The sequence below is a fragment of the Nocardia speluncae NBRC 108251 genome (assembly GCF_001613245.1).
Classification (GTDB): domain Bacteria; phylum Actinomycetota; class Actinomycetes; order Mycobacteriales; family Mycobacteriaceae; genus Nocardia; species Nocardia speluncae.
On record NZ_BDBZ01000001.1, the window covers coordinates 230,687 to 346,029 of the forward strand.

79 protein-coding genes and 1 pseudogene (1 of these 80 cut by a window edge) are annotated in these 115,343 nt (G+C 65.7%); 40 read left to right on the forward strand and 40 right to left on the reverse strand.

Annotated features, from left to right (window positions below):
* Positions 1-214 carry the beginning of a hypothetical protein gene (locus NS6_RS01055; protein WP_068035324.1) on the reverse strand. It extends 1,055 nt beyond the left edge of the window, so 214 of the gene's 1,269 nt are visible here — the first part of the coding sequence; the start codon lies at positions 212-214; the stop codon falls past the left edge of the window.
* Positions 214-528: a type VII secretion target gene (locus NS6_RS01060; RefSeq protein WP_068035326.1), complete on the reverse strand. Its 315-nt coding sequence runs from the start codon at positions 526-528 to the stop codon at positions 214-216. Before NS6_RS01060 ends, NS6_RS01055 begins: the two co-directional genes overlap by 1 nt.
* Before the next feature lie 451 nt (positions 529-979).
* Here NS6_RS01060 and NS6_RS01065 point away from each other — a divergent pair, with 451 nt between their 5' ends.
* The 10 genes from NS6_RS01065 (at position 980) to NS6_RS01110 (ending at position 46,235) form a co-directional block, all read left to right on the forward strand.
* On the forward strand, positions 980-2,650 hold the full coding sequence (locus tag NS6_RS01065; RefSeq protein WP_084470552.1) for a hypothetical protein: 1,671 nt from the start codon (positions 980-982) through the stop codon (positions 2,648-2,650).
* Position 2,651: 1 nt separating this feature from the next.
* Complete coding sequence (locus NS6_RS01070) at positions 2,652-4,670, forward strand: hypothetical protein (protein WP_068035328.1); 2,019 nt, start codon at positions 2,652-2,654, stop codon at positions 4,668-4,670.
* Entirely contained in the window at positions 4,670-5,449 is a 780-nt protein-coding gene (locus tag NS6_RS01075; RefSeq protein WP_068035331.1) for an ESX secretion-associated protein EspG, read from the forward strand. Before NS6_RS01070 ends, NS6_RS01075 begins: the two co-directional genes overlap by 1 nt.
* Positions 5,450-6,131: 682 nt before the next feature.
* Complete coding sequence (locus NS6_RS01080) at positions 6,132-6,596, forward strand: hypothetical protein (RefSeq protein WP_068035333.1); 465 nt, start codon at positions 6,132-6,134, stop codon at positions 6,594-6,596.
* A gap of 201 nt (positions 6,597-6,797) precedes the next feature.
* Positions 6,798-7,121 (forward strand): hypothetical protein, encoded by a 324-nt coding sequence (locus NS6_RS01085; protein ID WP_068035335.1) that lies wholly within the window; start codon positions 6,798-6,800, stop codon positions 7,119-7,121.
* Between the two features lie 61 nt (positions 7,122-7,182).
* On the forward strand, positions 7,183-7,752 hold the full coding sequence (locus NS6_RS01090; RefSeq protein ID WP_068035337.1) for a YbaB/EbfC family nucleoid-associated protein: 570 nt from the start codon (positions 7,183-7,185) through the stop codon (positions 7,750-7,752).
* A 6-nt stretch (positions 7,753-7,758) separates the two neighbouring features.
* Positions 7,759-41,934, forward strand: a complete 34,176-nt coding sequence (locus tag NS6_RS01095) for an ElyC/SanA/YdcF family protein (RefSeq protein WP_068035339.1) — start codon at positions 7,759-7,761, stop codon at positions 41,932-41,934.
* Positions 41,935-42,871: 937 nt separating this feature from the next.
* Positions 42,872-43,030 (forward strand): hypothetical protein, encoded by a 159-nt coding sequence (locus NS6_RS34490; RefSeq protein WP_157112571.1) that lies wholly within the window; start codon positions 42,872-42,874, stop codon positions 43,028-43,030.
* A gap of 518 nt (positions 43,031-43,548) precedes the next feature.
* Positions 43,549-44,604: a methyltransferase gene (locus tag NS6_RS01105; protein ID WP_068035343.1), complete on the forward strand. Its 1,056-nt coding sequence runs from the start codon at positions 43,549-43,551 to the stop codon at positions 44,602-44,604.
* Entirely contained in the window at positions 44,601-46,235 is a 1,635-nt protein-coding gene (locus NS6_RS01110; protein ID WP_084470513.1) for an FAD-dependent monooxygenase, read from the forward strand. Before NS6_RS01105 ends, NS6_RS01110 begins: the two co-directional genes overlap by 4 nt.
* A 190-nt stretch (positions 46,236-46,425) precedes the next feature.
* Here the strand turns inward: NS6_RS01110 and NS6_RS01115 are convergent, their stop codons facing one another.
* The 3 genes from NS6_RS01115 to NS6_RS01125 form a co-directional block, all read right to left on the reverse strand.
* Entirely contained in the window at positions 46,426-46,740 is a 315-nt protein-coding gene (locus NS6_RS01115; RefSeq protein ID WP_068035345.1) for a DUF4254 domain-containing protein, read from the reverse strand.
* A gap of 777 nt (positions 46,741-47,517) precedes the next feature.
* Positions 47,518-48,786 (reverse strand): cytochrome P450, encoded by a 1,269-nt coding sequence (locus NS6_RS01120; protein ID WP_068035347.1) that lies wholly within the window; start codon positions 48,784-48,786, stop codon positions 47,518-47,520.
* An 873-nt stretch (positions 48,787-49,659) separates the two neighbouring features.
* Positions 49,660-50,598: a TAXI family TRAP transporter solute-binding subunit gene (locus NS6_RS01125; RefSeq protein ID WP_084470514.1), complete on the reverse strand. Its 939-nt coding sequence runs from the start codon at positions 50,596-50,598 to the stop codon at positions 49,660-49,662.
* A gap of 497 nt (positions 50,599-51,095) precedes the next feature.
* Between NS6_RS01125 and NS6_RS01130 the strand changes: the two genes are divergently transcribed.
* Together NS6_RS01130 and NS6_RS01135 are read left to right on the forward strand one after the other, a co-directional pair.
* The gene (locus tag NS6_RS01130; protein WP_068036009.1) at positions 51,096-51,758 is read left to right on the forward strand and encodes a response regulator transcription factor; all 663 of its coding nucleotides are present in this window, start codon (positions 51,096-51,098) and stop codon (positions 51,756-51,758) included.
* A gap of 45 nt (positions 51,759-51,803) precedes the next feature.
* The gene (locus NS6_RS01135) at positions 51,804-53,195 is read left to right on the forward strand and encodes a sensor histidine kinase (RefSeq protein ID WP_245669084.1); all 1,392 of its coding nucleotides are present in this window, start codon (positions 51,804-51,806) and stop codon (positions 53,193-53,195) included.
* Between the two features lie 419 nt (positions 53,196-53,614).
* On the opposite strand, the gene NS6_RS01140 is transcribed toward NS6_RS01135, so the two are convergent.
* Both NS6_RS01140 and NS6_RS01145 read right to left on the reverse strand, forming a co-directional pair.
* Positions 53,615-54,796: a cytochrome P450 gene (locus NS6_RS01140; RefSeq protein ID WP_168443380.1), complete on the reverse strand. Its 1,182-nt coding sequence runs from the start codon at positions 54,794-54,796 to the stop codon at positions 53,615-53,617.
* A 566-nt stretch (positions 54,797-55,362) separates the two neighbouring features.
* Positions 55,363-56,301: a TAXI family TRAP transporter solute-binding subunit gene (locus tag NS6_RS01145; protein WP_245669085.1), complete on the reverse strand. Its 939-nt coding sequence runs from the start codon at positions 56,299-56,301 to the stop codon at positions 55,363-55,365.
* A 326-nt stretch (positions 56,302-56,627) separates the two neighbouring features.
* On the opposite strand from NS6_RS01145, the gene NS6_RS01150 reads away from it, so the two are divergent.
* Positions 56,628-56,972, forward strand: coding sequence for a suppressor of fused domain protein (locus NS6_RS01150; protein WP_157112573.1), 345 nt, complete (start codon positions 56,628-56,630; stop codon positions 56,970-56,972).
* A 101-nt stretch (positions 56,973-57,073) separates the two neighbouring features.
* A complete protein-coding gene (locus NS6_RS01155) occupies positions 57,074-57,736 on the forward strand; it encodes a response regulator transcription factor (protein ID WP_068036013.1) in 663 nt (220 codons plus the stop codon).
* A 176-nt stretch (positions 57,737-57,912) separates the two neighbouring features.
* Here NS6_RS01155 and NS6_RS01160 read toward each other — a convergent pair whose 3' ends face one another.
* On the reverse strand, positions 57,913-58,884 hold the full coding sequence (locus NS6_RS01160; protein ID WP_084470516.1) for a TAXI family TRAP transporter solute-binding subunit: 972 nt from the start codon (positions 58,882-58,884) through the stop codon (positions 57,913-57,915).
* Positions 58,885-59,875: 991 nt separating this feature from the next.
* Between NS6_RS01160 and NS6_RS01165 the strand changes: the two genes are divergently transcribed.
* Both NS6_RS01165 and NS6_RS01170 read left to right on the forward strand, forming a co-directional pair.
* Positions 59,876-60,847 (forward strand): GlxA family transcriptional regulator, encoded by a 972-nt coding sequence (locus tag NS6_RS01165; RefSeq protein ID WP_068035355.1) that lies wholly within the window; start codon positions 59,876-59,878, stop codon positions 60,845-60,847.
* A 54-nt stretch (positions 60,848-60,901) separates the two neighbouring features.
* Positions 60,902-61,234: a hypothetical protein gene (locus NS6_RS01170; protein WP_068035357.1), complete on the forward strand. Its 333-nt coding sequence runs from the start codon at positions 60,902-60,904 to the stop codon at positions 61,232-61,234.
* Positions 61,235-61,294: 60 nt separating this feature from the next.
* Here the strand turns inward: NS6_RS01170 and NS6_RS01175 are convergent, their stop codons facing one another.
* From NS6_RS01175 to NS6_RS01185, 3 genes are all read right to left on the reverse strand, one after another.
* Entirely contained in the window at positions 61,295-62,647 is a 1,353-nt protein-coding gene (locus tag NS6_RS01175) for a CoA transferase (protein ID WP_084470517.1), read from the reverse strand.
* 74 nt (positions 62,648-62,721) lie between these two features.
* Positions 62,722-63,117: a DUF2784 domain-containing protein gene (locus NS6_RS01180; protein WP_068035359.1), complete on the reverse strand. Its 396-nt coding sequence runs from the start codon at positions 63,115-63,117 to the stop codon at positions 62,722-62,724.
* Between the two features lie 40 nt (positions 63,118-63,157).
* On the reverse strand, positions 63,158-64,588 hold the full coding sequence (locus tag NS6_RS01185; RefSeq protein WP_068035361.1) for an SDR family NAD(P)-dependent oxidoreductase: 1,431 nt from the start codon (positions 64,586-64,588) through the stop codon (positions 63,158-63,160).
* Between the two features lie 197 nt (positions 64,589-64,785).
* Here NS6_RS01185 and NS6_RS01190 point away from each other — a divergent pair, with 197 nt between their 5' ends.
* The 3 genes from NS6_RS01190 (at position 64,786) to NS6_RS01200 (ending at position 67,500) form a co-directional block, all read left to right on the forward strand.
* Positions 64,786-65,931, forward strand: a complete 1,146-nt coding sequence (locus NS6_RS01190) for an acyl-CoA dehydrogenase family protein (RefSeq protein ID WP_068035363.1) — start codon at positions 64,786-64,788, stop codon at positions 65,929-65,931.
* Positions 65,921-66,574, forward strand: coding sequence for a TetR/AcrR family transcriptional regulator (locus tag NS6_RS01195; protein ID WP_068035365.1), 654 nt, complete (start codon positions 65,921-65,923; stop codon positions 66,572-66,574). The genes NS6_RS01190 and NS6_RS01195 overlap by 11 nt, the downstream gene beginning before the upstream one ends.
* Before the next feature lie 170 nt (positions 66,575-66,744).
* Positions 66,745-67,500 (forward strand): hypothetical protein, encoded by a 756-nt coding sequence (locus tag NS6_RS01200; RefSeq protein ID WP_068035367.1) that lies wholly within the window; start codon positions 66,745-66,747, stop codon positions 67,498-67,500.
* Positions 67,501-67,593: 93 nt separating this feature from the next.
* Here NS6_RS01200 and ligD read toward each other — a convergent pair whose 3' ends face one another.
* From ligD to NS6_RS01235, 7 genes are all read right to left on the reverse strand, one after another.
* Positions 67,594-68,604, reverse strand: a complete 1,011-nt coding sequence (gene ligD / locus NS6_RS01205) for a non-homologous end-joining DNA ligase (protein WP_068035369.1) — start codon at positions 68,602-68,604, stop codon at positions 67,594-67,596.
* Positions 68,601-69,686, reverse strand: coding sequence for an ATP-dependent DNA ligase (locus NS6_RS01210; RefSeq protein ID WP_218024241.1), 1,086 nt, complete (start codon positions 69,684-69,686; stop codon positions 68,601-68,603). The genes ligD and NS6_RS01210 overlap by 4 nt, the downstream gene beginning before the upstream one ends.
* A 107-nt stretch (positions 69,687-69,793) precedes the next feature.
* Complete coding sequence (locus NS6_RS01215; RefSeq protein WP_068035371.1) at positions 69,794-70,183, reverse strand: cold shock domain-containing protein; 390 nt, start codon at positions 70,181-70,183, stop codon at positions 69,794-69,796.
* A gap of 24 nt (positions 70,184-70,207) precedes the next feature.
* Positions 70,208-71,314 carry an SPFH domain-containing protein gene (locus NS6_RS01220; protein ID WP_068035372.1) on the reverse strand — a complete coding sequence of 369 codons (1,107 nt, stop codon included), beginning with the start codon at positions 71,312-71,314 and terminating at the stop codon, positions 70,208-70,210.
* Positions 71,315-71,335: 21 nt separating this feature from the next.
* Positions 71,336-71,566 (reverse strand): NfeD C-terminal domain-containing protein, encoded by a 231-nt coding sequence (locus NS6_RS01225; RefSeq protein ID WP_068035374.1) that lies wholly within the window; start codon positions 71,564-71,566, stop codon positions 71,336-71,338.
* Positions 71,567-71,611: 45 nt separating this feature from the next.
* Positions 71,612-72,235, reverse strand: coding sequence for a TetR/AcrR family transcriptional regulator (locus NS6_RS01230; RefSeq protein WP_068035376.1), 624 nt, complete (start codon positions 72,233-72,235; stop codon positions 71,612-71,614).
* Positions 72,236-72,307: 72 nt separating this feature from the next.
* A complete protein-coding gene (locus NS6_RS01235) occupies positions 72,308-72,628 on the reverse strand; it encodes a DUF6191 domain-containing protein (RefSeq protein WP_068035378.1) in 321 nt (106 codons plus the stop codon).
* Between the two features lie 258 nt (positions 72,629-72,886).
* Between NS6_RS01235 and NS6_RS01240 the strand changes: the two genes are divergently transcribed.
* The gene (locus tag NS6_RS01240) at positions 72,887-73,573 is read left to right on the forward strand and encodes a phosphatase PAP2 family protein (RefSeq protein ID WP_068035380.1); all 687 of its coding nucleotides are present in this window, start codon (positions 72,887-72,889) and stop codon (positions 73,571-73,573) included.
* 7 nt (positions 73,574-73,580) lie between these two features.
* On the opposite strand, the gene NS6_RS01245 is transcribed toward NS6_RS01240, so the two are convergent.
* From NS6_RS01245 to NS6_RS01260, 4 genes are read right to left on the reverse strand one after another with little or no spacing between them, the layout of a single operon-like run.
* Complete coding sequence (locus NS6_RS01245) at positions 73,581-74,894, reverse strand: pyridoxal-phosphate dependent enzyme (protein WP_157112574.1); 1,314 nt, start codon at positions 74,892-74,894, stop codon at positions 73,581-73,583.
* On the reverse strand, positions 74,891-76,393 hold the full coding sequence (locus NS6_RS01250; protein WP_084470518.1) for an alanine racemase: 1,503 nt from the start codon (positions 76,391-76,393) through the stop codon (positions 74,891-74,893). Before NS6_RS01250 ends, NS6_RS01245 begins: the two co-directional genes overlap by 4 nt.
* Positions 76,390-77,679: a heavy-metal-associated domain-containing protein gene (locus NS6_RS01255; RefSeq protein WP_068035382.1), complete on the reverse strand. Its 1,290-nt coding sequence runs from the start codon at positions 77,677-77,679 to the stop codon at positions 76,390-76,392. Before NS6_RS01255 ends, NS6_RS01250 begins: the two co-directional genes overlap by 4 nt.
* On the reverse strand, positions 77,676-78,956 hold the full coding sequence (locus NS6_RS01260; protein WP_084470519.1) for an aminotransferase class V-fold PLP-dependent enzyme: 1,281 nt from the start codon (positions 78,954-78,956) through the stop codon (positions 77,676-77,678). Before NS6_RS01260 ends, NS6_RS01255 begins: the two co-directional genes overlap by 4 nt.
* Positions 78,957-79,115: 159 nt before the next feature.
* Here NS6_RS01260 and NS6_RS01265 point away from each other — a divergent pair, with 159 nt between their 5' ends.
* Complete coding sequence (locus tag NS6_RS01265) at positions 79,116-79,535, forward strand: pyridoxamine 5'-phosphate oxidase family protein (RefSeq protein ID WP_068035384.1); 420 nt, start codon at positions 79,116-79,118, stop codon at positions 79,533-79,535.
* A gap of 6 nt (positions 79,536-79,541) precedes the next feature.
* Here the strand turns inward: NS6_RS01265 and NS6_RS01270 are convergent, their stop codons facing one another.
* The 3 genes from NS6_RS01270 to NS6_RS01280 all read right to left on the reverse strand — a co-directional run bounded on the left by NS6_RS01270 (position 79,542) and on the right by NS6_RS01280 (position 81,374).
* Positions 79,542-79,976, reverse strand: coding sequence for a CBS domain-containing protein (locus NS6_RS01270; RefSeq protein WP_068036026.1), 435 nt, complete (start codon positions 79,974-79,976; stop codon positions 79,542-79,544).
* A gap of 122 nt (positions 79,977-80,098) precedes the next feature.
* Positions 80,099-80,350: a hypothetical protein gene (locus NS6_RS01275; protein WP_068035386.1), complete on the reverse strand. Its 252-nt coding sequence runs from the start codon at positions 80,348-80,350 to the stop codon at positions 80,099-80,101.
* A gap of 226 nt (positions 80,351-80,576) precedes the next feature.
* Complete coding sequence (locus NS6_RS01280) at positions 80,577-81,374, reverse strand: SAM-dependent methyltransferase (RefSeq protein ID WP_068035388.1); 798 nt, start codon at positions 81,372-81,374, stop codon at positions 80,577-80,579.
* A gap of 357 nt (positions 81,375-81,731) precedes the next feature.
* On the opposite strand from NS6_RS01280, the gene NS6_RS01285 reads away from it, so the two are divergent.
* Entirely contained in the window at positions 81,732-81,950 is a 219-nt protein-coding gene (locus NS6_RS01285; protein ID WP_068035390.1) for a DUF397 domain-containing protein, read from the forward strand.
* An 83-nt stretch (positions 81,951-82,033) separates the two neighbouring features.
* Positions 82,034-82,921 carry a Sco1979 family transcriptional regulator gene (locus tag NS6_RS01290; protein WP_068035392.1) on the forward strand — a complete coding sequence of 296 codons (888 nt, stop codon included), beginning with the start codon at positions 82,034-82,036 and terminating at the stop codon, positions 82,919-82,921.
* A gap of 82 nt (positions 82,922-83,003) precedes the next feature.
* On the opposite strand, the gene NS6_RS01295 is transcribed toward NS6_RS01290, so the two are convergent.
* The 4 genes from NS6_RS01295 to NS6_RS01310 all read right to left on the reverse strand — a co-directional run bounded on the left by NS6_RS01295 (position 83,004) and on the right by NS6_RS01310 (position 85,074).
* Positions 83,004-83,231 (reverse strand): hypothetical protein, encoded by a 228-nt coding sequence (locus NS6_RS01295; RefSeq protein ID WP_068036029.1) that lies wholly within the window; start codon positions 83,229-83,231, stop codon positions 83,004-83,006.
* A gap of 261 nt (positions 83,232-83,492) precedes the next feature.
* Positions 83,493-84,152, reverse strand: a complete 660-nt coding sequence (locus NS6_RS01300; RefSeq protein WP_068035394.1) for an NAD(P)H-binding protein — start codon at positions 84,150-84,152, stop codon at positions 83,493-83,495.
* 19 nt (positions 84,153-84,171) lie between these two features.
* Positions 84,172-84,690, reverse strand: a complete 519-nt coding sequence (locus NS6_RS01305) for a DUF2599 domain-containing protein (protein WP_068035396.1) — start codon at positions 84,688-84,690, stop codon at positions 84,172-84,174.
* A gap of 138 nt (positions 84,691-84,828) precedes the next feature.
* Positions 84,829-85,074, reverse strand: coding sequence for a hypothetical protein (locus NS6_RS01310; RefSeq protein WP_068035398.1), 246 nt, complete (start codon positions 85,072-85,074; stop codon positions 84,829-84,831).
* A 262-nt stretch (positions 85,075-85,336) separates the two neighbouring features.
* On the opposite strand from NS6_RS01310, the gene NS6_RS01315 reads away from it, so the two are divergent.
* From NS6_RS01315 to NS6_RS01330, 4 genes are all read left to right on the forward strand, one after another.
* Positions 85,337-86,299 carry a Sco1979 family transcriptional regulator gene (locus NS6_RS01315; protein ID WP_084470520.1) on the forward strand — a complete coding sequence of 321 codons (963 nt, stop codon included), beginning with the start codon at positions 85,337-85,339 and terminating at the stop codon, positions 86,297-86,299.
* Positions 86,300-86,474: 175 nt separating this feature from the next.
* Positions 86,475-87,476, forward strand: a complete 1,002-nt coding sequence (locus NS6_RS01320; RefSeq protein WP_068035401.1) for an RsbRD N-terminal domain-containing protein — start codon at positions 86,475-86,477, stop codon at positions 87,474-87,476.
* A 39-nt stretch (positions 87,477-87,515) separates the two neighbouring features.
* Complete coding sequence (locus NS6_RS01325; RefSeq protein WP_084470521.1) at positions 87,516-88,550, forward strand: alpha/beta hydrolase; 1,035 nt, start codon at positions 87,516-87,518, stop codon at positions 88,548-88,550.
* 405 nt (positions 88,551-88,955) lie between these two features.
* Positions 88,956-90,155: an esterase/lipase family protein gene (locus NS6_RS01330; RefSeq protein ID WP_068035405.1), complete on the forward strand. Its 1,200-nt coding sequence runs from the start codon at positions 88,956-88,958 to the stop codon at positions 90,153-90,155.
* Between the two features lie 121 nt (positions 90,156-90,276).
* Here the strand turns inward: NS6_RS01330 and NS6_RS01335 are convergent, their stop codons facing one another.
* On the reverse strand, positions 90,277-91,860 hold the full coding sequence (locus tag NS6_RS01335; protein WP_443093651.1) for a GMC family oxidoreductase: 1,584 nt from the start codon (positions 91,858-91,860) through the stop codon (positions 90,277-90,279).
* Positions 91,861-92,016: 156 nt separating this feature from the next.
* On the opposite strand from NS6_RS01335, the gene NS6_RS01340 reads away from it, so the two are divergent.
* On the forward strand, positions 92,017-92,658 hold the full coding sequence (locus NS6_RS01340) for a hypothetical protein (RefSeq protein ID WP_068035409.1): 642 nt from the start codon (positions 92,017-92,019) through the stop codon (positions 92,656-92,658).
* Here the strand turns inward: NS6_RS01340 and NS6_RS01345 are convergent.
* Positions 92,636-93,250, reverse strand: coding sequence for a TetR/AcrR family transcriptional regulator (locus NS6_RS01345; RefSeq protein ID WP_084470522.1), 615 nt, complete (start codon positions 93,248-93,250; stop codon positions 92,636-92,638). The two genes, NS6_RS01340 and NS6_RS01345, sit on opposite strands and share 23 nt — an antisense overlap.
* 96 nt (positions 93,251-93,346) lie before the next feature.
* Here NS6_RS01345 and NS6_RS01350 point away from each other — a divergent pair, with 96 nt between their 5' ends.
* Positions 93,347-94,180 carry an acyl-CoA thioesterase gene (locus NS6_RS01350; RefSeq protein WP_068035414.1) on the forward strand — a complete coding sequence of 278 codons (834 nt, stop codon included), beginning with the start codon at positions 93,347-93,349 and terminating at the stop codon, positions 94,178-94,180.
* Positions 94,181-94,213: 33 nt separating this feature from the next.
* Here the strand turns inward: NS6_RS01350 and NS6_RS01355 are convergent, their stop codons facing one another.
* Positions 94,214-95,932, reverse strand: a complete 1,719-nt coding sequence (locus NS6_RS01355; RefSeq protein ID WP_068035416.1) for a GMC family oxidoreductase N-terminal domain-containing protein — start codon at positions 95,930-95,932, stop codon at positions 94,214-94,216.
* A 98-nt stretch (positions 95,933-96,030) separates the two neighbouring features.
* Here NS6_RS01355 and NS6_RS01360 point away from each other — a divergent pair, with 98 nt between their 5' ends.
* Positions 96,031-96,738, forward strand: coding sequence for a TetR/AcrR family transcriptional regulator (locus NS6_RS01360; RefSeq protein WP_068035417.1), 708 nt, complete (start codon positions 96,031-96,033; stop codon positions 96,736-96,738).
* Between the two features lie 5 nt (positions 96,739-96,743).
* Here NS6_RS01360 and NS6_RS01365 read toward each other — a convergent pair whose 3' ends face one another.
* The 3 genes from NS6_RS01365 to NS6_RS01375 all read right to left on the reverse strand — a co-directional run bounded on the left by NS6_RS01365 (position 96,744) and on the right by NS6_RS01375 (position 101,213).
* Complete coding sequence (locus NS6_RS01365) at positions 96,744-97,934, reverse strand: AI-2E family transporter (protein WP_245669086.1); 1,191 nt, start codon at positions 97,932-97,934, stop codon at positions 96,744-96,746.
* 67 nt (positions 97,935-98,001) lie between these two features.
* Positions 98,002-99,327: a family 1 glycosylhydrolase gene (locus NS6_RS01370; RefSeq protein ID WP_068035419.1), complete on the reverse strand. Its 1,326-nt coding sequence runs from the start codon at positions 99,325-99,327 to the stop codon at positions 98,002-98,004.
* Between the two features lie 344 nt (positions 99,328-99,671).
* Positions 99,672-101,213: a carboxylesterase/lipase family protein gene (locus tag NS6_RS01375; protein ID WP_210746583.1), complete on the reverse strand. Its 1,542-nt coding sequence runs from the start codon at positions 101,211-101,213 to the stop codon at positions 99,672-99,674.
* Positions 101,214-101,423: 210 nt separating this feature from the next.
* On the opposite strand from NS6_RS01375, the gene NS6_RS01380 reads away from it, so the two are divergent.
* From NS6_RS01380 to NS6_RS01390, 3 genes are all read left to right on the forward strand, one after another.
* Positions 101,424-102,062 carry a TetR/AcrR family transcriptional regulator gene (locus NS6_RS01380; protein WP_068036034.1) on the forward strand — a complete coding sequence of 213 codons (639 nt, stop codon included), beginning with the start codon at positions 101,424-101,426 and terminating at the stop codon, positions 102,060-102,062.
* Positions 102,063-102,142: 80 nt separating this feature from the next.
* On the forward strand, positions 102,143-102,916 hold the full coding sequence (locus NS6_RS01385) for an ArsR/SmtB family transcription factor (protein ID WP_068035422.1): 774 nt from the start codon (positions 102,143-102,145) through the stop codon (positions 102,914-102,916).
* Positions 102,916-103,413, forward strand: coding sequence for a hypothetical protein (locus NS6_RS01390; RefSeq protein ID WP_068035424.1), 498 nt, complete (start codon positions 102,916-102,918; stop codon positions 103,411-103,413). Before NS6_RS01385 ends, NS6_RS01390 begins: the two co-directional genes overlap by 1 nt.
* Positions 103,414-103,466: 53 nt before the next feature.
* Here NS6_RS01390 and NS6_RS01395 read toward each other — a convergent pair whose 3' ends face one another.
* Positions 103,467-104,510, reverse strand: a complete 1,044-nt coding sequence (locus NS6_RS01395) for a helix-turn-helix transcriptional regulator (protein ID WP_084470523.1) — start codon at positions 104,508-104,510, stop codon at positions 103,467-103,469.
* Between the two features lie 64 nt (positions 104,511-104,574).
* On the opposite strand from NS6_RS01395, the gene NS6_RS33590 reads away from it, so the two are divergent.
* Complete coding sequence (locus tag NS6_RS33590; protein ID WP_210746584.1) at positions 104,575-105,375, forward strand: nuclear transport factor 2 family protein; 801 nt, start codon at positions 104,575-104,577, stop codon at positions 105,373-105,375.
* Between the two features lie 132 nt (positions 105,376-105,507).
* Here the strand turns inward: NS6_RS33590 and NS6_RS01405 are convergent, their stop codons facing one another.
* Positions 105,508-106,302 (reverse strand): SDR family NAD(P)-dependent oxidoreductase, encoded by a 795-nt coding sequence (locus NS6_RS01405; RefSeq protein WP_174552547.1) that lies wholly within the window; start codon positions 106,300-106,302, stop codon positions 105,508-105,510.
* A 304-nt stretch (positions 106,303-106,606) separates the two neighbouring features.
* Between NS6_RS01405 and NS6_RS34495 the strand changes: the two genes are divergently transcribed.
* Both NS6_RS34495 and NS6_RS01410 read left to right on the forward strand, forming a co-directional pair.
* On the forward strand, positions 106,607-106,753 hold the full coding sequence (locus NS6_RS34495; RefSeq protein ID WP_157112576.1) for a hypothetical protein: 147 nt from the start codon (positions 106,607-106,609) through the stop codon (positions 106,751-106,753).
* 27 nt (positions 106,754-106,780) lie between these two features.
* Positions 106,781-107,743, forward strand: coding sequence for a hypothetical protein (locus NS6_RS01410; protein ID WP_068035426.1), 963 nt, complete (start codon positions 106,781-106,783; stop codon positions 107,741-107,743).
* A 426-nt stretch (positions 107,744-108,169) separates the two neighbouring features.
* On the opposite strand, the gene NS6_RS01415 is transcribed toward NS6_RS01410, so the two are convergent.
* From NS6_RS01415 to NS6_RS01425, 3 genes are all read right to left on the reverse strand, one after another.
* Positions 108,170-108,676: a hypothetical protein gene (locus NS6_RS01415; RefSeq protein ID WP_068035428.1), complete on the reverse strand. Its 507-nt coding sequence runs from the start codon at positions 108,674-108,676 to the stop codon at positions 108,170-108,172.
* A gap of 237 nt (positions 108,677-108,913) precedes the next feature.
* A complete protein-coding gene (locus NS6_RS01420) occupies positions 108,914-109,540 on the reverse strand; it encodes a response regulator (RefSeq protein ID WP_068035430.1) in 627 nt (208 codons plus the stop codon).
* Positions 109,537-110,751, reverse strand: a complete 1,215-nt coding sequence (locus tag NS6_RS01425) for a sensor histidine kinase (RefSeq protein WP_068035432.1) — start codon at positions 110,749-110,751, stop codon at positions 109,537-109,539. The genes NS6_RS01420 and NS6_RS01425 overlap by 4 nt, the downstream gene beginning before the upstream one ends.
* Positions 110,752-110,974: 223 nt before the next feature.
* Between NS6_RS01425 and NS6_RS01430 the strand changes: the two genes are divergently transcribed.
* The 4 genes and pseudogenes from NS6_RS01430 to NS6_RS33595 all read left to right on the forward strand — a co-directional run.
* On the forward strand, positions 110,975-112,012 hold the full coding sequence (locus NS6_RS01430) for an ABC transporter permease (protein WP_210746585.1): 1,038 nt from the start codon (positions 110,975-110,977) through the stop codon (positions 112,010-112,012).
* Complete coding sequence (locus tag NS6_RS01435) at positions 112,009-112,701, forward strand: ABC transporter ATP-binding protein (protein ID WP_068035437.1); 693 nt, start codon at positions 112,009-112,011, stop codon at positions 112,699-112,701. The genes NS6_RS01430 and NS6_RS01435 overlap by 4 nt, the downstream gene beginning before the upstream one ends.
* Before the next feature lie 242 nt (positions 112,702-112,943).
* Complete coding sequence (locus NS6_RS01445; RefSeq protein ID WP_068035440.1) at positions 112,944-113,855, forward strand: class I SAM-dependent methyltransferase; 912 nt, start codon at positions 112,944-112,946, stop codon at positions 113,853-113,855.
* A gap of 898 nt (positions 113,856-114,753) precedes the next feature.
* A pseudogene (locus NS6_RS33595) lies at positions 114,754-115,339 on the forward strand (DUF4158 domain-containing protein); the annotation flags it as partial.
* Positions 115,340-115,343: the final 4 nt, after the last annotated feature.

A 115,343-nucleotide genomic window follows, 5' to 3' on the forward strand; every position in this document is an offset into this window, starting at 1 on the left:
GCCCGGTTCCGAAACTGCTTGCCAGATCGGTCAGCGGCCGTGCCAGCGCCGTCAGGTCGAGGACGGGCAGCGGGAATTCCGGCAGTGCCGGGATTTCCGGTAGTGGTGGCAGGCCCATGTCCCGGAGTACCTGGTCGATCGGCTTGTCCATGGTCTGACCGACCGGACCGGCTCGCAGTGCCTCGGTGATGGTGGGGTCGAGCGGTGGGCTCATCAGAGAACTCTGACCGCGCTGAAGTCGACGGCCGAGTGCTGTTCGGTGGCTTGATAAGTGTCGGCGCCCTGGTGGGCGGTGACGGCGGTGGCCGCGTGGACCGCGGCGATCTCGTTCACCGACATCATGTTGTTCGCCTGCGCCACCGCGAAGGCGAGAAGGAAGTCCTGGCCGATGAGCCCGAAGACCGGGACCGCTGCCGCGATGACCGCCGCCTGGTTCGTGGCGCCGGCGGCGGCAACCTCGGCTGCCGTGATCGCGGCGGAATCGCCGTAGCCGCGGATTGCTGTGGGTGCGGCCTGTAAGTGGTGCATTTGTGTACCCCCGAAGCTCTCGTGTGCCGAAACTTGAAAGTACCGAATTCCGCGCGCTTTTCGGAGTTATTCATGCTCAAATGACGGTTAAGAATTGAGATACTCGACCGCCGATCGCTGCCGGTACTTACATTCCCTTGACATTCTCCGTGCTGGGAATTCTTTCTCATTCGAAATTGGGGCACGATGCAGTCCGCTTCCCGAGCGTGGGATTTCGGTGCTGAAACTGTGCGACGCCCCGGAATGGTGGGGGTGCGGAGGCTACCGAGGGGGATCGGATCACAGGCAGAGTGAGTCAAGGGAATGTAAGCAAGCATCCGGCGGAGAAGGGGGCGGTTGACAGCCTTGCGGTCGACTGACTGAACTTGAACCAGCGATGAATTCGGCCGGGGGCGCCTCGGCCGGCCGCGTGCGGCGGTCCGATCGGAAAGACTCGGAGAGGTTCCAGGATATGGCAGGTCAGGGCGAGAACGAGGCGGACGACGCTCCGGATGTTGCATTCACCCTGGACCTGGGTGCCGATTCGGCAATCGGCGACCACATCGCTCCGCCTGATCCACCCGAGGCCCCTTCCGGACCGGTCTCTGCCACGGAACCGGATGAGGGCGTGCGCGATGGAGGGAGTGAAGCCGACCCGGGCCCCGGAGGCGGGAGCGTCGTGGGCGACGACGCGACCGCGGACTCGGTGCCGCCGGAATCCCGAGTGACAACCGGTGCCGATCCCATCGAGCGGATCATCGACGCGATCTTGCCCGTCGCTCCCGAGCGCTGGGACAGGTTATATGCCGAGTTCGCGCTGACTGTTTCCACAGACTTCGCGCAGGCGATCTTCTCCACAGACGCAGCCGAATCCGTGGCCGAGATACCGGCGCCGGTCATCGATCTGGTGCGGGAGTATCGGGCCACGGCACACGAACCCGAGCGCGGTCCCTGGTGGCGGTTGATGATCCACGTCACCGCCGACCGGGTTATCGAAGTCGACTACGACTACGGCAACGATCCGTTCCCAGAGGGACAACTTTTCGCTCCGGAAGCCTATCGAGCCGATGTGGAAGCCTATCCCCGTGAACGGCTCCCGGTATGGCTCGCCGCCTACATCGGCCACGCCGGGCGGCAGTCCCGCAGCCCGCAACGAGCGGCAGCGGCCGCCCGCACCGATCGCGCGGCAGCGGTGTGGTCGGAACTCGCCGAGAACGAATTCCCGGCTTTTCCGGTGATGTGGGCGCGCTGGACGACCCTCGCGGCTGCCTTTGCCGTCAGTGGTTCGGAATGGGGACCGCGCATACTGCCAGGGCAGGGCTGGTTCGAAAGTGCGCGCCGCAGTGGCGCGACACTGTGCACGCTGCCCAATGACCGGGCGGTGCTGTCGGGCGGCGTGTGGAACGCTCCCACACTCGATCGGAGCTACAACGGCGGCGGCCCGATGCCGAAGTTCTATACAGGAGCCCCCGAGTGGGTTGCCGACCCGGTGCTGAATCCCCGTGCTGCCTCCGGACTTCTGTCGTTCTGCTACTGGTGGGAGGGCGGCCGGTGGTATCGGGGCGAATCACCCGACGCCGAGGACTGTGCGCCCGCCGTCCCCGGCGTGTGGACCGGTGAAACGGTGGTCGATATCGTCACACGTGTCGTCTCCCGGACCGGACAGCCGGAGGCGCGGCCGGCGATCGCGACGTTGGTGGCCGCGGCGGAATCCGGAGCGGTCACCGAGGACGTGGTAACCGATGCGTTCGGCGGTGGCGCGGTCGATATGGACGGTGCGCTGTTCCAGTTCCGGCTGGCCGGGCTGATGTCCGAGGTTCCGACGGCAATGCCGGAACAGCTGGCGCTCACCAGGATCCGGCAGTATGTGAGCGGACGCGGACTCGACACCACAGGGTATCCACTGGACGAGCTGGTGGCCGACCGGCTGGACTGCGGGTGGATGGTGTACGTCCCGGTGCCCCGTGGTGAACTCGCGATCGGCCGGGCGATCTTCTATATCGCGGACGACGGCGTGCTGGAACCGTCGTCGTCGTCGGTTCCGCCGGCGAGGTTCATCGCTGAATTCGCGAAGCGGTTCGAGCTGCGATCGACCCGTGGAGGCGGGAAGAATGACAGCCCCCAACCCGTGAGGAGTTCGTGATATGGCCACGGAAGGTGAGGAAGGTACCGAGGGCGAGGAGGCAACCGAAGGCTCGGACAGTGCCGAGGGTACGGAGGAAGTTGCTGCTGAACCCGAAGCGCCGCTGTGGTCCACGCTTACTGATCTGGCAACGGACGGGAAGCTGGTAGTCGAGGACGGTATAGCGTTCGAGTGTGCGGCACGCTGCGCGTACCTCATGGGTGTACTGGATGCCATCAAACTGGATGGCAAGCTTCTCGGAGCCTTTCCGGCTGCCTATTATGCCGAGCCGCCGATTGTTTCTCTCGATGAATACGACAAGAAGCTCGCCGGAATGGGCACGAAGTTGTATGAACTGATCGGCTATCCAGGTAAAGAGGGTACTCACCTCGATGGCCTGGATAATATGCTCGCCGCCTTCAAGGCAGCTGGAAAATCCTATCAGGAGACAGACAGTTCCTCTGCGGCTGAGTTCGATCTCGACAGTGTGGATCAGGATTCGGCTACGGGAGCGTTCGTCGAGCGATCACCGCATTCGGGCTCTCTTCTCGACGAGGAATTTCTGCGAGGTCGGCTGGAAGCCATGGAGCTGATCGATCCTTATCCTCTGATGCCGGATTGGCCCAGTGATCTGTCCTTCGAGCAGCTGTACGAACTGGGGAACTATATCAGGTCGCAAGGTATGGTCACGAGCTATCAGGAGAAGGGAACGCAGTGGTACCAAATGGGGGACACCATCCTCGGGGCCTCCACAGATTTCATGAACAAGCTCGTCGGATCTACGGCCGATGCTTGGACAGGCGAGGGCAGAGAAGGGGCGATAGCGGCATCGAGCCACTTCAATAATCAGCATCTAGCGCTGGTGGAGGCCATGTTCCGCGTCGGTGATTCTTACCGGCTCGCCGCTTACTGGCTCGAAACGACGGAGGAGGCCATGCCTCCGGAGAAGCACAATTGGGCGGGAACCTATGAGAGGTTCGACGAGTCACGCCCCAATCAATTTGCGCTGGACGACGAGTATACGTGGCGTCAGGATATGGGCCATGTGTTGATTGTCGACGATCCGACCGGGGTGTACCGGCAATCGTACCGCAACACATACGTCGAAGGTTTCAACGAGTCCAATGCCATGTTCCCGATGTTTCCGGCGTTCTCTGCGGGAATCGATCCCGTGGAGGTAACAGACGAAACGACCGAAATGACCGAAGACGATCAAAACTATGACAGCAACACGTACCCGGCTCCAACTGATGGCGGAGGTTTGTATCCCGACCTCGGTGGCGAGAATGTCGCTTCGTTGAGAGCCGGGGTCGTCGAGGAGGATCTCCTGGGCACCCCCACCTATCCGGCCGCCGGTTCCGACCCCGTGTCGGCGGCGCTCGAGCAGGGTTCGCAAGCATTACAGCAGGGATTGGGCATGGCGGAACAGGCCATGAACGCGGGACTCGGCGCGGTCGAGGAGAGTTTGGCGAATTCGGGCCTCCCCGGCGGGCTGCCTACCGACGGGCCGCCCCTGGGGGCCGATTCTGCTCTGGTTCCGGGCCTACCCGTGCTCCAAGGAGGCGGCCCCGGTGGAAATGTTGCGGGTGGCTTGGGCCCCGGTGGAAACGTTGCCGGTGGCTTGGGCTCCGGTGTCACGAAGCCGTCGATGGACCCTGCGAAACTCTTCCCACGTGCGGGACTTACGGGCGGTAGTTCGCCCGCGGTCGGGTCGGCTGGTCCGCAGGCCGCTGGTAGTCCGATGGGTAGTCCTATGGGCGGCAGCCCGGGTGCCGGCGCCCCAGGTGGTCGGGGTGGTCAGAACGACGATAAACATGAGCGGGCGAAGTACCTCGACAGGGTCGACAATCTCGACGAGGCATTGGGTGATCCGGTGGAGATGACGCGGTCGGTGGTCGGTGAGACGGCGCCGCGCGGCGCCGCTGCGGAGTTCGTCCAGCAGCCTGCGCCGCCGGTACGTCCGGCGCCACCCTCGCGCGAGCCGGTCCGTTCGGTAGTGCCGGAACAGCCGGTGATCGTTCCACAGGCGGAGCGGGGCTGATGTACCGCCAGTGGACGTTGAGCGATCTGGAGTTCGTTGTCCTCTGGGAGGAACAGCGCGAGGTACTGCTACCGACGCCGTTCACCTACCGTTCGAATATGGGGTCGTACGCAGAAGGGGAACGACAGCAACAGCGGACGCGTGCGCACCTTCGTGCCGTGGACAACTACGGGTTGGGAGATGCCCTGGAAATCATTGCCAGACCTGATTTGCAGATCATCCTGCATGCCTGGGACCCTCGATACCCAGAGGACCCGCACGCTCATATTCGACTGCACATCGCCCGTCGGTCCGACCGCACCTTCCTGCTCGAGCAGTTACCGGGAGCGACTCTTCAGCACAGCGGTGGATTCATCATCACCGAATGCGGGTATCTCGCGGTGGCCGGGTCGATAGTGGACCGGCTACCCCGACAGTCGGCGGGCCGGCTCACCGACGTCGTACTTCCCGGCGGCCGCGAAAGCGAGGGGCACGGGCAGTCGCTGGTACGAGAGCCGCACGAAGACCCGTCGCGAGCAGCCGCCGCGGAATTCAGCACGGCCCCCCGGAATTTGGTGGGCGCGATCGAGGTCCGGCAGGGGGTCGCGCCGCTCGGCCCCAAATACCGTGCAAGCCAAGGCTTCTGGGTGTTCGATTTGGCGGGGGACGGGCGCTATGTGGTCTGGCCGGAAAGGACTCGGGTCGCTACCGGCGTCGATTCTGTACAGCTGGTGGAGGCAATCAACTCGGCGGTTGCTCGAATTATCGTCGCGATCAAGGACCAGCGAGCCAGAGCGTGAACCTGCGACGGCGTTCACCAGGTAGGAACAGTGACGTGGTGACCCGAACAAGGAGGGTGCAGCTACATCCTCGGGAATGAGACGCGTTGAGCAATCAGAGGTGTGGGGGTGATCATGAGCACCTCGGGCGGGGCATACATCCAGCGGACAGGTTGACGTGGCAGTGCCGGATGTGCGCTTCAAGCTGTCTATCGAGGAGAACAAGGCCCTGGAGCCACTGTCGAGGCCGTCCTTGCCCACGCGAACAGGCTGGAAGGAACAAGTACCGAAGGGAGTCCGATACCCGCGCCCGCGGACGCGCCGGGCCTGGCGCTGATCACTTCCGCATTACAGGATCTGGGTCCTGCTGGTCGGCGGCGGTTCTCGGCGGAGTTCAGCGTCGCCGCCGGCGCCGGGCGTGCCCGGTTCAGATACTGGATCGGCGACCTCGAAGTCGCTGTCGCCGTGCCGGAATCAGTGCTGCGGTTGGTCCGTGCGCATCGAGGGATCGAGGCGGCAACGCGTCCCGAGCCGTGGTGGCGGATAATGCTGCACGGTACGCCCGACTCGATCGACTTCGGATATGACCACGGTGAGCGGCCGTTCCCGGCCGGGCGACTGCCGGCGGCGGAGGCGTATCGGGCCGATCTCGCGATATATCCGAGACAGCGGCTACCGGTGTGGCTCGCAGCCTATCTCGGACATGACAGGCGCCAGATACGAAGTCTACGGCGGGCGGCACCGGTCTGTGGCGCCGGCCTTGGATCTCGCCTACAACGGGAATCATCCGCTACCGGATCTGTATGCGGGAGCGCCGGAATGGGTGGCGGACCCGGTGGTCAACCCACGCGCTGGCGTGGGTCTGCTCTCCTTCTGTTATTGGTGGGAGCGCGGTCGCTGGTATCGGGGTCGGTCGCCACCTGTTTCCGAGTGCGCCGCCGCGCTACCGAGTGTGTGGAGTTCGGCGGCGGTCGCCGAACGAGTGATCCAGGTGCTGGCGGCAAAACCGGGCAACCGGCAGCGACAGCCGGTCGTCGACCTGATCGCAGCGGCACACCAGGCGCGAGTGACGAGTCATCGCGTGGCACTGGCGTTCGGTGGCATCTCCGACGATATCGCCGCTGCCGTTTACCAATTCCGGCTGGCCGGCTTGCTCGACGGTCTGTGAGACGGGCGGCAGTGTGCTTCAGCCGAGATCGGCGACGGTTTTCGGATTGTATCGTTTTACATTCCCTTGGGTGGAGTCCGGCGGGGTCTGTTGGAATCATGGAAATGAGCCCCGGCTGGCCGGCGGTTTCGGGTCCGGCACGACGTCGGAAGCCGTCGGGTCGCGGAGTGGGACAGTGCAAGAAGAAGAGGTTTCACCAGTATGACTGAGAAGTTCGAGATCGACCCCGACGAAGTGGAACGGGGTCGCCATCTTCTGGGCGACGGTCATGACGTCGGCCTCACTGTCGTTGCCCGGATCCTGCAGGCTGTCTCGCCCGGTTCGGCCGCCTGGGGTGCTGACGAATTCGGTGCGGAATTCGCCCATGGTCCGGATGGTTCGGGTGGGTTCGAAGACTTCTCCGACAGTGTGGTCGCAGGCCAGGATGCCCTCAACCACGGAATGGACACCGGTGGCACGTCGCTCGACGAAGTCGTCGCGGTGGTTCGTCAAGTAGAAGAAAACTCGACGCGACGGTTCGGCTGATGATCGGTGCCGGTGGGTGTGGGTGTTCCCTTCGCTGGTGGATTTTCGGAGAGGTGAGGTGATGGTCGGCGGACGTGAATTGGGTGACGTGGCCGGAATCCTGGAAGGTTTGCGCAAAGAAATGGGGACGCTTGCCGATCTCGAGCAGCGGCGGGCCCAGTTCACTGCCACAGCGACGATGCACGATAAGCGTGTCACTGTGACAGTGAACGCCGAGGGGCACCTCATCGACCTCCGCTTCTCCTCGAAGATCGACTCTCTCGACTATGGGGAGATTGCCACGGCGGTGGTTGCCGCGACAAAGGCCGCGGCAGCGGATGTCGCGCGTCAGGCCGAAGAACTGATCGCCCCACTTCGGCAGCATCAGGCACAGATGCCGAACTTGCACGAGCTTGTCGGCGGAATGCCCGATTTGCAAGCTGAAATACCCGCGCCGCCGCCGGTATTGAGCCAGGTACCTGATCCGGATGTGCTGGACGAACCGTCCGGCATGATCGGCGATGCGCGTTCTGTAGTTGCGGCGGACCAGGATGAAGCGCCGCTGGAACTGCAGTTCTCCGATGTGGAAGAGCTCGGCGCTGTGGAGGGACCGACAAGCGATTCGCAGGTCGCCGACTCGGGCTGGGGATAGTATTCAGTGGGGCTCGAAAAGCCTGGTTTCATCACCGAAGAGCTGGAGATCGCTGCCGGCGCAGATATTCCGGACGGCGACGAGACCCTCTCGGTGCAGATGGGCGAGGCCCTGCAAGAAATCGCAGAGAGCCTTGTCGGGGTAGACCTCGTCGATGTCCTCGAGGACGCGAAAGCCGCCATAGCCGCTGGTTACGTGTCGGGCGAGGGCGCCGAGGCAATCACGGATTTCCTGCAAGCTCTGCTCGACTCCCAGCTGGACCTCGCGGAGGCGGTGGGCCAGATGGGGCAGAGCGCCATAGAATTCGGTCACACGATTTTCTCGGCGAAAGTCAGCGGCTATATCGCCCTTGCCTGGCTGGCGCTCGAATTGCTCACGGCTGCGATCGCCTACGCGACAGGTGCGGGCGCTTTTGCCGGGTGGGTACAGCAGCAGAAGGCGCTCGCGGTGGCCCGGGCCTTTTTCAGGTTTCTCAGTGCGAAGACGCTTGCGCTGATCCGATTCCTGATCTCGAAGTTGGGCCGGGGCCGTTTCAAAGTATTCGAGGCCGTACTTGCCGGACTCCTCAACGAGGGCATAGAGGAAGGCATCCAGGAGACCGCGCAGGGTTTCACCGAAGATGTCGGCGGCCAGATGATCGCTATCGAGGCCGGGCATGCCGAGGGAATCAACTGGGAGTCCGTGCGCCAGAACCTGAAGATCTCCGCGTGGGCCGGCGTGGCGGGTGGTCTCGGCGGGAATCTGGCCTTCCGCTGGGTGTACCAGATGAAACTCCCGGTGTCGCAGCTGGGTGGTGCCGCACGGGGCGGCCTGATCGGCGCCGTCGCGGGTGGGTCGGGACTGCTGGGAGCGGTGCTGGCCACCAGGTTCTACACTGGCGAATGGCAGATCGACTCCCGGATGATCATCGGGAACGTCGTGTCCGGTATGGGCCCCAGCATGATCTACGGCGCGAAAGGGATGTCGCCCTACTCCGGGATGCCCATCGAAGAGCTCACGGGCATGAAACCGTGGATGAGTCCGGAAGAGGCCCAAGCGCGCTCCGATGTGCAGATCGCACAGATGCACAAAGACATCGAAAAGATGTTGGTGGACGCTTCGGCTGCGGACCGCGCCCGCGCGCACGCCGCGGTGACCGAGGCTGTGGCGGTAGCGGAGGCAGGCGCCTACAGCCGGGACGAAGACGGCCTGGTCACCGTCAATCAGCATCAGCGGTTGACAAGCCTGGAGCAGATCCGGTCCGAGCTGGGAGATTTCGCCCGCCGCGTCGAGGCAGGCGACACCACGGCCACCGTGACCCCGGAGGTGCCGGTCGACGAGGCCCGGGCCCGGGCCGGCCAAATGTCCCAGCTGATGGCGGAGCGAGCGGCGGAAGCGGCTCCGCCGGGGATGAGCCCGGCGGAGGCCGCCGAACGGTTGCAAACAATCCTGCTCGGTATCGGCGCGCCGGACAGCAGCGACCTCCAATACCTGGCACAGCTGCGGCAAGCCGATCAGAACCTGGCGACGCTGTTGCAGACCACCACACCGTTGACCCCGGCGGAGCTGGGCACCAAGGCCGACCAGCTGACCGAGCAGCTCAGGCAGCGTGCCGGTGGCTTCGGCGCGGACACTGAGGCCGGGGCCCGCGCGCGGATGATTCTGGAGCAGTTGCTGGCCGAGCCCGATGGTGCGCCGAACAGCGCGGAGCGCGTTGTGTGGTTGCAGTCGGTACACCGGAACCTGCCGGATTTGATACAGCTGTGGTCCCGGCCGCCGAATCCGGACGAGGAGCCATCCGCTGAGAAGCGCTCCGGGGCAGGTGTGCCGAGGGCCGGGCTGCCGCAGTCGGAGGGAGGCACCGAACCAGCGGGAACCAGTAATCCCCGGCGCAAGCCTGCGGTGCTCGCGCAGAAGCGGATAGTCGTACCGGGTGGCGGGCAGTTCGGGGCCGGCCAGAACATCGGACCGGCCGTGGCCGCCGTGCTGGCGGCAGCCGGCAGTGCCCCGGTGAACACCTCGATTCCGCAGTGGGTGCGTGACGGCCGGATGGCACGGCTGGCCGAGATGACCACCGAAGCGGTGCGCGACTCCGTGACTCGCGCGGGTGGCGGGGCGGAGGTGGAGGTCACGGTGCTGGACAACGGTGTTGTCCAGATCTCGGTGCTCGACGGTGCGACCGACCACGGCCTGCTGCCGGGCACCGAGTACGACGGGCGCGCGGTGCCGACGGTGCGGGAGAACGCCGATCTGTGGGAAATGGGTTTCACTCAGCTGGGAGACGAACTGCGGCACCAGTTGTGGTTCGCGTGCGATATACAGGCGGCGAACGGCAACGCGATGGTGGCCGATCTCATCGATGCCGGTCGGACGGCGGACGCCACGGTCGCGCCGGATGGTGGCGCTGATGCGTACACGGCGGCGGATGGCGTGCGGGCGGGTCTCGGCCTGAATGCTCCGGCTGTCGGACCACTGGTGGCGGGAGTTACCGGCTCCGCGGCGCCGATCTCGTATCCCGATGCGGAGACTGCGGTTACTGCGGCACTGGGTGTAGCCCCGGTGGACCCGGCTCCGCTCGACATCCGGATCGGCGACACCGTGATGAACCCGATAGGTCGGACTGCCGAGGTCGAATCGCAGCACATGGCGTCCGCGAACGAATCGTCCGATTCGGACCTGTACGAGGTCCGGGAGGGTAGCGACCTCGACGGAGTGGCGGGCAACGTGACCGGGGTCGGCGTCACAATGAGCGGTGCGAATCCCGACGGCGACCTGGCGACGGCCGGGGCCGCCCTGTGCGCCCTGACGTCCGACTGGCCCGCGCCACGGCAGCAGCAGATGCTCGATACGTTGATCGCGGCTGTGCGCTCGAAACGGGGCGGCGCGGGCGGCCCGGTACGGGTCGAGGCTCGGATGGTTTCCGATCCGGCGGGTGCCGACGGGGACGAGCAGCTGTGGGTCGATGTGTTGTCCATCGGGGACTCCGTAGGGGGTAGTGAAGGGGAGGCACCGCGGGAGGTCGACCACTACGCCGAATCCTGGCGTAGCGAACCGTGTGACGCCGGCGATCCATGGCAGAATCGGTTGTCGTTCGAGATGTCGGCCACGCCGACACCGGATATGCCCGTTTCATCCGAGGTGGACGTTTCGGAATCCGACCCGGCTGCCGAAAGGGCGCCGGGACAATCCCAGACCCTGCCCGAGCTGCTCGGGATGACGGCGCCGTTCACTCCGGCGAAATCCGCGGGTTCCGAGTCGACTGCGGCCGACAAACCGGCCCATACCGGCACCCCGGTGGTCGAAACAGGCTCGCTGTACGAGGTTCGAGGCGACAGCGATCTCGAGAATGTCGGTGCGCACCGGACGGGTATCTCACTGACGGTGAATAAATCGGGTCTGCGGGATCTGACCCTGGCAGGTGAAGCGCTGGGCGCCATGACCTCCGACTGGCAACCTGCCCGCCAGGGCGAAGTGGTCGACGCGTTCACGGATGCGGTGCGTGCGGCGCAGTCCGCGTGTGGTGGTCCGGTTCGTGTCGAAGCGCGCGTGATCACCGACCCTGCCGGTGAGGCAGCCGAAAAGCTGCGGTTCGACATTTTCGAGATCAACGCGGACCCCGGGCAGCCGGCGTTGGCTGTAGTAGAGATATCGGCCGAGCCGGATTCCGGTGCACCCGCTGGTTCGTCCACGTCCAAGAAAGGGACCGGCGGAGAGACATCGCGTGGCATTTCGGCGAAGCCGGCCGCGCTGCCGGAGTTCACAGATCAGAATCCGGATGGATTCAGTGACGGCGCATTCGAAGGCGTTTCGTCGAAACCGGCTGTCTTCGGCGACGACGGAGAGAACAACGCCGATGAGGCATCCCCGGCGGAACCTCCGTTGGTGACGGCCATGGCCGGCGCCGTCGAGGCCGTGGAAGGCGGCAGTACCGGTATGGCGGTGACGAACAGTGCTGCCCCCGCACCGGGGATAACGCAGGAAACGAGCGGCGCACCGGTCTCCGCCGGAAGTTCGCCGGGTACCGCACCCGCGAACACGGCGGGTGGCGGCGGCCCGGGTTCCGGCGGCTCGACACCGGCAGCCGGCGAATCCGGTGGCGATTCGGACCGTTCCGGCGGCGATCTTGTCGATTTCAGCGCCGAACTCGAAGGCAATCCTGCTACGGCAGTTACCGACATTCGAACCGGGGACAGTGCGGAGATCGACCCGGGCAGTGACCACGATGCCGACCCCGGTACCGGGAGTAGTGCGGCGCCCGACTCCGAGAGCACCGCTGATCCGGGTCCCGCCGCCGTGAACGATCGAGTGGGCGATCCCGAACCGGATGAATCGGGGGTCGCCGGCCAGCTCTTCGCCGGCCAGTTCCGAAAGGTGCTCGGCGATATCCTCGACGACCCGGAGTCCATGACGCTGGCCGAATTGGTAGACGTGGCCCGGAACTACCTGGCGAACCCGGGGCAGGAACCGGACGCGAATCCGAAAGCGGTGGCGAGCGTCCTGGCCAACTTCGACCTCGCTATCGCTGAGCAGGAGCGTCGGCGAGCCTTCCAATCCTTCGAGCTGCAGCGGATCATGGGCCAGCTGATCACGGCGGGCGGATATCTCCTCGAGAAGGAGCAGAAGCAGCGGTTCGACACATTGATCGAGGCAGCCGAGGCCATCGAGAGTGGGGCCCGCAAGGCGCCGAATTACCTGCGTTCCGCTGTTGCCGGGGCGCTGGCCGAGTACCGGACCATGCGCAGCCGGCAGAACTCGGAACTCATCGATCTGGCGATGGGGCGCGCCCGGGTCGCGGCGGCCGCCATCCGGTCCAACGGGCCACCGCGGCTCGCTGCCGCTCTGCAACGTGCGCTGCGCCCTGTGGTGCCGGGGGCACGGAAACTCCGGACGACCGAGCAGTTGTTCTCGGCAGCGCGCACCGTGCTGGCGGATCCGGAGGTGCCGGACGACCAGAAGGCTCCGGTAGCGGCGGCGATGGCCGGCTACGACGAGGCCCTGGCGAGCACGGCGCAGGAGGTGCGGCAAGTACTGGGCGGTGTGCCGGTCGGTGAGCACGCGGTTCTCGTCGACGGCACTGTGTTCATCGTTACCCCGGCGGGTGTGGAGGATCCGCTGTTCGCCGCACACGTTCTGGAGGCGCTCGAAGCGTCTGCGGCACGCAGCGTCACCATCGCCCGCCTGCAGGTCGGGTTGGACGAGAACGAGGAACCGGTGGTCGAGCGAAACGAAGACGGCCGGTGGCGGCCGCTCGACGCGGCCGATCTCGCCGGCTCGCCGGGGCGCACAGTGGGCATGACTGTGCGGCAGCGAATGCGGGCTGCAGACGCGGTGGCACAAGCTCTGGCGGAACAGCATTTCGAGGTGACCTCCGGACCTCGCGCGCGAGCAAGTGTGGCGTCCGTACAGGGGTTGCAGGTCGCGGCCGAAACGGTGGACCGCTGCGATGCGGATCTCGGCGTGCTCGACCAGCGGATCGCGGAGCTCGAACAGCAAGGTAGCGCCAGGCCGCCGGATGCTGGTGGGTCCCGCCTGGACGAACTCCGGACGCAGCGGGATACGTTGCGTCGCGCGCGAGCCGCCGCTCGCGCGGCGTGGTACGCATGCGCCGGCGAGCTGGACCTGGACCCACCGGAGTTCGGCGAACATACACACTCGCCGCTGCCGCACCGGCTACCTGCGGTGGTTCAGCAGCTGCAGGAGGAGATCGCCGCCGCCGATGCCGCGATCGCACGGCTCGACAGCGAGATCCGCGAGGGCGCCGAGGGGTCTCCCGAACAGCGGTGGGCCGATCGGCGGCAGTGGCTCGACAAGAGACGGAAACTCGCCGAACAGTGCGATGGGCTGGCCGACGACCTGAACGTAGCCGGGACCCTCCAGCCCGACCGCCTGGGCGAGTCGATGGACGGTTTCGTGGCGCGCTGGGAACAGACCGAGCCCGGCCTGGTGGCGGTACACACGATGGCCACGGCGGCCGTAGAGGCCCGCCGGGTTCACGAGCGGCTTCTGGAGTCGATCCGGAAATCGTTGCGCGAGCACCAGGATCGAGCCGATCCCGGCGCGGCCGACGCCATCGATGCCATGACCGGTACCGAACTCCTGAACACGGGACGCAAGTTCGTGGAGCGGCACACGTCGCGTTCCGGCGAAATCGACCCCGCCGCGGCAACGGTGGTGGCGGCGCTGGCCGAATACCATGCCGAAGTAGACAGGTCGGGCGCGCGGGGCCGGCCGGGGATGCCCGGTGACGCGCCGCCCTCCGGTATCGCCACCGAATTCCAAGGACTACGTGGGCGGCTGCTCACCGCAGTGGCAGCGGCGAACAGTGATCCGGAGTCGCTGACCGCGCTGTGGACCACCGACCGCCTGGCCGCCGCGGCGGCCGGCTTCGCTTTCGATGCCGAGAACGAGGAAGCGGACAAGGAGCACCAGAAGCTGGGTGATCTGGCTGCCGAGTTCGAAGCTCTGGTTGCGCGGACAGCGGAAGCGGCATGCCAGGCTGCCCCGGCGCCCTACCCGGGACCGGCGGCCGGTCCGTGGGCGCGGGTGAGGGGGGACAAGCTGGTGATCATCGCCCCGGTCGGGGCGAGCGATCCGGTCTTCGATCCGCAGGTCCAGGAGGAATTGGCCGCGCGTGGTATTGCCGTCGAGCAGTGGAGGGTCAGCGTCGATCACGCTGGTTCCCCAGTGTTCGAGCGGCACAACGGTCGTGCATGGGTGCGGGACATGCCTGCCGGCGGCACACTGGCGGAACCGGAAACCGCCGGGGAAGTGCTCCTGCAGGAATATGCGGCGCGGTCGGTAGCGGAAGTGCTGATCGGGTATGAGCTCGGCCGCTCGCCGGACGCGTCCGACCCCGTGGTGGAGACGGTGGCCGGATTCACCGATACCGATGGCGATCCGGAACTCATCGACCGGCTCGATAAGGACATTGCCCGGCTCGCCGTGGAAATCGAGCGGGTCGATGGTGCGCTGGCCGCATTGGACAACCTGGGCCCGGTAGTACCGCGGACCGAGGGGGGCCGGCGAGCCGGCCGTGCGGCCAAGGCGGAAGGTGAACGGCGGCGTGCCGAACGCGAACGGCTGGAAGCCGAACGCGGGCAGCGGGAGAGCGACCGCGAGCGAACGGCGGCAGAACGCCGGTGGCTGATCAGCCGGCGCGGCGAACTGGCCGAACGGCTGGGTTGCACCGAGGACGAGTTGGTGCGCCATATACCGCGGCTGTGGACTCTTCAGCCATTGTGTGCGGCCGCCGGTCGCGGGATGGACGACCTGGCCGCCGCTGCGCGGGAGCACCACGGCGAGACACGCCGGCGGGCCAATCGGTATGCCGCCGAGCAGAAATCGCACCGTACGGGCGAGGAATACGATCCGATTCGCAAGGTCTTCGTCAACACGACGATTGCCGCGAACACGGTGCCGGGGGTCGGGGCGCGTGCGGAAATCGAACGTCTGCAGGTCCTCGAGGCCGGTTACCAGCGGATGACCGCATACGGTGTCGCCGCGAAATCCCGTGCTGTGCACGGCGGCATCAGCCCACCGATCCCCGATGCCGAAGCGTTCGCTGCCAGATTCCGTACCGGTTTCGCGGCGGTCGGCGTCGCTGTGCCCGACGGGTCGTCGGCCGCGGAACTGGCAGATGCGGCGCGCACCGAGCTCGACGGCCCCGACGCGGATCTGAAAGATCCGGGGTGGCGGGAACTGTCCCAGGTATCGAGCGCCTATCAGGGCGAGGTTGCGCAACTGCAGCAGAACCGCGAGGAAGCCGCGCGCGCCGAATTCGAGAACGTGTCTGGAACAGCTATCGGGTCGTGGGGCCGGGTCGAAGGGGACGGGCTGGTTATCGTCACCACCGACACCGCACCTCCGGTGTTCGAACCGGATGAGCTGCGGGCCCTGCAGGCCGTGAGCGTGCTGGTCGAACAGCGCACGCTGGCGGCCGACGGCACGGTCTCGAGGGCATGGTTCCACAACGGCGGCTGGGTGCCGGTGCCGCCCCGACAGGTCGCTGGTGAGCGTTCGCCGGCGGGCGCGACCACGGCATCGCGCCTGGCTGCCGAGGACGCGCGGCTGGCCCATCGGCGCGAAACCGTGCAAAAGATCCAAGATGTGCTGGTCGTGGAGGTGTTCGACGAACAGCCGGGATCGCCGGACGCGGAACGGGCGGCGCGATCGGCGGTCACCACGGTCGAAGCCGCGGACGAGCTGGCGGCACTCGACACCGAGTTGGCGGTCCTCGCGGACCGGACCCCGAAGATCGACAACGAACTCGCCGATGTCGCTGCCGAACTCGCCGCTCTCGGGGCGGAGAGCGATCGGCTCGCATCGATACCCGGGGTGCAGCGGCAGTGGGTGGATCCAGGAGATTCGCGCTTCACCGACCTGCAAGCCGAGATCGGGACGCTGCTGGTCCGGCAGGCCCGGCTGTCGGTGGAACGAGAAGGGTTGCGAATCAGGCAGGACGAGGCAGACCTCCGCCGGGGCGATCTCGCCGAGTACCTCGTTCATGCGGGTGTGCTGCTCCCGGATGCCGCGAGTGACGGCACTGAATGGGACGCGAGCCGGATGGCCTCGCTGCGTGTGCTGCGCGATGTCCGTGCGTGTGGCAGCGATCTCGACAGTCTGCGCACCGGGCTCGCGGAGGACGCGCGCTGGGAAACCGACAAGCTGGTCGAGCACATGCGTGTGGAGACCACCCGCCGCACTCTGACCGAAGACGATCGCACCGGATTACTTGCCTTGCTGGACCAGCTGTTCCCTGGCGGTGACGGTGCCGAGTCCATCGGTGGCAACTCGGGTCCGGCGCCGAGCGACTTCCAGCGGCTGGCACGGGTGGAGTCGATCACCTCCCGATATCAGCTGATACTGCAGGGCGCGGAGGAGACAGCGGCAGTGGCGGCGGCCGAGGAGGAGGCAGCCGCTCGGGAGGTGGCCGAGGCTGCCGCCCGGCGCCGGACCGAACTTCACGCGGCCACCGCAGCAGAGCTCACAACCATAGCTCGGATGCTTGCCGAGGTCACCGGAGAACCGGCCCCGGACGGTCCCGACGATCTTCTCGAACGTTCCCGGGAAATCGCGTGCGATACGGGACTGCCGGACACCCGGCGCCGACCGCTGATTCAGGCCCTCGCGGCCTACGAGGCCCGGGTAATGCTGTGCGGTTTCGGCGGCAGCGCGGTGGGTCCCTGGGGCACGGTGGTCGACGGGAAACTCGTCCAGGTGGTCCCCACCGGCGTCGAGGATCCGGTGCTGGACGTGTGGGTGCGGCACGCGGCCGACAGTCGTGGCGTTCCGGTCGAGCGGTGGCAGGTGGAGGTAGACGGGTCCGGTGCCCCGATCCTGCGGAAGTGGGCGAACAGCGAATTCGTCACCACGCAGCCGGACACCTCCGGGCTCAGGGATCGTGTGGCAGCCGGAATTCTGCAGAAATACGCGGTGCGCACGCTCCAGGAGATCCTTGTCCAGCAGGCGCTGTCGCTGCCCCCGGGGGAGCCTGTGTTCCGGGCACTGAAATCCGGCGATGAAGTCCTCGGCAAGGCCGCTGAGGAGATCGAACGGGAAATCGACGGGCTCGCGGCCGGTCTCGACGCCGAACTAGAAGCTGTTCTCGGTCCGGCACGCGCTCGCCTGGCTCGGCACGAACAGCAGGGCGCGAAAATCCCTGACCAGGATCAGCTGGAGTGGGCTGCTGATGTCTTCGAGTTGCGGCAGCAGATTCCTGATCTGCGCGCCGCTGTGCTCGCCGAGCATGAGCGGCGACGGGCAGCGTACGACAAGCGCCTGGCTCAGCTGAGCGCGGCGCGCACGCTCCCCGAGTCCGATACCGCCCCCGCCGGTGACGCGACGAGCGAAACAGACAACCCTTCGGACCGAGCGCAAAGCACTGAGACCGCTGCAGCAGGGCGCTTGCCGTCGTCGTCCGGGCGGGGGTGGTGCGCCGGGCTGACGTTGCATGTGATGAAGGCGTTGGAGTCCGCCGGCCCAAGTGGGAAGTCCACTGTAAATGAGCCCGGGATGTCGGCGGCGGGGGAGGACCCGATGTGGCGGCGGGGGAGCACGGGGGGTGAGTTCGCCGAACGTTCAGGGTGGCATTGGTTGTCCTGCGGGGAGGGTGATCCCAACGGCTATCTCGTTGCGGATGAGCAGGATCCGCTCGCGCAGATGGAGGCAGCCACCGTCGAGGGGTCGGCCGGCGAGCCGGGATCATTGTCGGTGCTGGGGTTGGACAAGCCCGCGGAGGATCCCGAGGGTGATTACGCGCGTGATGGTTACCACCCGTTGACCGGCGGGCTGCGTGGTACGTCGCATCTGGTGGTCACCCGGAATCTGGGGACGGTTGATGAGCCGGACGTCGAGTACATCGATACCGCGGATTTCACCGCGGATCAGGTGGCGGCGTTGTTGTCCGGGGATACGGGGTTCCTGGAGGGGGCGTGGCAGAAGCTCGGTGCGGCGACCGGGAAGTGGCGGGGGGTACAGCGGGTCACGGTGCTGCGGCCCGGACAGGATTCGGGTTCGGCGCAGTCACAGCTCGAGTCCTCGGATTTCGTGTACGGTCCGGCGAATCCGATCGAGGGTTTCGGCGACCGCGGGCCTATAGATGGACAGGAACCTGCAGAGGATCCGACAACGACAGCCATAGCCCGGGGCGATGAGGTTCCCGAAGTACAGGGTGAAGTTCCGCCCAGGGAAAACGCAGATTCCGTGGGCGCCGAGTTCATGGCAGTGTTCTCGGAATTATCCGCAACAATTCCATGGCTGGATATTCGCTATGTCGAAGGCCGTCCGAGAAGGAGCGCTCCGCTGGCAACGACCGTATGCGTCGCCGAGTCCGGCCGAGTGGTAATGGACATACTGATCAATGAGGACATCGCTTTCCATCGGGATCGGCTGGAAGCTGAGGCGCATCTACTGGGCGTTCCTCCAGCGGAAGCTGCACGGTTCATGGCGGCGCATATCGTGGGTACGGCTCTTGCAGAAAAATTCGGCTATCACGCGCGACCCTATGCCCGTGTCGAATTGTTCGAATTGTATAGGCAATCGGATTTTCCGGATCGTGATCCGCGGACCTTCGTCGAAGGGGATGGTTCGGGATTCGAATTGTGGCGTGCGGGCGAACTCGCCTCCGTCGGAGGAGGCGAACCGGACATGTCCGCGGCCTTCGCCAGGTCGTTCGCGGCAGTCGTCACAGCGCACGGCGACACCGCGCCTCCCGGGAGCGGCGTGCGTCTTTGCCACGACGTGCTGATGCACCGTGCCGAGGAGGTTCTGAATCCGGTCACGATCATCCCTGATCCCTCTGCTGATCAAGCGAAAACAGGTATCGTCACGCGGGTCCGCGACGAATTGCACGTCGACCTGATCGGTTTCGACACGAACCCGGCGATTTCACCGGAACAGATGGAAGCGATCGAGGCTCATCTCAATCGCTGGCACACAAGATATCCGAGCCGACCGCTTCCGCGCGAGATCACCGTAGGACGCATGACTCTCGATGGGATCGCCTGGACGGTCCCGTACGAAGGCTCCGGAGGCACGTGGACCGCGATCGTGCTCGACGAGACCTTTGTGCGCGATCCCGATCTGGTCAAACGGACTCTCGAGATGTTTGCGGCAACTGGATGGATGGTAGTCGGACCGGACAAGGACATCACCAATTTTCTCGTGCACGAGTTGGGTCACTCTCACGAGTTTGTCGTTCACGAATTAGTGAAGGGCAGACTGAAATCGGTGATGGCAGCCGAGTTCCGCAAGGCGCACGGCCTGGCCCTGGACGACGATATCGATCAGGAAGAGTTCCTGTCGTGGAGGAATAGCAGTGTACCGGGGTACTGTTTGGCGCCCGCGGCTGATGGATCCGAGCGAGTGCGGTATCGCGAGGCATTTCCCGAGGCCACGGCTGCCGAATATCACTTCGGTGAGGATGCGGAACCCGCCCTGCGAGGTCTGGCGAATATCCTGGACGAAGCGCTGCCGGAGGCCGAGGTCGGTGGTGAACCGAGATCTCCGCGCGGCGTCATCCACGCGCCCGACGGCAGCGCTTCTCAGCTGACTGCATTGGCGCATGATCTGTTGCCGAACGGGGCGTTCGAACAGACGCTCCGCGAGTGGGGATTCGGTGATATCGCTTCGTTGTTGCAGGAGACTGTGCTGGACGGCGATCAGGAGCTGCGCGACGGGCCGAACAGTTTCGCGACATTCGGATACGCGATCGCGTACCACGACGTGGCTGCGGGCTCGCTGCGGATCAGCCTGGCGACCAGGCATTCCGGCGAACGGGTGAGTATCGAGGTCACAGACGACGCGAATGTGAGAAATATTCGGGTCGCCTGGTCGGTAATGGCAGATGAGACCGGACATCCGACAGGGTTCTCGCACCGCCAGGTCGATCGGTTGATCACCGCGGGTTATGGGGACGTCGAACAGACGGAACGTCTTCGGGCTGTTCGACGACAACTCGACGAGCAGCGGGGGGGTGTGCCCGGCCGGCCGGTGGGCAAGGTTCGACAGAAGGTGGGGGAAGTCGCACTTACGATGTCCATCGCCGAGCGGAGGACGGACGCGGGCGATCAACAGCGTGCACAGAACGGACTGTGGAGCGACCGCGACGGTGCGGTTGTGGAACCCGCTGACCTGCTGGATTTTCGGCTGGACCGGACGAACGAGGCAGCTGCCGGACCGGAGACCGATTCGTGGGAGGCGCGCTTCACCACGTCTCGAATGGGAGATGTGCTGGGCAAGTGCGCCGCCTGGATGCACGATCTCCGGCGTATGCGCCTCGGAAAGGCGGCCGCCGATGCCACCGACCCCGCGGTGCGCGCCGACCTGCTGTGCCGAGCTGATGCGGTTCCGGATGCCGCAGAGGCGGTCGGTTCGTGGGGTTGGCATTATGCGAAGCAAAGCCGGGGCGACTGGGACCCGAATGTTTATCCCTCCCTGAAGGCTGCCGCCGCGACGTTGTACGGGCGCCCGGGTGCTCGGCTCGAAGTGGCCGTCGACGGGGTCGACGAATCACTCGGCGCGGGCGGTTTCTCGCATATGGTCGAGGTACGCAATATCGGCCCCGGGCCCGACGGAAAAGAACGCCTGGTTGTGATCGATCCGTTGGATCCCCGGATCGACGAGGCCGTGCGGGCTCGGATCCGCGACGGGGAATACGTCGACCTGTCCGAGTACGAGCTGGACATCGACGACTATCCGCCGGTCGCTGGAGTGCAGTGGGTGACCGCCATTCCGTACGACGCGGATTTACTCCCGGTTTATGCCCTGGTTGAGGGGCAGGATCCGGAGCTTTTCCGGGGACCGCTGAACCAGCCGAAGGGGCATCGGGAGTCCGGCACACCCTCCGCTGATGATGGAGCAGGTGGCCCGCTGGACGGTCATGGCCGACCCGCGAGTGGCTACGGGCATGCCGCCAATATTCTCGACCTTCTGTCTGATCGTGCACCGCGCAGGGGCGAGCAAGCTTCGGCTCGGGCCGGGATTTCGTCCTGGTTGGCAAAGGCGGCGGGTGATGACAGTTTTGCTTGCATCGTGACCGAAAACAGTGCTACTGGCGTACGCGCCGGCCGGGCGCCTTTCGATGGAGAGCCTGTCGAGCATGCGGTGCGCTGGCTGGGGGAATGGGCGGGAGTTCACGGCATTGATACGCGAGCTGTGGCGATGATGCAGGATGTGCTCGCGGAAGCGGCCGATCCCTGGAATGGTCTCGGCGGAGACGTGCGGGCATGGGCCTCCATTGTCGACAATGGTGTGCGGATCGAGGTCACCGACCTTTCAGGGCATGGTCTTGCATTGACGATCCGGGATGCCGATTTGTGGTATGCGCAGTGGACAGTTCCATATGGCGGCGAGTCTGTATTGGATGTTGCGCGTAGACAGCTCTTGTCGTGGCGGGTGCGGAAAACCGTTGCCCCGGACCGGCTCGATGAGATCGTACGCACCATAGGTGCTCCAGGTGCTGGACCGATCGAACTTCCGGAAGGCGGCGGATGCCTGATCACCGCATCGATGGTCGGCCGGGAACTCGCCTTCGATGTGGCCCCGCAGACGGCGTTGGCGCCGATAACGGGGCGTCGATCGCCGGAGCCGTTGCCCCCTCGGACCGAAGCTGTGTCCAAGGTCTCGACGTTTGTGACCGCGGAAGAGACTGGTCGGCAAGTATCCAAGGGCAAGTACGAGCAGGTTCACCCGGGTGAGCTCGGTTTACCGCCGGTGCCATCCACGCAATTCCCGGTTTATGTGGGCGCGGACGGTTTTATCCGGACATTCGATGGCGAACTCTACAGTACGTCGGAAGGTGTTTCCTTCGTCATGGGGAACACACCGGGTGTATTCGTATCGGCGAACTCCGGTGCTGAACATATAAACCTCTATTCTGCACTTGTTTCGGAGGGTGAAGGTGTCGGCGGCTTTGGGTACTGGACTGTAATACGTGGTCGGCTCGCAAGGATATCCCCGATCGCCGGTGCGTTCAGTGCAGACGACACTGATCCGAAATATGTAGCGCAGCTGTTGTTCGAATTGTCCAGGCTCGGGATCGATTTGACAGACATCGACCTGCTCATCGAAACCACTGCGGAGTTCCAAGGCCTGGTGTGGAAAGGTGGTGCTCAACTCCCATCGGTCGATGAGCTCATCGATGGCGGGCGGGATATTGCGATGAGGACCTTTTCCGGCTTCGGTACCGATTTCTGGGTGGATGTCACCGGCGCGGAACCGGCACCTAATGGCGTTTCTATCACAATCAGGCTCAATCCTGTGCGAGGTGATTCAGGAACTGCGGTAATCGATATCGAGAACACCGCCGAAGGTGGAAACACGCGTATTTCGCTTGTCGATCCAGGGGGGGATGCCAACCGGGTCGACGCCATTCTGCGCGTGCTGAGTGAGAGACTGGTGGCAGTATCTCCTACGACGTATGATCCGCATGGATCCGCGCTCACAGCGGTAGATTCGCCTGACGAATTCAGTGACACATCAGGCGTTACCCGGGATTTTCTAGTGGCCGCAATGCACGGAGAGCCGGGTGTCCGCATATTCGAGGGAGAGGGGCGGGCCTCACCCCCGATCAGGTTGGACGAGATTGCTTCGGCGGATGTCGATCCGTCCGAATTGCGAGATCGCTGGGAGCGGCGCCTGGCCGAGGCGCGGGGCGAATCAGTGCGCCTTCGCGCCATCGAAGACGAGCTGAATTCCCAGGTCGATGAACGAAATGAAACGGCTCTGGAAACGATCATCGAACTGGCTTGGTACACCGAAGAACTCCGCTCGGTATCCGGCCGGGAGGCCGCTGAGCGGCGAGCAACCTTGGTTGCCGGCATCGACGAGAAGGTTCGGGCGGCACTCGACTCCGGTGTGAAACTTCCGGCGCTCGTCGCCGCCGTACACTTGTGGAGTCCGGATTCGGTCGATGCTCTGGGAGAGCCCGGTCCGGGGGCAAGATCACCGATCGAATTGATCGCTGCTCGTCGCGCGGTGGAGTTGCGTCTACGCCGGCTCGAAGCCGAGGTCAAATCACTTGCCGATCGGCTCGCAGGTCTCGACGTGTTGGCGGCTACCGAATCCGAGTTGATAACCGCGGGCGTCGGGTATGTGCCAGAGAGTCGAGTGGTCGTTGTCGGAACACAGTTCGAGCCCGACGCGGTTCTCTGTCGCGCGCTGGCCTCTGCTGTGGATTCGAGCCGAGAATTGAGGTCTGCGGTGGTGGTGGGCGGCCTGGTTGTCGATTTCCTGCGAGTATCGGCAGGTTCACCCGACCAGGTGAGCAGCGGCCACGGCAACGTCCACATCGTGGATGGCGAGGTGGTGGTGCAGGGTGCCGACCAGCGCTGGTACGACCGAACCGGTACTGAGATCGTCAATCCTCGTGCCCCCGAGTCTCTGGCCGACGACCACGATCTGCCGGAATCCCCGGCGCCTTCGACCGGCCACCCGCCCATCGATCGGGCCGAGGCGCAGGCAGACGCTTCGCCGACCACAGCCACGGGGTGGGCGAAGGAGTTCTCGGCTGTCGCCGGTTCGGGCGAATCCGCAGTGGCTGGGGAGCTGCGGCGTCGCTCTTCCGATCCGGCGGATCCCTTGGACTGTGCGGCGCGGTTGTTGGGGATTGCTGATCTTGCGGGTGGTGTGGATCCGGCCACGTTCGTGAAGGCGATGGGGTTGAACTGGAATGCGGAGCCGTTCCCGTCGCTGGGCGCGGCTTTCGGGTGGGTTGCTGAGTCGGAGCCGGAGGGTGATGGGCATCGGGTGGCAGTGATATGTGTGACGGACCCGGCAACGGGTCTGGGACATGTGGTGATGCTGCTGAATGACGGTGATGGTGGGGTGTGGATGCTGGATCCGAGGGATATCGATCCTGCGGCTGCAGCAGCGTTGACGGCGGGGGAGTCGGTGGAGCTGGATCCGAGGTGGTTCAAGCGTTATGACGGCCGGTTCGATGCGTTCGCTGATGCTCCGGTGCACGCAATTTCGCTCGGCTACACCGAGCCTGTCGAGCCGGGTGGGGAGCCGATCGCGGGGCGTGGTCCGGCTGCTGGGGTGACTATCGGTGCGGACTTGGATGGTTCTTCGGAGTCCGGCGAGTCGGCGTCGGGGGGAGAAGGGATCACAGGTGAGCAGGCGCTGCGCGATCTGAAGATGAACGCCCCGGAGTGGGCCGCGCATCGCTCCGACACCACCGATCTCCAGGCATTGAAGCGGTGGGCCGCGCGAGTCAGGAAATGGTGGAACAACGAGCTGAGCTCGAGGCAACAGATCGAGTTGCAGTCTTCCCGGAAGCCGGATGTGGTGGAATTCCTGCACTTGCCCGGAATTCCGGACGAGGCACGGAACGAAGCCGATCGCGAGCGGTCACGACAGGGCCGACCGTACGATGATGCGCCTTCCGCGCTGAGGGAGCAGGCCTATCGGCTCGCGAAAGCGATCGAACCGTCCACGTCGATGCGCGCGTCGTTCAGCGGCACGAACCAGTACGTCGGATTCGACGGTCTCCGGACCTTGATGGGGCCGGATTCGGCGCGATTCACCTTCGGCGACAAGGATGCAGCGACGGTGCGTGCGGTGCACGTCGTGCGGACCTGGAAGGACCTGGAGACGGCATTGCCGCTGGTGGCCGCGCATTACGAAGAGTTGTGGGTGCGATCCGGTGGTGTGCCGGTCTCGGTGGAGCTGCATTTCGATCATCGATCCGGTCTCGCCGGGCTGAAACGGAACCTGGCTATGCAGTGCGGGTCCTGGTCGGTCGATGCGGTGGTCGGCGAGCCGATGAGCCGGGTGAATCACCTGGTCCTGCACGACAGTCCGGCACTCGCGGAACAGGCGGGTGGTGAACTGGGCAGCCTGGTGGGTTCGGTGACGGCGATGTCGTCGTTCGAGACCGGCGCAGCAGCGGAGCTCGCACTAACCACTCTGCGCGATGAACCACCACGCGTAGCAACGGAGATCAACCGGCACACCCTCGAGAAGTTCCTGGCACGTGCCCGACGTGTCGCACCGGTCGCCGAATCGAGTGAAGAAGCCGTTTCTGCCGCATACAGGTTCACAGCCCGACGCGAGGTCTTCGTCACCGAAGGTATCGATGTGCACTCGTCGTCCGCGCTGGCGTTCATGGAGCTCACGGATCTGGAACGGGCGGCGTGGGCGGCGTGGGCCGGCGGTGTACCCGGTGTCGGTGAGGTGACCGGCCAGGACGGGATTCCCACGTTCTGGCGCGACTACGCCAACCGGTGGCAACTCGTGCACCGGTTGCAGGGGCTGTGTGACAAAGCTGTGCTGGAGGAGCTGACCGAGACCGATGTCCAGGAGGGGCGGCTTCTCGTATCTGTACTCGATCTGCTGGAGCCGCCACCTGATGGCCAGGGACAGGATGTCGCTGCAGAGCGGAATCGCCCGGTGTTTCTGCTTCGAATGGATACCGCCGCCGGGGTTGTCGGCGTCGCGCACAGTGACCCGGATACGGTGCCCGACGAGTCGGTGACCGTGATCAAGGAGCCACTCGACTCGTCGGTCTCGCCGGGGCCAGGAATCGCGATCGTTTATCGAAGTTCCGGCTCGCGGCGGGCCGAGGCCCTGGTCGACGCCGACCTCGATGATCTACGGCGCACCCGCTTTTTGTATCGCGATCGCATCGAGCCCGCTGTGGGCGCGGCGCCGGACGGTGCCCGCGATCGTATCCAGGCGACCGAGGCAGATTCCGATCGACCGATCGAACCAGCTGGAGTCGACAGTGACCTCAGCTCCGAGGATGGTACGGAGCTGTCGGCTGTGGATGATTTCGCCACAGACGACGCCGTGGGGAATCCCGCCGCCTGGCAGCAGGCAATGCCGGATCCGGACCAGGACCCCAACACCGTCGAGGGCAAGTTGGGTCGATTGATCGACGGGATCGGGGGCTCCGATTCCGATGCAGGCGTGGATCTGCGCCCGTCGGAACCGCCGCCGGAGCCCGGACCCATGGTTGATCTCGACGCCGCGGACGCGGATACTGCGCTGCGCCTCTTGGAGGCGCAGCTGCGGCAGTACGACATCCACGCGGTACTCGCCGATGTTGTGGACATGATAGTGCCCGCTGTCGAGGCGGGGAACTTGCCGCGATTCAGTTCACGATGGAATCCGGATCCGGACATCGACGGCGAGGGCGAGTTGGCTGTCGATGTTGTGGACGCCCAGGGCAATCAGCTGGAGGTGATCGCTCGTGTGCAGGACGGCGAGGTCGAGATCGACATTGTCGTGAACGGTAGCGCAAATGGGGGCTGGCTGAACGCGGCACACCATTGTGTCGCCGTCATGGAGACCCGCGCCGGAGTGGGTCACGATGAGCGCGCCAAGCGCGGTGTGCGTCACTTCCTCGACCGCACCACCGACGGCACTTTCCGAATGGTCGTCTCCAGCGGGCAGACACTCGGTGATCCACTGTCGATCCAGATACAACACGGTAGCCCGGAGCGTCCCGGGCCGCTGCGCCTGGACCGGATCGGCGGGGAGTTGCGGGATGCACTGGGCGAGTCCGCGTCGGTGAGAAGACTTTACGATCACGATCCTCGGGATGCCTACGGACTTTCCCTCGCAATCTTCTATTCCGAGAGTCCCGCCGAGCCGGATCCGCTGGAGGATCTGCACGAGCCACCGGACACCGACTACTACCGCAGGCATCTCACCTGGGCGGGCCTGAATCCCGCCGCCATCTGGGCGGCGCACACCGGCTGTGACATTTCGGAGCCGGGCACCTGGGCGCATCGGTGGACCGGTCGGTCTCTGCGGGATATCACCCCAGTGGACCGCAGCAACGCCGTGCTTGCCAGAGCTCGATACGAGGAGATCCTTTCCCGCAGGTTGCGGCTGTCCGGGGCTGAACAGCCGAGTATCCAGGACCGCGTCGAGGCATGGCAGGAATTGGATTGGCGTGCCAAATGGCGGTGGACATGGGCGGCCCCGGACGAGGTGGCAGCTCTGCCCGGGATCACCGGCGCGTGGACGGACCTGGCGAACCGATACCGAACCTTGCGTGAAATCCGAGCACTGGAGCAGAGCGCCGAACTAGCCCACGGTGCTCTGCAGTTGGGATTGATCCCACCGGAGGAGGCGCTGAGTCGGCAGCTGGAAATAGAAGATCGGCTGCTGTGGTGGCAGTCGGTTCTGCAATCATGGGTGGATCTCTGCGAATGGGGGGCTCGGGCGAATGTGCCGGTATACCTGGATCGACTGGATCCCGACTCGAGGCTCGCCCAATTCCGGCTGGGCAATGCGGAGACCGCCGACGAGATCGACAACTACCGGGCCGAGGCATCGGTGCTGGACATCTCCCCCACGTTGGCCATTGCGGCAGCGCGGCATATGGAGCGATCGGCGCAGGGGACGCCACGGCGGGTGTCCGTTGTTCAGGTCGGTTTCGGTATCGGTAATCCCGATTCGCCGATCGCTGAGCGCGCCGATGAGAACATCGCAGAAATTGTCGCGACCCGCGAATGCTGCTCGGCGCCGGCGCCGGCGCCGGACTCGGGTGAGGCGGTAGGAGAACATGGGCTTGCTGCGGCAGCCGCGGCCGCGGGAATCACGAATTTCCGAAGCGACGCCCATCCTGCCGAATTCTGGATCGGCAGTGGTGAAATACAGCAGGTCGTAGATGCATCCGGACTGCTGGAATCAGGAGCCGGTGAATTCCGTCCGCCTGCTGATGGACTGTCGTCGACGGAGGAAGAACGCCGCTTCCTGGAAACGGTGATGTTCACGCCGCAGCGCTGCGCGCTGGTGGTATGGGGCGCGGTGTCCGGGTTCTCGCAGCAGATCGGCAATCTCGGCGTCCAGGCGCCGGAACCGCATCGGTTCGACACGCAACTGGCCGGAGTCGTCCTGGCCGACGAGGTGCACTCGGCGTGGGTGAGTATCTCCCGTGGTAGGGATCTCGTGCACTGGATGAACCGGATGGAGAACAGGTTCGCGGCTGTCGCGATGGACGGGCACACCATTTTCCTGCGGAACGTCGGTGGTGAAATCCGGGTGCTCGATCCCGCGGACCTACCCGGAACCGACATCGATTTTGTGGCAGGCCATTCCGATCCGGAACGGGCGTACCGAGAACTGTTCGACCGGCACAGCCGTCCACTCGGCAACCTGCTCGACACCCAGGAGGATGTCGATGCCCTGATCTTCGAAAGCGACGGACGTCCGCTGGTTCGTCACACCGGTGACAACCATCCGACAACCGCGATTCCCGGGCTCAGAGTTCTGGCCGGCGACGAGATCCCGGGATTACTCAGGGGTGTCGAGCCCCCAGGTGACGAACTCGCGAGCGAGCAGCCGGAGGTTGCCGAGCAGAACGGCGGTCCCCCGCCGACGCCACCTCAGTTGAGCTCGATGACCGCAACGTGCTCGGGAATGGTCGAGGCCGCGGGTCGCGATACACCAGTATTGCTGCGATCGGTGATCAACGGCCTTGTTGAGCGCGGCAAGCTCTCGGACGCTGAGCACGGTTACCTGCTGCGTTCGGTTCTGTCGGTGGAGCCGATGCGCCGCAGCAGGATCGCGATGGAACTCGGCGTCGATGAGGGAAGGATCCAGGATATTCGGGCTCGTGCCTTCGGAAAGGTTGCCGACGACCTGCAGCGGCGGTCTTCCGAGCCCGCGGATCCGTTGGACGGTGGCGTCGTCGTCACCATGGGTACGGAAGACAATCAGGACCTGTCCTCGGGTGTCAAGCCGGCCGCCACCGAGTCGGCTTCCGCGGTCACGGCGGACTCCGCCGCGACCGTCGATGCCGACTCGGCGAATCCGGCCACTACCGCGAACGGTGAAGGCAGTTTTGCGCGGCCGACGCCGGCAATGTATGAGCGGCGCTGGGCGGCGGGTCCTGTTCCGGAGTGCTATCGGTTCAGTGACAGCAGGAACCTCGAGGGAATGAAGTGGGGTGCCTGGGTACCCGGGGACTTCGACGACCTGACCGCGGTGCAGTACGTGCTGGAGGCGCGGTTCCGGCAAGGTGATGAACGTTTCCGGTCGGCGCAGGACGCGGCAGCGTATGTGGAGGCCACTGGTGATGTAGTGCATCTGTTCATGCCGGATGGTCGTGTCCTGTCGCTTTTCGTCATGCCCCCACGGTTTACGGGCGATCGGAGGGTGGGGGTGCATGAATGGAACGAGAACGAGGCCCAGATCCCACTTCCGGATCATCACCGAGTGGCGATCCCCCATGTCTACGAGTATCCGTTCGAGCTCTTGGGGCGGTTCGCGGATATTCCGGTCGGGGAACCTGTGGAAGCGGTGGTGTTATGTGGGGGCGGCAGCGAGAATGGTCAGCCATACCTCGTCGCGCAGTCGAGTTTCGATCCGGATTCCCCGCCGGATTCGAATGCGGTGGCAGCACGGCATCCGCTGAACCATGTCAACTTGTCCATCCGGGCCGCGGCCGGGACCGAGGGCGACAGTTTTACCGACGACGATCCGTTCGAATCGATGGGGAGCCCACCCGACTATCTGGATTTCTTCGATGGTGAGCTGACCCAGGAATGGTCGGATTCATTCGAGACGGATGTTGCTGGGGACAGCTATGGCGAGGGGGGCGAGGAGCCGCCGTTCCGGGCTGCCGGCCCGGTACGCGCTGCTTACCGTTTGATGGCCGAATTCCCCGAGACCGAATTCTCGTTCGGATACGAGACGGCGCCTGCGTTGCACGATCTGGTCGATGACGTGGCCGACGTTGTCGCCGATCTCATGCGGCGGTACGGAGATGCGGTCGATATCCGGTGGGTCGGCCTGGACGGAAATCTTCCTGCCGATTCTCCGGCGCGGTGCGATATCGAGGTCGACGACGACGGCGTGATGTTCGCGAAATTGCACATCAGCTCCGCCGCCGGCCCGGGCGATCTGCGCAACGCGGTCATCCGGGAATTCGGCAAGGCACTTCTCTGTACCGGACGATGGCGTGCGGAACCTCAGGTGCGGCCGGCCCTGGAGAGTTCGCCCGCGGGGGTCGTCATTCCGGATAGGTGGTGGATGGATCCGGACGAGGTACTGATCTCCGCGTTCGAGATGGTCGAATCGGCCCCGTCGGCGGCATCGGACTTATCTCATCGATTGCACGGCATCCTGCGGAGCGAAGCTCAGCGGTGGCGTGGTCGCGCCCCGGAGCGGGACCCGCAGAACCCCCATCGACGCGAGGCGGACGCCCTGGCCGCCGAACTGGGGACGAAAGCTTTCGGCTTCGACATCCCGGATATAGACCCGGAGTTCGTAGCGGATATGTTGGCAGTGTTCCGGGAAAACCGGGCCGAATTGTCCAGCGCGAACCTTGCCGAGTTCGGCATCACAGCATTTCTCCCGTACACGACATTCGCCCGCGTGCGGACTTCGGCCGACGGCTCGATGCGATTGGAGTTCAACGAGCGTTACGCAATCAACCCCGGACTGATGCCGAAGGGGATACGGTTCACGGTCGAACACGAGATTGCGCACCTGCTGGATCCGGTCGTCGAATTGACACAGTTCTACGCGCGGCTGGCGCGGCTCAGATTGCGCGCCGGTAGCGATGATTCCGATTCCGAAGACCGGGCGCGACTGCGGAAACATCTCGACGCGCGGTATTCCGCCTATCTGGCGTTGTTCCTCGAGTATCGCCGGCGGGACCCGGACGGGAGCCGGACATTCGACCAGTGGATGGACGACGAGCTCTCCTCCTACAGCCTGACCTATGAATCCGGGCGATCGACGGGACAGGGCGGTGAGAACTCCGCGGGCGCTGACGCCGATGCCCGTGTGGTGTTGAAGCTCACGGAGGCGCGGGCCGACGCGCGCGGGGCGGTCCGTACCAAAGGTGCCGACGCGACGCCCGCCGAGCACCTGCTGTTCCGGATGTGGGTCGACGATGTGCTCGGTGCGGGGCATGCACTTTCACCACATTCGATGCCGCCCGGTTCCCGGTTTCTCGGCGGCGAAGAGGCCCCGGCCGGGGTACGGACGGGCCTGCCGGAGGATATGCGTTCGAGTGCATTCTACGATGGCACGGCCATGGACCGTGTGGGGACGGTATCGGAGGGCGAACCGTCGACCTGGAAGGCACCGGGTGGTTCGGTGGGGAACGGGACCGGCGGCCCGAACGGAAGGCAGGCCGGTACCGCCGGGTTCCAGCCTCCGGAGTCGGAAGCGATGGATGGCGCTGCGGATTATGTTGCCCCGAATCCGAGCACGACTGTGAACAATTGCTCGGTGCGCGTGCACCAGGAACTGCAGCGGGTGACGGGTAATCCGCGGATCAAGCTTCCGCCCACCACCCCGCTCGGCGGCACCTTGCTGGCCGATGACCAAGAGGCGGGAGACTGCCGGTTGCAGTGGGCTCCCGGTTCGCACGCTGTCGTCGAATCGTTGAGAACGCGGGATGAGGTCGCGTATGTCAAGACCGTTATCGACAACGGCGGCGATCTCGCCCACGAAGTCTTGTTCACGAACAATCTGGATCATGCGCTCGCGGAAAAGTACCCGGATGGCACAGGACGTCCGCACGGCGAGGTGTGGGTATTCGACCCGGAGAACCCCGGGCCTCCCGAGTACGGCGGGTGGCGTCCGTACGAGGACGGGGAGTACGACGGCGCTGAGAAGACCGGTATCGCCACCTATGTCGGGGGCAGAGCGGTGCCGGTGCCGGAGGACGCTCCGGAATTCGTGTTGGATAAGGAGATCGCTCGCACCGGGAGCGGCGGTCCGGGGGGCGCGCTGGAGCACAATATCGCCCGCACGGGCGACGACAACGATCTGGCCCACGGCAGCTTCGGCATCGCGGCGATACGCCGAGCCCTGGCCTCGACCGACAACCCCAGGTGGCGTACATATGTCGCCGACGACGTTATCTGTGCCGTGGGTGCGATCGTCGAATCCAGTGGCGGTGCCGACACTCTCATGGACCTGCGGGTGGGTACGGACCAACGGGGGAATCCGGCCGTGGAGGTGGATACCAGGCTCGGGTACGAGCTGGTCTTGACCCGTCGAGAAGTGCAGTACACCGCTACCCTGGTGCCAGGTGATTCGGCGGGAATCGAGGTGCTGCGCACCCATATTGCGCAGCTGTCGGCATTGCTCGGCGTGCAGCATTCGGATCCGTTCGATCTGCTGTGGCAGGCGCTGCCGGACGCGGGAGGACGCTCTGGACCAGCCCAGCAGCGCTGGGGACAGATCGGGTCGGCGCCGATCAGGGTGACCTTGACACTGGACACCGGACCGAAGTGGCGGGGCCTGCACGGCACGGTGAGCAGCAGTACAAACTTCGAACACACGATGCCACCGGTGTACCAGGCAGCCGAGCAGCTGGATGTGGGCGGCGACCCCGTCCAGGTGTGTGTCGACGCACCGGATCCCGAACTGCCCGAGCTACCGGTCACAGCGCGAGACGTGGCGGCTGCGCTGTGGCGTGACAACGGCGCGCGGCAGCAGCTGTTGTCCGCGCTGCACGGCGAACGGTTCGCCATGGTGGAATACCGGCGAGGCGCCGATGCCCGGCCGAGTGGGTGGCCGGTGACGATCGACGGCGGGGATATCTATGTACAGGAAACCGATGGTCGCTGGCACGGTGCGAATGGCGGCATTGTCGATACCTTCGACCAGGGAGTGTACTGGACGGAATTCGGACTGACCGCGACCGGGCCCGCCGGGAACTGGTCGGGGTTCCCGCGTACGGAATCGACGACATTCCCACAGTGGGCAGCTGATACCGCGGGTACTGTGCGCGACCCGTTCTCGCCGCGCGATGTGGAACCGTTGATCGCCCTCACCGTTGCGTACGGTACCGAACGAGAGAAAGCCTGGCTGGACGGTTGCCTCTACGACGCCGTGCGAGGTTCGGATTTCCCCAGCGAGTGGATCGACCCGGTGTGGGAAAGGCTGGTCGCGGCCCTGCGGTCGGCCGGCGATGCGGGCCAGGAGGTGCGCGAATGCTGGGTTCGACCAGGGCGGAACTCGATATCGCTGTATCTCGTCCATGAGGGCACCCCGTGGTTCGGACTGCGGGTGTCGGAAGCGAACGGTTCGCTGCACATCCACAGCAAGCTGTCGCCGGTCGACGAGATAGCGGCCGGTATGGCCGAGCGCAGTATCGAGGACGATCTGCGTGGTGTGCCACCCGAACGACGGATCGCGATGGCACAGCGGATGCGCCGGCAGGTGCGGCAAGAACTTCGCAGCCGGCGCTGGGGTAGCGAGCCGCAGTGGCATCTGGGGACGAATATGGACACCACACCCGGGAAGTGGGATTTCACCGTCTTTTCGACGCGCGGCACGATTCTGAGAAACGAGGTACCGACAGCGGGATCGGCGGCCGACCGTACCGCCGGTCGTCAGCTTCTGGTGGCCATTGCCACCGAACGGGGCGATCAGCGGCCGGAGCCGGACACTACGGTGAACCCCGGACCGCGTCCGGATCACCGAATCACCGTCGGTGGGTCCAGGGACTCCGCGACCACACCGGGTATCGCGGACTGGCTGAGCAGCCGGGGATTCGGTGCGTGCACCGCCGAGGTGGCCGCGCTCGTGGCGGAGCACCCAGACGGCTCACTCACTGCATCGATATGGTCGACGGCCGACGACGCGTACCTGCTTGTGGAGTGCTACGACGAGTCCGGGCAGCGACAGGTGACACTGGATATCGCCGGCCGGGACGGTGATCCCCGGATCGTCCGTCGGTCGGCGGCACCACCGCCGGTGTCGGCGGAGGTGGATCCGCCCCACGCCGAACACAGCGAGGATCGTGGCCGGGTACGCCGCCTGGGACGGTGGGCAGCCGAAAGCGAACCGGATGGTTCCGATGCTCTGCTGGCCGAAACCTATCGGGTGGTGGATGCTGCCCTGCGCTGCGACCGGCCCGGGCGGGTAACCACCGAAATTTCGGACGACTCGACGATTCTCGTGACAGTGGCGGAAACAGAAGGCTGGACCACCCGCGTCGCGATCGCCGAGCGGGCGCAGTGCTCGGGGAAGTGGCTCGATATCGAGGTGGGTGCGGACCTGACGGTCGACGAACGGGACCGGATTCTCGATGCCGCGGTCGGCTGCCTGCCCGTCGGCCGGCCGGCGGCCACCGGTGCGTGGATGAGTGTCTTGGCGGAATCCACCGATGGCTCGGACCCGTTGCAGCTCACGGTGGGGGGGACGGAACCACCCGGGATGATTGCCTACCGCGGGTCCCGTACCGACGATCCGACCCGGTGGATCGAGTTGTCCCCGGATACCGCGAAATTCGTCGGGGAGGTATCCGACGACACCACACCTGCGGCATTGTCCGCGCTGGCCGGATCACTGGTGAATGCTGTTCCGGGCGTGTCGATGCCGTGGTTGGCCGAGTGGCTGACCGCCGGAATGGCTTCTGGTTCTCGAATCGAGGTGATCACCCGGCCGGACAACTCCGTGGATATCGCGCTGTATCAGCGGCGGGATGAGGGGGGGCACGACAAGCCGTACCACTGGCTGTCCATTTCCGCCGTCCGACCATCGGGTTCGTTCGACGGCCGGGTGACATGCTGCTGGGATCGGCGGAATATGAGTTCCGAAACGCGGGGCGGCTTCGCCGAGATCGTGCGGACCCAGCTGCTGCAGGTATGGAGCCACGGCGAGAAAATTGTCGAACTCGACAACTACGACAAGACGCTCGCGGACGCATCGGTATTGATGCCGGGTGTGGAACAGCTCCAGACGGTACAGGCGGATCTGAGCGGGATTCCGCAGCAGAGCCGGCTCGGCGTGAACGTGGCCACGAATATCGGACCCGCCGGCACCTATCTGGCTGCCCCGGCAACAATGGTCGAATTGGTGCACGATGAGCTGCGCATCGCGGAGCGCAAGCGCGATCAGGTCTACGACAGGAACTTCGGCGCGGCGGCGGACAAGAAGTATACCGAGGCCGTCGCCGAAGTGCAGCGGTTGCGCGACGAACTGCGCATGCTCGAGATACACCCGTTCCTGGGGGATCTGCCACCGGTGTGGGATCCGCAGCTCGGAATCTTCAAACCGGACTTGTCGGATGAACTACCGAAACCGGCAAAACCCGCGGATATGGGTATGCCCGACCTCGTGGCCGAAACGATCGATCGGGTGCGTGCCACGGTGTCGTGGGAAAACGGCAGGCCACATTACCGCACCGACGGCATCGATCCTCAGGCACTCGACGTCACCTTCCAGTATCTGATGGAGACGCAGGAGAACCTGCCGCACCAGTATCAACCCATGCTCGAAGTGCTGAGCGCAGCGACCGGTCCCGTGGGGATGCGGGCAAAAGCCAAGCAGATCTGTGACGATCTCTTCACAGCCAAGAAGGACGAGGATCCCGCGATCGACGGGCGAGAGGAACTGTTCGAGCAGCTGAAGGCGGCGCTTGCCGATGAGGATATGCGCGCCGAAATCCTCCGGGCGGTGCAGGAAATCGATAACGATCCGGCGTGGCGCGACGATCGGCTGGTGGTGCTCGATCGACGCCTGCATGCCTCGACCTTCATGAAGCGGTGGTTCACCGATCGCGACGGCAAGGGCGACGGCGCACTCGCCTACCCGCCGTTCGATGGGAAGTCGTTCTCCAAGAAACAGAGGCAGCCGGAGAAGAAAAAATACGACGAAGCCAAGAGGGACTGGGAGACGAACGAACGCCAAGAAAGAAAGGAACTGGCACAGGAGCTGACTCGTACGGACGGGCCGCTCACCGGATTTGTCAGGGCAGCATTCGTCGACCGCTGTGCTCGCCATATTCGAGAAGACCTGGTGAATACGCCCCGGGAGTTCCGGAATCCCGAGAAGAAGTTGTCGGACCTGCTCGAGCAGCCCGGTGTGGTCGACAGGTGGATCGATGGGTCGATCGACAGGGTGCACAAGGCATGCAGGGAGGCTATTCCACACACAGATATCAGTGAGCTGATCGAAATCTGGTCGCGGGACGAGGCAGCACGCCGGCAAGACCACTTGATCGAACGACTCGAGAAGTGGACCCCGTGGATCGAGAAAGTCATCGCCTGCCACGAATACACCATGCGCCGGGTCTGCCGCGGTGACAGTTCCTTCGACGGGGTCGCGTGGAATGCCGAACACGGTATCGAGCCGGTGATTCCAGTAGTCGGCGACGACCCTGTTCTGGAGATCGCCTTCAGCTATCTGAACGGGCTGCTGGTCGAGGTCGAAGGCGCCGGACCCTACGGCTGTAAGGCCATGGAGCTGAACGAGGACGGCAGCATTACGATAACGCTCAAGAATGCTCCCCTCGACGAGATTCTCGGCGCGACGATCGCGGCCACGATCTACGAGATGCTGCGTGGCGAAAAAGTTCACGTCATCATGCTGGTCGACTATCTGCACGAGCAGCCCGGCCGCACCGAAATGGAAAAGCAATACGAGGAGCTGAAGAAACAAAATCCGGCGCTGGCCGCCGAATTGAAGATTCCGCTCATCGCCGGCGAATCGGATGGTGTCGTCACCTACACCGACGAAGCCAAGTCGTACTCGCTGTTGTGGCATCTCTTCAAGACCGATGCGCACGGTGTGGCACCGCAGCATCTGCGTCAGCTGGACGAGGGCAATATTCCCATCGAGGGGCTCCTCGCGAGGTTGGAGCGCGCCGCAGAGGATCCGGACAGCGGTGTGGAACTGTACTGGGCCTGCCGCGACCACGAGAACCGGCATCTCGACGCGCAGGATCATTGCGGTGCACCCGACGACAGCGGCGAGAGCTGCGGCAAGAACTTGTGCCGGTATGCGCGCATCAACGGGGTGGATGTGCGCCTCACCGAGGAAGACGGAACCGGGACGTGTGAGGCGCTGGATCTCGGCGCCTACCTCCGCGATGCGCTGGCATTCATGCGCAACTCGGATATTTTCACCGCGGTGTTCCTGCGCGAGTACATGCGCGAGCAGATGCTGGCAGTCGGCGTCGGCGCGCAAGCACTGGGTCTGTACTACAACGGGGTGGCATTCGAGGTAGACGAAACCCGGGCAACTGTGCCGGAAATGCTGGCCGGCCTGCGCTTCGGAATCGCCAAAGAATTCGAGCGTGTCAGCAAGGTTTTGTGGGAGATCGTGCGCGACCTCGAGAAACTCGCCGCGATGTACCGGAAACGGCATGTCAGTCCGGTACTGGGTGAACGAGCCCATCACGATGCCGCGTACAAGAAGCGCCAGGCCGCTGCCGCGCAGAAGTCCGAACCGACGGAAAAATATGTGGGGAAGGGGCAGGCCCCGAAAGCACCAGCCCCCACCCCCACGACACCGGCCGCTACGGCGAATCCTGACCCGGCAACCTCGTCCTATGTACGTCCGACCGGTGCGAGCGTTGCGAATGAATGCGCGCCACGGTCGTTGGACCAGTTCGAGGACTGGGGTATCGACGGTGATGTCCTGCGCGCGCAGCAATCGGATCTGCCGGGGTACAACCAGGGGCAGGTCGAGTCCGGGATGGGCGGCCGGCCACTCATGGAATACGCCGACGCCGCGGACGGTCCCGGAACACGCGCGGCGCTCGCCGCGCGGATCCCGGTGGGCGGCCGCGCGTTGGCTGTCGACGTGTACTCCGGGAAGATCAACGGGGTCGGTGCCCACGCCTATGTCATCGAGCGGGTCAGCCCGAGTGAAGTGCGGGTCTACGACACCGTCGCGGAGCAATGGATCGACTGGGATCTGTTCGTCCACCGGGATGCGGAGCGTCGCCGCATGGGGCCGAGGGCCGTGCGGACCGTCGGCACCATACTGCCGGCACGGGAATCCGGCGTCGCCCCGGATCGGACCGTGCTGCACCGGACGACAGGCCCCGAGGCACGCGTCCCCTCCCCTCCCTACGCCGAAGGGCCGCCGGGCCGCACAGTCGACCTGGGAGATGTCCGGATCGGTCAGACGGCCGAACCCCTGGGGTTCGAGTTCACCTCCACCGACCCGGCCGAGCTGGACTCGGTCGAGGACCGGTTGCGGACCGTGCTGCTGGGTCTGCCGGACGGACAGGTGGCGGACGCAGTGGCCGTCGCGAGGTCGTTTGCTGCCGCAATCGTCGGGGCCGGTCGGCGCGGTGTGGTGACCGTAACCGGTAAGGACGGGGCGTTCGAGGTCCGCCTCAACGACACGACGGGCCAGGCCGTGAGCCATGCAATACTGTCGCCCCACCTGGCGGCGGCGGTCGACGAGATACGCGTACTCGACGGTGAGGTGACCGTCGGTCGAGGCTATGTGTTCCGGCAGCAGCGCGAAACCCGTGATACGGCCATTACCACTGTGCAGGTGGCGTATACGTCCGACGGCCGGCTTGTCGCCGTGCCCACCGGCTCGGACCTCGTGGCGCGAATTCCGCCGTTGACTGCGCCGGACGCAGTGGCTGCCGGTGTCGCGAGGCCGTTGAGGGATGTGCTGGGATCCTGCGGCGGTCTGCCCGGGAAACTGGTGGTCGACTTGACCGCCGCCCCGGTGGACTCCGCAATGGCATTGCTGGAATCGACTGCCGAAGTATTGAATCAGTACGATCTGCGCGTTGCGGTGAAGAGTTCGCAGCGAAATGTCCAGCGCCGCGCTGCCGGATTGTTGCCGGGAGAACTCACCCGGTCGGCGATAGAAGCCGATGTGCGGCACCTGCCTCCGCTCCTGCGGCAGGCTGTTACCGCACGGCATCTCAACGGTCTCACCGTGGGACAGACCAGGTCGCTGCTGTCGAAACGGCTCGGCGGCCGGATCTCCCGCTGGATGGTCCGCGACTTCGAGGCCAGGGGACTCACGAAGCTGGCCGAAATCCGCGGAAGGCGGATCACCGAGGAAGCTGCCCGCGGACAGCGGGACGCCGTGAACATTCCGGCTGACCCCGAGCAGCAGTGCCGGCCGATGTTCATTTACGCACTTACCGGCTCGGTCCGAAACCCGGCGGACTTGGCCTTCCCGGATCTGCTGGCTGAAGCCCGCAGGATTCTGGGCGATTACTCGGCACCGTCATGGGCATCCCGCAAGGCCGCCGACGCGATCTCGGTGTACGAGGCCGCGCTCGCAGGTGTGTCCCTGTCGGTGCCGGCGCGCTTCACCGGCACCCGCAACGAGGACGGTTCGCCCGGCCCGATCGAGGATGGGGCGCGGACGAACGGGCCCCGGGACGATATCGATGCCGACCGGGGCAGTCGCGAATGGCGGGAGTGGCTCGACGAGCTCGCACGGCGTGCCGATATCGGCATGGTGCTGTCCGATCTGGCGGTCGCATGGGATTACCTGCGGAACAAACAGAGTAACCGGGCTCCGGCCGGCGGCGAGGAATGGAGTTACGACCCGGGGGTGCGGTATATCGTTGGGCTTTCCCCCGGTAACCGTGATATCGACACAGCGGCGGGTTTTGCGAACTTCCTCGGCGAGCATCCCGAACTGCGCGACAGTCTGGTGCTACTGGTCCCGTCCGGTTACGAAGCGCCACCCGACGGCTCCCCGGACGGACGGTCGGCCTACGGGGTAGCGGAGTCGACCGCCATCCGCGCGCGCCTGGATCAGGCAGGAGTGCATGCAATACGGCTCGTCGAGGATCCCTCGGCCGGTAACACGCGGGAGAATATCCGGAACTTTGTGCAGATCCTGCATGAACAAGGGATATTGCCCGGCGACGACAAGATCCCCATAGTTCTTTCCTGCACGCCGCATCATGCCCGGCGCATCGTGGCCTACCTCAGGAAGTACGCGCCGGACGAGATCGGCGCGATTGCCGTGGTCACGGTGGATGTGCCCGTCGAGGTGTACCTACGGGACGGACTGCGCCCCGATCCCGCGCGCCCGACACGCACGAACGACGTTGTCGTGCCCATCCTGACCGAGTTGAAGGGTCTCATCGAACTTTCGCGCTCTGGAGATATCGCCGATCAGGACATCCCGCCTTCGGTGCGCGCCGCCTTCGAACGCCTGTGCGCAGTGTTCCCGGATGTATTCGTTCGCGACGTTCCGCGACTGATCCGGGATGCCCTCGGTGTCTCGGATCCGACCCACGACGCCGCCGAGGGAGTCACCGATTCGGCGGAACGGGTTTACGAGCGGGCGCGGCAGCGGGTCGCCGCCATCCTGGCGGATGCGGCCGCGGCAGTGCCGGCGGGAGATGAGGTCGATTTCGCGGCAGCACTCGACGGGATATCCGATCATTGGATATCGGAGTTCGGGCGCTGGGCCTCGGAACACTACGGGCTGTGGGCGGCGCCCCTGGGCCATTCGACTGCGCTGGAATGGTCGTGGGCTCTCGGCGAACTCGACGTGCGCTCCCGTGGCGCCATCGGGCGGTTGTTCCTTCGGGTCGACGCGGGGGAGGAGATTCCGGACCACTTGATCGCCGCAGCCGAACCGGCTCTGCGCCGGGTGAGCGTGTTGTTCGAGGCGGCGAACCATCCTGCCGTTCCGGTGGATTCGGGTCACCGGGGTACCAACCCCGAGGTTGTTGAGGTCACCGATTGGACGGGCCTCGAGCGGGAGGGTCTTCGGAAGCTGATGGCGGCGCGGGCCGCCGGGGTGATTGTCGCGAGCGCCGGTGATGTGGAATTGGCCTGTGTCGCGGTGAATGTCCTCACCAGAGAGTGGTCGCCGACGCAACGCAACCAGGTGAAGATCATGGTGCAGCAAGCGCTGCAGTACGCGCTGGATCGGTCGCGGCCGGGCGCGAGCGTACGGTTCGTGATTCATGTCGATGCCGTCACGCCGCACGCGCAGGTCGATGTCTACGCGATATTGAAGCACTCGCCGCTGCGCCGCCACAGCGACTGGGATCTGCCGTTCGTCAAGGTCATGGCCGATGACTCGTTCCGCACCGAGCGTATCGATGGTGACCGGACCGACCACCTCGTGTTCGAGTACCGCTCACCGTACGACGGCCGCACCGGCCGGCCCGGGCCACTGGCTCCCACAGATTCTCCGCGCGACCAGGCGCTTCGGTTTGCCGAGCCACCGCAGAATCTACCCCGCCCGTGGCCGGTGGATCCTGCGTCCGGCTACGAGATTCAGCAACGTGACCTCGAATTTCTCGGGTTGACTCACGAACAGGTCCAATGGTGGATGTCTCGGAGCGCGGCGCCCGGTATGTGGCCGCAGATGTATCGCGCCTGGCGGGTCGCGCTGCTGGAGGCTCTGGTGCGTGACGGGGTCACTCTGGATCAGGTGGATATCCGATTGCATGGTTCGGGAGTGAATTTCTTCTCCAGTGAAGTCAAGACGCTGCCGACAGCGGAGGAACTGGCCGGGAACCCCGGGGCCGTCGAGCGGTTGAGCGCATGGCTGGGTGACGATCCGCAACGGCCCAGGAGGCGGCCATTCGACACGATGCACAGGCTCGGGGTGGAAGAACCCAGTGACTTCGATATGAATATCTCCTCCGGAGAAATGTTCGCCCGGGCTGTCACGAGATGGGATCCGAAGCGGTATGCCGGTCCGCTGACGAAGGACCACGGCTACCTCAACAAGGAACTCGTCCGTTCGGAGTTTCCGCATCTGCACCAGTGGGCGAAGGACTGGCAGCTGCTGACGGACCGGGAAATGTCTGTTGCCGTCTTCGATGCCGGTGGCCCGTTGGATGTGCGGCATCTCGGAATCTTCCGGGACAACCTGGAGTTCCAGCCGTGGGATTGGATTGTTCATCTTCCATCGGCTGGTACGGGTGATTCTGCGGTTCGCGAGCCAGTTCCGTCGAGCAGCGCGGACCTCGAGCCGGCGGATGATCCGGAGGGGCGATTCACCGTGGAGGGCGGATCCGGCCGGGAATCCGCGGACTGATTGCCGAATCCGCCCGTCTTCGACGGCACCGGCGGACCCGGTGATCGGCACGGTCACAAGGGACACCACCGGGACACCGATTTCGGTTCCGCCCGGTAGCGATGGCATGACGGATCCGGCTCGGAGACCCGGCGTGACAGGGGATGTCGCCGGTTCGGCGTCGTCCGCTGTGGTGCCGGGGTGCCGGTGCGCCGGGGCGGATGGGTATGTGCCTCGAAGAGTCTGTGGAGGTACTGCCCGACGAGGTGGTCGACCGGGAGGCCCTGCGCAAAGACGGAACGGGACTGCCGGGATATACCCAACCGCAGGCGGAGTGGGCGCTGAAAGGCCCGAAGTTCCAGGAGTATCCGGGACCTGACGGCGTGGGGACGCTCCGCGCACTGGCCGCTCAGGTCCTGCTCAGCGGGTACGCGCTGGGTGTCGAGGAGTTCGAGACGACAAGCAACGGTTTGGGCGCGCATGCCCTGGCATTGAAGAATGTCGGCGGGCAGGTGTACGTCTATGACACGGTGACGGGTGCCTGGCTCCGCCTGCTGGATTATGAGCAGCGGGTACGTGAGCTGGAACGTGCCCAGGCGGAACTGCCGGCCCACCGGCAACCGGCTCCAGCACGCTCGAGACGAATCCGCTGGGTCGCCAGATGTATGGAAGCGCTGATGGATTTACCCGCGGGGCGAGTACCACAAGATTTCGATCCTGAAGCGCTGCTACGGGCTTCCGACGAGACCATACGTGCTGCGGTTGACGGGGGGCGATCGAGAGACCCACGGAGCAGAAGTTGCTGCGGCCGAAATACCTGGCAGCCGGCCGGCCTACGCCTGGAGAACTGGCGAGCCGGATGCAGGAGTCGCCGAATCACGTTACCGAGGCCGCGGAGTAAGAGCGGACGAGTACTGCCGCCGTTCCGGAAAACGAAGAGTCGGCGTTACGCGAGTCGGTGGCGAAGGCGCGTCCCGATGCGGAGCGGTTCGCCCGCGCGCTGGACGAACTCACCCCGGACGAGGCCGATGTAGTCCGGGCAAGGTATCTGGGGGGAGAGAACCACCACCTCCCGAAGAACCCCCGGCTCCGGGCGGTGGTGGCTGCGGTGACATAGTATCCATACCGGACGCCTTGTGCATTTGCACCGAGTGGATTTAACAATCCGTTGATTAATTTCCGATAATTCCCGGGTGAGATCATCTGTTGTGGTGATGAATGTGGTCACCCTCGAAATGCGGGGATCGACTCCGTAATTCATCGCCACGTATCGGAACAGATTGAATGCCAATTGATTACGGATTCTCCGCAGTGTTTTCCCTGCCGATTACGTGATGGTGGTGCGCACCGCCGGACGTTTGCGACCCACCCCGAACCCGGCGGGCCGTGCACCCCCCCAACCCGAAGCAATTGTAAAGTCTGAATGCTCGGCGTGCGAAAATAGTTGGCAGACGGAATTATCGGAATCGCTCCGCAGAGCGGCACGGTTGCCGGCCGGGCGATCGGACGGCAACCGTGCGGGCGGGGTGACTTCCAAGCGTCCGGTTGTCGGTCCCACCGCTCGACCGACCGGCGACGGAGTGGGCGAGATCGATCGAAGCGCGTCCGGCAGATCCACTGCGAAAGACGATCATCATGGATATCGGATCCCACGATCCCGCCCCTGACCGCACGGTTCTCTCCCTGACCATGGGATTCCTGGCAAGCGCTGCCATCGGTGCCGTAGTGCGGCTCGATATTGCCGACCACATCGCACAGCAACCCCGGACGGCAGCGGAACTGGCGGACCTCACCGGTGTCGACGCCACCGGTCTGCAGCGGACCCTGCGATTCCTGGCCGGCTCCGGGATATTCTACGAGGACGGCGGCGGGCGGTTCCATCTCACCGCGGCTGCCGAACGACTGCTCACCGGAGCGCCACGATCGTTACGCGACGCCGTGGTCTTTCTGACCGAGCCGATGTTCTGGCAGGCGGCCGGCAATTTCGGTGCGAGCCTCCAGCGCGGCAGCTCCAGCCTCGACGAGATCTTCGGAGTCCCGCTGTGGGAACATCTGGCCGCGCATCCCGATGTTGCCGCGATCTTCGACGCGGGAATGGTGAGTTACTCCGCGCCACAGGATTCCGCGATCGCCGACACCTTCGACGGATCCGAGTTCCGCCGGATCATCGATGTCGGCGGTGGCCGGGGCGGCCTGCTGTCACTGCTGCTGTCCCGTAATCCTCGGGCCACGGGCGTGCTGTACGACCGTGCGCCCGTGCTCGGCGCCCACCTACTGGATACCCCGGAGCTGGCGGGTCGTTGGACCATAGAGGCGGGGGATTTCTTCGAATCCGTTCCTGCTGACGGCGACCTCTACGTCCTCAAACATATCCTCCACGACTGGAACGATGACGAATGTATCCGCATCCTGCGCCGATGCCGTGAGGCAATGTCGCCCGGAAGCCGGCTACTGGTCGCAGAAAGTATCGCCCCTCCGCCAAATACGCCACATTATGTGTGGTCACTGGATCTCATGATGCTTGCGGCCCTCACCGGCCGGGAACGCACCCGCGACGAGTTCGAGCAATTGTTCGACGCCGCGGATCTCACGCTCGTCTGGATGCGGACGACGGCTTCCTACAGTTCCATGGCGATCATGGAGATCGCGGCGCGCGATCGCAGCGCAGCGAGTGCGGAGGCCGGTCGGTGAACGACGTACCGGTAGTGATCGCCGGCGGCGGTCCGGTGGGGATGACTCTCGCTCTGGAGCTGGGGCGTCGGAATGTGCCATGCCTACTGCTCGAGGAGACCGATCGGTCGCCGGCGGTTCCGCGGGCGAGTTCGTTCAGCGCGCGGTCGATGGAGCATTTCCGGAAGCTGGGCATTGCCGGTCGGATTCGATCCACGGGGCTGCCCGCGGACTATCCGACCGACGTCAGCTATCGCACCCGCATCTGCGGCCCGGAACTACATCGCATCGCTCTGCCGTCGTCGGCCCGGATACTTGCCGCGGCCGGATCCGGCCACGGCGGACCGACCGCCGAGCCGCAGCATCGGATTTCGCAGCTCTACGTCGAACCCATTCTGTTGGAGCGCAGCGCGGACTTTCCGCATGTGCGCATCGAACGCGGCAGTCGACTGGACGGATTCGAGGAGACCGACCGCGGTGTTCGCGCGTTCGTGCGCTCGACGACCACCGGAAAAACCTGGACCGTCTCCGCCGATCGTCTCGTCGGTTGCGACGGTAGCGGTAGCACCGTGCGTAAATCGCTGGGAATCGCATTGACCGGCGACGAAACGGTGCTGCAGGCCGTCACCGCGTACTACCGTGCGCCGGAACTCGCGGACCTGGTGAGTCCACCTGCCTGGATGACATGGTCGGTCAACGGGGACGTACTGTGCGTGACCGTCGCCGTCGACGGAAACGATCGTTGGCTCATCCATGCGTTCTACCCCGCCGGAACCGATACGACCGGGATCGACCCCGGATCATTGCTGACGCAGGCGATCGGGCATCGGACACCCCATGAGGTGCTGGGGGTCGAGCGGTGGACCGGGCGACGCCTCGTCGCCGAACGATACTGCAGCGAACGGGTATTCCTGGCCGGCGACTCGGCGCACCTGTGGGTGCCGATGGCGGGTATGGGAATGAACATCGGCATCGACGAGGCGATGCATCTGGCTTGGATGCTCGCCGCGGTCCACGAGGGCTGGGCCGGGCCGGACCTGCTCGCGGCATACGATGCCGAGCGACGGCCGGTCGCCGAAGCTGTTTCCGGTTTCGCCACCGGAATCGGCAAGGGCCTGCTCCACCTGGTGAGTGCCGAAGTGAACGAGGAAGACAATGCCGCCGGGATCGCCTCGCGGCAGCGGCTCGGCCGCGAGGTGGCGGCCGCGGACAGCGGCCAGTTCACCCCGGCGGGTCTCAGTTTCGGCTATCACTACTACGGATCGCCGCTGATCGCCGCCGATCGGCGTCCCCCCGAGTTCACCGTCGCGGAATATCAACCGTCCATTACCGCGGGTGCGCGGCTCCCGCATCTCGTCCTGGAGGACGGCATCCCGATCTACGATCGGCTGGGACGCGATTTCACGTTGCTGCGTATCGGTGATCAGGCGCCGGATCCGGAGCCGATCGTACGCGCGGCGACTACTTGTGGGTTGCCGTTGCAAGTTCTCGAACTGCTGTCGTCACTGGCGGTCGAACGCTACCGTAGCTCGCTGCTTCTCATTCGGCCCGACCAGTACGTCGCCTGGCACGGCTCTGCGGTTCCGGACTCTCTGCGGGCCTTGATAGATCGTGTTCGCGGAGCAGGATGGGTTCAGCCACTCGGCGCCTGAGTGGGAATCGGCATCAGGTTCCGGAAACTTGGTCGACGGCTCGTCGCCGGTAGGTATCGGGCCTCGGGGCGGGCGGGTGAATGTGGCGCAAGCCGCGGCGTGCTGCTGCCGGAACGACAACGCGCCGGCCGGGAAGCGTGATCCGAGACAGTGAATAGTTCCTGGCGCGCGGGCTTTCCCCGGCCATGGATCACTGTCTGCGTGTCTCGGTTGGGAGGTAGCGGCTTCCGGCTGCGATATCCCGCACCAGATCGGCATACTCGAGTTCGAGTTCCGCGAGCCGGGTCCATGCGGCGTGCATACGGTCGCCGCCGATTTCGTCGGTTCTCAGCAGATGGAAGGCGTGGGCAGCCGCCTCGGCCATCCGGTCGATGAGGCAGCCGAGGCTTTGTGGATGTGCGCCGACACCGGGTGACGCAGCCGGAAGCCGTTGTGCCCAGCGATCGAGTAAGCGGATCAGTTCGGTGCGACGTGAGCGAAGTTGTTCCGGTGCAGCGGTATCCACTCGCGTTCGATGGTGGATCTCGACAAGTTCATGGGCGCGGAGACAGACCGATCCGCTGACGTATTGCCCGGCCAATGCGCAGATCAGTGCGCTGGCGCTGGGTAGCGCAGCGGAGTGATCGCGAAGGAAGCCGATTCCTTCTGTTGCGGCTTCTCGTCGCCCGGTGGATGAATCGGGGACGGTCGCGCCGTGATTTTGCCGGGTTCGAGCCGCAGCAGACTCGGCGTGCCGCACGGCCTTGTCCGCGGGCTCGTCCGTTACTACTGAGCTGACGGCAGAATGATCTGCTGTATCTCTTGCGGACGTTCGGTCGGTCGTGGTGGCAGAGATTCCATCACAATTTGTCGTCATCAGGTATGTCCCAGAGGGGCGGTGATCCCGGCGGATTCCTCGAAGTTTCCGATCACTGCAGAACGCATTCCGCCGATTGAGAAACTCAATCTAACGGAGTGCTTTCTGGTGCGGTACGACCTGATGCGACATCTTCCATACAATTCAGGACATGCAGGTTTCGATTTTTGTATCCGGTGCGATTTCCTGTACAGCCGGTATCCGGCGATCGGGATCGATTTCCGTTCTCCGGCAACGGCGCACCGGAAGTTTCTCGGACGATTCGCGGCACCCGACCCTGCGTGCAGGACAGCTCCGGGACGGCGTTCGGCAGACAGAATTGCGGTCGGGGCCGCGGTAGCCGGGAGTGCTTCCGCGCGTGATCGAGTGCCCATTGCCACCTCCGGGGAGCTGTTCGCGGCACCGCGGCGTTCGTGCTGCTCGGGGTCAGACCACCACCGGCAGGGATTGGGGGGTGCGCAGCATGTAGTCGGGGGCGTAGCCGATGCCGTTGTCCGGCAATACCAGGCGCATATCGGGGAACCGATCGCGAAGTGTGGTCAATGCAGTGGTGATCGCGAGCTTGGCGAACTCGCGCCCCGCGCACTGGTGTGGTCCGGCGCTGAAGGTGACAGGTTTGGTGCCGTTGTTTTCCCGGCGTTCGGGCAGCACAGCATGTGGATCCGGGAATCGTTGCGGATCGCGGTTGGCTGCACCGATCATGACGAAGATCGAGCTACCCTTCGGGACCACCGAACCCGCGGCGAGGGTGACGTCGTGTTCGGCATAGCGCCGCCACGCGACCACGCCGGTCTCCTTGCGGAGGATATCGTCCACCATACCCGGCACCCGTTCGGGTTCGCGGAGCATATCCCAATGCTCGCGGCCTTCATCGGACAGCAGGTACCGGGTGCTGTTGAGTAGTCCGCCGAAGCTTGATGAATAACCGGCGACCATGACGGTCATCAGGGCGGACGCGGCCATCTTGGGTGCCAGGCCCTGCGCCAGAAGATGGCTGGCGAGGTCCTCGGCGGGTTCCTTCGCGCGGGCGGCCACGAGCCGGCGACAGCCACGGGAGAGGTCGGCCAGCCCTCGGATGTTGGCGACTCGGTCGCGACGTCCGATGATGCGAGCCAGCAGGGCGACATGGGCGTCGCTCCATGCCTTGATCCGACCTTCTTCCTCCGCTGGGAATCCGAGTAACTCACTGATCGAACCCGACGCCAACGGGCGGGCGACAACGCTCTCGAAATCGACCGCGCCACTGGTGCCGGCGGCGGCGGCCGCGAGGGCGTCGGCGGCGGCTTCGGCCCGCCGGTTGATCATCGCGCCGAAGTTCGTACGTGTTGAGTCCGGACGCAGGGTGAGCCCGCGGGGGCGAGCGAACATCGCCTTCATGACGGTTGTGTGAGTGGCCTTTGCGGCGTTGTTGATGGCCTTGGGCACGGTGGCCAGGTGGGCGATGTGCGGGATCGCCTTCAGGTGGGTAGCGAACTTCGGAAACGGGGTCAGGGGATCGAGGGTATTCCGGCTGGACACGGCCGGATCGGTGCCGTTGAGAATCTTTTCGACATCGTCGTAACGCCATACCGCGTGCATACCGGTCCTCTTGTCGAGGATGGTCGAGAGGTCCGAGAAGTGCAGGCTGTCGTAGTAGCTGGCGAGTACCGAGGGCTCGTATGCTCCCGGTTCGGTGAACGGCACGCTGTGATACATGAATATTCAATCCTTATTGCTCAGAACTTCTTGCGCGAGGTCGACCGGGCACACCGCCACAGCCGGTCGGCGTCACTACCGCACTGCGGTAGCGGAACTTTCGGAGTCGCTTTGCCGAGTAGCGATGAATTCGGCAGGCCGAGTAGCTAAGTCGATCACCTTTCGAACCGGAAAGGGTCTGTCCCGCGGTCGGCGGAGTATGTATACCACGGGTTGCAGGCTAGAACCGGGGGTGTCGGTGCGCAGGCGGGCAGAGGAGAATTTGGGATCCGTTGACATCCTCAACGCACCTGCTATGCCTCGGTGCACCTGCGATCGCGGTGGCCGTGCATCCCGGGTCGGCCCGGAGCGGTTTTGCGGACAACATGGGTGCGATCACCCGGATGCTGACCCGCAAACCGTGGTATCCGCTGGTGGCATGGAGTCAGCAAACCACCGCCATGGGCGCGCTCGCCTCGCTCCGGGCCGCCGTCGACAGTGATGTACGCGGGGGCCTATGGGGCTCTTGCGCCGGGCGCGGATGGCGTGGCAGGTCAAGCCCGGCCGATCCCGGGCTGACTCGAGCGGTGTGGCCGGACGGCCGATGACGGCGATCGGCGCGCTCGGTCTCGTGCAGGCAATCGACCGACCGCGAGGATGGTGTAGTGGGGTACGGATCTGATCGCTGCGGATCTGCTCGATAGCGCGATCGAACTCTGTGACGCCTGCCCGGACATCGAGCGGGATCGGATGGTTCCGCTGTTCGACCAGCTGCTGCCCACCCTGATGGCCGTTATGGGCCATATTTCTGTCGCCGCCGACGATACCGCCCGGGTGGCGCGTTTCGAGCGTGCGGTGAAACCCGATCATGCAACGGCTCCGCGATATCGGGGTTCAGCCGTGCTGGCTTCGGTAGTAGGCGGCTGCGGCAGGATGAAGTGGAATGGCGCCGGTGTTCACCAGCCAGCGCCGATCGAAAAACTGGACGCCGCGCACATGTTCCGGGACGAGTGTGTCGCTGTCGTGCAAGAGGAGTTCGGCGAGAGCGAGCACCGTGCGATCGCTGACATGGCGTCCGACGAGCAGCAGAACCGGTGCGCCGATCGTCTCGAATCCCGAGTTTCCGGGATAGACGTTCTCAGGCACGGGGATCCGATCGTAAGAGTAGCCGAATCGATCACGCATCGGTTGCACCTGATCACCGAGATCCAGCATTCGCAAGTGTGGTGTCGACGCGATACCCGAAGTGGGTATGCCGTCGCCCCAGATGAGAGCATCGACCGTTCTCGACCGGATCGCCGGAAGTGTCTCTACGAGCGCACGCCGGTCCACGCCGAAATCGATGCCCGCTTCGAGGCCGGCGCTGCGAAGCATTCGCTCTGCGGTCACCGCGGCGCCCGAACCGGACACGCCGACATTCACCCTGGCCCCTCGAAGGTCGACTATCTTCTGAATGCCGCTGTCGGCGTGCACGGCCAGGTGGATATAGCTCTCGTAGAGCCGGCCGATCGCGAGTGCCCTGGTATCGAAGGCTGCCGCGGTATCGGCGAGGCTCAGTGCGGCGTCGAGGGCACCGCACTCGAGCAGTTCGAGATTTGTCACGGACCCGGTGGTCGAAACATCGCGGATCCGAATGGCCGGGAAACGGCGTGATTCAGCAGCCAGCGCAGCTCCGAAGTCGTGGAACAGGTCGCCCGGCAGCCCGGAACCCAAGCGGATACTGGGTGGCTCGGAAACTTCGAAACCTGCCAGGGGGTAGGCAATCGTTGCCGCTGAGTAGCCGAGAACCTGCCGCCGAGTGATTATCGGCGCACGAGCAGCGCTGCCGAACATCGATCGTTGCGCTCCTCGAAATCCATCGAACCACTGCCACCGTGGAACTGGCAGTGGGTGTATCAGAAGAAAGACTAGCGCAGCAATCCGCGGTAGCCAATGATTACCCACGAGTTTGCAGTTCTCAGGATCCCTCGAAGCCGAACAACCAGGTTCTTTGTGGACGCATGCGGTTCGTGGACAATCCGCTGCCGGTACAGACAGCCGACATTTCGGGCTGCTCGTTGCCGGAAGCGCCCAGCGGCCACTGATCGCGGCGGCAGGTCGGGGGACATCAAGTAGCGGACAACTTTCGGTGACACCTTGAAATGAGGTCCCTGATCATAGTTCGATGGCATGGGTGGCGATACGTCGAGACCAGGAAGGTTGGACTTGATGGACGTCGGAATAACGGTCGGGCTCTGCGGACGCCCCAGACCGGTGCGAAGGGGGATGTGTTCGTGACCAGAGAGACGACAGGCGGTCCTGGCCTCGGGGTGTCGATGCCCGACCGGCGGATCCGCATCGGGGTGTTCGAGGACGACGACGAGGTCGGCGCCGCACTGGTCGAGATCCTGGGCGAGTACGGGTACCGGGCGGAGCGCAAGACGCGAGGCGCCGATCTGCTGCTGGGGCATCGAAGCTACGACGCGGTGATCCTGGATCTCGGACTTCCGGACGGTGATGGGCTGGACGTACTACGCAAACTTCGTGAAGTGAGTACGGTCCCGGTCGTCATCCTGACAGCGCGCAACGATGAACGCAGTGTGGTCCGCGGCCTGCGGATCGGCGCGGACGACTATCTGGTGAAACCACCACGTGTCGCCGAGTTGATGGCACGGATCGAGGCCGTGGTGCGCCGGGCGTCTCCCGTGGAGCAGGGGGGGCCGGGCGCGCTGGTTGTCACCGGTGACGTCCGGGTGGATCTCACTGCGCGGACGGTCACCACCGGCGGAACCCGGGTGGATCTCACTCACAAGGAATTCGAGCTGGTCGAAGTCCTCGTCGGCAGACCGGGGTGCGCGGTGAGCCGGGAAGTGCTGATGGACAGGGTATGGGGTGATGCGTTTCTGGCGGTATCACGTTCGCTCGATGTGCACATCTCGACCTTGCGGAACAAGCTCGGGCGGCCTGGATTGATCACCACCATCCGTGGATTCGGCTACCGCTGGGGTCCGTGAACGTGGGCCCGGATGCGTAATCGACTTGTCGCGATATTGGTTGTGATGGCGGCGCTGACTGTGTCAGGTCTTGCCGTCCCATGGGGTGTCTCCTCGGCCACCGCACGTACTCAGGAACTGTGGTTCAGCCGGTATGTCGACGCTGAGTGGTTCGGTGACCTTGCAGCGCGAGCGATAACCACCGGAGATCAGAGCAGTCTGATGCTGGCCATGCAGCGCTACAGTGATCTGTATGGCGATCGCGTGATCGTGGTCGACGCCGCGGGCCGGGAAGTAGCCAATACCGGTGTTGCGACAGATGATCCCGCTGTTGTCGCGAGCCTCACGGAGGCACGGCGCAACCGGCACCCCCGGCAGCCTCCGGAGCGGTTGCATCTGTATGGGCCGTCGGCGATGCTTGTCTCGCTCCCCGTGGGCAGCGGTATTCGGGTGGACGGTGCGGTGCTCATCGAGGCTTCCACGAAAACGGCCCAACGCGACATCCGAGACAGCTATACCGTAATTGCTCTGTTGTCCTTCACCGCCATGGCAGTGTTCGCCCTGGTTGCTGTACTGGTGAGCCGATGGATACTGGGCCCGCTGTGGCGGCTGTCGCGTTCGCTGCGCGACCTCACCGGCTCGCTACCCAGACCGGTGGCGGGCACGGTACCCACCGTCATGCAGCGGCACTACCGTGGACCGCCCGAAGTCCGGGCCCTCGCGCGGTCGTTCGATACGATGGCTCGCGCGGTGACGGAATCGGTCGATGCCCAACGGCAGCTGGTTGCCGATACCGCACACGCGATCCGGAACCCCTTGGCGGCCCTGGCAATTCGACTCGAATCTCTCGAGAGATTCATTCCCGGAGAAGGCACTGCCGCGTATCAGCGCGCCAAATATCAAGTGGATCGGCTCGCTGCGGTCCTCGACGGACTGCTCCGATTGGCGGTCGCCGAAACCCCCACCGGGTTCGCCGCCGCCCACCCCGACGCGGACTGGCCCAGCGAATGTGGTGTGTGCCCGGTGGTGAAGGATCGAGTGGAGGAGTGGCGTCCGGCGTTCGAGGCTGCCGAGATGACGCTGGACCTCGATTCGTCCGCGACTCCGGATCTGACGGCGGTCGCGATACCGGCCCAGGCGCTGGAACAGATCATGGATGTGCTTCTGAGTAATTCCTCCCGTTATGCGGGGCCGGGTGCACACAGCCGGGTTACCGTGGAACCCTCGGCCACCACTGTGCGGGTAGCGGTGGCCGACGACGGGGCAGGCGTCGCGCCGAAGGAATTGGATCAGCTGGTGAACCGATTCTTCCGCGGTGCGTCCGCGACTGCGGGGGGTACCGGCCTCGGCCTGCCCATCGCGGTGGCACTCGCCAACCGGTACGGGGGTGAACTGGCAATCGAATCCGTTCAACCACGCGGGCTGCGGGTCGCGGTCCGCCTTCCCCTGGTTCAATAGCGACCGCGGCGTCGATCTATCGCGCCCGGGCCGCGCCGACCCGGCCGCACCAGCCGAGTCTCGGCATGCTCCGAGTGCCCGGACCACCGGGGCGGGCGAGGCACAGGTGAATTGACAATATGTTGAGTGTACTTCCGGATGTAGGGTTGGGAAGACAGCGAAAGCCCGAATGAAATAGTCGCGAGTGCGCTCGAATTCGAGGATACTTCATGCGAAAGATGGCTCGAGAAACAATCCTGGCCGGTGACCTCTCGGCATCTGCCGACGAGCACGAAGACCGCGCAACTATCTCGGATTCAAGCCGGTATGCGGCACGTGAATTTCGGGCCGCGCCACCACCCTATCCGAGGATGCCGTCGGTGTCGGCGTGGCGGCTCGAAGATCTTGCGAATTTCTGAGACCAGCTGTCTGTGCTCATGCTATCGGTGGCACGCGGGCCCGGTTCCGACGATATGGTCGTTCTGCGCCGCCGTGACACGGACGAACACGGGGCCGGAGGGGTATGTCAGATGGACCCGACATCTGCGCTCCGGAACCGGGCCGACCAGTTCGAGGGAGTTCTGAGTGAGGAGGTGGTCACAGACTCCGCTGATGAGCAGGCGGGAGAACTCCCCGGCAATACAGCCGAATGGTCCTGTACCGAAGAGACTCGTTCGCGGCGACGGGCTGTCTCCAAATCGCTCCGGTCGATACAGTTCCGGTTCCGGCCAGCGATCCGGGTCCTTGTTGAGCATTGCCGGGAATACTCCGACCACGTTATCGGCCGCAAGATAGTAGTGTGTTCCGTCCGAAGCGGTGTAGGTCAGTGGCTTTTTCAGCCACCGGGCCAAGGTCGAAACCGGGTTGAGGCGTATTGTCTCCCACAGACACCAACCGAGATACTCACCGCGATCGGGCGAGTTGTGGACGCTGTGGTGCACACGTGGATCGGAAAGTATATCTACCAGTGTCCACAGGGTGTAGCTCCCGGGGTAGGTCACGGCATTCCACAGGATATACATCAACATCCAGCGCACGTCGCGTTCGTCGGTGCCCGCCTCACGGATCGTCTCGACCAGCGGAGAATCCGGCATCTCACGTATGCAGCGGTCTATTACCCGGACCAGTTCGCCGTTTGCGCGATACTCCGGCAACATCCGATGCAGGGGTGTTGTCGCGACGGTGGCCCGAGGAACATCGATACCATCGGCGATCGTCCGCAACAGCGGCACGAGCTCCTCACCGAACCGATCCCAGAAGGCGTCGCCCGCGAAGAATCGACCGGCGATCTCGTACACAGCGGGGACCAAACGTTCGGATAGATCGGCTACCACGGGCCACTCTTGTTGATGAGTGTCGAGCACAGGCCCGATCATCGCGGTTACCTGGGCGGCACGGTCCGGGGTGAGTAGGCCGGCCAGAATTTTCTTCCCGGCCAACACGAGGCTCTCGAGCGTGTCGTGATCGTGGGACCTCCGCGGAAACCACAATCCGACGGTGGGCACCAGCCCGAGGATCGGGCCCGCCGAGCCGTGTTCGGCCGGTAACGACAGAACAGTCGAGTAGGCTTTCGCCGAATTGAGGAAGATGAAATCATACCGGCCCGGGACTCGGATACTCACCACTTCGCCGTGGCGGCGGAGAGCTCTGTCGATCATCGCCACCGGCCTGACGACGAAGTCGAGTATGCGTGAGACATACCCGACGAGCGGGACGGAATCCAAACCTTCGAGATACAGTGGCGGAGCGTGGTAGCCGGTTGGCGCATCGTGCTGCCGGCGATAGCCCGCCCACAGTCGACCGACTGCTAATCCGCTGGCTGTCAGTGCTGTTGCCGTAGCTATCCTCATGATACTTCCGTCGGTCGTTGCTGTGAATTCGTTCGTCACGGTTTCACCGTCGAGGTGATCACCTGGCCGGCCTCGCCCCGGGGACACCGGCCGGCCAGGTGGGATTTGCCGGCGCCCGCGTCAATCCTTGTGCTGCGGGATACCCGGGTTCTCGGCATGAGTTATGGTGCTGCAGATGCCGGATCTTTCGGACCGGTGTCACCGGGTTCTCCTCGGAAAGATTGCGGAGTCGACTTTCTGTGGTCGCGCGTCCAATTATGAAACGGCTCCACGTGTGCGGCACCTTCTGGCAATGTAAAGGCCGGATAACCCACCGAAGCCACCATCGGCCACCCGTGTCAGCGGTGCTGGCTGCGGTAGTAGGCAGCTGCCGCGGGATGAAGCGCAATATCGCCGGTGCCCACCAGCCAGCGACGGTCGAAGAACTGGAAACCGCGCGCACGGTCGGGGACGAGCATACTGCTGCCGTGTAGAAGTAGTTCGGCAAGTGCGACCACCGTGCTGTCGGTCATATCGGGTGCGACGAGAAGAAGTACCGGCACTCCGATGGTCTCGAACCCGGATGTGCCCGGATAGGTGTTCGCCGGGATCTGAACACGATCATAGGAGTAGCCGAACCGTTCCGACATCGGCTGCACCCAGATGCCGAGATCGAGCAGGCGAACGGGGGTGGGAATCGCCAGGCCGGGAGTCGGCAGCCCGCCACCCCAGATGATAGCGTCCACCGAACCTGATCGTAGCGCTGCGAGCGCTTCGGACAATTCCCGGTTGAAGAGAGTGATATCGGTTCCGGGCTGGAGGTCGGCAGTGCGCAACAGGCGTTCTGCGGTGAGCGCGGCGCCGGACCCCATTACCCCGATATCCACTCGGGTGCCCTGGAGATCGGCGAGTTTTCGCACCGAGCTGTCAGTGCGGACCGCCAGATGGATGTAGCTCTCGTAGAGGCGTCCGATCGCCAACCCTCGGCCGGCGAGGGCGACGGTAGTGTCACCGAGGGCGAGTGCCGCGTCGATGGCACCGCTTTCGAGTAGTTCGATATTGGACGCCGAACCGGGGGTGGCAACGGGGGCGATCCGCACGCGGGAAGTACGGTCGGCGGCTGCTGCCAGTGTGTTGCCGAATTGATGAAACAATCCGCCGGCGAGCCCGGAGCCGAGGCGGACCCGGGCCGGCGCGGAGTCTCCGCATGCCGCCACAGCGAGAGCGATGGCCGCTCCGGCCAGATGTAGCGTACTTCGTCGACTGACAATGGCCATGCGGGCAGCGCTGCCGAACATTGATCGCTGCGCTCCTCGATATCGAGCCGAATCGGTCCGCCGCCAGATGACGTGGGGCAGTCCGTGGGACGAACAGTCCGAGGTTAGCGCAGTAGGGTCGGGTTGCCTATTGATTGCCGAGAAATCCGGGCAACAGGCGCGTGGACAACGTACCACTGTCATTCACCCGGGCATCGTCGTACTGTGGTGAGCCCGAGCGCGCAGCAGAATTCGATAGCTGACTATGAAGTCAGGACGCTGTCCGGTTCCGGTGCAGAATCGATATTTACGCCGGGCTGAGGTTTTGGTTTCCGAAATGGGATCGGTAGCCGAGTATCATACTGCCAGTGAGTGATTCGCAAGGTTGGGACGTGCGAGGACAGCCACCGATGTGGCCAGTTCTGCTGCTACAGCGGCTCGGACGCTATGTCTTCGAGTCGGGCAAATGGTTCGCACCTGGACATACGATGAAGGTCAGTGCCGGAATCGACCCGCAGCGCCCGGAAAGCGCCATTGGCGGCCTCACTTTTATCGAAGACCCCGAGCTCGGGGCCATCGATACGCCGAACGGGGAAGCGCAGTTCTTACAGGTGGTGGGAATTACTGCGGACGAGTTCGCGGCAGCGAAGGACGGCCGGGCGCGGTCGGTGCTGGAACGGCTTGTGCCGGCGCATTCAGCAGTCCATCGGTGAGTATTCCCAGTGTAAAGGAGTATGTGTTCGTGAGCGGAAACGCCGAAGGCAGGCCGAGCAGTGAGAATACACCCGGCCTCGACACCGCGCCGGTCCGGCAGATTCGACTGGGGGTCGTCGAGGACGATGACGATGTCGGTGATGCGTTGGTCGAGTTCCTCAGGGAATACGGGTACCAGGCGGAGCGCAAGACTCGCGGTGCGGATCTACTACTCGGACATCGAAACTACGATGCCGTGATCCTCGACCTCGGCTTGCCCGACGGCGACGGGCTGGAGGTATTACGCAACCTGCGTGAGGTGAGTTCGGTTCCGGTGGTCGTACTCACTGCCAGGGACGACGAACGGTCCGTGGTCCGTGGACTGCGGATCGGGGCGGATGATTACCTGGTAAAGCCACCCCGGGTCGCCGAGCTGATCGCGCGGATCGAAGCGGTGGTGCGGCGAGCTACCCCACCGGGCCAGATGTCGGCGGACCAGGTTGTGGTTACCGGTGATGTGCGGGTGGACCGGGGTGCTCGAGAGTTGACGGTCGGTGGATCACGGATCGAACTCACCCAGAAGGAGTTCGAACTGGTGGAGGTGCTGGTCGCTCGCCCGGGCTGTGCCGTCAGCCGGGAGGTGTTGATGGACCGGGTATGGGGTGACGCGTTCCTGGCGGTTTCCCGATCGCTCGATGTGCACATCTCCACGCTGCGAGGGAAATTGGGACGGCCGGGGCTGATCACCACTATCCGAGGGTTCGGGTACCGATGGAGTTCGTGAGCGTGGGCAGGTATGGATGCGCAACCGAATGGCACCGATCCTCGTGGTCGATGCGAATGACCGATCCGTCACGAGGGCGGGGTATCTTCCGACACGATTCCTCGAAGGGGACCAGTTGCAGGGTATGCGGGTTCTTGTTTTGTCTCCCGTCCGGAGCCTCGCCCACTGAGCGCTGATTACCCGTGCTGTGCCCGATAGTAGGTGGACGCTGCCGGATGCAATGGAACTTGTCCGGTGCCCACCAGCCATCGCCGGTCCAGGAACTGGAAACCGATGGTCTGTGCGGGCACCAAGAGGTCGCCTCGAGTGAGCAGAAGCTCTGCGATGGCGCTGACGGTGTGGTCACTCAGGTTCGGCGCCGCCAGCAGAATTGTCGGCACACCGAGCGTGTCCACCGTGGCGGAACCCGGGTAGATATTTCCGGGCACGCTGACCGTGTCGTACGGGTAATCGACCAAACCGGACAGCGGCGTCACCCATTCGGCGAGATCGAGCAGACGCAATTCGACGGGGAACTCGAATGTAGGAGTAGGGACCTCGTCGCCCCAGAGAATGGCCTCCACGTTCCCCTGTTGCAGGGCACGAACCGCTGCCGGCAGCATTCTGTGCTCGACGGTGACATCGGAACCGGCGGCGAGACCCGCTGCCTGTAATAATCGCTGTCCGGTTCGGGCGGACCCCGAACCGGACAGTCCCAGATCGATGCTTCTACCGCGGAGGTCGCCGAGTTCGCGGACTGTGCTGTCGGGACGAACCGCTACCTGGATATAGCATTCGTGCACGCGTCCGATCGCGGCGGCCGCGGTCGGCAATTGCACGGAATCTCCCAGTGCGAGTGCGGTATCTATCTCCCCCCGCGCCAACAGCCGGAGGTTGCTCACCGAGCCTTCCGTGACAACCGGTTCGATGCGGATCGTACTGAATTTCGCTGCCGCCGTCGCGAGTGCCGAGGCGAATTCATGGAATTGCCCGCCGGGTTGGGCAGTGCCCATGCGTAGCAGGGTGCTCGGTTCGGCGCATCCGTTCACGAGCCCGGTCGCCGCCAGCCCTGCCGCGACCGTGAATGCGCGCCGCCTGCTGACGGTCCGGGCGGCGCGGGGCGATGACGAAACCGCCGCTGGGCGATCGCTGGTATCGGAATGGATCATTGGTGGCGGGATGCCTTCGGCCGATGGAACCGAGGGTCCGGTGGAACCGGCGACATATCCGATGTCGAGCGGATTCGGGATAGGTGCGATGAAGGAACCGGGACGGGGGCGAACTCGAACCGGAGAACTTCGGAAGAATCCCTTTGGAGCGCGTTGCTGTGCATCTATCGCGTTCCAGACCTGCTTCTACTATTCGGTGGCCGAGTAAGCATCACCGTCGTCGGCTGCTTTGAACCCGTTGAAAGGCAATCCTAACCAACTCGCGCTCGACGTCAATCTGTGAGATTCCGGCGGAGACCCGCATCGATCGGGTTTCGGCCGCGGATCGTTCGGGCCTGATGACACCGGTCGCGCTTGCCGTGGGTGGCAGCAACCCCGTCCGTGCGACGAAGACGTGGTGTGCGGCGTCCTGATATCCCGTTGGCGCACGATATGTCGGCGTCGAGGCTGCGCACGGCGGGTTGATGCCGGGTGATGGATCGGGCACTGCCCCACCCATTTCCGATGGGCCGGAGTTCTTCGGCCGGGTGTGTACGAAGGTAAAGTTGCGGCGCACCCCGCAGCGCCGCAACCATACTTTCGTACACACCGGCCACGCTGAAAGATTCATGGCGGGGTCGTCTGCAGCGCGCACGAGATTTCGAGGGCGGTTCGCCGGCCGCGATATCCGGCCGGTTGCTCGGAAAAGTGTGCGGTGTGGAGGCGGATGCGCCGTAGACCTCGTTCACGCGCCCGGGCCGCGGGTCGCGCAGTGCTCATATCCGGCGGTTCACCCCGATCTCGCGTGCTCATACGAACAACGGTGCGGTCGCCGGACGCGACAGCACCGTTGATCTCTGAGGTTACTGTGTGGGACAGCCCGATCGGAGGGGCGGAAGCGACAGGATGCGATCCATTTGCGACAGGCCCGGCAGGCCGGTATATCGCGCCACGCCGATGTAAAAGACCGATCGGTTTTCATAGGACGTTTTACGATCCGTATCCTGCCAGCGTGGATGTGGGTATTTTCGTTGTGGACGGCGTAGGTGAACTCGGCTTGGGCGCCCTTTACGGGGCGTTCAGTACTGCGAACGTCCTGCGCAGTGAACTCGACCATCCACCGGCCGCGTGGAACGTGCACACGGTGTCACTCGGTAGGTCGGTGCGGTCGGGTAGCGGAAACACCGTGCAGACCATCCCGCTGGGCGAGGTCTCGACGTCGTTCGATGCGCTGGTGGTGGCGGCGGTGAGCGTTCTGGAGCCCGATCCGCTGGTCGCGCTCGTCTCGGCCCCCGGTAACGCGTGGCTCCTCGATCGGCTACGCAGCGCACGTGAGCAGGGTGTACATCTCGCTGCCGCCTGTACCGGGACGTTCTTCCTGGCGGAAGCCGGTGTCCTCGACGGATCGCCGGCGACGACCAGCTGGTGGCTCGGGACGAGCTTCCGCGCGCGTTACCCGAGAGTGGATCTGGACGAGCGCAGCATCGTCTGCCACGGCGACGGCATCACCACGGCCGGCGCCTCGCTGTCCCACATGGATATGGCCCTGTCTCTCGTGTACCGCACCAGTCCGGAACTGGCGGAACAGGCACGGCGGTATCTCGCGTTCGACGGCCGCGCCAGCCAGGTGCCGTACGTCATCCCCGAGGTGGTCGCCCGGGGCAACCCGCTGATCGTCGCGTACGAACGCTGGGTGCGCGAGCATATCTCTGAGCAGTTCCTGATCTCGGGCGCGGCGCGTGAACTGGGCGTCACCGAACGCAGCCTGCAGCGCGCCACCCGCGCGGCGCTCGGGATGTCGCCCAAGGATTTCGCCGACGATATCCGGCTCGACCGGGCGACCCGGCTTCTGCGGACGACCGGCCTCACGGTCGAAGGGGTGGCTCGGGAAATCGGCTATGTGAACGCCAGCGCCCTGCGTGCGCTCATCCGCCGGCGGCGGGGGCTGTCACCGGCGCAGATCCGGGCGCACAGTGGCCTGTGAGGCCCGGACGGCGATTGCGGTGGCGGCGCCGCAATTCCTCCCTACACTGACCGCATGTATGTTCGACGGCTGTTCGCCGTAGCCGGGTTCGTGGCCACACTGTCTCTGGGAGTTTCTGCCTGCACCGCCACCGGCGCGGGTGCTACCAGCCAATGCGATGTCCAAGGGTGCACGGTGACCTTCGATCGCGGCGTGGACGCGAAGATCAGCGTTCTCGGCGTGGACGCCGAACTCGCCGCCGTGGAGGGCAATGTGGTGACACTGAAGGTTGCCGGCCAGGAGGTGACAGTGCCGATGGGCTCGACCGAATCCGCGCAGGGCCTGGACCTGTCGGTCCGTGAGATCACCCAGGAGACGGTCGTGGTGCAGTTGTCCACCGGTCTCTGACCTCGGCGCCCCCGGTACCGGTGTGCGTGCCGATCCCACCGCGGTGCCTCCCGGGTGGGATCATCTCGGCGCGCGGACCGGTGTCTCGGCCCAGCGCGGTTCGGCGCGACCGTAATCGGGGGCCGGGAAGGGGTAATCGGGGAATTCGGCCAGCGCGGGTGCGGCGGTGACGGTCTGTCCGTGCGTCACCGTATTGCGCGGGCCGGGCACCGCGGGTGCGGGATGGTCGGGGTTCCGGCCACGTTCGGACAGCAGCCAGGTGGCGGTCCGGGCCAGTGAGGCCCGGACGTCCCGGCCGAAACCGTCCCCGGTCCGGGCGGCGAGCGCGTCGACGACACCGGCGGCGAGTAGATAACCTGAAGCATGGTCGAGGGCCTGGGCGGGCAAGGCTCCGGGGAGCGCGGAGGCGCCCTCGATCACCGCGATACCGGTTGCAGCCTGCACGATGCTGTCGAAGCCGCGTCGGCCCGCCCAGGGACCGGCGAACCCCCAGGCGCTCACCCGGGCGTGTACCAGCCCTGGCCGGCCGGCCAGACCCAGCCGCTCGAGCGCGCCGGGCCGGTACCCCGTCACCAGGACATCCGCGGCGTCCAACAGGCACTCCCAGTGCGTATTCGGCGTCCGCAGATCCAATAGGGCCGAAGATTTTCCTTGCCCGGTATCGGCGAACTGCCATGGGATCTCCGGCAGTCCGGGCGGGTCCACCCGTAGGACTTCGGCCCCGAGTAGCGCCAGCGCGCGGGTGGCCACGGGCCCGGCGATCACCCGGGTCAGGTCGAGCACCCGCACACCCTGCAACGGCTGATACGGCGTGCCGGACACCGGCAGCGTACAGCGCCGCCGGTCCGACCGCTCCACGACAGCGACCAGCGGGCCGGCGGCGGCCGAACCCGCTTGTGGATGGGCTCGCCACTGGGCCTCGTCGCGTACCCGCACCGCTATCGCGCCGCGGGCCGCGGCCAGCTCCTCGAGGTCCGCGGCGCGGATCACGGCGATCTGGGACTCGGCCTGCTCCACGGGGGCATCCGCGGGTAACTCGAGCGCGGCCAGCAGGCGGGCGCGGTGATGCGGATAATTCGCGTGCGTACGCACCCAACCGTCGAAGGTGGGGAAGAAACCGGACAGATCGGCAAAACCGGCCACGGGGGCGCCGTCGATCCGCAGCAGCCGGTCACTGGTGAACGATGCCGCGATCCGTTCCGGGTCGAGGCGATGCCTGATCGGTGCCGTTCCCGCGGCCTCGCGATAGCGGTCGGCCGCCGCGATGAATGCCTGGACGGATCCGGCGGCCAATCCACACACCGGCAGGGTGGCGGCGAGATAGCGCCCGGGGTCGGGCCGTTCCACCGGCTCCGACGCGGCAACGCCCGCACCGTCCTCGTAATCACGAACCAGCCGTGCTCCCACGTCCACTGCTCCGAGCGTACTGGCGTGCGGCGCGGGCGATCCTCGGGTTACCGGTTGGCACAGCGATTTTCATCACACCGTCACCCGGGGTGCGCAGAGTTCAGACGAGGGTGCGCCCGGTGACCCGCCCGGATCCGCCACCACCAGCCGGCCCACGACACCAGCACACAGATCGCGACCAGTATGCGTACCTCGGCCAGCATGCTCTCCGGATAGATGACGCCGGTCAGGTAGTAGTCGATGAACCCCTCCGGTGGCAGTCCCTGGACCCCCGCGCGTTCACGTGCCCAGTTCTCGGCATAGGTCAGCGGGCAGTCGTAGCCGATCAGGACCGTGCCGAAACCCCAGGCTGCTGCCGCGCCGTGCAACCAGATCGTGCGCGGCAGTCGCCAGGCAACGAAACCTCCCACCACCACGTAGCCGATGAACAGCACATGCACGGCGGCGGTCAGATCGGCGAGCAGCCGGTACCACACCCTTCCAGGGTATGTCCTGATCGCGATGGCCGCGCCGGATTCACCAGGGTGAGGGCCGGTAGTCCTTCAGGAAGCAGCCGTAGAGGTCTTCACCGGCTTCGCCGCGCACGATCGGGTCGTACACCCGGGCCGCGCCGTCCACCAGGTCCAGTGGGGCATGGAAGCCCTCGTCGGCCAGCCGGACCTTGGTGTAGTGCGGCCGTTCATCGGTGATCCAGCCGGTGTCCACCGCGGTCATCAGGATACGTTCGGATTCGAACATCTCACCGGCGCTGGTGCGGGTCAGCATGTTCAGCGCCGCCTTGGCCATATTGGTGTGCGGGTGCCCCGGCCCCTTGTAGCCGCGGGAGAACTGGCCCTCCATGGCCGAAACGTTCACCACATACTTGCGGCGAGCCGCCGCCGCGGCGAGCGCCGGGCGCAGCCGGGACACGAGGATGAACGGGGCCACCGAATTGCACAGCTGCACTTCGAGTAGTTCGGTGGGGTCGACCTCGCCGACCGTATGCACCCAGCTGTTGGTGTGGGCCAGATCGGGGACCAGGCCGCCGGCGTCGATGGCGACCCCGCGGGCGATCCGGTCCGGCGTGGCCGAACCGGCCACCAGTGCCAGTTCGGCCACATCGGCGCCGGTGAGGCCGGGGGTGAGCGAGGCGGTGAGGGCGGTCGGATGCGCGCGGGTGGTCTGGCCGAAGGTCATCGTTTCGGGGAGTGCACCGGCGGGAAGCGGATCGGATTCGGCGGCGGCCAGGGCACTGTAGGCGCCAGGGGAGCGGCGGACGGTCTGTGCGGCGTTGTTGATGAGAATATCGAGCGGCCCCTGGGCCGCCACATCATCGGCGAGCGCGACGACCTGGGCAGGATCACGCAGGTCGATGCCGACGATCCGGAGCCGGTGCAGCCAGTCGGCGCTGTCGGGCTGGGCCGCGAAGCGGCGGATCGCATCGTTGGGGAACCGGGTGGTGACGGTGGTGTGTGCGCCGTCGCGCAGTAGCCGCAGCGCGATGTACATACCGATTTTCGCGCGGCCACCGGTCAAGAGGGCGCGGCGGCCCGACAGATCCGTGCGGGCGTCGCGGCGGTCGTGGCTTGTCGCGGCGCAGTCGGGGCACAATTGGTGGTAGAAGGCGTCGACGCGGGTGTACTTCTCCTTGCAGATGTAACAGCCCCGCGCCCGCAGCAGGGTTCCGGCCGACGCGCCGGTGGTGGCCGAGCTGATCGGGATCCCGGCCGTTTCGTCGTCGATCCGATTCGGCGACCCGGTGGCGGTGGCGGCCACTACCGCGCGATCGGCGGTGAGTTCGGCCTGCCTGGCGGCGATGCGGCGCTGCCGTTTGAGCTGCTTGAACATGCCGCCGACGGCGCGCTGGACCGTGATCGAGTCCGGGTGGCCGGGGTCCAGCCGGCCCGCTTGTTCGAGTACTCGCAGACAGGTGGTGAGGTCGTTCGGATCGATGCTGGTCGCGGCCATCGGTGCGGGGATGTCCATTCGTGAGCTGGGAAAGCGTGCCCACCATTGTGGCAAGGCGGGGGAGCAGGCCTGCGACCGGGCACGAAGGTCATCGCGACCGCTTCGTTGACATCGCGCCAATAGTGCGGGACAGTCGTTCCCGAACGGTCCGGCACCCAGGGTGCCGAGCTGATGATCACGAACCGAAGGATGCGGATATGGCACGCCCCGCGTGGAGCGACGACGAGGTCGAGGCGGTACGGGAACTCGCCCGCACCTACTTCGAAAAGGAAGTGGTGCCGCACGAGGAGCGGTTCATCGAACAGGGCCACCCGGACAGAGAGCTGTACCGGCGGGCCGGTGAACTGGGCCTGCTCTGCCCCGCGGTAGCCGAGGAATTCGGTGGCGGTGGCGGCACCTTCGCCCATGAGGCGGCCATCATCGAAGAGCAGGTGCGCGCGGGCGACGGTGCTCTCGGCATCCCGGTGCACAGTTCGATCATCGCGCCGTATCTGGCCGAATTCGGTTCCGACGAGCTGAAGAAGCGCGTCCTGCCCAAGGCCTGTAGCGGCGATATGGTCCTGTCCATCGGGATGACCGAACCGGGTACCGGTTCGGACCTACAGGCGATCACAACCCGTGCGGTGCGCGAGGGCGACGAATACGTGATCACCGGTTCGAAGATCTTCATCTCCAACGGCTGGCTGTGCGACGGCATCATCATCGCCGCCAAAACCGACCCCGAGAAGGGTGCGGCCGGGGTGTCGCTGCTGTTCGCCGAGGTGAGCGACGATACTCCGGGGTTCACCCGGGGCCGGATCCTGTCCAAGATCGGCGGGAAGGGGCAGGACACCGCGGAGCTGTTCTTCGACGGCCTGCGCGTTCCGGCGGCGAATCTGCTCGGCGGGGTCGAGGGGCAAGGCTTCTACCAGATGATGCAGTTGCTGGCCCAGGAGCGGCTCGTCACCGCGATCATGGCGGTAGCGATGATGGAACGCGCGGTCGAACTGACCGTCGAGTACACGAAGGGCCGCGAAGCGTTCGGTAAGCCGCTGTTCGCCATGCAGAACACCCGATTCGAACTGGCCGAATGCGCGACCATCGCCCGCACGAACCGGGTTTTCCTCGACGACTGCCTCACCCGGCATCTGAAGGGTGAACTCGATATCCAGACCGCGGCCATGTCCAAGTACTGGTCCACCGATCAGCTCGGCATCGTCGTGGACCGATGCTTGCAGCTGTTCGGCGGCTACGGGTACATGACCGAATACCCGATCTCGCAGCTCTACACCGGTGCCCGGGTTCTACGGATCCTCGCGGGCAGCAACGAGGTGATGAAGGATCTCATCGCCCGTGGGCTCTGACCTCGAAGCCGACCCGGTCGGGAACGGGGCCGGGGCGCCGGTACGGCGGCGCCGCCTCGAACCCGACGAGCGCCGGGCCCAGATCCTGGCCAAGGCGATCGATATGTTCGGTGAGCGGCCCTACGCCGCGGTATCCACGGCTGAACTCGCGCAGCGCGCCGGTGTGGCCCGGGGACTGATCAACCACTACTTCGGCAACAAACGCGACCTCTACCTCGCGGTGGTGCGCCGGATGGTGACCCTGCCCCGGCCCGACGATCTACGCGTTCCCGAGGGCACCGCCCGGGAACGGATCGACGCCAGTGTCCGCTGGCTGCTCGATACGATTTCCGAGCACGGCAGCACCTGGGTGAAGGTGACCAGTCACGAAGGGGTCGGCGACGATCCCGAGGTGCAGCAGATCCTGGACGCCGCCGACGATGCGGCGGCCCAGCGGCTGCTGCTGATGATCGGCCTGTCCGGTGCGGAGGCAGCAGAGCCGCGCCGGGCGATGGTCCGGGCCTACGGCGGGCTGGTGAAAGTCGCGGGCCGCGAATGGCTCACCCGCGGCACGATGACCCGCGCCCAGGTGCACGCACTGCTGGTCGATGTCCTCACCACACTTGTCACCGAATCCCTTCCGCGAGTGAACGGGGAGAACTAACCGGCCGTCATGGGTCTCGTTATGGAAAATCACGGCGTGTCGGATGGACATCTGTGATCCGCGCAACTCCGGGTTCCCGCAACGGCCGGTCCGATCCCGCTTATTCTTGGCGCAACGCCGGACAGGTCGACTCCTCGGGGTCCCCCGGCCGCAGTTCGAAGGGATCGCGCATGGCATATTCGCAGCGCTGGCCGGAGGTACCGCAGGAGCACGAGGCGGGCCCACCTCCGCGGGCGCGGCGCCGGCCGGAACCGCATGAGGAACCCGAGGATCTCGACTACTCCGAGGATCCGGCTTTCGACACCGAGCGGCCCGTTGTCAACCCGTACGCCGTCGTTGCGCTGGTGGCGGCTCTGGTGCTGCTCTTCCCGGTCGCCCTCGTTTTCGGACTGGTCGCGTTCACCTATCCGCGCGGCCGGTTCATGGCCTTCGCGGCATTCCTGCTCGGCGCGCTGGAGGCGGCATTGCTGGTGGCGTTCGTCGTGCTGCCTCGTGATCGGGTATCGGATGCGTACTCCCGGGTCGGCGACGCGCTAGGGGTGACCACCGCCTCCGCGACCGCGGCCGGTGTTCCCGCCGAGGGCCCAGTGGAAAGCGCCACCGCCGTCTCCGTCCCACCCAGCGCGACGCCGCATACGCGGCCGCCGGTCGGCCGCGCCGAGCCCGAGGCACCGGTCGTCGCCGAACAGGGCACTGCCTGCCCGGAGCCGGCTCTGATCGGGGCGGCCACAGACGGCACCACCCTGCTGTGCCTGGCCGGCGCCGAGTCCGTCACCGGCCCTCAATGGTCCGGGCCGCACCGGATCGCCGCGGCGGTACGTGACGAAGGCGGAGACTGCACTGCCGGTGCGGGCGCCACCGCCCGCAGCGCCGGCGGCCGGGCACTGGTCTGCGAGGACGGAATCTGGGCGTTGTGGGTCTCGTGAACCGACAACAGTCGCTGTCGGCACGCGCCCCGGCCCGCCCCGGACCGCAAACGACCACCGTGATCACGGAACATGCCCGGGACCTCCGTGGGCTCAGCCGGCCGGATCCGGCTTGCGGGCGCGGCTGGGCTGGACTCGGGGCGGCTCGTTCGGCATCTTGGGGTATTGCGGCGGCCACGGCGCGTCCATGAGCCCGGCCGCCAGATCGCGCTCGGACCACTCCAACAGCGGTTCGATGGATTGCGGAGGGCGATCCGCCCACGGATCGCCGGTTTCGGCGAGCCGCGCCGGAACGGTCGCGATCGTCAGCTCCTCGGGCACGACGGTATCCAGCTCGGACCAGCACAGCGGGGTCGATACCTGCGCGCCGACCTTCGGCCGCACACACCACGCCCCGAAAACGGTTTTGTGTGGAGCGTTCTGGTTGTAGTCCACGAAAACCCGCCGGCCGCGTTCCTCTTTCCACCAATGGGCGGTGATCTCGTCCGGATACCGGCGCTCCAATTCCCGCGCCAGCGCCACAGCGGCGGCGCGCACCTGGTAACCGTCCCAACGCGGTTGCAGCGCGATATACAGGTGCAGTCCGCGGGAACCCGAGGTTTTCACCCACGTCTCGATACCCAGTTCGGTACACAATTCGCGGGTACGCAGCGCCGCGGAGCGCAGTTCGTCGAACCCGATCCCGGGTGAGGGGTCGAGATCGATCCGGAGCTCGTCGGCGATCCGTAACTCCGCGGCATGGTTGGGCCACACGTGGAAGCCCAGGCAGCCCTGGTTCACGGCCCACAGCACATGCGCCATATCGTGTGCCACCAGCGCATCGCTGGTAGTGCCGTTCGGGGTGGACACCTCAACGGTGTGCAGCCAGTCCGGCGCCGATTTCGGCACCCGCTTCTGGAACCACGATTTTCCCGACGCCCCGTCGGGGTAGCGTTCCAGCAGCAGCGGCCGCCCACCGTTCACGTGCAGGAATGCCTCGGCGACGCTCTGGTAGTAGCGCACCAGATCGAATTTCGTCTCGCCGCGGCGGGAAAAATACACCTTGCCGGGGTTGCTGATGGTCAACACCCGCCCCGCGACCTCGATATCGACGGATTCGCTCATTTCGCCACCGCGGCCCCGAAGATCTCGTGCAGTTCGGCCGGCGCGACTTCCTCGAGCTGAGCATAGGTGCACGATTCGGGGGTGCGGTCGGCGCGGAAACGGACCAGCCGGCCGCCGTGCCGGAAACGGCCGGACTGCACATGTTCGTACCGGACCTCGGCCACGAGTTCGGTACGCAGTGGCTCCCAGGACAGGTCTTTACCGGCACTCCACCGGCTGATCCCGCCGGGCATCGAACCACCGGATGCGGCCTGCGCCGCGGAATCGGCCCAATCGCGCCACGGGTGGTTGTCGAGCGCGCGCTCCCGGTAGGGCTCGAGCTCGTCGACCAATTCTTTACGGCGGGCGGCGGTGAAACTGCTGGCGACCCCGACGTGATGGAGACCGCCCTGGTCGTCGAAGAGACCGAGCAGCAGCGATCCCACTCCCGCGCCGTCCTTGTGCCAGCGGAAGCCGGCTACCACACAGTCGGCCGTGCGCTCGTGCTTGACCTTGAGCATCACCCGTTTGTTCTGCTGATACGGCTGGTCGTCCGCCTTCACCATCACCCCGTCGAAACCGGCGCCCTCGAACCGGGTGAACCAGTCCCGGGCCAGGGCCGGATCACCGGTGAGCGGGGTGAGGTGAACCCGGCCCGGCGCAGTATCCAGGATCGATTGCAGCAGACCACGGCGTTCGCTGAACGGCGCGGTGGTGAGGTCACGGTCGCCGAGTGCGAGCAGGTCGAACGCGACGAAACTCGCAGGTGTTTCGGCAGCGAGTTTGGCGACCCGCGACGCCGCCGGATGCAGGCGCTGCTGCAGAACATCGAAATCGAGCCCGTGCTCGGTCACGACGACGATTTCCCCGTCCACCACGCACTGCTGCGGCAACGCTGCCTTCAGCAGTTCCGCGACCTCGGGAAAGTATCTCGTCAGTGGCCGGTCGTTGCGCGATCCGAGCTCGATCTCATCGCCGTCGCGGAAAACCACGCAGCGGAACCCGTCCCATTTGGGTTCATAGCTGAGCCCGGGGCCGGGCGGGATCTCGGGCGCAGTTTTGGCGAGCATGGGCCGCACGGGCGGCATCACCGGTAGATCCACGCGGTCCTCCTCGGGTCGGATCCTCACCCGAATCGACGTCGCAGCCGACGTCGATTCACCGCCCCCGAGCATAGGAGTTCCTACCGACAACTCGGCGGATCCACGCGTCAGTCCGTGATCCAGCCCTGAACTCCGGCGAAATCGGTGAGCCGTTCGCGGATCACGACGATCTCCCCGGCGGTGAGTGCCGGGGAGGCATCGAGCAGTAGTTCGGTGACGAGCCGGGTGTATTCGGCGGCGGTGAGCCGGGAACCGCCGCCGCCGGCTCCCGGTTCGGGGAGGGATCCGGACACTCGAGGTGACCGGAGATTGACCGCTTTCGGCCCGCGGTCCCCCTCGGTGACCTCGAACTCGAAGATCCGTCCCTGACGCAGTTCGTCCTCGCCGAGGCCGATATCGTTGACGTGGACGAATACATCGGGTCCACCGTCCTCGGGCCGGATGAAACCGAATCCCCGCGATCCGTCGAACGACACCAATTTCCCGCTGGCCACCACACACTCCTCGCCGCAGTTACGCGGTCACTCTATATCCCGCTTTTCCGCATCGTCGGCAATAAGCGCCTTTTGCAGGGAGTTGAACACGGTCAGACCCTGCCCGACCATGCCATTGAGCAGTTCGCCGACCCCGTCGGGCCCGTTGAGCACGGTCAGGTTCGCATTCGACAGGCCGCGCGCGGCCTGTTCCACGATCAGCGGCAGCTGCTCGATCAGCATCTGGTCGAGCGCGATCCGGTTGTTCGACGCCGCGGCCTCGGCCTGGATCCGGGTCCGGTTCGCCTCGGCCTCGGCCAGGATCCCGACCCGGTCGGCCTCGGCCTGTGCGGGTTTGACCACTTCGGCCTGCAGTTGCTGTTCGCGCAGGTCGGCTTCCTTGCGGGCCTGGGCGGCCTGGGCGCTGAGCACCTCCTGCTGGGCCAGCGCCGCGGCCAACGGTCCGGCAGCGGCCGCTTCTGCCTCGGCCTTGTCGATATCGCGCTGGTAGCTCGCCTTGAGGATCGAGGTCTCACGCGAGTATTCGGCCTGTTTGCGCAGCGATTCCTGTTCGGCTTCGGCCGACCGCTGGGCCGCCTGCGATTTGGCGATCTGGGCGTCGCGGTGCACAGCGGCGTTGTGCGGGGCGGCCAGGGCGGAGATATAGCCGAGGTCGCCGTCGTCGATGGACTGGATCTGGAACGAATCGACCCACAGACCGATATTGCTCATCTCCACCTTGGAGGCCACCAGCACCTCGTCGGCCAGGCGCTGACGTTCGCGAATGATCTCCTCGACCGTCATCGAGCCGACGATCGACCGCAGATGGCCGGAGAAGATCCGCCCGGTGAGCACCGACATCTCCTGTTCCTGTTCGGAGAGGAAACGTTGCGCGGCATTGACGATCGAGGCGGTGTCGTTGGCGACTTTGAAGGCGATCACCGCCCGCACCTGCAGTTGAATGGCCTGTTGGGTGACGCAGCGTTCGGAGATCTCCGCCTCGAACATGGCCAGCGACAGATACCGGACCTTGCGAAAGAACGGCATGACCCAGGAACCGCGGCCGATGATCACCCGGAACGGTGCCGCATCGCTGCTCTTGGCGCCGCTGACCAGCATCGCCTCGTCGGGATCCGGGACGTGATAACCCAGCACGGAATGACTCCTCGCGTTCGTCTATTCGGACGCCGGGTCCGGGGCGAGGGGTATCCAGGGCACCACATCGGCGATACGGCCGGAATCGACCGCGATGACCAGCACGGTGCTCCCGGCCGCAATGGCTTCGGTTGCCCGTGCGATGTAGCCTTCGGTTCCCCCTCGAACGGCGACCAGGACCTCACCCAGCATCCCGGGGCCTCGGATCGGCGAGATCAGCTTACCCGTCGACCCGATGACTTCGTCGTGCAATTTCCCGAACCTCCAAGCCGTGTGGCGGTTTCCGCCTCCGTGAGGTTACTGGTAGAGCGTGCGGTAGGCGCCGAGCATCGCGACCAGATGATCGACGATCTCCTCGCGTGTCGCCCGCAGCGAACCGTTCAACCAGGCCGACAACATCCCGGCGTTCCCGCTGGCCATGGTGACGGCTGCGAGCCGGCGCCGTACGGGATCGTCGATTCGGGCGAAGAGATGGTCCTGGATGAGCCGGGTGAAGGCGGGCATCACCGAGATGGTGGTCTGGCCGAGCCCGGTGCTCGAATAGGGTTCGACCAGGAGCAGGCGGGATTTCCGTGGGTCGGCGAGCACTTTGTCCACCAGTGCCTCCGACAGCGCCCGATCGCGGGAGGAACCGTCGGCCACGGCGAACACGGTCATCGGTTCCAGGAAGTCCTCTGCTGTCTGGCGGTAGAGCACATCGAGCAATTCGTCGCGGCTGGCGAAACTTTCGTAGAAGTATCGGTCGGTGAGGTTGGCCCGGCGGCAGACCGCCCGCATCGTGACCCCACCGGCGCCCGCCTCACCGATCAGATCGAGCGCCGCCTCCAGCAGCGCACTGCGCCGTGCCTGCCGGCGCTCCGAAAGCGTGGTGCCGCCCCAGATCCGGGGCCCGCTGTCGTCCGATCGCTGGTCTGCATGCACCCGTCCACACTAATCTGCCGCCGCAGGCCGCCCGGCCGGGTGGTCGTCGGCAACCGGCCCGCGGGCGGCCGGTCAGGTATCAGCGGCAGGCCCCGGCGGCCGGGCGATCAGTACGGCGTGACCCCGGTCGAGGTCGATCCGATCCCGCGGCGGAGCGCCGTCGCTGTGGTCCTCGCGAAGCATGGACTGCGCCGCCCGCTGGTCCAGTTCGCGGCGTTTGGTGCCGTACCAGAAGGCGGTGATCTCCTCGACCCCTGCCGCAGCGAGCCGGGTGGAGGTATCCCCGCCCGGAGCGTGCCCGGTCTTCGGGAACCGGGTGTAGACCCAGCGGATCGCTGCCGCCGCAGCCAGCAGCATCATGAAACCCGGGGCGCCGAGGAAGAGGAGTTCCACGAGTGCACCCTAGTCGGCCACCGGACCGGCGGGTGAAGCGTGGAGAGCAGGAGCACGGCGTCGCGGGCTATGTGCGGACGACTCGTCGGCGTCGCCGACCGGGCACGGACAGGTGCAGCGCCGTCTTCCCCGCCCTGTCGCGGTAGGTCGTGCCGGCCGGGGCGTTCGAGGTGATGGTCGGCGACCGAGGCGGATCGGGCCCGGCGATGTGGACCGTGTCCGGTTTGGGGCAAATATCAAGCAGCTATCGTGAAATGCATGGTCTTGTTCGCTGTGCTGCTGTTCGCCGCGTTCGCCGCGCTGACCGGGGCGGTGCACCTCGGGGCCGTGGCCGGGTTCGATACGGCGATACACGAGTGGTTCCTCGGTTTTCGGGACGAATCCCTGACCACCGGCGCGGTGGTGATCACGCACGCGGGCGGGACAGTGGCCATGTGGATGCTGGCGCTGGTGGCCTGCGGAGGGTTGCTGTGGCGTGGCCGTCGAGCGGATGCGGCGCTCGTCGCGGGCGTGGGCGCGGTGGCAGCCGTCGCGGTGCCGGTATTCAAGGACCTGATCGGCAGGGTTCGCCCACCACTCGACGACCGGCTGGTCACGATCGACAGCCCGGCTTTCCCTTCCGGGCACAGCGCCGGTGCGGCAGCGGTGATCGGCGTGCTGTCCGTGCTGTGTTGGCTGCGGTTCCGGCATCGGGTCGCAGTGCGGATCACGGTGCTGCTCGCCGCGGTATTCGTGGGCCTGGTCGGCTTGTCCCGGGTCTATCTCGGTGTGCACTGGGCGACCGATGTCCTGGCCGGCTGGTCGCTCGGTGGGCTGCTGGTGCTGCTGGGTGTGCTGATGCACCGTCGTGCCGGCCGATCCGCGCGCCCCGACACCGTTGCCGCGGAGCTCACTGTGTCCCGTCCAGGTGCCGAGGCGGCATCCGCCACCGGTATTGCGGGCTGAACCCCGGCTACCCTCGTTCCAGCTCGAGGCCGGCCGCCCGCCAGCCCGCGATCCCACCGTCGAGGCTGTAGGCGAGATGCCCGGTCTGCTGCGCGGTGGCGGCGAACTGCCGGGAAATATCACCGGTGGGGCAGGTGAACACCACCGGATGCGCCCGGGAGAACGGTGTGCCGTGCGTGAACAGATCGGTGAGCCGGTCGTCGGGGATATTGATCGCACCCGGTATATGGGCGATGCGGTAGGCCATCGCACCGCGGGTATCGACCACCACGGTGTGCTGCGTGCGGATCGTCTCGGCGAGCTCGGCCGGGCCGAGTACCGCCGCCTCGGCGAGCTCCGCGGGACCTGGGGTCCGGCGTCCGGTATCGCGGCCGAACAGTTCCGGGCGCCGCTGCCGGATATAGGAAAGGTATGGTTCCAGCCGATCGCACACGATGACCACGGCGACCACGGCCCCGCCGCGGACGGGTCGCGCCAGCACCTCCCGGGCGGCGGCGTAGGCCGCGCCACTGGTGGGTCCGGCCAGGATCCCGTAGCCGGTGGCGAGTTCCAGGGTGCCTTCGATGGCGGGGCCGGATTCGACGGTGACGATCTCGTTGTAGAAATCGGGCTGGAACAGTCCCACCTCCCACATCTCCCGCTCCGACCGGATACCGGGGATGAAATCGCCACGGTCGGACACCACGGCCACCGTTCGCAGCTCGGGATGGAATTTGCGCAGGTAGCTTCCCGCGCCACGGCTCGAGCCGGTGGTGCCCAGGCCACCGATGAGGTAGTCGACGCGATCGATACCGGCCGCAGCGAGATCCTCGTGAATTTCGCGGCCGGTACCGTCGTGATGCGCGGCGATGTTCTTTTCGCTCGTGTACTGCGACAGGTGCCGGAATCGCTCCGGTTCCGCCGCCATGGCGTTCTCGATTGCGGAATAGACGTCGTCGGGGGTGGTGGGGTCCGGGCATTCGGACAGTCCGGGCAGTTCGACGATATCGGTGCCCAGTAGTCGCAGCAGGTCCCGTACCTCGCCGACTTTGATCCGGTTGGTCATGGCTCGCAGCCCGATACCGTGCATTGCTCCCAGGACACGCAGTGCCTTGGCGGTGTTTCCGCTGGACGCCTCGATGAGGGTCCGGCCCTCGGCGCGTACGGTATCGAATTCGTCGCGCAGCATCGCCCAGGCGACCCGGTCTTTTACCGAACCGAACGGATTGTGCGATTCCAGTTTCGCGTACAGGTCGACGCCGTCGAGCCCGTGTACGGCCGGGTCGAGGTGGAGCAACGGAGTGTCACCGATCAGATCGGTGATGTGCTGATAGATCGTCACGAGACCTCGGGGGATAGTGATTCGCCGCCGGACGGCACCGGGCGGAACTCGGCGTCCGGGGTGGCCCGGAAAGTACCGTCGCGCCACTCGATCGCGACCTTGTGCGCCGGTGGGTGCATGGCGGCCGCCGCGGCCGACAGATCGGAATGGTAAGCAGCCGTATTGGGGAATACGACGAGATCGCCGGGCCGGGGAAGCCACGGCAGCCATATCTTGTGTGCTGTGATGAGGTCGCGCTCCAGGCACAGCCGGCCCGCGAGATAGACACCCACCGGGGCTGCGGGCGGCGCGGGCGGACGTCCCGGCAACAGCAGCGGATCGGCCATCACCTCCTGATCCGCCGGTGTCACCGAATCACGGCTGAGGTCCAGATGGACGAGCACACTGCCGTCGGCAGCCTCCTTCACGAATTCGACTCGGGCCAGTGTGATTCCGGCGAGATCGGCGAGGGCTTTCCCCGGTTCGAGCCAGATCTCCAGCAGGTTGTCGTCCGCAACCCGGCCGATTCCGCGCCCACCGTGCCGTTCGAGCGGCGCGGTCAACACCTCGGTGAGCATGTCGTCGGCTGCCACGGTATTGGCATATTTGTGAAAGACCGGTGTGCCACGCACCGAGGTGCCGTCCACCTGGTATCCGAACGTAGTGGCACCCCAGCTCATCCGGGGACCGCGACCGTTAAGACCGTCGCGCAGCCGGTGCACATACTCGTCGAACCGGCGCGCGTCGGCCGTGAAAACCTGACGCAGGCCGCCGCCGATATTCAATACCGATGGCAGCAGGCCCCGTGCACATGCCCGTTCCAGCAGGTCGAAACAAGTCTGTGCGGCCCGGAGCCGTTCCGCGATATCGCCGGTGTCGAGATGGAAGGCGAGCCCGCGGAAATCGAGCCGATCACGACTGCTCGTGAGGATATCCAGTGCGGGCTCCACGGAACTCACCGGTATGCCGAACCGGCTCGGCCGGGAATCGGGGAATCCGCTGATCCGCAGCAGCACCGGGATGGGCGCCGCCGGCCGGGCGAGCCCGGCCAGGGTCTCGAGCTCCCATTGATTGTCGACATTGACCGTGACCCCGCTGTCCGCGAGAGCCCGCAGGAACTCCTCGCCCTTCGGGCCGGTGACCTCTATCCGATCCGGTGTGAACCCCGCCTGCCGAGCCGATTCCAGCTCTCCGGCCGAGGCCACGTCCACGGATGTGCCCAGCGCCGAAGCAGTGCGCACCAGCGCGGCGGATCGATTCACCTTGTGGGCGTAGCAGATCCGGTACCTCACCCGCGTCGTGTCGAATACCGCGGCCAAGCGGGTGAGGTTGTCGGTGAACACCTGTGGGAAGAGCAGGTGCAGGGGAGTTCCGAACCGGTCGGCCACCCGGTCGAGCGCTGCCCGGTCGGCCAGGAAATCTTGTACCAGCGGATCCCAGCGTGCCGGTAACGCGGGCAGTAGGGCAGTATCCGGCGCGGACCGGGTATCGGGTTCTGGGGTGATGCGTCGCACGGTCATCGTCCGGGCGCCGCCGGTGTCGTGCCGGTCTGCCGGTCGGCCGGGTTGTATCCGCCGTCGCGTAGCGCCTCGAATGCCCGGGCCCGGTTTCGCGGGCTGCGGAATTCCGCGATCACCTGTTTACTGTCGAGGTCGATATCCACGACCCGGATGTCCATGGATTCCAATACGCCGCGGATGGTTCGCACACAGTGTTTACAGGTCATATCGGGTACGTAGAAGGTCCGGTCCTCGGTGGCCACGGGTAGATCTTCGGGCGCGTCGGCGGCCGCCCGCGCCGCCACCGGTTCGCATCGGGCCACGAGGTCGCCGAACACCTCGACGAAATGCTGGGCGACGAGCGGAAGCAGGCTGTAGTTCTCCCCGTCGGCGCGATGGGTGACCGCCGCCAGGCACACCGGATGTTCGTCCACCGGTAGCAGCGCGTACTGGCGGGAGATGAGGTCGAGGTCGTCGTGATAGCGAGCGATGGCCCCGGCGGCGGACAAGCCCTCGTCGGTGGTGGCCCGATGCATCACGTGGTGGGCGTCGGCGATGGTCTCCTCTTTCATCGCCCGCAGGGTCGCGACCGTCTGCTCCGGATAGCGGACGGTGCCGTCGGCGGTGACCCGTAGATCCACCGGGATCATGCCGCGCCGGTAGGTCGAAGCCTGGAGTTCCCAGAACCACCGGGTCGCGACTGCGGTAAAGATTCCGGAATCGAAGAGTCCGCGCGCGAATTCGGCCGCGGACGGGTATGAGGTCCGGCCCGCCAGCAGGGCATGCTGGGCGAGCGCGCGCCCAGCGGATTCGACCCCGACCCGGAAGATATCGATCGGCTCGTGGTCGGTGGTGGTCGCCGCAAGGACCTCGCGCGCCGCGGGCCCGAGCGCGGCGATACGCTCGGCCAGCGCACCCTCGGCATCGATCTGTTCCCAGAGCACCAGCACCGCCTCGCGGGTCGCGATGGGGATCTGCGGCCCGAACCCGTCGTCGCGGTAGAACCCGGTGTTGGGTATGCCTGCACTGTCGGTCCAGGTCATCCGGTGGGTCGCGGAGGTGACCTCGCCGGCCGTGCACGGCCGCATGAACCGTTCCAGGTACAGCCGCTGCGAGAAGGTGAGGTGAGTGCCGGGCTCGGGCAGCAGTTCGGTCGCGATGTACTCGAAACGCCGTGTGGGACGCGCCGCGGTGGGACGGAAAAGTCCGGGCCGGGCCAGCTCGGCCAGAATCTGCGCGGCGGTACGTCGGTGGTAACGGGCCGCCGTCTCGGTACTTCCGGTGGATATGCCGGTCTCGATGGTCATGAAATCTCCTCGGCCAGGGCGCGGACACGGTCGGTGAAGCGGTCGATATCGTCGGTGCCGGTGTAGATCTGGGTACTGACCCGGACGGCGTCACCGGCGGCGCCACCCGGCACGCAATGCGCACCGGTGCGGACCAGGAAGCCGTATTCGGCGAGCACGAAACCCAGATCGGCCGCGGAGATGCCGTCGAGGGTGAACGAGACGATGCCATGGCCGGTATCGGGCCCGCCGTATGCTGGGCCGGGCAGGAAATCCACTCCGCCGATTTCACGTAGTCCGGCCAGCAATCGGTGCGTCAACGCGGTGTTGTGCGCCGCGACCGCGGACATCCCGTACGACTCGAGGAGCTCGAGGGCGGTGCCGAGGGCGAGGATGCCCGGAATGTTGGGGGTGCCACCCTCGAGCAGCCCGGGCATCCCACCGGGTTCGATTCCGGTGGCGGTGAACCGTACATCTGTCGTCCCACCGGGCAGGAACGGACGCAGTTCCGGGTGGACCCGGCGGTGGCAGTACAAAATGCCGGTGCCGGGCGCGGCAAACATCTTGTGCGCCGCGAACACCGCGAAATCGGCGGCCAGCGCGGTCACCTCGACCGGGATATGACCGCCGCTCTGGCTGCAGTCGTAGCACAGGAGCACCTGCTCGGGTAGTAGCGAACGGATATCGTCCAGGACGGTCGCGCTACCGAAAACATGGTGCAGATGGGTGACGGTGAGCAGCCGGGTGCGCGGGCCGGCCTTCGCGACGATATCGGTGAGGTCGGCGGCCCCCGTTTCGGTCACCCGGTAGGGCACGAGATCGATCCGCCGACCGAATCGGGCAAGAGTGTCGCGCAGGAGATACCAGGGGTGGACGTTGGCGGCGTGGTCGCGCGGGCTGTAGAGGATCTCGTCTCCGTCGCGGAGGGCAGTGAGCCCCCAGCAGAGCGCGACGGCGTTCAGGGCCGCAGTCGCGCCGCCGGTGAAGACGATCTCATCGGAGTGGGCGGCGCCGACGAACCGGGCGGTATGTGCCCGCACCGCGGCGATCTGCTGGGTGAGCGCGGTCGCCCATGGATAGGTTCCACGGGCGGCGTTGGCCGTCGCGGACGCGTGATACTTCCGTACCGTCTCGATGACTGCGCGCGGCTTCTGCGTTGTGGCCGCACTGTCGAGATACACCTCGCCGGCCTCGGCGAGGGCGGGGAACGATTCCCGTACTTGTGGTGAGAACAGTGCGTCGGCAGTGGTGGGGCGGGCTTGCGCCGAGTGATCCCGGCCGGGCAGGGGGCATGGCATCGTGCTCGCTCCCTCCGCCGATCCGCCGGACTGCAACAACGATACCGATCAGCGGTAAACACGCCCAGTATCTTTGGCAGGCAATCAGTTTGGGGTGGCCGGCAGGAGCTCTGCCGCCGCGTCCCCGGTTTTGTCGGGGGTGCACGTTAGGGTGCGCGTATGTCCCTGAACCCCGAAGAACGACAGTCCTTCCTGGCCGAACCGCATATCGGTGCCCTGTCGGTTTCCGCCGGCCCGGACCGCGGGCCGCTGACGCTCCCGATCTGGTACCAGTACACGCCGGGCGAAGATCTGTGGGTCATCACCGGCCGGGAATCGGCAAAGATGCGGCGGATCCGCGCCGCGGGCCGGTTCAGCCTGATGGCGCAGCGGGTGCAGCCGACGGTCCGTTATGTGAGCGTGGAGGGGCCGGTCACTGCGGTGGAGCCGCTGCCGGATGCCCGCCACCGCGAGATGGTGGCGCGTTACCTTCCGCCGGACCAGGTGGAGGGCTACCTGGCCTTTGCCGCGGCCGAACTGGGGGAGCACGTGACAGTCCGGATGCGGCCGGAGCGCTGGCTTTCGGCGGATCTGGGCTGAACGGGTTCAGTACCCGCCCTGTAGGTAGCCGACGAGCTGTTCACGCTCCGTCGTGAGTTCGGACAGCGCGCTCTTGACGACATCGCCGATACTGACGATGCCGGTGAGGCGGCCCTGGTCGACCACAGGAAGATGGCGCACCCGGTGATCGGTCATGATCCCCCGGAGCCCGTCGACCCGGTCGCCGGGGCTGCAGGTCCGAACCTCGGTGGTCATGATCCGGGTGACCGGGAAGTCCAGGAGCGCCGCGCCGTGCCGGTGCAGGCCGCGTACGACATCGCGCTCGGAGACGATTCCGGCGATACGATTGCCGTCCGGGGAGACGACGGCGGCACCGATATTCTGTTCGTCCAGCAGTGCGAGTAACGCGCGGATATCCGTTTCGGGCCGGACAGTCGCAACGGTGCTGCCCTTGGTGTTGAGGATTTCGGCGATACGCATGGTCACCATCCACATGAGCGCGGGATTTCAGAATCCCGCGGCCGGGGGAGGAATACCAGCACGAATCGGCATCGACCGGACGCCGTCGTATCGGCTGGGAAAGAAACAGCAGTCCAGTGGGGTTATTCGTCGTCGAGTCCGGCGGACAGGTAGGCCGCGGCGGCCAGCCACTGTCGGCATTGGGGGCCGTGGACATCGTGGATGTGCAGGATGGCGCGGGCCTGGCGGTAGGTGAGTACCGGTGGTTCGGCGCTGCAGTCGGCGCCCGCCTCGGGCGCGAAGTGGTGCAAGGGTTCCGGTTTGTGCCCCAGGGTATGGGTACCGGGAACGCTTCCGACGGCGTTCCGGTGGGGACTTCGGAATGGCTGGATCATTCGGTTGCCCCTCACGTGCGATGGTGCGGGGGCGACGTTCCGGCTCGGCGAAGCGACCGGAAGATGGTGCGTATCGCCCCTCGTGGTGGTGCGAGTCTATGTCGCCGTCACTTACAAATGCAAGTACATCTGCAAACAACATTCGAAATTTCATTCGGCGCGATGACCGGCCTTCTGCATGCCATCGGCCCAGCGGCACTGCGCTTCTCGCCGGTCGCGGGCCGGGTTACGGTTTGCGGGCCACGCCCCCGTACGCCGGAATCGGTCGGTCGCTGCGGGGTGCCGGTTCCTCCGGATACCACTGTGCCACCGAGGTGAATCCGGGATCGACCGGCTCGAGGCCGTCGAACAGCGCACGGATCTCGGACTGTGGCCGCGGCCGGTAGGACTCGCCACCGATATCGGCGGACTCGGCGCACAGTCGCACATAGCCGGCATCGTCATCGGTGCCGTCCCAGAGTACGAGGTAGCTGCCGGCGGTGGTCGATTCGAGCACGGTGTGCACGATGCGGCGCCTCTCCGCGACCCTCTGAGCGTGGCCGAGGACGCCCATGAACATCACCGCTACCGGCCGGGTGAAGTTCAGGATGTGGCGGGCGTCGGCTACGACGATCTCGGGGTGGTGGTAGTCGGTGTCGATATAGGTGGCGACCCCTTCGTCGGTGGTGCTGGTCAGCAGGGTGCGGGCGTGAGCCAGCACGACCGGGTCGTTGTCCACGTACACGATCCTGGATTCCGGTGCCACACTCTGGGCGACCTCGTGGGTGTTCTGCACGGTGGGTAGTCCGGTGCCGATATCGAGGAACTGACGAATCCCCTTCTCGGCGGCCAGGTATCGCACGGCACGGAAGAGGAACCGGCGTGACTCCTTCGCCAGCGTCGAAATTTCGGGATAGACGGCGCTGCCCGCATCCGCGGCGATTCGGTCGACCTCGTAGTAGTCGCCGCCGCCCATCCAGTAGTTCCAGATCCGGGCAGGGTGCGGGATATCGGTTCGGATGGTGCGCTGGTGCTCGTCGGACATGGCGGACTCCTCGGCGGTACGGCCGGATGCGTGCCGGAGGATGCGCCACGGCCGGCTCTCGGGCTGGTGGAACCGGTGTCGGTTTGCGACAGTACAAGGCCCGTCGGTGGGCCCTCGGCAGGCGCGCGGCCTTGCCGGATCGTGTGGTGCTCGGTTGCTGTGCGGCCGGTTCTCCGGCGTCGGGAGAGTCGGGCGGTGGGCGCCGGAGCCCTCCCGGAAGCACGTGGGGGCGCGTCGGCGAACTTCGTGCTATCGTCCTGATGTCGGTGCAGATGCAAGAACACTTGCGAGTGCATCTGTAAGGACCGGCGGTATGCGACGAGTGGTGTCAGCAACCATGAGCAAGGAGTAGGTCCTATGTCGGAAGTAGCCAATCGGGTGGTCGGAGCTTGGCGCAAGAGCACCTTCAGCAATCCGAGCGGGAACTGTGTCGAGTTTGCCGAAGCGGCCGGCGACCTGGTGGCCGTGCGTAATTCGCGTTTTCCCGACGGCGGTGTGCTCTTCTATACCCGCCCGGAGATCGAGGCGTTCCTCCAGGGCGCGAAAGCCGGAGAGTTCGACGATCTGGCTGTATGAGAGGTAGCATGGGCCGTCGGCGTGGTGCGTCGCGGATTGCATTGTGGCGCACCGTGGGTTAACCCGAAAGCGGAGACGACTCCATGATCGCAGAGCCCGAGAACCGTGGTGGCAAGCAACCCGTTGAGGCGGAGCGTGGCCCCACGGTCCTACGTATAGCTCTGGGCGGCCAGCTACGGAAATTGCGTGAGAGCAAGAGGATCACCCGCGAGGCCGCGGGTGATGCCATTCGCGGCTCTCATGCCAAGATCAGCCGGCTCGAACTGGGCCGGTCGAGCTTCAAGGAACGCGATATCCGGGACCTGCTGACGCTGTACGGCATCACCGATCCCGAAGAACGTGAGAGCTTTCTCGATCTCGCGCGCAAAGCCAATGAGCCTGGATGGTGGCATCGCTACGGCGATCTGCTGCCGTCCTGGTTTGGGCAATACCTGGGTCTGGAACACGCCGCGAGCAAAATCCGCACCTACGAATCGCATTTGGTACCGGGCCTTTTGCAAACTCCGGATTATGCGCGTGCGGTGGTGACGCTCGGTTACGAGGACGCCGATACCGATCGGCGGGTGGCTTTCCGGCAGCGCCGACAGGAGATTTTGCACCGCAACGATCCGCCGGTCGTCTGGGCGGTGATCGACGAGGCGGCACTGCATCGTCCCGTCGGCGGTCCCGAGGTACACCGGTCGCAGATGGAGCATCTGCTGGACCTGACCCGTTTGCCGAATGTCACCATTCAGGTCGTCCCGTTCTCCGCTGGCGAACATCCCGCGGCGGGAAGCTCTTTCACCATTCTGCGTTTCGCCGAGCCGGATCTGCCGGATATCGTGTATCTGGAGCAGTTGACGAGCGCGCTCTATCTGGACCGCCGCGAGGATTTGGCACTGTACCTGTCGGTGATGGACCGGTTGAGTGTGCAGGCCGCGACGCCGGAGAAATCCCGGTCGATAATCGCCGAATACACGAAAGGCCTGTAATTACAGGCAAATAAGCGGCGGGCGGGAGAATTCAGCACCGCCCCGGCGCCGAGTCGCCGAGACGGTGGATCAACCGCGTCCGTCAGGCCCGGATGAACGTCGACGCCACGCGCCAGAAGGTATCCGGCTGCAACGACCGGAAATCCCAGTCGTCGGACAGCGCGTGAACCGTGGTGACGATCTGGTCGATATCGAAATCGTCACGTGTTGCTGCGCCGGTGGATTCGACTGCGTCGATCACGAACTCGACGGCCGTCTCGCGGGACGAACCGGTGCGGAGACCACCGTCGCGGACGCTGAATGTATTCATATCAATACCGTTCGCCGGCTTGCCGATCGGGGCAGGATCCATTCGGGTAGTGCTACTACCGAATCGGTTCGGACCCGCTGGGCTGTCCCGCAGCTGTGGCAGTAAATCACTGGCGAATGTTGTCGTCGGCTCACTCACGCGGCCTCCCCTTGTTTTCCCCTGTATAGCGGTGTGGGATGAGTCTAGGTCGGTAGTGCTTTCAAATGCAAGTACATCTGCACGATCGATTCATTGTGTCGTAACGGTTTTCGGATGATCTTGTCAGTCCGCCAGGGCGGCCACCGCCGCCTCGATCGGGGTGTCACCGGAGACCAGTTCCAGCGTATGACCGGCCGTATGCCCGGCATCGAGCAGTGCGGCCACGACATCGGCGACATCGGCGCGCGGAATGTCGCCGCGGCCGATTCGCGGTGGCGCGAGAGTGACCGACCCCGTGCCGGGTTCGTCGGTGAGGCGGCCCGGACGCAGAATGGTCCAATCCAGGTCGCGGCTGCGCAGGTCGTCCTCGGCCTGTGTTTTCGCCTCGATATAGGCGGCCCAGACGTCGTCGGTTCCAGGTGCCGGCGCAAGACCGGTTCCCATGGCCGAGATCTGCACGAACCGTCGGGTGCCCACTCGTTCGGCGGCCTCTGCGAGAAGAACCGAGCCGTCCCGGTCCACGGTGTACTTGCGGGCCGTGCCGCTGCCCGGCCCGGCGCCGGCGGCGAACACTGCCGCGTCGGCTCCCTGCAGGGTCGCGGCGAGATCGGTCACCACCGCTTGTTCGATATCCAGCACCACCGGTTCGGCGCCGGTAGCGTAGACGTCGGAGGCGTGTGCCGGATTGCGGATCAGCGCTATCGCGCTGTGTCCGCGGCCGGTGAGCCGTTCAGCGAGCAGTAGAGCGATCTTGCCGTGTCCACCTGCGATGACGATACGCATACCGGACTCCTCTCATATCTCAGCGTTCGGGTCCGCCGGGGTTGCAGGCGGCGCCGACGGTCTCGTCGTAGCCCACCGGCGGCCGCCAGGGCTCCAGATTCCAAGTGGGTTTATCGGGCGCGACGAGCCGCGCCCACTCCCAATGGCAGCGGAATTGGTCCCACATTCCGGGAGTGTCCGCGTCCGGGTCGAGTAGGTTGATTTCCTGCCAGGCGCGTTGCGCGGCGCCGGGGAAGGTGGTGGCGCGGCCCGCGCCGGTCGGGTGGACCATGAGACGTGGACCGTCGATGTTCGAGGTCCATTCCAGCCGGTCGATCAACGGCATCCCGGCGTAAGGATCGACGACGGGGGTGGAACTGCGGGCGACGGTCGACACCGCTGAGCCGGTCGGACGCACGGTCGCCGGGAGCGCGGTGGTGGTTTCGGCCGCTGCGACGTCCACCGGCTCCGGTGGGCCGGGAGAACCGCAGCCGGTGAGCAGCGCCGCGCACAGGAGAGCGAACGAACCGGCCACCCGGGGTGTGGGGTCGGTCGGCATCTACGCTCCTGCGGTCGGTTCCGGCGGTTCGCCGCGCCGGTACTTCCGAGCTTAGAGGTCGGGGCCGTGATCATGGGGGGACGCACGCCGAGCGTGCCGTGGGTTTCCGGATGTGCGGGGGAGTCGGTTCGAAGTAGGTCAGCGCCACAGGGTGTGACACGGTAGCCGGCGCAGTCCGGGCCGGATCTTGCTGTCCACGGTGACCGTGAGTCCCGAATAGACGGCGGCGGAGGTGAACTCCCAGGCCTCGGTGTTGGTTGCTGCGTACTCCAGCACGAGGGCATTGTCGGGTACCGGGCCGTCGAAGTAGACGGTTACCCGGCGGGTGAGGTTGTCGCGACTGTGGTTGTCGCGTTCGGCCGTGGCCGGTGCTGTGGCGTCCACGATTCACGCCTCCTTCCGGGCAGCGTCACCATCGACGCCGTTGTGTGTAACCATAAGTCCTGGCCATGGGTGAGAACATGTTCCAGAATCGGTTCTGGGCGATTCACAGCGTGTTTCGGTCCCACTCGGGCGAGGTCACGAAGCGCCGCGGCCCGGTCGGCAACGTTTCGGCGGCCGGGTGACGCCCGTGATCGGTGAATGTCGTTCACGCCACGGGAGTTTCGTTTGGTCTCCCGTGCCGCTCCCATGCGAAACTCGAATAATGGGTGCTTCTGGGATGCGATCGGCGTTGGAGACGGCTGCCTCGACCGGGGCGGGGGCCACGGCGCGGGCCGCGGTGGACGGTGGACCCACGGTGCTACGCATGGTGCTCGGGGGCCGGTTGCGGCGGCTGCGTGAAGCCAGCGGTCTATCCCGGGAGCAGGCCGGTGATCACATTCGCGGGTCGGATTCCAAGATCAGCCGGCTCGAGCTGGGCCGGACCAGTATCCGCGAGCGTGATCTGGTGGATCTGCTCCAGCTCTACGGGATCATCGACGCCGAGGAACTGGCGGCGTTCCAGGAACTGGCCCGCCAGGCGAATACCTCGGGCTGGTGGCACCGCGACAACGACTGGCTCCCGAAATGGTTCGATATGTATCTGGGCCTGGAGCAGGCGGCTCAGGTGATCCGGTGTTACGAACCGCGTGCGGTGCCCGAACTGCTGCAGACCCCGGAATACGCGCGGGCCCTGCTCACGCTGGCGCACCCGGGGGAGGCAGCCGAAGCCATCGAGCGGCGGGTGGCCTTGCGGATGCGACGGCAGCATATTCTGAACCGGCCGCATCCGCCGCATCTCTGGTTGATCGTCGAAGAGGCGGCGCTGATCCGCCGGATCGGCGGGTCCCGGATCTGGTCGGCCCAGATCGACCGATTACTGGCCGCCGCCAAACAGCCACATGTCACCGTGCAGGTTCTGGCCGACCATGTCGGCGGCCCGGCCATGACCGACGGCGCGTTCACCTATCTGCGGTTCGCGGAGGCCGATCTTCCCGATATCGTGTACCTACAGCAGCTCACCGGCGCGTTGTACCTGGACAAGCAGGCCGATCTGGATGCCTACCGGTCGGTCGCCAACCAGTTGTCGGTGCATGCCGCACCTCCGGAGCACACCCCCGGGTTACTGGCGGCCCTGCGGCGTCGGCAGCCGCGGGTCCTGGACCAGCCGGTGCGCCGGGAAATCTGAATCCGGGGAATCGGCCTGCCACCGGTGCGGGCAAGTGTCGCCCCGCACTCCGTAGTTTCCCTGTCGTTACCTATTTGTGACCGAACCCAATTCGCGGTCGCATCCCTGATGAACTATCCGGACTGACGCCGGATGGGCCCCTGGCGCCCCGGCTGCTGGTTACTGTCCAGTAGTTATGGTGGGCAGTAAGGCAGCCGGCTCCGGAAACGCAGACCTGGAAGCCGAACTCGTAGCGCATTTCCGTTGTGCCGAACCGGAAATGGACGCGGCCGATATGGTCACCACCATCCGGCACTGTCTGGCGGCGGCTCACGACCTCTGTGCACGGCCCGCCGCGGCAGCAACTATCACCGCCGCGGCCACGCGCTGGGCCCGGGAAGGGGTGGCCCTGGAAGCCGTGCTCACGACCTGCCACGACTGCGCGCGCAGCGGCTTCGAATTCCTTGCGGCGCGAATGGCGGACGCCGCGGGCGGGCAGCCCATGGCCGATACCGCCCGTCTGCTGGTGCGGGCCGTCGAGGTGGTGACCACCGCGGCCGCCACCGCATACCTGGACGAACACCGGATCGTGGCCCGCGAGCACCAGACCTCGGCGCAGACGATGGTGGCGGCCCTGCTTGCCGGCCACGGGGTGAGCGCGCTGGCGAGAAGGTCGGGTCTACGCGTCGCGCCCGCGTATCAGGTGGTGGCCCTGGCGATCCCGCCGAACGCCGAGGAGCGGGCCGGCGGGCCCGGCGCGGCCTCGGCGGGCCGCCGCAAGCTCCGCCGGGTACAGGCGGCCCTGGGGGCACCGCTGGGTTCACGTTCCCTGCCGCTGCTGCATGCCGACGGGGGCACCGTGCTGATTCCCCTGGAAGCAGCGCACGACACCGGTGCCGGTCCGATGACAGCAGCAGTGATGAGCGCCGACGTGTTGCAGCTGGTCGCCGAAGCCGCGGAGACCCTACCGACCGCGACCGTGGCCGCCGGTTCCACCGAGCAGATCCCGGAACTGGCCGGTCGCGCCCATGAAGTATTGGACCGGTTGCGCGCCGGAGGGCGGCCACCCGGCCTGTACCGGATCGCGGAAGGCAGGCCCGTGGAGCCGGATTCAGTGGTGAACGCGCGGCAGGTGCGCCGGCTGTCGCACGTCATATCCGGTGCGCCTGTCGGGCGAGGCAAACCGGGGGCGGCGTGACCGGGGGGCTGGATGATAAGTGGTATCGCGAGGTGTGAGATGAGATCCCGGTTGACGGTTCTGGCCGCACTGGCCGTACTGAGTGTCGCTGCCACCGCTCCCTCCGCGGTCGGAATCCCGCGGGTGGAGTCGCCCGGCGCGCCGCCGGGCCCCGCCGCCGAGTCCGAGCAGTCGAGGCCGCAGTTGCTGCGGGTCGAGGTGCTGAGCGATCGCCGGATCCGCTTGCATATCCGCTCTGTGGCCATGCGCCGGGAGATCGCGATCGACACCTTGGTCGGCACCGGCCCGGCGCCGCGGCCCACGCTGTACCTGCTGGACGGGGTGGACGGCGGCCCTACCTCGGGTTGGCTGAACGAAGGCGGCGCCGCGGAATTCTTCGCCGACAAACCGGTCGATGTCGTGCTGACCACCGGCGGTACCGCGAGTCTGTATGCGGACTGGATCCGGGTGGACGCCGCCCTGGGCCTGAATCGGTGGGAGACCTTCCTTACCGAGGAGCTACCGCCGATCGTCGAGAAGTATCTGGGGTCCAACGGTGTCCGCGCGATCGCCGGGGTATCCATGGGCGCGCAGGCGGCGATGATGCTGACACAGCGGCATCAAGGATTCTACCGGGGCGTTGCCGGGTTGAGCGGCTGCTATTCCACCGCCGACCAACTCGGACGTGCGGTCACGGTGATGACGGTGGCCTCCCGCGGCGGTAATCCGGAGAACCTGTTCGGTCCGCCGGCCTCGCCGGAATGGCGTGCCCACGACAGTCTGCTCGGCGCGGAGAAGCTGCGGGGTACCGAGATCTATCTTTCGGTGGCCAACGGAACGCCGAGTGGTGCGGCCAAGATGTCGATCGGGGACAGCCCGGAGATCTTGGCGGTATTGCTGGGAGGCGGCTCATTGCTGGAACAGGGCGCGCGCCTGTGCACTGAACGTCTGGCCGCCCGCTTGGGCGAACTCGGTATTCCCGCAGTCGTCGATCTATTGCCGGAAGGTATGCATTCCTGGCCTGATTTCGAGGTCCAATTGCATCGGAGCTGGCCCACCCTCTCTCGTGCCTTGGAGATTTCCGGACGCCCCTGAAGAGCGGCGGTATCTCTAGTGGGTGGGGCGGTCGGCGCGCAGCGGGAATCGGGACTTCCGAAAATTTGGGGACCGAATCGACGTGTATCGGAATGTGAGACTACATTTTCTGGCGCCTGGACGTGATCGATTAGTGAATTATGATGTTATTGGATAATTCACGGAATGAGGTCGCGTTTTTCAGGGCGCGCAACAGCGTCCATCGACAGCTTCCGTGAATTCGCTTCCGAATCGTCTGTGACGGTGACCAAGCCGGTTCGAACGCTTTGGTGAGCTTTCCAGGACTGCTGCCGGAATCATTGGAGAACCGCTCCGCGGGCCATACGGTCGGCGGAACTTCCCTGCTGCGAAATATATGCGCGGCAACGGAATCGGACGACGATATTATCGGCAGAAAGGGTCCTGATGATTCGACCTACCTCCCGCCGGCTGCGCGCCGCGGTCCTGGGCGCCGCCACCGCACTCGTTTTCGGGTTCACCGGTCCGGGCGCGAATGCGGACCCGCCGGTGGTTGCCACGGAACAGGACCTGGCCGACTACATCGCGGCCGGCCGGACCGCGGGACCGGTGGCCCATTCCGGAAGCGCCAGCGGGTCGGCCTGTCACTCGGGCAGCGGAGCGGGTTCGGGTAACGGCTCCGGGGACTGTTACGGCGGATCGGGCAGCAGTTCGGGTCTGTCGGGCGGGTACTCCTCCGATACCGTCGGCCACGGTCCCCCACAGACGGCCTTCCTGTCGGCCTTCGCCCACGGCCTGTTCAACGCCGATGCCGCGCCGCCGGGAGCCAACGACTGGAACTGCACACCCAGTGCCGAACATCCGCGGCCCGTGCTGCTTGTCCACGGCACCTGGATGAACGCCTACAACGGTTTCGCGTTCATGGGGCAGCCGATCAAGGACGCGGGTTTCTGTACCTTCACCTTCAATTACGGCCGAGCAAACCTCATCCAGGGGGGCGGGCTCGGTTCGGTACTACCGGGCACCATGGGCACCGGCTACATCCAGGACTCGGCAAAGCAGCTGGCCGTTTTCGTGGACCGGGTGCTGGACGCCACCGGCGCCCCCGAGGTCGACATCATCGCGCATTCGCAGGGCGGCTCGATGTCGAACTGGTACACCAAGTTCGAAGGCGGGGCCGACAAGGTCGCGAAACTGATCACCTACGGGGCGACCCACCACGGCACCACTCTGGACGGAATCGGCGCGCTGGGCCGGGCCGTCAACAACTTCGGTATCGATGTCCTCGGATTCATCGAGATCTTCGTGGGCCACTCCGGGATCCAGCAGACGGTGGGCTCGGATTTCGTCAACGAACTGAACGCGGGCGGCGATACGGTGCCCGGTGTCGACTACACCGTCGTCGGTACCCGCTACGACGAGGTCACCACCCCCTTCGACCTGACCTTCCTGAAGTCCGGGCCCGCGGCGCCCGTCCGCAACATCACCCTGCAGGACGGCTGCGAACAAGATCTGTCGGACCACCTGACCATGATGTATTCGCCGCGTGCCCTCTCCATTGCCCTGCAATCACTGGACCCGGTGCAGTTCCCGGCGCTGCAGTGCACCTTCAACCCGTGGCTCATCGGTGGCAGCGGCAAACTGTGACACGCCGGTAGGACGGTGGTGGCGTCCGCCGCGCATCCGTCACCGATGGGCACGCCGGGAGGGGCTGTTTCTCCCGCGGAACGCCGGCGCTGTACCACGTCCACGCCGGCAGTTCCCCACCTCAGGAGCGGGTCAAGAACTCGGCAGCCTGGGCGCCGATGAACACGCTCGGCGCGTGGGTGTGGCCACGCACCAGGACCGGCATGATCGAGGCATCCGCCACCCGCAGCCCCTGGACTCCCCGCACCCGCAGTTGCGGGTCTACCACGCTCGCTTCGTCGGATCCCATCCGGCAGGTGCCGGCGGGATGGTAGAGCGTATGCGCGTATTGCTCGAGTGATTCGGTCCGGGTTTGCTCCGCCATTCCGTCGGTGGAGTCCGGCGGATAGCACAGCGCCCCGAGTACACCCTTCATGGCATCGGTACCGGCGATTTCGGCGCAGTGCCGCAAACCCGCCATCAGCGCGGCCCGGTCGGCGCCGTCGGGATCGGACAGGTACTTCGGGTCGATGACAGCTTTGGCGAGGGGGTCGTTCGAGGCCAGGGTGAGGGTGCCGCGGCTGCGCGGCCGCAACAGCACGGTGGCCAGGATGACCCCGTGCTCGGTCGGATCGATCAGGCCTTCGTGGTAGAAGGGCGCGGGCGCGTACACGAGTTCCAGATCGGGATACTCCAGGCTCGGGTCGCTGCGTACGAAACCGTAGGCCTCGCCGACATTCGATGTGAGCATGCCGCGATGCCGTATCAGGTAATTGACCAGCTGTCCTGGTTTTTCGGCGCCGAACAGCGAATCGGCGGTTACGGAGTAGCCGAGTCCCGCGACCAGATGGTCTTGCAGGTTGGCGCCTACCTCGGGAGCGTGCCGGCGGACGTCGATCCCGTGCCGTTCGAGTTCGGCCCGATCACCGATCCCGGACAGCATCAGCAACTGCGGGCTGTTGATCGCCCCACCACAGAGAATCACCTCCGTGGTGGCCCGCACCTGTTCCACCTGCCCGGCGCGGGAGAACTCGACCCCCACCGCGCGGTCTCCGTCGAACAGCACTCGCGTGGCGGTGGCATCCGGGAGCACGGTGAGGTTGCGGCGTTTCATGGCCGGCCGCAGGTAGCCGTCCGCGCTGCTCCAGCGCCGGCCACGGTGCTGGGTAACCATGGTTTGTGTGAACCCTTGTGGTTCGGGCAGATTCGCGGTTTCGACGGGAAACCCGCGTTCGGCGACCGCCCGCAGATAGGCGGCGGTGGACGGGCGCGGACTGCGCTGGTGCGAGATGTGCAGGGGCCCGCCCGTGCCGTGATCGTCGCCGGGGGGTCCTTCGACATCCTCGATGGTGCGGAACTGTTCGACAGCCTTGTCGAATCCCCAGTCCGGGCCGGCGGCCGCGGCCCATTCGTCGTAGTCGGCGCGGAAACCGCGAACCCACATCTGGGCGTTGAGCGAGGACGATCCGCCGAAGGTTTTTCCGCGCGGCCAGTAGATCTGCCGGTTACCGAGTTGCGGTTGCGGTTCGGTGAGATAGTCCCAGTCGTAGGGGCTGCGGAAGAGTTTCGAGAAGCCGGCCGGGATCTTGATGAACTTGTCCTTGTCGGCCGGTCCGGCCTCGAGCACGATCACCGACCGTCCTGGATCAGCGCTGAGCCGGTCGGCGAGCACTGCGCCCGCTGAACCCGACCCGACGATCACGTAGTCCGCACTGACTTCTGTCACCTTCGCACCTTTCGACATCGTGTAGGGCAAACATACGAGAGTCGGTCCGGGTGTGGGGCCGGATCGTGCCGGTGTCCCGGACACCGGTCGGTGAGGTATACCCGGATACCGCCGATTCGTGCTGCCGGACGTTCCTGCGCGGGGTATAACCGGCTCATGAGTTACCCGGTGGACCTCGGGGTGCTGCAGGCCGGTGCGATCGTCGTGATCATCGCCGGTGTGGCCCTGGTGATTTCGGCACTGACAGTGCTGCGTGGGAAGGGTACCCGCACCTCGCTCCTACGTGGTGGGTGCGGGCTGCTGCTCCTGACGGCCGCGGCGCTGGTGCTGTGGACAGTGACCCTCGTGCAGACCTATCTGGGTTTGACGGGCGAGGTCCGTGCCGCCCACATGACGGTGACCCCGGTTGCCGATGCGGAGCACCGGCTCGAGATCGACCTGACCCTGTACGACGAGGAGGGGGCGACAACCGAACGCAGCAGGCACCTCGTGGAAGGTGATCTGTGGGTATTGCAGGCGCAGATCGTCGAACTGGAGCCGTGGGTGAACGCGCTCGGCTTCCATTCCGGCTACAAGGTCTCCCGCCTGTACGGACAGCGGCTCGACGGTGTCGCGACCGGCCAGGACCATATCCTGCTCAACGGCGGTGATCGCGACTTCTTCCGCGAGATGACCGAAGACCGTTGGTTCACCGCGCCGTTCGTGCGTTCTGCCTACGGCAACGCGGTGATCGCGATGCCGGGGGAGTACGACGTCTACATCTCGCGAGATGCGATCAAGACCCGTCCCGCTGGATGACCGGTGCCTCGGCGCTCGCGCCGACCGCCGACCGGCACAGCACATTCAGCTCCTCGACCACGGTATCGAGCGCGGCGGGGGCACGTTCGGTGCGGGCAACGATGAGGGCGCCTTCCAAAGCGCTGACCACCAGCACGGCGACCGACCGAGCGCGTTGCGGCGCCGCGCCGTCGCGGACGAGTTTCCCGGCGATCAGGTCGCGCCAGATATCGAATGTGGCCCCTGCGGCGGCCACCGCATCCGGCTCATTGCCCAATGCGGCCGCGGCGATCGGGCAGCCGACGGCGTAGTCGCCGCGGTCGAGTCCGCGCGCGAGGGTATCGGCGAGTTCCCGCAGCGCGGCCGCAGTCTCCGGTGTATCCAGTACCCGGGTGAGTTCGCTGGTGACCCGCGCCCCGGCGGCTCTGGTCGCCTCCGTGATCAATTGCGTCTTCCCACCGGGGAAGTGGTGATAGACCGATCCGCGGGGAGCGCCGCTGGCGTTCAGGACATCGGCGAACGATACCGCCGCGACACCGCGCCGCCGGATGAGTGAGATCGCGCTGCGGATCATCGCCGCGCGGGGCCCGTCCGGATCCTTACGTCGTGGCATCACACCGCTCCCTGTTGCCTCCCATTCCTATGTATGTTGTCATACTTATATTCGTCCCACCACCCGAATACCACCACTAATCCCCAGGAGGACCCCGTGACGGGTATCGATGCGCCACCCCACCCCTTCGATACCGCGATCGCCACCGAGTACCTCGGCGGGCACCGTATCGCCGGCCGGACCTGCCCCGACTACGCGAACATGGTCGGCCCGTTCGGCGGTGTCACCGCGGCGGCGCTGCTGCGCGCCATCGAAGGACACCCCGACCGGCTGGGGGACCCGCTGGCGCTGACGGTCAACTACGCGGGTCCGATCGCCGACGGCCCGTTCGAGATCACCGCGCGTCCGGTTCGCACCAACCGCACGAATCAGCACTGGCAGCTCGAGCTCTCCCAGGACGGCGCGATCACCACCACCGCGACCGCGGTATTCGGCATCCGTCGCGACACCTGGTCGGATCTCGAACTCGCCATGCCCTCGGTGCCGGGCCCCGACCAGGCCGAACCGCAGGAGTTCCCGGAGTTCATCGCCTGGGGCCGCAACTACGATCTGCGGTTCCTCACCGGCGCCGTTCCCGACCCTGCTCCGACCGAAGCGCAGCCCGCAAGCCCGGATTCGGTGAGCACCCTCTGGCTGCGCGATCGGCCGGCCCGCCCGCTCGATTTTGCCGCACTCACCGCGATGTCGGATGCGTTCTACCCGCGGGTCTTCCTACGCCGGGGCCAGTACGTTCCCGCCGGAACGATCTCGCTCACCGTCTACTACCACGCAACCTCCGCCGAACTGGCTGCCCAGGGCACGGAATACCTGCTGGGCAGTGCCCGCGCCCACCGTTTCGCGCACGGCCATTTCGATCAGAACGCCCACCTGTGGGGTCACGACGGTACGTTGCTGGCCACCAGCCACCAGCTGGTGTACTTCAAGGGCTGAGCCCGCTGCCCGGGCTGAACCGCTCCGGTTGGTTCAGCCCGCCGCAGGATCGGTGACGGAAACGATCGGCAACCGCAGCGCGCCCGGCGCCGATTCCGGAACGACCGGGGCAAGTGGTGCCACCGGCGCGATCCGTCGATACCCGTCGCCCTGCGACGGCCGGCTGTCCTGCTCGCCCTTGTTCGGCCAGTACGCCGCGGCGCGCTCGGCCTGTGCGGTGATGGTCAGCGACGGGTTCACACCCAGGTTCGCCGATACCGCGGCGCCGTCGACCACACTCAGCGTCGGATATCCGAAAACCCGGTGATAGGCGTCGATGACCCCGGTCTCCCGGTCTGCGCCGATGGCAGCTCCGCCGAGGAAATGCGCGGTGAGCGGGATATTGAACACCTCGCCCCAGGTGCCGCCCGCGGTTCCGCCGATCTGCTCGGCCACCCGCCGGGTCGCCTCGTTGCCCGCGGGAATCCAGGTGGGGTTGGGTTGCCCGTGCCCCTGCCGGCTGGTCAATTTCCGCCCGAACAGGCCGCGCTTGGTGTAAGTGGTTATGGAGTTGTCCAGATGCTGCATCACCAGCGAAATGATGGTGCGTTCACTCCAGTTGCGTACGCTGAGGAAACTGACCAGCAGCAGTGGGTGCCGCAGCGCGATTCCCAGGAACCGCAACCACCGCGGGACACGGCCGCCGCCGTCGACCATCAGGGTCTGCAACAGCCCCATCGCGTTCGACCCCTTCCCGTAGCGCACGGGTTCGATATGAGTATCGGGGGTCGGGTGGATCGACGAGGTGATCGCGACGCCCCGGGTGAAGTCCTGGCCGGGCGCAAGTTTCTTGGTGGCGGCGCCGACGATGGATTCCGAGTTGGTGCGGGTGAGCAACCCGAGGCGGTCCGAGATTTCGGGCAGGATCCGGCGGTCGCGCATATCGTGCAGCAGCCGCTGGGTTCCCAGGGTGCCGGCAGCGACGACGACCTGCCGCGCGGTGTAGGTGCTGCGCTGTCTGCGGATCCACGCGCCTGTGCGTTCCGCTGTGACGGCCCAGCTTCCGTCGGCCTGCGGCCGCAATTCGGTCACCGTGGTCATCGGTACGACCCGCGCCCCGGCCTGTTCGGCGAGGTACAGATAGTTCTTGACCAGCGTGTTCTTTGCGCCGTATTTGCAGCCGACCATGCAGTCGCCGCATTCGACACAGCCTGTGCGGGCCGGTCCGACGCCACCGAAGTAGGGATCGTCGACAGTTTCACCCGGTTCGCCGAAGAACACCCCGACCGGTGTCTGTACGAAGGTGTCACCGACGCCCATATCCTCGGCGACCTGGCGGAACACTTCGTCTGCCGGGGTCATATGCGGATTCTGCACCACGCCGAGCATTCGTTTGGCCTGCTCGTAGTAGGGCGTGAGCTCGGCGCGCCAGTCGGTGATATCGCGCCACTGCGCATCCTGGAAGAACGGCTCCGGCGGAACATAGAGCGTGTTGGCATAGTTCAGAGAGCCCCCACCGACCCCGGCCCCGCCGAGGATGAGCACATTGCGCAGCGGATGGATCCGCTGGATGCCGTAGCAGCCCAGTTTCGGTGCCCACAGGAACTTGCGCAGGTCCCAGCTGGTTTTCGGTAGCTCGTCATCGGGATAACGGCGGCCCGCCTCGAGTACGCCGACGGTGTAGCCCTTTTCCACCAGGCGCAGCGCGGTGACACTGCCACCGAAGCCGGACCCGACGACGAGTACATCGAAATCCGTGATCGCCTCGGACATGGACTACTCCTCGCTTCGGAAAATCATCGGTGACTGGCGGTAACATTAACATAATGAATGGGGAGCGCCGATCACTTTTGTTGACACTGCTCTCTTGAATGGTCAGGCTGGTGCGGGTGACCACGCCTCGTGCCCGGGCCCGCGCCCAGACCATGTCGGATATCCTGCGCATCGCGCGCGAACATCTTGCCACCGGCGGGGCCTCGGCACTGTCCTTGCGCGCCGTGGCCCGTGATCTCGGAGTGGTCTCCTCGGCGGTTTACCGCTACGTCCGCAGTCGCGACGAACTGTTGACCCTGCTCGTGGTCGACGGCTACGACGCTCTCGGCGATGCCGTCGACGCCGCGCTCGCCGACGCCGTCGACGATCCCGTCGAACGCCTGCGGATCACCGCGCGCGCCGTCCACACCTGGGCACTGGCCGAACCGGCGTGGTACGGGCTGCTGTTCGGCACCCCCGTCCCCGGCTACACCGCACCGGCCGAACGCACCGTTATACCGGGAACGCGGGTGATCCTCACCCTGGTCCGGATCATCGCGGAGGCTCATGCCCGGCAGCTGCTGACCCGCCCCGCCGTGGACCCACCCGTATCGAGCACGCTCTCCCGCGATTTCACTCGAATCCGTGACGAATTCGATATGGACCTACCCGACTGGGCACTCGCCCGCGCGCTCACCGTCTGGTGCACCTTGTTCGGGGCCGTGAGTTTCGACGTCTTCGATATGTACGGCGGCGATACCTTCACCGACCGGGGGCAGGTGTTCGAACTCCATATCGCGGCGCTGGAATCGCTGCTCGGCGCCTGAACCGCCTATGACTTCTCGGCGACGCCGGGATCGTCGACCGGTATCGGCTCTTCGGAGGTCTCGGCACCTTCTTCGGACCGGGCGACCTGCACGTCGACCTGTTCGCTGATGTAGCGGATAACCACTGCCACCACGGCCACCACCGGGACCGCGAGGAACGCCCCGGTGATCCCGTACAGGGTGCCGCCCCCGGTAACGGCCAGCAGCACCACGACCGCATGCAGTTTCATGGTCCGGCTCTGCAGTACCGGCTGCAACACATTGCCCTCGAGCTGCTGCACCGCGATGATGATCACCAGCACGATCAATGCCGTGGTGAACCCGTTGCCCACCAGCGCCACCAGCACTGCGAGCGCACCCGCGACGAACGCGCCCACCATCGGGATGAAGCCGCCGAGGAAGGTCAGCGCGGTCAGCACGCCCCACAGCGGCACTCCGAGAATCACCAGGCCGAGGCCGATGAAGAAGGCATCGATAAAGCTGACCAGCGCCTGCGTGCGGATGAACCCCCCGAGTACCTGCCACACCCGGACCAGTACTTCCTCGAAATGCCGCCCGCTGCGACCGCCGAGGAACTTGTGCAGCCACGGCAAGAATTTCGGCCCGTCCTTGATGAAGAAAAACGACAGCACCAGTACGAGGAAGATGGTGACCAGCACCGAGGTCGCAGTGCTGACCCCGGTGAACACCCCGGACGCGATCTGTTCGGCACTGGACTGCACCCGCTCGACGACCGCGTCGACCGCCGAATCCAGCTGTTCGTCGCGGATGTTCAGCGGCGGCCCTTGCAGCCAGTCCCGGACGGTGTTGATCCCGCCGGTGGCCTTGTCGGAGAGCTCGGGCATCTGATCCACCACCGAGGGCACGATCAGTGCGATCCCGCCCGCGAGCACCCCGATGAACCCCACCAGAGTCAGCGATGCGGCAGCTGCCGGTGGCAGGCCGGCGCGCACCAGCAACCCCGTCGGCGGCCACAGCACGGTGGCGATCACGATCGCCAGCAGCACCGGTAACAGCACCACCCACAGTTTCGCGGCCAGGAACCCGAGCACCCAGGCCCCGGCCGCGATCGCCACGATGCACAACGCCCATTTCGCCACCCACAGCACCCCGGACCCGATCACGGCCCCCCGGTCCAGCCGGGTGCCGGCGGGCGTGCCGGTGCTGTCGTCGCGGATTTCTTTCTCCCCGTTCACCCGGCCAGTCTCGCATGACCCGCCGGTCCGGGCAGTGCACCACCTCGGCGGCGCGGTGGACGCCGGGTCAGCGCGGCACGGTCAGTTGATCGGCGCAGCTGGACAAACCGTCCACGATCGAGCACGCCGCCGGAGCCCGGGTCGGCCGGTAGTCGCCGGGTACACCACCTTGCCGGGTGATCGCGGTATAGGCGGCGACCGCATCGGTGGGGCGGCGGGTGAGTGCGGGATCGCCGAGAACATCGACGGTATAGAGCCCGAACCGCGGCGTGTAGGAACCCCACTCGTAGTTGTCGGTGAGGCTCCAGTAGTTGTAGCCCATGAGGTTCATTCCGTCGGCGGCCGCACGCTGCAGCCAGTAGACGGTGTCACGGAGTAGATCGGCACGGGTGTAACCGTCCGCGCGGGGCCTGCCGTTCTCGGTCGGCATGCTGTTCTCCACAATGTAGAGCGCTTTACCGGGAAACCGCCGCGCGTAATGGTCGAGCGCGTAGTAGATGCCCTCGGCCTGGAGCGACAACGTCCACAGTTTCGCGGGGTCCGGGAACTGGGTGAGCACGCTGTGCGGTGAGAATCCGTAGTAGTAGTCGATCCCGATGTAATCGAGCCGCGCCTCGATCCGGTCCACGAACGCACCGTTGATCATGTCGTCGGCGGCCGGAATGTAGGCGACATTGCTGCTGACCATCGCACCGGGTTGCACGCGGTGGATATGGTCGTAGGCGGCGTCGTGCGCGAGGGCCATTCGTTCCTGCATCGCCGGGATATCGCCGACACCGATCCCGCCGTAGCGCACCTCGTTCATGAGATAGGCCGCGGGTTCGTTGAAGGTGATCCACAGTGGTTCCGCCGCCGCATACCGGTCGACGACGGTCCGGGCGTTGGCCAGCCAGTCGTCGACCATGCCGGCGCGCCGCCATCCGCCGCGCTCGGCCTGCCATCCCGGATACACCCAGTGATCGAGGGTGAGCATCGGCCGCATACCCGCCGCACTGATGGCGCCGACGACCTCGTCGTAGAACTGGAACCCGGCCTCGTCCCATTCGCCCGGCCGCGGTTGTACCCGGGCCCATTCGATCCCGATCCGGTACACCCGCACCCCCAATTGCGCCGCCAGCGCGATATCGGATCGGAACCGCGAGTAGAAATCGACGGAATCGTGGTAGGGGTCCTCGGTTTTCCCGGCAGCGATATACCGGGTCCAGTTGCTGTCGGGGGCGTGCCCCTCGGACTGGAACCCCGACGACGCGACGCCCCACAGGAATCCGGGCCCGAGTGGTGCGACCTCCAGTGGGGGAGCGGGCCGCGCGGCCACCGGCCCCGTGCCCAGAGTCAGTGCCCCGGCGGCCAGGGCACCGGTGGTCAGAAAACGACGACGGTTCCATGGATCCATCCGACGGCCCTCCTCGTCTGTACCCGGCCGCGTACGCTCCGGCCTCGACGCAACAGCCTAACGGCCGGAGCCGAACCGATCCGGTGTTCCGCCAACCGAACTCAGGTAATAAACCTAGATACGACGATATGCGCATCTAACCATGTATTGTTCATCCGCCGACCGCCTGGCTAGAAGTGCTTGCGCGTCGAGCTCACACCGAGGCAGGGGGAGGGGCCTCTCACTGTGCGGGCACAAAGCTGGCTACCGTGCGTCCGAGCCCTTCAGTCGTGCCCTCGACGTGATTCGGTGTCGGCCGGGCCTGCATCGCGACACAGCCTTCCGCCGCCTTGTCCAGGGCGGCCTCAGTGCAAGTCGATTCCGTCCCATAGGTGGCGGTTCGGGTACGGGTCGTCGACGGCAGCTGGCCGGAGGTCCATCCGCATGGTGGTTCTGCGAGTGGTTTCGTACGGTGCCCAGTTCGCCCGGCCAGTGTGGGCGAACTGCACCCAGGTGCGATGCATCAGGTCGGCCAGCTGCTGGGGTGGGTTCGGGCCGGTGATCCATTGCATACGCCGGTCGTGCAGCCGATCGAAGACGAACGGGACCTCGAGGAAGTGGCATGCTCCGAGTTGCCCGTCGAACTGCGGGGACCGCCAGGCGAATTCGTACAGGTAGGTGGCACCTGGTGCGCTGGTGCGCGCGTCGGCGAGCCGCAGGCCCGGGATGGTGTAGAACCAGTCCGCCTGCAGGATGGCCAGTAGCGCACCGGGGCCGGCGCCCGGGTAGGCGGCGCGGTAGGCGGGCAGTGCCCGGTCGACCGGTAGCCGGTACAGGCGCATTGCCGTGAACAGTTCCTCGTCGGTGACCGACTCGAGGCTACCGAACGGCACCAGCGACAGCCGCCCTTCTTCGCTGTTGTGGCCGATCAGCACATCCACATCGCTGCCGGCACCGGCAGTGATGGCGTCGACAGGTGCCGAAGGAAGGGTGGCGCCGTCGATGGTGGGGCGCCACATATTGACCCGGCACCCGGGCTCGCCGCCCCAGCGTTGCGGGTCCGGCCGCCGCGCCAGATCGCTCATGACCGAGGTCTGGGCGGCGAGGACCCGCTCGACCCCGGCCGCGGCAACGTCCTCACGTGTCGGTGGCACGCCGAGCTTCGCGGCGAGGCGGTGCCCGATCTCATTCGCGGTATCGGTGGAGTAGCACAAATTGCCCGCACCGCTCTGCATGATCGCGCGCCGGAACAGTCCCTCGGCCCGTGGCATCGCCAGCAGCGTGCCGACGGCCATTGCGCCGGCGGATTGTCCGAAGACGGTGACATTGCCGGGGTCGCCGCCGAAGTGGGAGATGTTGTCGCGCACCCATTCCAGTGCCGCGATTTGATCGAGGAGCGCGATATTCGCAATGCCGTCGTCGAGGAACAGGAAGCCCTCGGCACCGAGCCGGTAGTTGAGCGCAACGAACACCACGCCGTCGCGGGCAAAAGCATGGCCGTCATAGAGGCCGTTACTGCCGGTGTCGAAACCGCCGCCGAATATCCACACCATCACCGGTAGGCGCGTGGATCCGGGTTCGGGTGTCCAAATGTTCAGGTTGAGGTAGTCCGCGCCGGGAATCGCCGGCGCGAAGAAGTCCAGTGGCGGCGGTGTCGGCGGCTGTGGGGGAGTGGGGCCGAGGGGCACTGCATCGCGGACTCCGGTCCACGCACGGACCGGCCGCGGTGGCAGGTAGCGCGCCACCCCTTGTGGCGGCGCGGCATAGGGCACCCCCTTGAATGCGTGTACGCCGTCGGTCGCGCTCCCGCGCACTCGCCCGGATCGTGTCTCCACGACCGATCCGGTGATGTCACCGGCGCCGCATCCGGTGCTGCCCAGCATTGCGAATGCTGAAGTCGCGGCCATGGCGCGAATGACTGTCCTGCGGTTCAAGGCGTGCGTCCTTTCCCGGCGCCGGTTCGTGATAGGCAACCGAGTGGTCGGCCGCTGGATACGGAAGCCGAGGGCTTATCTCACCTGCGGTCCCCATAGGGTTCTTTCCCATAAACCTACGGTGTAGGTTTCAAATGCACGGTATAGCCTACGGCGTAGGTTTGGCAAGGGAAGGGAGTGGCCGTGGCCAGGCGTACGCAAGGCAGATCGGCGGGCCTCACACGTGACCGGATCGCGGCCGCCGCCGTCGCGCTCGTCGACCGCGACGGCTTGGAGCGGTTCGGTGTCCGGCGGCTCGCCGATGAGCTCGGAGTCGACCCGATGTCGATCTACAACCACATCAAGGGCAAAGCGGCGCTGTTGGACGCGATATCCGAGGCCGTACTGACCGAAATGTCGACCGGAATTGCTGCGGAGTCCGATACCTGGGAAGAGATCGCGCGCCGAACAGCGCACCACTATCGGCGGACCGCGTGCCGGCACCCCCATGTGGTCCCACTGCTTGCCACCCGGCCACAGAATTCCCCCGTGGCCCTCGCTGCGTTGGAGCAATTGGTTTCCGCGATGCGCACGGGGGGCGTCCCCGATGACGTCATCGCAGACGCGCCTCTGATGCTGTTCGGCTTCCTGAACGGCTATCTGCTGGCGCTCCTCGGCGGTGAACCCGGCAGCCCCGCAACCGTTCCCGCATTCGACCCCGAGGTGTATCCCACGATGGCCACTCTCGCGCCCCGGATGACGGACTTCGGATCCGTGCAAGAGTTCGACCGGTTACTGGACATGATGCTCGCCGGAATCCGGCACCGGGCGACCGGCATCTGACAGTCGCGGTGCCGAAGTGCTACCTGTTGACATATGCAGGTAAATGCCTGCATAGTTTGAGCGTGCAATCCGAACCTGACATGGACGCGGTTTTCAAGGCACTCGCCGACGGCACCCGCCGACGGCTGCTGGACCGGCTGCGGGAGCGTAACGGCCAGACGCTGCAGGAGCTCTGCGAGCGGGTCGATATGGCCCGGCAGTCGTTGACCCAGCATCTCGACATTCTCGAGCGGGCCGGCCTGGTGACTGTGCTGCGGCGTGGGCGCGCGCGGGTGCACTACATCAATCCGACACCGATTCACGACATCGAACAACGCTGGATCTCCATCTTCGACCGCCCCCGGCTGGATGTCCTGCGCGCCATCAAGAACCAGGCAGAGGAGAACGCCATGACCGCCACCGTGCCGAGCTACGTCTACGTCACCTATATTCACGCCGGCGCCGAACAGGTGTGGAAGGCGCTGACCGACGCCGAATTGACCGCCCAGTACTGGTTTCACGAGAATGTGTCCGATTGGGAGCCCGGTTCACCCTGGGAGCACCGCCGCGCCGACGGCTCCGGCAAAATAGACGTCGTCGGCAAGGTGCTCGAGTCCGAACCGCCGACGAAGCTGGTCCTCACCTTCGAAGATTCCCCCGAGGACCGCCCGCCGTCTGTGGTGACCTTCCTCGTCGAGTCCCACCAGGACATCGTCCGGCTCACCGTCACCCACGAGAATCTGCTGAACGAGGAAATGCTTCAGGGTATTTCGCGAGGTTGGCCCTCGGTGATCGCCAACCTCAAGTCTCTGCTGGAAACCGGCAAGGTCCTTCCGCAGGCCCCGTGGGAAATGGACTCGGAGGTGCATGCGTGATGTTGGACACCACAGCATTGCACGATGCCTACGACTCGCTCCTGGAAGCCGCTGTCACCGTGGCAGATTCGGCCCACCTTCGGACACCACGGCCGGGTGAATGGAATGCCGATCGGATCCTGGCCCACGTCTGTCTCGTCACTGCGGGCACCATCGCCGCGGTGGCGGCGGTCGCGGCGGGCGAACACACCACCTACGACAATCGCCACGCCCTCGACACCTGGACCATCGACCGTGTGGTCGAACAGGCAGGCGGGTCCCCCGGCCTGCGTGCGCGGCTGCGCCGTCAGGTCGAGATCCTCTGCGGCTTCGGCGGACCTGCCCTGTCCGATCCCGAACTCGACAGCCCCGTCCCGCTCCTCGGGCTCTCCGCGGGCGCTCTGCTCACCGATGCCGTCGTGCCGCTGCGCGGACTGTTCAAGGGCCTGGCCGATATCGAGATCCCCAACCACACTCGGCAACTGCTGGCCCTTCTGCCCGAGAAGACCGCCGTCTGACACACGAAAGGCACCGAAGCGAGCGACCTTTTCCGGTATCTCGACCATGACCCTCAGCATCCTGATCCGGCCCCGGAATCGGGGTGTGGAGTAAGTTCTGCCTGCCGGTGAACGTCGTTCGCGCGCCCACTATAGATACGATTCATTGCTTGCAGGGTTTGGATGAGTTCCTTCCGGAGCTTTTCTGGTGCGACGATTTCGACGTCGGCGCCGAGTTTGAGGAGTTCGGGTACGGCCGCTTCGACCGACTCGATGGGGACCACGACCTCGGTCCAGCCTGCTGGGTCCGGTCCGGCCGCTGTTTGCCGGGCAGCGACAACCGTGGCCGGCTCCAGCAGGCTGGGCAGTCGGTCGATGCCGCGGCGAGAGAGCCGCAGAATTGCTGTGCCCCGGTGGCGGCGCTGGTCGAAATTGTTGAGGTAGCTGTTCCAGTGGGCGCCCAGATCAAAGCCTTCGGAGCGGTCGAACGGTTGGGGAAGCACATCCACGTCGAGGATGCGGGAGATCCGGTAGGTACGCAGCTGTCCCTGGCTGCGAGCCACGAGGTACCAGTTTCCGGCCTTGAGGACGAGGCCGTGCGGCTCGACGGTTCGGGTGATCTCGTGAGGCTCTGCCCAGCGCAGGTAGCGGATCCGCGCCGCGTGCTGGTTCCAGGTGGCGTCGGCGATCGAGGCCAGATGGGGTGTGTGCTCCGTGTCGCCGTACCAGGGTGGGGAGTCGAGGTGGAATCGATCGGCAATGTGGCTGGCGCGGTCGCGCAGTTCGGCAGGCAACGCGGCCTCTAGTTTGAGCTGCGCGGTGGTCACTGCGGCAGTCAGGCCCAGTTGGGCGGCAGCCGTCGGCAGCCCGGCCAGGAAAAGCGCCTCGGCCTCGGCCGTGGTGAGACCGGTCAGCCGGGTCCGGTAACCGCCGAGTAGTCGGTAGCCGCCCTCGTGCCCAGGCTCTCCGTACACCGGCACGCCCGCGGTACTGAGCGATTCCACATCCCGGTAGATCGTCCGCACCGATACCTCCAGGATGTCCGCCAGCTCCTGGGCGGTCATCCGGTCTCGGGATTGCAGCAGTAACAGCAGGGACACCAGACGAGCCGCGCGCATGCCCACAAGACTGCCAAAGTTCACTGACAGAAGATGTCAGGGAAGCTTGGTTAGTGTCTCGACCATGACCTTTACAACGGATATCGGCTCCCTGACCAGCCGCTATACAGCCGTGTGGAACGAGCCGGACCATACTCGGCGGCGCAAGGCCATCGCCGAGCTGTGGACCGAGGACGGAGTGGAGTACAGCGAAGTCGGCGAGTACCGAGGGCATGACGCCATCGAAGCCCGAGTCACCAGCGCGTACGAGCAGTTCGTCACGACAGGAGGATTCGTCTTCGTCCCTGCGGGGGACTCCGTGACCCACCACAACGCAGTCACGTTCTCTACCCACATGGTTCCCGCGGCGGGCGGCGTTCCCGTCTGGAGCGGCGCCGTCTTCATGCTTCTCGACCAGGACGGACGAATCCAGCACGACTACCAGTTCACCGGCAAGGACGCGGGCACCCGTGCCGTCGTGGCCGAGTTCCTCCGCCGCTTGACCGAAGGCGATCCGGACAGTATCGCCGACCTGTTCGCCGATACTGTCGACTGGCAGCTCGACTGGCCCGCTGCGGGGCATCCCGCCGTGCCCTGGATCCGACAGCGATCGACGCGCACCGACGTCGCCGACCACTTCCGGGCGCTGAACGAGTTTCACATCCCCGAGAAGAGGGGAGGGGCGACGCCCACGGTCCTGGTCGACGGCCCGGATGCTGTGGTGCTCGGCGATATTCGCCAGACGGTGAAGGCGACCGGCAGGACGTACAGCGCTCGCTGTGCACTACGCCTCACCATCGAAGATGGTGTGATCACCCGCTACCACGTCTACGAAGACAGCCTCACCGTTGCGCAAGCACTGACCGATAATGGCCCTGTCCACTGAGTGTCCACGAGCCGAGACCTTCGGCTGATATAGAGTGCTACGTGGATATGCGCATCTACTAATGATAATTCCACCATAATCTGTGGCGATCCGGATTCAACTCCAACTACACAAAGAGAGGGGCTTCCTGCCTCACTCGGTGTCCGAGTTCGTAGCAACCATCTCGGCGACTCGTTCGACGATGTTCGGGTATCGCATCGTGTGCGCACCGCCGTTGAGGTCGATTGCCGAGCCGGTCATCCAGCCGGTGTCGCCGGAGGTGAGGAAGGCGATTGTGCGGGCTACATCTTCCGGCGTGCCGGCGCGGCCCAACGGGGTGTTCTCGATGTATTCGTCGACCAGTCCGGGAACAAGCGTCGCGCCGTAGGTGAGGGGTGTGTGGACGAAGCCGGGATTGACCGCGTTCACGCGAATGCCGCGTGGTGCCAGTTCCATGGCGGCAACTTGGGTGAGCATGAGTACCCCGGCCTTCGCCGCGCAGTATGCGCCCATTCCTACGCCCGGTTGCCGGCCGTTGAGCGAGGCAACAAGCACGATGGATCCGCCGTCGCGCATGGAATGGGTGGCATTTTTGACGGTGAGGAACGCTCCGGTGAGGCAGACGTCGACGGTGGCTTTCCAGTCGGCAAGGGAGAGGTCGGCGATTGTTCCGGGACGGGAGATTCCGGCGCAGTCGACGACGGTACCGATCGGTCCGTGGTCGGCGGCGACGGTGTCGAACAGGGTGCGCATTGCTTGTTCGTCGGTGACCTCGACCCGGTGCCCGGTCGTGTTCCCGCCGAGTTCGGTGGCCTGGGTTTCCGCAGCGATGCCGTCGAGGTCGGCGATGATCACGGTGTCACCGCGGGCGGAGAGCAGTTGGGCGGTGGCCCAGCCGATTCCGGAGGCGCCGCCGATCACGATCGCGATCTGCCCGGGTGTGCTCATGACGGTCCCTCCGTATCGGTGCGCGGCCGGGCGTCACCCACCCACCGCGTCGGACATCGATCTATACAGCTGTCTAACAGCTCGCCGCTGGTTTGGCCAGCATTGCAGCCAAGGGCTTGTGCGTCACTGGATCTCTGAGGGGGCAGCAGAAGCGGTGAGGGCCGCCGGCGCACATCGAGAGCATCGACTTCTCTTCGGCGCATCTATGCCGAGCCGGCCCAGCTCGGGCCGACCGGGGATCGGCACCTGCGAAGTCGGCGGTTACTATGTGGCCCTGTTCCGGTGTGGTCGGGGAGGTTCGTAGGTGACGTTGATCGAGCGCACCGCGCTCTCGCCTTACCTACGCGCCCGCGTCAGCTGCGGCGCCACCCTCGATTTCGCCCACCGATCCGCGCCGTTCGTCCCGGAGCTTCTCGTGATCGACCCCATCCACCTAGACCTCGCCGCCTGAGCGCCCGGTCGCAAGAGAACTACATTGATGGGCGGTTCGGGCAACGGTGCGATCATCGCGAAACTGTTGCAGGCAGCCGAACGTATCGCCGACGCGCTGGTGTGGAAAGCCGCCCCGCAGGTCAGCAAGAAGCACCATGACTTTCCGCGCGAGATACGGAACTCCCTCGAACGATTCCGGCACGAAGACCAGCAGCTCGCTCACGAGAAGATCGACACGGTCGGCCGCGCTGCACATACGGACCGCGGTGCCGCCGACGGACACCCGGAATCCGGCGCAAGCACGCAGGTGCCGGTCGGCGAACCGTACCCGAACCGATTCGAAGCCGACCCCGGCGAGGTCGGGAGCGGAGAGAGCGGGGCTGGTTCCGCATCCCGGCCACATCCGCTTCGTGGACTCTGGTTGGAAAGAAGGGTGTCGGCGGACTCGATCGACCCTTTCACATCGATCATGGACCTGCCTCATGAGGAAGCGGCAGCGATCGCGCACAAGAGGGGAACGCGGATTGCGAACGCCGATTACGTGGACATCCGCAAGCAGGTCGAAGCCTGGCTGCGTTCATACGCTGCGGAGAAGGGAGAGCCGATTGCCGACAACCCGCTTTACTTCAAGCTTGTGAGCGAGCGGGGTACGTACCCGCCCGCCGAAGGATCCGTCGCCATTCGGATTCCCGCGGACTCGATCCCCACCGAGCGCCTGACGTTTACGATCGAGGACAGCTTCTTCAACTACCAGATGGTGGCGGGGATGGCTGCATCCAATACGCCAGAGGGGTTCGAGCCGAAGATCATCCATGGTGTGGATGCGGACACGTCTATCGACTTCGATGGAGAACACCGGAAGTATCTCGACGCATTTCAATCCGGGCGATACATCGAGGCGCAGGTATGGTCGCGGGATGATCCGATCCTGGCGGAGGCGCGAATGCAGTTCCGGCAGGGGATACCCACGGATCGGACGATAATCGTGGAGTCTCCGCCGCAGGGTTAGACATTGCCGGATATCGAACCGCCACAGAACCAGCATCGAGCGGCCTTGCAGGTTCGGGGCCGGGAGTGCTGCAGGGAATCCGGCGGTGGCAGAAGCCGAACGCGTCGTCGCCACCGATGGCCTGCACCACGCGCTCTGGGAACCAAACTTGCGCCCGCCTTCAGGTCCTGCGGTGTCCGGTCGGCCGGACGACGCCGCATCTCTGACACGAGGCGTACGCCATATCCGTTGATCAACACCGGAACCCCGGTAGGCGTCGACCGGGACACGCGGTAATTATCAAAATCGAAATTGTGAGCTATATCGGTTACCCATAACGGAATCCACTGTTTCATCGGGTCGCCTCACGGGGCGGGGCCCGGTGAGAATCACCGGGCCCCGCGTAGGCGCACAGGGTTACACCCCTGTGGTTGCCCGGTGTACGAACTACATCTGCCGTACCTGCTGGCGCATCTGGTGCATCTGCAGTTCCCACTGCATTGCGCGGTCCTGGGCCCGGGTGGACTGTTCCTCGGCCTGCTGGGCGAGGTTGGCGGCCTGGTCGGCCTGGTCCTGCGCCGACTGACAGCGCTGGTTGGCCTGGTTGGCGTCGGACTGGGCCTGCTGGGCCTGGCTCTGTGAGCGGTCGGCTTCGCTCTGCGCCTGCTGCGCTTGGTTCTGGGCCTGCTGCGCCTGCTGACGAGCTTGCTGCGCCTGCTGGGCGGCCTGGTTGGCCTGGCTCTGCGCGATCTGGGATTGGTGCTGTACCTGCCGGGCCTGCTGTTGCACCTGGCGGGCGAGGTTCTGCGCCTGCTGCGCGTACTGCCGCGCACTCTGGGCTTCCTGCCGTATTTCGTCCAGGCCCATGCGCAGCATTTCGAGGCTCTGGACTTGTTGGCTGCTGCCGTTGCTGGTGCGGGTGCGGGTGGCAGCGGTACTGGTGTCTTGCGCCATCTGAGCATCCTTCCAAAGGGGGGTTTGAAACGGACCGACTCGTGGAGCGCTCAATATCCTCGCACAGCACGGCCCAGTGGCAACCCTGCGATTCACGCGGACCACACTGCATATCCGCTGGTGGGACGTCCACTCGCGGATATCGGACGTGATGTGGGCGCAACGGCGGCGAATATGTGCACCCCCGGTGCGGGGTGATGCCCGATCGAGATCACACCGTCATGATCTGCGCGTACTTCACCGGCGGATGAGGCCGAGGTCGGTGGCGACGGCGACGGCGGCAGTGCGGGAGTCGACGCCGAGTTTGTTGTAGATCCGGGCGAGATGGGATTTGACGGTGCCTTCGGTGAGGTGAAGTCGTTGGCCGATGGCGTGGTTGGACAGGCCGTCGGCGACCAGGGTGAGTACTTCGGTTTCGCGCCGGGTGAGGGCGGTACCGGGCGTGCGCAGGCGGTTCATCAGCCGGTCGGCGACGGTGGGCGCCAGCGTGGTCCGGCCTGCCGCTGCGGTGCGGACGGCGGCAGCGAGGTCTTCGGGTGGTGCGTCTTTGAGGAGGTATCCGGTGGCGCCGGCTTCGATGGCGGGCAGCGTGTCGGCGTCGGAGTCGTAGGTGGTGACGATCAGTACGCGGGGTGCGTCGGGTCGGGCGGTGATCCGGGCGGTGGCTTCGGCTCCACCCATGCCCTTGCCGAACTGCAGATCCATGAGGACGACGTCGATATCGCCTGCGGCGGCCCGGTCGACGGCGCCCTCCGCGGTGGCTGTTTCGGCGACTACGAGGAGACCTGGCTCGGTTTCGAGGACGGCCCGCAGCCCGGCTCGCACTACAGGGTGGTCGTCGGCGAGGAGGAGTCGGATGGTCACGGTCGGACCTCGGGTTCGGTCGGTGGGGTGCGGGGTATCCGGGCAGCGAGTGCGGTGCCGTGGCCGGGTGCGGATTCGACGGTCAGGGAGCCGCCGAGTGCGTGGACGCGGGCGCGTATGGCCGCCAGCCCGAATCCGCCGCGGTCGGGTTCGGGGGTGGGGAGGCGGGCGGGGTCGAATCCGCGGCCGTTGTCGGTGATGTCGAGGGTGACGTGATCGTCGAGGTAGCCGAGCGTGACTTCGGCGGTGGTGGCGTCGGCGTGGCGAACAGTGTTGGCGAGGGCGGATTGGGCGATGCGTAGTAGTGCGACCTCGTCTGTGGTGGCCAGTGGGCCGGGGTCGCCGACGCGATGGAATTTCACGTCGAGGCGGTGGCGGGCGCCGGTGGTGGCGCAGAGTCGTTCCAGTGCGTCGGCCAGTGTGCTGTTGTCCAGTGCGGGTGGGGTGAGGGCGGCGACGAAGCGGCGTGCCTCGGCGAGATTGTCCTGGGCGGCTTGGCGGGCTTGGTCGACGTGGCGGGCGGCGGTGTCGGGCCGGCTCGGGAGGGCGCGTTCGGCGGCGCGCAGCAGTAACTGGATGCTGGACAGTCCTTGGGCGAGGGTGTCGTGGATTTCGCGGGCGAGGCGTTCGCGTTCGGCGAGCATTCCGGCGGTGCGCTGGGCTCGGGCGAGGTCGGCGCGGGTGGCGGTGAGTTCGTCGATGAGGCGTCTGCGTTGTTCGCTTTCCCGGTACAGGGCTTGGTAGCCGCGGACGACGGCGACGGCGACGGCGGCGCCGAGTGCGGGCCCGATCGCCATGGCCGGGGCGAAGGAGTGCTGGTGGGCAGCGAAGCCGATGATGGCTGCGGTGGCGGTGACGGTGACGGTGACGTATCCGGCGCGGCGGGGCAGCAGGTGGAGTTGGAGGAAGTACAGCGGGAAGGCGACCCATACGGCGTCCGGGGACAGGGCCAGTAGTGCGAGCCATACGGCACCGACGGCGGTGAGCCACCAGGTGGCGGCGGGCCGGGAGTGGCGGATGCGGGGCAGGAGTGGGCCGGCGGTGTATACGAGTGCGCAGATCGTGGCTGTCACGGTGGTCGCCGCGGCGTGGGCTTGGTGCTGGGTGATCGCGCGGACTGCGGTGAGTGTGAGCAGGCCGAGGATCAGCAGGTGCAGGCACCGGGCGAGGGCCCGGGTGGTGGGGGTCAGGTCGGGTGCGGTGGTGTTCACGGTGCTTTCCAGGTTACGGAGGCCGGGTGTCCGGGGGCCTCTGTCGAAAGTTGGAATTCGGGTGGTGTCTTCCGGTTCGTGAAGTGCCGTCCGGTGTGGGATGTGCGGGGCGGGCCGGGCGGCGAGGGTGGACTCGTACCGTTTCCACTGTCGGAGAGGACAGGCCGAGGTTGTGTTTGTTGCCTGGAGAGATCTGAAGTTCGCCAAGGGGCGTTTCGCTCTGATGGGGACTGTGATCGTGCTGATCACGCTGCTGGTCGGGTTGTTGTCCGGCCTCACGGCCGGGCTGGGCCGGCAGAATATTTCCGCGATCACGTCGCTACCTGCGGATCTGATTGTTTTTGCCGCGCCGGGCGAGGGCCAGGATGTGTCGTACACCGGTTCTTCGGTCACTGATCGACAGTGGCAGGAGTGGGCTGGTGCTCCTGGTGTGGAGGACGCCGAACCGCTGGGCATCACCACCACCCGCGCCGCGACGGGCGCCGGCAGTGTCGGTGTGTCTGTGTTCGGTGTGCTTCCCGGTTCCCGTCTCGCCCCGGACGGCGGCAGTATCGATGCCGAGTCGGTGGTGTTGTCCACGCCGGCGGCGTCCGAACTCGGTGTGGGCGCAGGTGATTTCGTCACTGTGGCCGGGCAGCGGCTGCGGGTGGCTGCTGTTGAGGGCGATGCCTATTTCAGCCATACCCCGGTGGTGTGGGCGGGCCTGGATTTCTGGCGGGAGATCGCGCCGCCTGCGGGGTCGGGTGCGGAGTCGGCGGCGTCGGTTGTCGCTGTGAACGCGACGTCCGGGACGGATGTGGCGGCCATCGATCGGTTGGCGGGGACGAGGACTGTCGGTGTCGACGATTCGTTGTCGGCGATCGGTTCCTATGCCTCCGAGAACGGCTCTTTGCAGTTGATGCGGGGTTTCCTGTTCGTAATCTCGGCTCTGGTCGTCGGGGCGTTCTTCACGGTGTGGACAGTGCAGCGTAGCGGCGATATCGCGGTGCTGAAAGCGCTCGGTGCCACTACGGCCGGGCTGCTGGTGGATGCGCTCGCTCAAGCTGTGGTGCTGCTGGTGGGTGGCACATTGCTGGGCACAGCTCTTGCGGCCGGGCTGGGAGTGTTCATCGCCGGCTCCGCTGTTCCGTTCCATCTCACTGCGGCCACTGTCCTCGTTCCGGCGGCGGTGATGGTTCTGGTGGGCGCTGTGGGCGCCGCTGTATCTGTCCGTCGCATTACTTCTGTCGACCCGTTGACTGCTTTGGGGAGCGCCCGATGAGCCTGAATCTGATCGATATCACTCTTACCTACCCGGACGGTGACAACCGTTTGACGGCTTTGGACAAGGTCGGCCTGGAAGTTCCCCGCGGCAGTCTGACTGCGGTGGTCGGTCCTTCCGGTTCTGGTAAGTCGAGTCTGCTCGCTGTCGCGGCTACCTTGATCACTCCCGACGCCGGGACGGTGGTCATCGACGGTACGTCGACCACGGGTCTGCGCCGTAGTGAGCTGACCGATCTGCGGCGTAGCACGATCGGGATCGTCTTCCAGCAGCCGAATCTCATCGCCTCGCTGACCGCTGTCGAACAGTTGCAGGTGATGGCCCATATCGATGGTCGTAAACCGGGCGCGGCGCGCGGCCGGGCGATGGAGTTGCTGGATGCGGTCGGTCTGGCGGAGGTGGCGGGGCGTCGTCCGCACCAGCTGTCGGGTGGTCAGCGGCAGCGTGTCGGTATTGCGCGGGCGTTGATGAACGACCCCACGGTGTTGCTGGTCGACGAGCCCACCAGTGCACTCGATCACGAACGCGGTGCCGCGGTCCTCGATCTGATCGGCCGTCTCACCCATCAGCGGTCCAGTGCCACGGTCCTGGTCACCCATGATCGCGCTCATCTCGCTGTGGCCGACCAAGTCGTGGAGGTCCACGACGGCCGGCTGCTGTTGCCTGCGACGGCTCGCGGTTTCGGCTGATCCGGTCACCACAGTGCGGCTTCTGTATGAACCGGGCGAATATGGGAAGGCGGTCCGGCCGGCCGGTGGGGGCCTCCGGCGCGGCCGGTTCGCCGAGCCAGCTGCGGGGGAATTCGCTCGGCTGTCTGGTCGACGCGGGCCTGGAGGCTATCCACCGGGATGTTGTGCGGCGTTCGCCTGAATACGGTCGGCCCGAATCGGCCGGCGGGGTTGCGGTGGCAAATCGGCAGTAGCTTGTCGGTATGGATATCGAGGGGCCCAGTCGGACAGCGCTCGTGACTGCCTACGCCCGTGCTTATCATCAAATTTTCGACCGGCCGAGGATTCTGACCGATCCACTGGCGACGCGTCTGCTGGGTGTCGATGTGGACGCGCTGGCCGAGTTGGGCCGGCCGCCGGTGGATAGTGCTGGTGGCGGTGGGCCGGATATTCTGCGGCTGGGTGTCGGTGATCGGCCGCGCCGCCTGTTCTTTGCTGCTCGTGCCCGTTTCGCCGAGGATTGTGTGGCCGATGCTGCCGCTGCCGGTGTCGGGCAGGTTGTTGTCCTCGGCGCGGGCCTGGACACCTTCGCTTACCGCAATCCTCATCCCGGTCTGCGTGTCTTCGAGGTCGATCACCCCGCTACGCAAGCCTGGAAGCATCAACGCCTCGCCGAATCCGGTATCGACGTGCCCGATCGGGTGACTTTTGTGCCGGTCGATTTCGAGACCGACACACTGGCAGCGCGGTTGGAGGCCACCGGCTTCCGCCGGGCCGATCCGGCCGTTTTCGTGTGGCTCGGTGTCGTCTACTATTTGACTCCGGACGCGGTCCGCGCGACCCTCGAATACGTCGTTGGTTGTTCCGAGCCGGTCGAGGTGATATTCGACTACCTGCAGGCGGCAGATACCGGCGAGGATCGTGCGCAGCTGCGGGCGCGCGCACATCGAGCTGCTGCTGTCGGCGAACCCTGGTTCAGCTATTTCGCTCCTGACGATATCGCCGCAGAGTTGCGCGCGCTCGGCTTCACCGCCGTCGACGACCGGCCCGCCGTGGACGTCATCGCCGGGTACTTGGACGGGTCCGCGGAATTCGCGGGTGAACCACCCGAGGCGCTGCGCCCGGTCCGCATCCTGCGGGCGAGCCGCTCAGGCCATGACGATGATTCGAGGTGAGGTCGCCCGGCCTTTGAGCGGCAGGACCCCCGCGCTCGAAGAGTGCGGGGGCCGTTGCGTCCATCGGGCCGTGGTCATCCCGCACCACAGCTTCGGGCCTGCCTGTCCTGAGATATTCGCGAGCGCGGCCTTTGTCGCTCTCGGATGGGTCGCTCGTCGCTATCCGGCTATCGGTCCGTGGCCGCACTGGGGAGCAGAGCTGATCCCCAGTGCGCGGTGGAACGGGGCGTCGTTGTCATCGTCGTCTTGGAACCGTTCCGCAGTGTCGGTTGTCGGCAGGATCTTGCGCCGCACCAACGATCGGCGCTCCTCAGCGTAGGAGCCGAGCAGCGCGTTCGGGGTCCACCGCGGTCGGGGGTGCCGCGGTCCAGCTTCCAGGCCAGGTTGTGTGCATCCTGCACACCTGCCGGGCTGTTGAGATGTTGTGCCGCGTCGCCGAGACGACCGTCCCCTCGAACCGCTCAACCAGGTGCTCATCCGGCTCCTGCGTGTCCTGCAGTCCTCGCTTGCCGACAATCTCCTGGGACCGGCGGTACAGGTCCGGGCCGAAAGCGCAACAACGTGCTTCGTGCACGGTCGCGTTGAGTGGCTGTTGGGGCGCATTCTTGCGCGGCACACGAATTGAGCGAAAGCCGCCACGTCAAGGGGAAAATCGTGCTCGTTCTCCAGCTGCTTTCGGGTCCATGTCCGCCCCGTCACTCTCGCCGAGGTACTCCCCGCCCCGCGGGCGCACGGTGTTCCCGCGCCGGGGGCGGGGAGTAGCCATATCCGCCGAAATCGGGCGGATATGGCGTAGTCGCCTGCTGGGTACCGGTTTCGTGCTCGGTGTGCGTGTGGGGATGGTTGGTGCTTTGCTGCCGATGATGATGTTTGTCGGCTGTGGTGGAGGCTGGGTTTCGTGGCGACGCGGATGTTCGCGGACCAGGAACTGGAACGTCTGCGAGGGTTTTCCGAGATCAGTCGTGAGGAGCTGTTTCGGTACTTCGCTCTGACGGCGTCGGATCTGGTGTTCGTCGATCCGGGTTGTGGTCGTGGCCCGGCAGACCGGTTGGGATTGGCGATCGCGTTGTGCACGTTGCCGTGGCTGGGATTCGTGCCGGACCGGTTGGTCACGGCTCCGCGGGTGGCGGTAACCCGTCTGGCCGAGCAGCTTGGGGTGGACCCGGTGGCTACGGCCGTCGGGCCAGGACCCGCACCGAGATTCCTACAACTATCTGCGCCAATTCACCCCGGCGGTGCTCTCGTCGGCGTGGTTCGCCGGCGGGACCGCGGTGGCGGAGCTGCTGGTCGCGGTGGCGATGCTGCGCGAGCTGAACGCAGCCGGTCGGCGCAAGGTCTTCGATGACGCCCCGAGCGGGTTCGTGCCGACGAAGTGGCGCGGCTACCTCGACCAGGCGCGGAAGACGGGCAGCGCGACGGCGTATCGGCACTACTGGGAGTTGTGCGTGTTGCCCGGGTTGCGGGCCGGGCAGCGCATCGACGACGAGG

What these genes read in the sequence shown, in the direction of transcription:
- NS6_RS01285 (WP_068035390.1), top strand. Translation starts at nt 81,732, where the DNA reads ATGTCGGAAGTAGCCAATCGGGTGGTCGGAGCTTGGCGCAAGAGCACC.
- NS6_RS01370 (WP_068035419.1), bottom strand. Translation starts at nt 99,327, where the DNA reads ATGGATCCATGGAACCGTCGTCGTTTTCTGACCACCGGTGCCCTGGCC.
- NS6_RS01070 (WP_068035328.1), top strand. Translation starts at nt 2,652, where the DNA reads ATGGCCACGGAAGGTGAGGAAGGTACCGAGGGCGAGGAGGCAACCGAA.
- NS6_RS01445 (WP_068035440.1), top strand. Translation starts at nt 112,944, where the DNA reads ATGGATATCGAGGGGCCCAGTCGGACAGCGCTCGTGACTGCCTACGCC.
- NS6_RS01390 (WP_068035424.1), top strand. Translation starts at nt 102,916, where the DNA reads ATGTTGGACACCACAGCATTGCACGATGCCTACGACTCGCTCCTGGAA.
- NS6_RS01260 (WP_084470519.1), bottom strand. Translation starts at nt 78,956, where the DNA reads ATGCCATGCCCCCTGCCCGGCCGGGATCACTCGGCGCAAGCCCGCCCC.
- NS6_RS01360 (WP_068035417.1), top strand. Translation starts at nt 96,031, where the DNA reads ATGGTCAGGCTGGTGCGGGTGACCACGCCTCGTGCCCGGGCCCGCGCC.
- NS6_RS01375 (WP_210746583.1), bottom strand. Translation starts at nt 101,213, where the DNA reads ATGGCCGCGACTTCAGCATTCGCAATGCTGGGCAGCACCGGATGCGGC.
- NS6_RS01065 (WP_084470552.1), top strand. Translation starts at nt 980, where the DNA reads ATGGCAGGTCAGGGCGAGAACGAGGCGGACGACGCTCCGGATGTTGCA.
- NS6_RS01190 (WP_068035363.1), top strand. Translation starts at nt 64,786, where the DNA reads ATGGCACGCCCCGCGTGGAGCGACGACGAGGTCGAGGCGGTACGGGAA.
- NS6_RS01090 (WP_068035337.1), top strand. Translation starts at nt 7,183, where the DNA reads ATGGTCGGCGGACGTGAATTGGGTGACGTGGCCGGAATCCTGGAAGGT.
- NS6_RS01145 (WP_245669085.1), bottom strand. Translation starts at nt 56,301, where the DNA reads ATGTTCGGCAGCGCTGCCCGCATGGCCATTGTCAGTCGACGAAGTACG.
- NS6_RS01265 (WP_068035384.1), top strand. Translation starts at nt 79,116, where the DNA reads ATGTCCCTGAACCCCGAAGAACGACAGTCCTTCCTGGCCGAACCGCAT.
- NS6_RS01250 (WP_084470518.1), bottom strand. Translation starts at nt 76,393, where the DNA reads ATGACCGTGCGACGCATCACCCCAGAACCCGATACCCGGTCCGCGCCG.
- NS6_RS01355 (WP_068035416.1), bottom strand. Translation starts at nt 95,932, where the DNA reads ATGTCCGAGGCGATCACGGATTTCGATGTACTCGTCGTCGGGTCCGGC.
- NS6_RS01270 (WP_068036026.1), bottom strand. Translation starts at nt 79,976, where the DNA reads ATGCGTATCGCCGAAATCCTCAACACCAAGGGCAGCACCGTTGCGACT.
- NS6_RS01125 (WP_084470514.1), bottom strand. Translation starts at nt 50,598, where the DNA reads ATGTTCGGCAGCGCTGCTCGTGCGCCGATAATCACTCGGCGGCAGGTT.
- NS6_RS33590 (WP_210746584.1), top strand. Translation starts at nt 104,575, where the DNA reads ATGACCTTTACAACGGATATCGGCTCCCTGACCAGCCGCTATACAGCC.
- NS6_RS01300 (WP_068035394.1), bottom strand. Translation starts at nt 84,152, where the DNA reads ATGCGTATCGTCATCGCAGGTGGACACGGCAAGATCGCTCTACTGCTC.
- NS6_RS01275 (WP_068035386.1), bottom strand. Translation starts at nt 80,350, where the DNA reads ATGATCCAGCCATTCCGAAGTCCCCACCGGAACGCCGTCGGAAGCGTT.
- NS6_RS01255 (WP_068035382.1), bottom strand. Translation starts at nt 77,679, where the DNA reads ATGACCATCGAGACCGGCATATCCACCGGAAGTACCGAGACGGCGGCC.
- NS6_RS01160 (WP_084470516.1), bottom strand. Translation starts at nt 58,884, where the DNA reads ATGATCCATTCCGATACCAGCGATCGCCCAGCGGCGGTTTCGTCATCG.
- NS6_RS01200 (WP_068035367.1), top strand. Translation starts at nt 66,745, where the DNA reads ATGGCATATTCGCAGCGCTGGCCGGAGGTACCGCAGGAGCACGAGGCG.
- NS6_RS01135 (WP_245669084.1), top strand. Translation starts at nt 51,804, where the DNA reads ATGGCGGCGCTGACTGTGTCAGGTCTTGCCGTCCCATGGGGTGTCTCC.
- NS6_RS01280 (WP_068035388.1), bottom strand. Translation starts at nt 81,374, where the DNA reads ATGTCCGACGAGCACCAGCGCACCATCCGAACCGATATCCCGCACCCT.
- NS6_RS01075 (WP_068035331.1), top strand. Translation starts at nt 4,670, where the DNA reads ATGTACCGCCAGTGGACGTTGAGCGATCTGGAGTTCGTTGTCCTCTGG.
- NS6_RS01435 (WP_068035437.1), top strand. Translation starts at nt 112,009, where the DNA reads ATGAGCCTGAATCTGATCGATATCACTCTTACCTACCCGGACGGTGAC.
- NS6_RS01305 (WP_068035396.1), bottom strand. Translation starts at nt 84,690, where the DNA reads ATGCCGACCGACCCCACACCCCGGGTGGCCGGTTCGTTCGCTCTCCTG.
- NS6_RS01345 (WP_084470522.1), bottom strand. Translation starts at nt 93,250, where the DNA reads ATGCCACGACGTAAGGATCCGGACGGGCCCCGCGCGGCGATGATCCGC.
- NS6_RS01395 (WP_084470523.1), bottom strand. Translation starts at nt 104,510, where the DNA reads ATGCGCGCGGCTCGTCTGGTGTCCCTGCTGTTACTGCTGCAATCCCGA.
- NS6_RS01085 (WP_068035335.1), top strand. Translation starts at nt 6,798, where the DNA reads ATGACTGAGAAGTTCGAGATCGACCCCGACGAAGTGGAACGGGGTCGC.
- NS6_RS01290 (WP_068035392.1), top strand. Translation starts at nt 82,034, where the DNA reads ATGATCGCAGAGCCCGAGAACCGTGGTGGCAAGCAACCCGTTGAGGCG.
- NS6_RS01410 (WP_068035426.1), top strand. Translation starts at nt 106,781, where the DNA reads ATGGGCGGTTCGGGCAACGGTGCGATCATCGCGAAACTGTTGCAGGCA.
- NS6_RS01240 (WP_068035380.1), top strand. Translation starts at nt 72,887, where the DNA reads ATGGTCTTGTTCGCTGTGCTGCTGTTCGCCGCGTTCGCCGCGCTGACC.
- ligD (WP_068035369.1), bottom strand. Translation starts at nt 68,604, where the DNA reads ATGAGCGAATCCGTCGATATCGAGGTCGCGGGGCGGGTGTTGACCATC.
- NS6_RS01405 (WP_174552547.1), bottom strand. Translation starts at nt 106,302, where the DNA reads ATGAGCACACCCGGGCAGATCGCGATCGTGATCGGCGGCGCCTCCGGA.
- NS6_RS01385 (WP_068035422.1), top strand. Translation starts at nt 102,143, where the DNA reads ATGGACGCGGTTTTCAAGGCACTCGCCGACGGCACCCGCCGACGGCTG.
- NS6_RS01120 (WP_068035347.1), bottom strand. Translation starts at nt 48,786, where the DNA reads ATGTATCACAGCGTGCCGTTCACCGAACCGGGAGCATACGAGCCCTCG.
- NS6_RS01060 (WP_068035326.1), bottom strand. Translation starts at nt 528, where the DNA reads ATGCACCACTTACAGGCCGCACCCACAGCAATCCGCGGCTACGGCGAT.
- NS6_RS01325 (WP_084470521.1), top strand. Translation starts at nt 87,516, where the DNA reads ATGAGATCCCGGTTGACGGTTCTGGCCGCACTGGCCGTACTGAGTGTC.
- NS6_RS01415 (WP_068035428.1), bottom strand. Translation starts at nt 108,676, where the DNA reads ATGGCGCAAGACACCAGTACCGCTGCCACCCGCACCCGCACCAGCAAC.
- NS6_RS01340 (WP_068035409.1), top strand. Translation starts at nt 92,017, where the DNA reads ATGAGTTACCCGGTGGACCTCGGGGTGCTGCAGGCCGGTGCGATCGTC.
- NS6_RS01320 (WP_068035401.1), top strand. Translation starts at nt 86,475, where the DNA reads ATGGTGGGCAGTAAGGCAGCCGGCTCCGGAAACGCAGACCTGGAAGCC.
- NS6_RS01330 (WP_068035405.1), top strand. Translation starts at nt 88,956, where the DNA reads ATGATTCGACCTACCTCCCGCCGGCTGCGCGCCGCGGTCCTGGGCGCC.
- NS6_RS01430 (WP_210746585.1), top strand. Translation starts at nt 110,975, where the DNA reads ATGGGGACTGTGATCGTGCTGATCACGCTGCTGGTCGGGTTGTTGTCC.
- NS6_RS01105 (WP_068035343.1), top strand. Translation starts at nt 43,549, where the DNA reads ATGGATATCGGATCCCACGATCCCGCCCCTGACCGCACGGTTCTCTCC.
- NS6_RS01185 (WP_068035361.1), bottom strand. Translation starts at nt 64,588, where the DNA reads ATGGCCGCGACCAGCATCGATCCGAACGACCTCACCACCTGTCTGCGA.
- NS6_RS01315 (WP_084470520.1), top strand. Translation starts at nt 85,337, where the DNA reads ATGGGTGCTTCTGGGATGCGATCGGCGTTGGAGACGGCTGCCTCGACC.
- NS6_RS01170 (WP_068035357.1), top strand. Translation starts at nt 60,902, where the DNA reads ATGTATGTTCGACGGCTGTTCGCCGTAGCCGGGTTCGTGGCCACACTG.
- NS6_RS01295 (WP_068036029.1), bottom strand. Translation starts at nt 83,231, where the DNA reads ATGAATACATTCAGCGTCCGCGACGGTGGTCTCCGCACCGGTTCGTCC.
- NS6_RS01080 (WP_068035333.1), top strand. Translation starts at nt 6,132, where the DNA reads ATGACAGGCGCCAGATACGAAGTCTACGGCGGGCGGCACCGGTCTGTG.